Here is a 115343-nt window from a genome sequence, read left to right on the forward strand (position 1 = left end):
CTGGCACCCCGCGCGTTTACAGGAACCGGTGCTCGATAAAGCCCATACCGCCTTCCGTTACCTGTGGCAATGGGATGGCAATACCACAGCCATTATGAGCCGCGCAACGGACGAAACCGGCTATACGCAGCCTACCCTGCAACAGCTCATCGCTGCGAGAGGAGCAGACATGGGCGGCTATCACCTGAACCCTGTTACCGCCTGGGTAATTCAGCGCGACGGCAAAGTGCTGTTCCGCCCCGAAAAATGGAAGTAATACAACAGATCGGCAAAAAATATTTACCTTGAATTATGCAACAAGACTTTGATGCAGTAGTGATCGGCTCCGGACCCAATGGCCTTTCTGCCGCCATTACGCTGCAACAGGCTGGACTATCCGTATTGCTGCTGGAAGGGAAAGACACCATCGGCGGCGGCTTACGTACGGCAGCCCTCACGCTTCCCGGCTTTCTGCATGATGTGTGTTCTGCCATTCACCCCATGGCAGCCATCTCTCCTTTTCTGACATCGCTGCCTTTGGCGCAGCATGGGCTGGAGCTCATCTATCCTGAAGTAGCGGCTGCACATCCGCTGGATGATGGCAGCGCTGCCGTACTGAAAAAGTCACTGGAAGAAACGGCCCTTTCTCTGGGCAGTGATGCAGATACTTATTTGCGATTGATGCGGCCCGTAGTAGCAGGCTTCTCTTCCCTGGTGCCTGATATACTGGGACCGCTGCGCTTCCCCAAACATCCGCTGATCATGGCGCGTTTTGGACTGAACGCGCTTACCTCCGCCACACACCTTGCAAAACGTTTTCACACTCCCCAGGCCAGGGCGCTATGGGCAGGGATGGCGGCGCATGCCATACAGCCGCTCAGCAATCTTACCTCTTCTGCCATCGGGCTGGTATTACTGGCTTCCGCACATGCGCAGGGATGGCCTGTTCCCAAAGGTGGTTCTGTTGCCATTGCCAATGCGCTGGCCTCCTACTTTACCTCCATCGGCGGTAAGATTGAAACAGGCACGTATATACGTACACTCAGCCAGTTACCTGCTGCCCGGGCATTAATATTTGATGTAACGCCGCGTCAGCTCCTGGAGATCGCGGGCGATCGCTTTTCTGCGCTCTATAAATGGCAGTTGCAGCGTTACCGTTATGGTATGGGCGTGTTTAAAATAGACTGGGCGCTGGATGGTCCCATCCCCTTTACTGCACCCGCCTGCAGACAGGCAGGCACGGTGCACCTGGGCAATACCCTGGAAGAGATCGCAGCAGATGAGCTGGCCTCCAGCCGGGGACTGCATCCCAGGAAACCATTCGTATTACTGGCCCAGCAAAGCCTGTTTGATACCACCCGCGCACCAGAAGGCAAGCACACCGCATGGGCTTACTGCCATGTACCACATGGATCCAAAGCAGATATGACCGCCATCATCGAGCAGCAGGTAGAACGGGTAGCGCCCGGCTTTAAAAAGCTGATACTGGCTAAACATACCATGGACACGGCCCAGGTAGAAGCCTACAACCCGAACTATATTGGTGGTGATATTAACGGCGGTATCATTGACATCGGGCAGCTGTACACCCGTCCGGCTTTACGCTGGTCGCCCTATAAAACATCTGCCAAAGGTATGTACATCTGTTCTTCCGCTACCCCGCCGGGTGGTGGCGTACATGGCATGTGCGGCTATCATGCCGCTAAAAAGGCCTTAAAGGATGTATTCGGAGCATAAGCTACCCCTTGCTGCTGTACTTTATTTCGTACGTCTTTCCTTTTTCGATCTGCAGTTCATACACCCCGTTTCCTTTGTCGCTGACGGCTCCTGCCGCACATAGGGGTTTGGTTTTGCTGCTGAAGCGCAAAGTACCCGTTCCCGCAGCGCCGGTGATCCTGATCTGCTTCGTACTACAGTACAGCCGGATATCACCGGAGGGTGTGGGCACACTGCCTTCCATCCACTGCAATCCGCCTAATACCGGTTCAACAAGGTAGGTCTGGTAGGCGGGCGATGTTGGCTTCACGCCCAGGTAATATTTGCCCAGCAGGTAAATGGGACTGGCGCCCCAGGCATGGCAGAGGCTGCGGCCATAGGGACGGCCATACATGGCCAGGTGCTGCGTGCCTTTCTCTCTGGGGTTATATACTTCCCAGAAAGAGGTAGCGCCCAGGCGCAGCATATCTCCCCAATAGCTTTTCATTTCTTTCAGCACATACGCCTGCTCACCCATGGCACATAAAGCTTCCAGCTCATAAAAGCGCATATAGGGCGTAGTGATCTGCTGTACCTGGTCATTCAATAGTACATGCTGCTTTACGCCCTGCTGCTGTTGTTCGTTCAGGTAATCGAAGAAGATAGCGAACATGTTGGCATAACGTGTAACGTTGTCCGTAGGCTGGCCGTTCACACGGCTATGCACCAATGCCTGTTTCTGATCATTCCAGTAAATGCTGAATAGCTTACTGCGAAGATCGGCTGCCAGTTGTTTATACTGTGCGGCGCCCTTATGATCTTTTACCAGGTCTGCACAGAGGGCCATTGTTTCCAGGCTGCGGCAGAACAACAGCTGTTCAAAGCTCAGTTCTCCCTGTTTGCTCAGCCCTTCTGCCCAGTCAATAAATACCCAGTCGCCCGGCAGCCCTTCCATCATACCATTGCTGTTACGGCGCTGCAGGCAGAAATTGATCAGGCTTTGCATGCGCGGATAATACTGGCGGATGAAGGCCTGATCGCCGGTATACAGGTAATAATCATAGATGCCCAGGAACCAGTAGAACGTATAATCCATGATGGTATTGATATGGCTGCCTACCGGGTCTTTGCCTCTCAGCGCCATCAATGTTCTTGATACCGAAGGGGAATCAAAGAACAGGTAGTAGTTCATGAGAAAGCTCTGGTAAGCATCGCCAGACCAGATCCACCGGTCGCGTTTAATACCGTCAATAAAGAACTCGCGCGTGTTGAGGTGCAGGGTGTAGGCGGCCACCTCCCAGATCCTGTTCAGCTCTTCATCTGAACAGCGGAACTGACCACGGTTGGTTACCGGGAGGTATTCATATAACATAGACACGGAATCTATGTTCACCGCGGGATCATACTGTATATGCACATAACGGAATGCCCTGGACTCCGGCATGATAGAGTCAGTGGCTGACAGGTGGCGGACTGCCAGCCGGTCCAGTGTTTCGCAGGCAGCCGTATCGGTTGCTTCTTCAGGCGATTCGCCGTAGTAAATATTTACAGGACCATCACCTTTGAGACCGTGCAGCTTAACAAAGCCAAAGGTTTCTTTCCCGAAATCTACGGTCAGGGTATTTGCCCTGCGTGTGATCTTAGCCGCTGCCAGTGGTGTTGTTGCCAGTTTAAAGGCAGATGGCGGCGATTGCGGATCATCAAAATTCCAGGAGCCTGCAAACAGCCAGGGAGTACCTGTCTGAGCAGCTACGTTGCCGGTTTCATCTATCCATTCTTTATCCTCGTAGGTGACCTTCCAGGAGGAGTCTGACATCAAAGTACGCCCCTGTACAAATACAGCAGGCACCTTATCGGCGCTATATGCTTTGATATCTATACGGTGTTTCCCGGCGGGAATGTTAAGTTTTGCAGGACGGCCGGGCAGCATTTTACTGTCCAGCTTCACATTGTACTCGCCTTCTGCGTAGATACTCACTTCTTCTGCTGCCGATAGTTCAAATGCTTTATGGAAATTCATCAGTACATACTGGTTGTCCAGTCGCCAGAAGGGAGGATAAAAGGCGCCGCGCTCTGTACGCCTGTTCTGCATTTTATTGCCAAGCCATATTTCATAGTCCCCCGGATACCATATCCAGGTAGCTTTTGACTGGCCATACAATGTGTCTGCAAAGAAAATACCGGCTGATAAGCAGAAAGCGATCAAGTAGTTTTTCATAACTGGAATATCTCGTAGAGAGCAATATACAATACAAAAAAGTAGTGCGGTATAGCACAGTATAGGATAGTTCAGCCGGGTTGCGTTATAATCAGGCTATTTACTTTCTTTTATATATTGATAGATCATCTCTGATACTGTGGCCATGGCCTCCACCGCTTTGGGCACATCCTTCACCTCTTTAGACAGCAGCACCAGTACGTACCTTCGTCCGTCCGGCAGGAAAACAATGCCCGCATCATGCCTTACCCCGCTGATCTCGCCCGTTTTATGCGCCACCTTTACATCATCCGGCAGGCGGGCAGGAATAACATCGTTGAACTCCTGTTTCAGCAGTATGTTAACCATCTCTTCAGAAGCCGCGGCATTCACCGCTTTGCCCTGCGCTATCTTTTCAAAGATCAGCATCAGGTCATAGGCCGTTGTTGTATTGTTCAGGCCTTTCTGAAATGCCTTATCATCTTCCACTCCCCGCAGCACCTGTATATCTTTTGCGCCAAGTGCGCGCATGGTTTGGGTAACATTTTGAGCATTCACCAGCTCAATAACTATGTTGGTAGCAAGATTGCTGCTGCGCGTGATCATCAGCTCCACCAGGTCTGACAGCGGCACCTGGTTGCTGACACCCGCGCTTCTGTAAAGCGTTTGATCACTATCTTCCTCCGGATCCAGTGTAAACTCACTGCTGTCAACAATGCTGCGAAAGGTGAACTTGAGCGGAACACTCTCACTTAATGCAAATTTCCCTGCTGCTGCCTGTTTATATACCTCGATCATCACCGGCACTTTCATGGTACTGGCAGCATGAAAGACGGTGTGCTCATTGATCAGTATTTCCTCTCCACTGGCAAGATCCTTCAACGCTACTGCAAAAACACCCGGGTGTTTGGATAGTGTATCCTGGATACGGCGTTTTAACTCATCCGGAAAACGGCGGGTACTATAGAACGCAAATTGTGTAACAGCCATAAATGCCAGCAGGCTTAAACGGTAGATCATAGGTATCTAAAATACGTTAAAATAAGAATAGTTGCATCCACCCGGCACAACCTTTGAGGCAACATACATAAAGAAGTGTATGCAATTAAACCCGGGAGAATTATACCAGGTGAACAGCGCAGCTATTGATGAGCTGGAACGCAGATACGGCCCCTTCAATTTCGTGGTGCGCGTAGAAGAGGTAGACCATGAGCAGGACAGCGTACGGTTTACCGTGTTAAGCTCAGACAACTGGAATGCAACACCTGATGTCCGCAAACTGGTAGAAATACACACCGCTGGCAACACCATTGACGATACCACCGGCACACCCATGTCCGTTGATCCGATCTTTCATAGCGAAAGCAGGTTCCTTTACTGTTTTGACAAGGGCACTGTGGAAGCATATACCCAATAACACGGCTAAAATTATGACCATGGCAACAGCTACCAGGAAAAAGGCCCCTAGCAAAGCTAAAACGGCTAAGAAAACAACGGCAACAGCAAAGGTGCCTGCAAAGAAAAAGAAGAAGGAAGCAATGAAAGACCTCTCTCTTACCTACAACCAGTTCAAGGAATTTGAGGGACAGCGGTATACCGGTATGAAAATAGGCAAAAGCCACAAATGGTATTATGATAAGGGAGAATGGCACGAAACCAAGATAACGCCCGATCTATGGGAGCTGTCTTACGCCGTTACCAAACGCAGGGCGGGCAAGGCCCCTAAAGGGTCAGGCGTTACCGTAGGCACCGCCTACCACTGGTATATACTGGCGCATCAGAACGTACGCAAGCTGAATGAAGATGATTATACCACCTCGATGACCGGCCTCAAGCTAAAGCTGGCGCATAAACGCGCCGATACGGATAAGTGGAGTGTAAGCGCCAAAACCCAGCGTAAACACCTGGTAGCTTTCCTGCAGGAGCTCATTGCACAGCTGGAGAAAGAACCAATCCCCATTGATTTTGAATACAATGGAAAGCAGTATAAAGGTGAGGCCATTCCTATTACGCAAACCTGCCTGGATGGCGTGTGCACAAAACTGGATGTCATACTCAATGATGAGCAGGTAGGCATCATCCGCTACCTTAAAAGCGGGTGGAAAATAGATACGCATCCGGATAAAAAATTTGTAAAGGCCGTTGGCCAGGAAATCCTACATTGGTATAACAAATAACAACGCCATGCCCGAATTGCCAGACCTGCAGGTATTCAGCCGTAACCTGAACAAATTACTCAAAGGCAGAACAGTAAAAGCAGTAACCGTTCCCACCAGCAAAAAGCTGAATGTACCCCTTAAAACACTGCAGCAAAGCCTGGAAGGACAGGAGCTGAAAAAAGTGGAACGGGTGGGCAAAGAACTGCACTTTGCATTCGCGAATGGCGAAGTACTGGGTCTCCACCTCATGCTCAGGGGGCAGCTGCACCTTTTTGAAAAAAGGAATGACCACAAAAACACTATCATTTCCCTGCTGTTTGACAATGATACCGGGCTTGCGATGACAGATGGTTTTAAGGCCGCCACCCCTACGCTTAACCCTGAAGAGCGGGACGCAACAGATGCCTTGTCAAAAGATATGGATGCCGCCTTCCTGGAAGAACAGCTTGCCAGTACTAAATCTGCCGTGAAAAATGTATTACTGGATCAGCAGGTGATCCGGGGCATTGGTAATGCCTATGCGGATGAGATCCTGTGGGAAGCCGGTATTTCACCTTTCTCTGCCGCCAATAAAATACCCAAGGCTAAAGTAAAGGCCCTGGCAAAAACCATTAAGGTAGTACTGCAAAGGGCAGAAAAACAGATCCTGAAGGAACATCCTGACATTATCAGCGGGGAGATCAGGGATTTTATGGTAATACACAACCCGAAGAAAACTCATAGCCCCGGTGGTGCTGAAATAAAGCACAAGGCAGTGGGCGGCAGAAAGACCTACTACACCGATGAGCAGGAATTGTACGAATAACCGCAAACGGACACCCGCGTCCGGAAGCGGACATTAAGCCTCCGCAAGGTATTCTCTAAACTATTGAAAACAAACAATATACTCCTCTGGCATAAAGACTGTGCATTTGTTATCTTTCCAATAGCTTATGCAACATCACCATCTCAGAGTAGCCTGGCGTAACCTGTGGAAAGACAGGTTCTACTCCATCATCAATATCTCGGGCCTGGCCCTGGCCGCGGCCGCTTTTCTGCTGATCATCCACTATGCGGGGTTTGAATATAGTTATGAAAATGGCTACAAAAAGGCAGACAACATCTACCGGGTAACGCTGGATCTCTATAAAGATGGCGCCTATGTGGTAACAGATTGTGAAACACATCCCCCGATGGGACCGGAATTAAAGCAGCAAATGCCGGAGGTGAGGGATTTTGCGCGGATGCAAAACATGGATCTTTGTGAGATCATCAACCCGCCGGCTACCGCTATCCGTACAGATCGCGTATATGCTGCCGATCCTTCCGTGTTCTCCATCTTTAACTACGAATTCATCAAGGGCAATCCCGCCAAAGCGCTAAGAGGCGATATGGAGGCCATACTCACGGAAACCACTGCCCGGAAACTTTTCGGCAACGCAGATCCGCTGGGCCAGGCGCTTGGCTTTCGGGGAAAAACACTCACCGTCACCGGCGTGATCAGAGACCTTCCGCCCAATACACACCTGAAGATCGATATGCTGGTGCCTTTCTCCATCGTTCAGCAGTTCGGGATAAATGTTGACTCCTGGCAGGGCAACAACAACTACACTTACCTGGAAATGGCCCCTCATACCAACCTCGCGGCTTTTAACCGGAAACTGAAAGCTTTCTCCCTGGCTAAAAAGGAATTAAGAGATAAGATCTTTACAGCAGAACCTATCAAACAGATCCATCTGCATTCCAAAAAAACATTTGAACCGGAAGTGAATGGCGATGCAAGGACGGTACAATTCCTGCTTACTGTTGCATTCCTGATTCTGCTGATTGGCACGGTTAATTACGTTAACCTTACTACTGCCAGGGCAGCAGAACGGCTGAAAGAAGCCAGTATCAAGAAAATACTGGGGGCATCCAGGTTCACGCTGATAAGGCAGTTCTTTACGGAATCTGTCATCATTAACCTCCTGGCCTGTACCCTGGCCCTGCTGATCATACAACTGGCGCAGCCCTACTATATGCAGCTCACCGGTATGCCTGCCCGTATCCGTATCTTTAACAGTGCATCTTTCTGGTATTACGTTGCGGGATTATTTGTGTTGAACTGCCTGCTATCCGGTGTATACCCTTCCATTGCACTCTCGGCAGCCAAAGCCGTGCATGCACTGAACCGCAGCTTTACCAATGCGCTGAAAGGCGGCGCACTCAGAAAGATACTGGTAATAGCACAATTCACTGTAGCCTGTATCGTACTGGTTACTTCCATTATCGTACAAAAGCAACTACACTTCATGCGTAACCAGGAACTGGGCATGAACCTGGACGGCGTACTGGCCATCAGGGGTGCAGATCTTGACAAAGACAGCACCAGTACCCTGCTATACAAGCAGGAGCTATTGCAGCTGCCGGGCGTGAAAAAAGTTTCACTGGCGGGCGCAGTGCCCGGTTTACCCGTCAGCGATCTGTCTACCACCAGCTGGGTCACCATTGCAGGGCAGCATCAAACCTCCAGCTTCAATTATTATGTCTATCCCATTGATGCAGACTTTCTGCCTGCTATGAACATGCAACTGGCGGCGGGCAAAAATTTTATTGCCGGTACGCCTAATAACAACAAAGTGATCATCAACGAAGAGGCTGCGCGGAAACTGGGCTTTCAAAATGCGGAAGCTGCCGTGGGCAGAAAGGTCGCGATTTTCGGGCAGGAGATGGAAGTAACAGGCGTGGTAAAGAACTATCATCAGCTGTCACTAAAAGAAGCCTTGCTGCCCATCATTCACTGGTATTACGAAGGCAATACTACCCTGTTTGTAATAAAGGCAGACACCCGCAGTATGAGCCGTACCATCAGCGCCGCCGAAGAGAAGTGGAAGCAATACTTTAAAGCGCATCCCTTTGAATATCGTTTTGCAGATGACCAGTTTAACCAGCAATACCAGTCAGATACCCGCTTCGGGCAGATCGTAAATATTTTCTCGCTGTTCACCGTCTTCATCACCTGCCTGGGACTACTGGGACTTACTGCTTACAGTGTATCCAGGCGTACAAAGGAAATAGGCATCCGCAAAGTGCTGGGCGCCAGCGTTACGGGCATCATTCACCTGCTGACAAAAGATTTCATCCGTTTGGTGATAGCGGCTGTTATTATAGCCACCCCCTTTGCATGGTATGCCATGCAGCAATGGCTGCAAAACTTTACCTACCGTATTGACATACCCTGGTGGGCGTTCGTAATAACCGGTGCGCTGCTGGCAGCAGTGGCGGTTGTAACTGTAGGTTTACAATCACTTAAAACGGCGCTGGCCAACCCGGTAAACAGTCTTGGAAAGGAGTAGTATAGCAGTACTTATAAAAAAAGGCCGTCTCTTAGTGTTGAGACGGCCTTTCCTGTTATTGATCGATGTATTAATATTCAAACTGCCTGGTAGTTGCCCCACCGGATGCGGAGTTAACCACCACCTTTGTCAGCTGTTTCTTGTCATTGTAAGTATAGGAATACGTATTGCTTTCAGGCTGATCTCCGGGATAAGCAAAAGTTTCGCTTGTGACCAGGTTCTTATTGAAGAACATTTCTATACCTGCAATTTCGTCTGCTCCAAGAAAATTCATCCAGTTAAATAAACAGATCGGCTGAAAAACGTTGGGCTCATTATTATAAGCATACGTTATTTCATACAGTAAGGTATTACCGGAGCCATACTGCTTCGCACTGGTGATATTACCATTCGTTACTTCATAAGTAGTATAGTTCACCAGGGTAAAATCAGGATTTCCTAGACCGGATGTATAATAGCTCTTTTTTGAAACAACCCCGTTGGTATATTCAAAGGTATACCTGGTTTTATAGCCGCCGCTGCTGGCCACAAAATTGGCTTCCACCAGCTGATTACCTGCATTGTAACTGAAAGAAGTGCTTCCCCAGCTGTTCGCCCCTTTACCGGCAACTTCGGTGATTAGCCCTGCCGTACTGTAAACAGCTTCGAAGGTATCCAGTTCCTCTACATCAACAATGCTTTTAATACGCCTGTCTGCATCATAGTTAAAAGCGAAAACAGTGTCGTCTGCAGGATTAACTCCCTGGGTCATTTTTGTAATAAGCGTTCCTGGTTGATTTTCGTCCGGGTCAACAGGGGCTTCGTCTTTACTACAGGAAAAAATTGTCAGAGATGCTACCAGTAAGATAGCAATAGATTGTTTGATTCTCATATGGGTTACGCTTGTTTTAATATTATTCGAAATTACAATATTATCTGGCTACCTGCAAAAAAAACTGCCTCCACCGGAGACAGCTTTCAATATTGTTGTATGTTATTTATGTTTAAACTGCCTGCTTACGTTTAATTTAAATACACCTGGTACTGCAGCAGAAAGCTTCCCTTCCTGTCGGTTGCTTCCGCCAGCAGGCTGCCTGGCATTACCTGGTAAATGGGCCTGCTCTGGTATGCAAAGGTGAGTTTAGATGTATGTCCTTTCAGCAGCCAGTTAACACCGGTATCCCAGAAAGCCATATTATCCTGCAGGCGGTCATAGTGCGCATATTGCAAACTGGCGTAAGGCATCAGTGTGGTTTTGCCGATGAGCTCATTTTTGAATTTATAACCCACCTGGCCATACAACAGGTTGCCTGTTCCGAAAGAAGGATAGCCATTACCACTGCCATTCAATATATCGGGGCGGTTAGTGCCGTTGCCGGGGTTCATGGTAGCCTGGTTACGGCTAAAACCATTGCCGTAGTTGAAATTGATATAGGCGGCATAGGCGCTGATGGCAGTACCGGTGGCGGCATTCAGCGGCGCATCGTAGTATACGTCTACCGCAAAATGCTGCATGGCCTGTTCAATTGTATCGCTGTTATGACCGGTACGCCACATGGCATCCGGCTGGTACTGGAAGCCGGCGCCGATGTTGAACACTTTTTTAGTGCCCAGGTATGTGCCCGTCATATAGGGAGTGGTATTTGCCTCCTCATCCAGGAATTGCCACTGGAAATATCCCTGCCACTGCATTTTAGGCGGCTTGGGAGAGAAGGTGGCATTGCTGCCGATAGTGGGCGTGTAGCCGGCAGATTTAGTAATAGACATGGGGCTGCTCATTACCAGGCGGTAATCCAGTTTGCCGAATTTACCTTTCGCATACAGGCTCAGTTTCCGCAGGAACTGATCAGTGGCGTCGTTGGTGGTTTGTTCAAACAGGGGCGCGTCTATACCCAGGATAGAACCTACAGAGGGCGCCGCATAGCGCACCAAACCATTCCACGCAGAGAGACCTGCGCCGAGAGATAAGTGCTTTCTGGCCACTTCGTACTCCCCGGTAATGTCATGTATAAAGAATCCTGCTTTCCGGTCTGCAGAATAATTGAAGTTGTTCATTCCCACCTGGGCATAAATGAACACCCGGTCTGTGATCTGTCCAAATGCCTGCATCCTGGCGCGGCGGATACCGATATCCGTAAAATTATCCTTTTCAAACCCGTTGATAGTGGTACCGGGATTCATATCGGTGTTCCTGATCCACACCTGTGATATCAGGGTAAGCTTGAAGTAGTTGCTGCCATCTTCATTCAGCCATAACTTACCGTCTTTGAAGGTCTGGGCCTGAACGCCCATCGCCGTAAATGATACCAGTAAAGCTGCAGTACATTTCTTTAAAACTTTGATCATCTCCATTACGTGAATATGGTTTTAGTTTACCGCTGATAGTTGTAATAGCCGTAAAAATAGTAAAATCTGCCGCTTTAAAACAGGAAGAGGCTGCCCTGATACCGGACAGCCTCTTTATACTATCAAGAAGTGTATGCATATTTACTGATCCCACCACATCTTGTCTGTCAGCTTCGCGCCCTGCTCCGGACGCGGGTTGGCGATGATCTCGTTCTGCGGGTACAGTAAGCGCCGGGGTATGTCAGACAAGGCATTCGGTACTTTGGTCATGGCAGGATAACCTGTTCTTCTCCAGTCTACCCAGTTTTCTATGTTAAGAAAATTGGCCACTTTCTTTTCCGTCATGATCAGGCGTAATGCATCTCCTGCGCTGAGCGTGCCCCTTTCAGCAAGGTAGGTATCTATTGCAGCCTCACTCACACCCAGCTTTTCCATATGCGCGCGTATAGCCTGCTGGTAAATAGGCTGGGCGGCGGTAGCGCCGGATTTGATCAGGGTGGCTTCTGCTTTCAGGAACAAGGCTTCCAGGTACGTCACCATGTAGTTGTTGGCGCCGGGCCCCTGGTAAAAATCCGTAGGGATGGAGTAAGATTCCAGGCTGCCAATGTCTATTGCACCGATCTGGCGGCCGGTATACAAACCGGTTTGCCTGGCGGGCCTCACCATCCTGGGTAAACGGGGATCGTCATGCGCCTTCAATGAATCTACAATGCCGGATGCCAGTATCAAAGTAGAACTTGGCAGGAATGTAGTGTACCACACATTTTCCTGTCCCGCAATACCTGCGTAGGGAAATTTCAGGTCGTCATCATGGGAGGCCATACCCTTTTCCAGCGCTGCCAGTGCAAGATCTGCCTGTGTGGCGGCGTTGTAGCCGGGCGCTTTGGTAAGGTGCATGTAATAACGGGCTTTCAGTGTGTAGGCCAGTTTTTCCCATTTGCTCATATCTCCCTGGTAGAAATAGTCATCGCCTGCGGGCGCTTTTGCACCCTGCTCTGCAATATGCGCAATAGCGCTGTCCAGCAGCAATTGTATACCCTTGTAGATATCTTCCTGTTTATCGTACACGGGTGTATACTGCTGTTCACCTCCCAACGCCTGTGAAAAGGGAATATCGCCCCACATATCCGTGCCTGTGCCCCAGGTATAGGCGGCCAGTATCTTGGCAATGGCCTGGTAGTTTGGATTGCCGTTGGTTTTGGCTACCGCATCCAGCCTGTTCATATTGGTCAGGCAGGTGGCGTACAACACGTTCCAGTCCACATCAATATCGGTATGCAGCTGGAAATAGGTTCCTGCATTGGGTACCGGCTGGTTCAACGCAATAGTCTGCAGGTACTCCTGTATAATAATGGCGGCATTACCGCCGTATAAGCCATGCGAAAGGGCTACTTCCACCGGGGGCAGCAAGGCTGATTCCTGTACTGATTCCGGCCTGTTGGGATCTTTGTTTACATCGAGGAACTTTTTACAACCACCGGCTGTAAATACACATCCTGCAACTGCTATGATCAATGATATCTTTTTCATCCGTTAATATTTTTGCGCCGGCTTAAAAACTGGCTTTCAGTGAAAAGTTGATGGAACGGGAAGTCGGTGTGGAGAAGGAGTAAATGCCCTGCGATCCGTTATTGGAGCCAAACGGACTGGTTTCCGGGTCTCCACCGGTAAAGTGCGGGCTGTGTATCCACAGGTTACGCCCGGTTACTGCAAAGGAGGCCGACTTCAGGAAGCTTCTCGGGAACAGTGTTCTGCCGAAATCATAGTTGAAGGTAACCGTACGCAGTTTGATGTAGGTACCATCCTGTATCACCGCTTCAGTAACCCCGCTTAACCTGCGCCAGTAATCCATACCGGAAACCGAAATTGTATTCGGCTTGTTATCTACCACGCTGATACCTTCTACTACCCTGTCTGCCCTGTCTTCAGTTATTTTTGGTGTGCCATAGAAATAACCATATCCATCTACGTTATTCTGTATATCGCCGCCTTTCTTCATATCAAACAGGAAGCTCAGGCTGAATTGCTTATACCGCAGGGTATTGGTTAAACCGGCCGTCCAGTCTGGCGTAATGTTACCGATATTGTTGATACTGCCATCAGAAAAAGGCAGGCCCGTTTCATCTATCATCAGTTGTCCCTGTTCATTCCTTTTAAAGGAGCTGCCCATGATCACGCCATAGGGCTGCCCCACCACGATGGTGGTAAACCCGTTGCCCAGCTGCTCCATATCATTGTATATATACAGCACCTTGTTACTGATCTTGGTAAAGTTGAAAGTGAAGTCCCAGCTGAAGTTCTTGCCCACTACCGGTTTTGCGTTCAGCAACAGTTCCACGCCCTTGTTGGACATGCGCGCTGAGTTCACCGTAGTGCCGGTAAACCCGGTAGAATATGCCACTGCTACACCGGGGATAAGGCCATCTTTTGTTTTCTTGTTGAAATAAGAAGCCTCCAGGCCTATGCGGTTATTGAACAGGTTTGTTTCCAGGCCTACTTCAAATTCATTCAGCTTTTCGTTACGCAGGTAGGGATTACCCAATGTTTGTGACAGCAGGTAACCGGATTGCCCCTGGTAAGGAAAAGTGATGGCGCCCAAACCCGGCATGCCGTCTGGTTTCTGAAAAGGTGTGCTGAGTGAATATGGCGACACGTTATCATTACCTACTATTGCATAAGACACTCTTACCTTACCAAAGTTGATGATGTTGGAAAGCGAGGGTGACAACAGTTCAGAGAAGATAAATCCGCCGGCTACTGAACCATAGGGATAGAAGGAATTATCCTGCGCCAATACAGAGCTGCCATCATAACGGCCTGTCAGCGAAAGCACCAGCATCCGCTTATAGTCTATGTTGGATTGTGCGTAGAAGCCAACCTTTCTCGAGCGTACCTCATTATCGATAAAGGAAATATTGGAGGCCTGGTTAATGTTCTCGTAGTTTTCCACGCTCAGCCCTGTGCCCGTGGCGTTTGTTGTTTGCCTGTACAGCGAGAATACGTTGTTACCCAGCAGCACGCTTACATTGAAATCGCCAAACGTTTTATTGGCATTCACAATGAAGTCATGATTAAACTGCCTGAAGGTAATGTTCTGCTCAATGATCTTACCGAGGGGATTGGAGTTGGAGCCGATAGCTTCCAGGTATTTATCCTGCTCAGTGTAAAGATCAGCTCCTGCACGTTCTGTAATGGTCAGCCAGCTGAAAGGGCTGTAGTTTAAGGTGATTACGGGTATGAACCTGTTCACCCTGGCCCTGTTGGTGATATTCTCCACTGCCCAGTAAGGGTTGTTCCTGGAGTACCGGAACACGCGCTGTGTACCATCAGGGTTCAGCGCGGGTTTGGGATCCCATGAAATAGGCGCTGTATACACTGTCCAGATAGGGCTTTCCAGTGTATACCCTTCCGGCGCCCGGTCGTTGGTAGAGCTGGAATAATTCAGCTGGAAAGTGCTGTTCAGGTTACTCAGTATTTTGGTGTTGTATTTTGCAAAGAGGGCATGCCTTTTATAATCTGTTTCAGGCACGGTACCTGTCTGGTTAATATATGAGTAAGACATCAGGTAATCGGAATTACCGTTGCCGCCTGATACGCTCAGCGCACTGGTTGATGTGATACCTGTTCTGAAAAAATCCTTGAGCTGGTTGTACTTCCTGGCGCGTTGCCCGTTCACCATTAAAGTATCCATCAGCGGCCCCCAGGAGCTGCTGGTTTTCTGGTCCGGGTCTTCACCGTTATAAAACACGCCTCTTTCACCCTGGCCGTATTTGTCCTGTACTTCGGGGAACCAGGGCTTTTCAAAAGAAAGATCCTGTGAGAAGTTCACCCTGGGTTTTCTGTCTGCACTGGCCAAACCGCTTTTGGTGGTGATCATCAGTACGCCCCTGGCGCCGGAAGAGCCGTACAATGCAGTAGCGGCAGCGCCTTTAAGTACGCTGATGTTCTCTATGATAGCCGGGTCGATATCCGCCAGCCTGTTGGTACCCGGCCCCATGGTAAGGTTACCTGTTTCGTCATTATTGATCTGCACACCGTCTATTACGATCAGCGGCTGGTTCTCTCCAAAGAAAGAAGTGGCGCCCCTGATCACGATCCTGGACGCGCTGCCCGGCGTACCGGAAGCGCTGGTGATCTGTACACCGGGCACTTTGCCGGATAACGCATTTACGATATTGGGCTCTTTGGCAGCCGCCAGCGTAGCGCCTTTTACTTCCTGGGCGCTGTAGGTTAATACGCGTTTATCGCGCTTTACACCCAGGGCGGTTACCACTACTTCATTCAGCTCTTTCTTGTTTTCGGAAAGAGTGATGGTAACAGACGACTGGTTGCTGACTGTTACTTCTGCCGGGTCAAAACCAATAGCCGTAGCCACCAGCACGGCTGTTCCGTCATAAGCAATTTCGAATGATCCATCGGCGCCGGCGGTGGTGCCTTTACCACTGTTCTTAATCTTGATGGTAGCCCCGATAACCGGGTTACCACTCTTGTCTGTTACTTTCCCCTTTAATGTAACAGACTGGGCATAGGCGTCAATACCCACACAGCATAATATTGCTACGAACCATAGCAAATACGGCTTAAGACTCATGACGATTCAGATTTTAGTTTGGTTATTTGTTTTTCATTGTTCGGGATACAAAGCCCCTGCCGTAGTTCGGACTTACAGCAATAAAGCACACTCAATGGATTCGTATTCCATTCAAAAAAGAATGATGATAAATTTCCCCTTCCCCGGTTAAAAAGACTTATAAGGAACGGGATAAAATTATTCATTGCTATAACAATATACTTCAATGATCTTGGCTGATACTACCCATATCTTAACCTGTTCGATAACTATTGCTTAAAATAAGGTAAAATATTGGTAAAGTATACGCATGCTGGCGTATTGCTATTAATATAACACAGACCTTTGCATAACAGGTAAACAGCTACCATATAACATAAAAACAGTTTTCAAATGGATTTACAGTTAAAAGGGAAAACCGCTTTTGTAAGCGGCTCCACCCAGGGAATAGGATTTGCCATCGCCCTGCAGCTGCTGCAGGAAGGCGCAGGTGTGATCATCAACGGCAGAACGGCAGAAAAGGTGAAGCAGGTAACAGAAAAGCTCTCCCGGCTGGTTCCCGGCAGCAGCATATCAGGCATTGCCGCAGATTTCTCAAAAGCAGACGAAGTACAACGCCTGGTACAACAACTTCCGGCGGTAGATATACTGGTGAATAACGCCGGGATCTTTGAGCCCAGACACTTCCTGGAGATCACCGATGAAGAGTGGATCCGTTTCTTTGAAGTGAACGTACTGAGTGGTGTGCGGCTCTCGCGCCATGTACTGCCGGCCATGCTGGAAAAGAACTGGGGCAGGATCATCTTTATCTCCAGCGAGTCTGCGATCAACATTCCCGAAGAAATGATCCACTACGGCACTACCAAGACCGCCCAGCTGTCTGTAAGCCGCGGCCTTGCAGAACTGACTAGGAACACCGGGGTAACCGTTAATACCATCCTGCCCGGTCCTACCCGTTCTGAAGGCGTCGATGAATTCATTAAGCAGGTGGCTGCCTCCAGGAAGATCACGCCCGAACAGGCGGAAGTAGAGTTCTTCAAAACCATGCGCCCTTCTTCCATTATACAGCGCTTTGCAGATGTAGCCGAAATAGCCAACCTCGTTACCTATATTGCCAGCCCGCTGTCTTCCGCTACCAACGGGGCATCCCTGCGTGCAGACGGCGGCATTTTAAAGACGATCTTTTAAGTGGTGGGAGCTGTCCATCTTAACCGTGGATTAACTACACACACAGGCAGAAAAACCTAATATTGCACCAGCATTAAGCGATTTCACACCTGAAGAGGTGTTTGTTTTTGGGTTTTCATAACGTGATTATTAAGACAGCGACCGCCTGTTCAGGCGGTCGCTTTGCTGATGTCAATTTTCCAATGAGTTGTAACAGGGTTAGGTTAAAGTATAAATACATTAGGAATATGCATCTTTATCATTATCAGCGGAAATCCCAAATATTTCCCTTTTTTATAACACAAAAGTACTACCTTCACCGCTCATGCGATACTTTTACGTTCTAACCTCGTTTTCATGAAAAGAACCGCCCTGATTACCCTTGTGATGGGAGCGCTCGTTGCCTTACTTTCCTATGCCGCAGGTGAAGCTGGTCTTCTTAGTGTTAAAGCATATTTCCAGATTGGCATTACCGGTGTAGGATTGATGATCCTGTCTGCGGGTTATTTCCTGACCTCCTTTATGGTTGAATGGGCCAGGGAAACGGACCTCTTCAGAAGGATTCTATAACGGCAGCTGCACGGTATTGAACCAGTAAGAATAGATCATACCGGCAAATTGAATAAGATCAGTGAAATTAGTGGGCTTGATCATGTAACTGTTTACTCCCAGCTCGTAGCATTTAGCAATATCTTTATTGGAAGTAGATGTAGTAAGGATAACAATAGGCAGTGATTTCAACGCCTGGTCTTCCTTAATGGCCCTGAGTGCTTCTCTCCCGTCTTTTTTGGGCATGTTAAGATCCAGTAAGATAAGGCTGGGAGCAGGGTAGTGTGCCTCCTCCTGGTATTTTCCCTGGCGGTGCAGGTAATGTAATAGTTCCTCTCCGTTCTCTACGAAAGATATTTGCACATCTGCGGCGTTCTCCTCAAAGGCCACCTTTATCAACTCCCGGTCATCCGCATCATCATCCGCTATCAGGATGCACTTCCTGCTCTGTTGGCCGTTCCCATTAATGATCATTTTTCAGTACAAGGTTTAAGGCTAAATTTACAACAATTGTTGGTTGCTCAGTACGGTTTCCGGTCAGGAAGCCCAAAATAGCCGATAAAGGTGCTGCAGGGGGTACCGCCTACTGTTTCCGTAATTTGGCCAGTTCACGGAACAATTCTTTCTCCCTCTCTGTAAGATGCTGAGGGATATGCACTGTTGCTGTCAGGTACAGGTCTCCCGGCTGGCTGGCGTTATTGTAATCCGGCATTCCCATACCTTTCAAACGGAATACCCTTCCGCTGTCTGTTTCTGCAGGAATATTCATATTCAGCGGTCCGCCCAGCCCCTGCACTGTTATTTTGCCGCCCATTACGGCGGTGTAAAGGTCCACATCCACATCGCCGTAAATATCCCGGCCTTTCAGTTCAAAACCGGGGTGAGAAGCCAGTTTAACGGTGATCAGCAGGTCGCCGTTCTCACCGCCCCTGCCGGGCGCACCTTTGCCTTTAAGACGTATCACCTGACCCTCGTACAGGCCGGGGTTCAGTTTAACATTCAACCGTGAGCCGTTCACCACTATCTGCCGGGTACCGCCCTTATAGGCGTCTTCCAGCGGCACTTCCATGGTGGCGGTAAGATCTTGACCGCGGCTGCTGCGGCTTCTGCCCTGGCGTCGTCCTCCCCCTCCTCCGAACTGCCCGAAAAGCTGTTCAAAGAAATCGGAAAAATGTCCGCCTTCACTGCCAAAAATATCTTCCGGGTTACCCTGGTATGAATAGGTTTGTCCGCCGGCGCCCCATTGCCCCCAGTCAAAATCCTGGGCCTGGCCGCCGTAACGTTCATAATTTCGCCAGTTTTCACCCAGCTGATCGTACTTCTTCCGCTTCTCCGGGTCGCCCAGCACTTCATAAGCCTCACTGATCTCCTTGAACTTTTCCTCTGCCGCTTTGTCACCCTGGTTCTTATCCGGGTGATACTTCACCGCCAGCTTCCGGTAAGCTTTCTTTATGTCTGCCTCTGATGCATTCTTCTCTACTCCCAGTACTTTATAATAGTCTTTGAAGTCCATACGCTGGCTGTATCAATAAACATACCACCCCCTGCAATGCTGTCACTTTTACCGGAGAAGAGCCGATGGTCCATAGTCCATGGTCCGTAAACAGTTTATGCCCCGCATAAACAATTAGAGGCAATTAAGTAATTGCCTCTTATGCCTTGTGCTACTTATAATTCATAAAGGCCATGGTCTATGTACTATGGACCATGGCCCCCTCCTACTTCAACAGTTTGTAAGCGATCTCAGGATAACCGCGTTCGCCGCCGTCCTGGCCTATTCCCGCGCTGATGAATTTCAGTTTGTAATAATTACCGGCGGGATCCTTCACTACATAGAAACGATCAGCTTTGATTCCCAGGGTTGCGCCGGAGGTAGTTCTCCATTTGCTGCCGATAGCGTCCCGCTGCGAGCTGTATACCAGCTTTGCGTTGTTTACGTCAGACAATGCAAAGCTGTCATAATCGAAACCGTCTGCAGTAGTGGCCTCTGCTGCCTGCACACCCGCTTCGCGGTTGGTATATACAAAGTCGGAGTACAGGTAGGGGATCATGGCGGCCCCGCCACCGGCAAAGTACAAGCCATATGACCACTGTATGTCCCATTCTGTTTTCTTCGGTGCTACGTTCACGGTCCTGGCAGATTCCAGCGAATAGAACGTAAAGCTATAATCAGCGTTTTTGCTGATATCTGCTGTCTGTATGGTAGTAGCGCCCAGTTTAGCGAACTGTAATCTGTATACATCACCGTTCCTGCTTACCCTGATCTTATACCAGGTGTTGGGATCTGAAGCGCTGGCTGTTTCAGGTTTCAACAGGTACACCTTATTGTCTGCATCGGTGCCAGATACAGCGGCGATCGCGGTCTTGCCAAGATCACCATATACATCATCCACCATATCCATGGTACCCTGGCCCTGGCCCAGCCCCAGGCTGATACCCGTGCTGTCGGCAAGACCAACCTGGCTGATGTCTGTTTTATTCAATGCCACCACAGCGGTGGAAGCGGTGTAGTTCAGGATCACACGGTAATCTGCACCGGAGTAAAATCCCAGTGTCCAGCTGGTGCGGGGCACCGCTGTCTGCTTGTCTGCGCTGAAGTCAACGAATACGGAATTGGGCGCACCGGTACCTCCACCGCCGTCCAGTTTCAGCTGCGATCCTTCTGAGGGAGGGATCACCGGTACGGCGTTGTCATCATCGCTACAGGCGCAGAACGCCGCTACCAGGGATAGAGATAAAAAAAGCCTGCGCATCTGCACCATGGCATTCTTGGATGGTCTTTTTGTATACATGTGCTTATAGATATTTATTTGATCTTAACTTTTAATCCAGCGGAAATTCAATCCTAAAAAGTAGGAACGGCCATACCACATCAGTACTGGTCCGCCGGTGCTGTGGGCCTGTCCTACATCTGCAGAAGTATTACGCAGCCGGTCCACATCAAATAGGTTTTTCACGCCGCCATTTACGCTGATATAGCGGTTGATCTGCTTGCTGGCGGTGAGGTCTGCATAATGATATCCAGCTGTTTTTGCCAGCCGCACTGTTGCGGCGTTATCGATATTCACCAGCTCATAGACAGGCCGCTGTCCGCTGTAGTTATAGAACAGGTTCAGCGTAGCGCCCATACGGCGGAAATGATACATGATATTGGCATTCACTTCCGGCGTCCAGGTAAAGGTGGGCGTAGCAAAGGTTTTGTTGTAGGCCGTATCATCAGAGAAGCGGTTATACCTGCCGATATAAGCAATACCCATACCTGCTTCCAGCGCCTTCCAGCTCAGCTTATGTTCCAGCATACCACCGCTGGTCCGGAACTTGCTCACGTTGATATAAGTACTGATAGCAGGATCAGCGGCGTCATAACCAATATCTATGAGGTTGCTGAAATCGTTATAGAAGCCAGACAATGTCATGGCATATTGCCATGATTCCAAACCGGGTACCTGCCAGCTGAGCGAGGCATTGGTGCTATGAGAATACTCAGCCTTCAGGTTGGGATTACCTTTAATGGCATGGCTGGCATCGAAGAAATAAAAATACAGCTCGCGCAATGCAGGCGCACGGAAACCACGCGCGTATGATAAGCGCAGATCAAAATCTTTACTGAGGCTGAACTTTGTATTAACGGATGGTATAAGGGGCGGCGCATCATACACGGAGTTCCTGCTGAAACGCGCCCCGGGACGAATATTCACCCACGCTGCAGGCCTGATCTCTGCAGAGGCGAAGAAGGCATAGTCAGTGATAGCCGGCGATCCTGCTATGCGTTGCCCGCTGCTCGCATCCCGTTGTACGGTAACGCCCGGCTGCAGGGTCAGCGCATCAGATAATTTGTACTGCGCGGTACCCCTGAAGAAAAGCATTCTGAATACGGATACATCCTGCGCAGCTGCATCAGCAGATAAAGAAGAGGTATTGGTACGAAAATCCATGATTGTGGTTTCCGTTTTCCTTTTATAGTCCTGGTAAGATAAGGCCCCGTTGAAACTCAGGCGATCACTGGCCCTCCATACCGCCTGCGCCTGGTGCGTATAACGGCTGGTATAAAAGTGCTGGTCGGTAGCTCTGTAATTACCGGTGTTGATATCGCCCAGGCTCCTGATGTCTTCATCCAGGTAATCCAGCCGATACCACAGCTCCCATTTCCGGGCGCTGAAACCCAGGCTGCCGGTGGCAAAGAGCTGATCCTTGGGATGCCATTCTTTTTTGCGGCCGGAATAATTTCCCTGCCAGCCGCCAAAATCATTGCGGGTTATACTGCTATTGGCAAACCACCCATGACCGCTCCACTGCAGCCCCAGGCTTTCATTGTGTACGCCTTTACCATCAAAGGCCCTGTACTCGTTGGCCACGGTTTCTTCCTGTACCCTTGCCGTTACAACCAAATTATTGCCACCGCCTTTCCGGGTGATCAGGTTAATCACACCTGCCAATGCATCGGTACCATATACAACCGACATGGGCCCTTCCACGATCTCAATGCGCTCTATGGTATTCACGTCTACCTGGCTCAGGCTCTGTCGCGCGCTGCCACGGTCCACCAACGGCACGCCATCCAGCAGTATCTTCACACTCTGGCCAGACATGCCCATGAGCTCTACGTCCGTTTCACCCAGGGTAGCATCGTTGGATAAACGCAGTCCCAGTTCATTGTTCAATACACTTAGTACATCTGTTGCGCCCCGCAGGCGGATCCGTTCACTGCTGATGGTACGTACACGGTAAACAGACTGTTTAACAGACTGCGCCTGGTATTGCCCTGTGATCACCACATCTTTTAATTGTACAGTTGTATCCTGCCCCATGCTGCGCATTGAGCAAAACAGGCAGCATAATAACAGCGGCGTAAAATTTTTCATCTGAGCATGTTTTTTATATTATATCAAGGCGTACACCTGTTGCATCAGCAATGCTTCGCTTTTTCTGTACAGTTGACATGACAATTGGCCTGCCTGATCCCGTTGTACACATTGCTGATAGCAGCCGGCACAACGGGCCAGACAGTAGGGTTACATAGCATAGCAATCCTTATGTTTTGCTGAAAAATATTTTATTGTTTGATGCCGGCGGAGAGTGGCGTTACAAAAGTACGGGATGGTATATATGCAGAATGATCGGATCAGGAAAACAATTTACCCTAAAGGGAAAATCAAAAGTTGAAATTCCAAATAACAAAATCCAAATTCCAAATTCCAAACTTTGGAATTTGTTAATTGGAATTTGGAATTTCCTTCACAAGGGCTCTCCAGGCTTCCAGCTCCGGCATACCGGGTTTGCGTTTACCAAAGAACTGTACGATCATTTCATTGCTGGCATCAAATACTTCAACGGATGTAACGATACCGTCTTCAGAAGGTTTCTCTACTACCCAGCACTGGCGGATATCATCCGTTTTCAGGTGCAGGTTAAAATCAGGATCCATTACGTTGATCCATCCGGGTATCTCCACGATCTTCTGTACTGGTCCGGTGTGGATCTCAATATTTCCGTGATTACCTACAAACACCATGATCTCCAGCTTGCGTGCTGCTGCCTGCTCTAATAACACTTTCACGGTATCGTGCTGTACACGGCGGCTGAAACGGCCTTCAGCAATTTCCAATGCTTTTATCCTGGACACTTTATGCTTCATCAGCATCGGGAAGAAATCATGTGTATCTTTTAATGCAGACCAGTCCTGCAGGAAAGCAGCTGCATCCACACTGTCTGCATACACGCGCGGAGCAGGAGCAGGTGCTACTACGATACTTTCTGCCTGCTCTTCCGCACGGAACGCTGCCACCAGCTGATCCCACGCGGCCAGGTCGGTGCCTTCCACCGCAAAGATCTTGATCACAGCATTGCCCTGCGCATCAAACACCTGTAAGGATCTTTTAAAGCCCAGTGCTTCATCATCCGGCACGGCAAATCCATGTACCCATTTTGAGAAGAACATACGCAGGTCTATATCCTTCCCTACTACTACGCCTGCATGCGGGTTGTCAGTACGCACATCTTCAAATACGCCTTTGCGCTCTATCACGCAGCTTTCATTACGGGTAAGCACCATTACACGGCCAAGAGCAGGCATCCCCTGCAGCAGTGCAGGAAAATCTCTTTTCAGGTGTATTACCTGCTCACCTGTACAGGCGGCCAGCAGCTGTCCTTCGCTTACCGCCAAACTGCGGGCGCCGTCGCGAATCCTGGTTTTTGGTTGTTGCTGGCGTAAAGCCATCCATTTTTCTTTCAATCCGGCAGTCATTGTTGTACTCATATTGTTAGTATATTTTTGTTGGTAACCAGCATGGGGTATGTACAAAGCGGATGATGCAAAACGGATACATCCACGCCGAAACATGTTTTGATATGTGCGGGTGTTAATACCGTATCCAGCGTCCCCTGTGCATGCACATGGCCGTCTTTCAGCAAGGAAATGCTTTGAGCATAGGCAGCAGCCAGGTGAAAATCGTGCAGCACGGCGAGCACCAGCACCCCCTGCGCAGCAAGGCGGGTGGCCAGTTGCAGGCTTAACTGCTGATGTAGTATATCCATCCCCGTTACCGGCTCGTCCAGCAGCAGCATTTTGCGGCCCCGGTAATCCGTTCCCTGCAGATCAGGCGTTTCCAGCAGCTGGGCCAGTACCCTGGCCATCTGCACACGCTGTTGCTGTCCGCCGGAGAGGGTGGTATAGGCACGATGCCGGAGTTCATACACCTGCAGCAGTTTCAGCGCATAGGCAATGATCTCTTTATCATACTTGTTTTCCTGAGCACGGTACACGTAACGGCCCATACCTGCTACCTCCTCAACAGTGAAGGGCAGCAGGAGCGACAGCTGCTGGGATAATACGGCGCGCTGCCTGGCCTGTTCATTAACGGGTATGCTGCGCAGCTCCTGCCCGTTGAGCAGGATGCTGCCGCTATACTGCATATATTCTCCCGCAATGGCGCGCAGCAGGGTAGATTTTCCTGCGCCGTTGGCTCCCATGATCACATGCAGCTCCCCGGCGCTCACCTGCAGCTGTACACGGTTCAGTATACGCGCCGGACCAAAGGAAAGCGATATATCTTTTACATTCAACATTACAGCAGCATTGATCTTTTTTCTTTCAATATCAGCCAGATGAAAACCGGCGCACCAGCAATAGCGGTAATGATACCTACCGGCAATTCTGCCGGCGCCAGGATGGTGCGGCTGATCAGGTCTGCCAGCGTAAGGAGGATAGCCCCTCCCAATGCCGCACCGGGTATGAGCACCCGGTGATCCGGACCAGTGATCTGCCGTATGATATGCGGCACTACCAGTCCAATGAAACCGATCACCCCTGCCACGGCCACACCGGAGGCCACCGCCATGGTGGCGTAGATGATCAGCTGCGTTTTCAGTTTGTCTACTTTTACGCCGCTGTGCATGGCCTCTCTTTCGCCCAGTGCAAACACATTCAGGGCCTGCGAAAGGCGGGGCAGCATCAGCGCTGGTATCAGCATAAAAGGCAGTACGCCCCACACCGTTTGCCAGCTGGCTGCCCCCAGGCTGCCTAATGTCCAGAAGGTGATGTTGCGCAGCTGTTCATTGTCTGCCAGGTAGGTCATTAAACCGGTGAAGGCGCCGCAAAGCGCGTTGATCGCAATACCGCTCAGCAGCATGACAGACACAATGGTACGCCCACCGCGAACGGACAAACGAAACACCAGCAGTACGGTCAGAATAGCACCCAGGAAGGTCAGCAGGTGACGGGCATAGCTCTGTAACAGTCCGTTCACCTGCATGTCCTGCAAAACAGCATACAGTTTAGTTTCCAGCACGATCAGCAATGCGGCTGTAAGAGAAGCGCCGGAGCTCACGCCGATCAGCGCAGGATCTGCCAGCGGGTTACGGAACAAGCCCTGTAAGGAAGCGCCCGCAATACCCAGTCCCCCGCCTATTAACACCGCCAGTAAAACCCTTGGCAGGCGTATCGTCCACAACACCGCTGTCAGGTGCTCCGGGCAGTCTGCCGGTAAACGGATCCCTGCCTTCTGCAGCAAAATGGCGATCACCTGTAAAGGAGATATATGCAGGGCGCCCGTACCAGTGGCCAGTATGATCACCAGCAGCAACAGGATGCCTAAGGCTGATAGCTGAATGCCAGGCGCGCGCCTGCCTTTTACTATTTCCATCATCGTTCACGTATTATTTGCGCTAAGCATTAAGCGTTTTCGCATTAAGCGTCTTTCAGCTTGTCAGACAGTTCGCGGATGGCTTGTATAAGCCGCGGACCAAAGCCAGACAGCAGTTGTCCGTCCATAGCGATCACCTTTTGCTGTTTGCCTGCGGTGGTTTGCGGAATGCCGGGCACTTTCAGCAGGCCGTTCACTCCGCCTACGCTTTGCAGGCCGGTGTCGAATAACAGTATTACATCAGGGTTGGCTGCTACCAGTGATTCAGTTGTAAGTGGTTTGAAATCTTTAAAGCCGTCTGCTGCATTTTTGCCACCGGCCAGTGTAATGATTTTATCCAGCGGAGTTTCCTTGCCCGCTACCATCAGGGTGCCAGCACCGCGGGCGTAGATGAATAATACTTTCCTGGGTTGCTGCAATACCTGCAAGGCCTGTTGTTCTTTGTCCAGCTGCTGGCACAATGCCTTACCTTTACCGGGCGCCTGCAGTGCGGTGGCCACGTCCATGATCAGCTTTTTGGTGCCTGCTATGGAGTACTCCTGCTGCAACACCACTGTCTTCACGCCGGTTTGTTTGAACTGCTCCAGCACGGCGGGTTGCAGGAAATTGGAAGTGGCAATGATAAGATCCGGTTGCAGGGCCAATACCGGTTCAGCGGAAATATTGCGGTTATGCCCTACTTTAGGCAGCTGCTGTACACTGGCGGGATAAGTGCTGGTCACATCTGTACCTGCCAGCTGTTTTTCAAAACCCAGCGCGCAGATAATCTCGGTAATAGTGCCGTTCAGCGATACAATACGTTTGTAGCCCTGCTGCGCCTTTGCGGCGGTATGCAGTAACAGGGCGGCGAATAATAATATAATGGCAGGCTGTAGCCTTCTGAGTTGCATAAGGTATTTGATTTAATAAATGCTATGTATTAAGAAAAATGGTTGACCCTACCCGGGGTTCGGGCCAACCATCACTACACCAGCGCACTTTACTCCGCCATGCACTGGCTAGTATTTTTATGAGAACAACGATTGCGCCGCCTGTACAATGTGTAAGGCAACAGGTACGTTTACTAAACAGCGGATAGATTGAATTTAGTGACCGGCTACCGGTATGCGGAGAATACCTGGCAGGGCTGGGCGGCTACATTCATGCGGCGGAGTAGATGAGCGGGACAAAGCTACGTCACGAAAATGTAAAACATTAATCAAATCGGGAATTTAAAAAGCGTGGATTTACGCAAAAAGAAAAACTGACTGAACTAAATACGCTGCCCGTTGTTCTATAATAACTAGCCCGATTCTGACTGTAACAAACTCTATTCAACTTAAACTGTATCTTATGGATTGGGACGAAATATTGAATCCGTTGTCGCCGCTGTATAAGGATGCGATGTATGAACAGGAACAACTTGTAAACCTGCAGGATGGCCTGATTGCGGCCACTAAAAGCATGATAGAAAAAGTCTATCCGCAGATCTATCACCTGGAATCAGCTGGTTATAAAGAGCTGGAATCCGTTATTATCACTGAATGTGTAAAATTTTCCTGTAAGATCAACGAGGTCATCAACAGATATCATATTGGTGAATAGGACGCAAGCAAGCTAATACCTGTTACTCCACTTTGCAGCTGATCTGTTTTGCATGTATGCCGGCAACAATGCCATAGCCATTCGTTATGTTAGAGTACACGCTTATGGTCTGCCCAAGCACATTGGAGCCGTCCTGGCCATTTTCTTCCTGGTTGTTAACAGAGCGGAGATATTTGTAACCGCCGGCTGTTAATGCACAGACCTCCGCGATCAGGTATTCAAAGTTCACGTCGAACCTTGTCTGCAGCACCAGCTGCAGCGCTTTGCCGTTAATACGGTCATCGTTGAGCAATACATCTTCGTAGTAACTATCGCTCATGAGATCGCCAAAGTTGTTGGTGAGAGAAGGATCTACGCGGAACTCCAGTTTTTCTACAGGGCGCAATTCACCATTCACCGAATCTGCACGGTAGATGCGTACACGGTAATAATTTTGCTCACTGCCGGGATCGGATAAGGTTAAGCGAACGCTGTTACCGGTTTTCCTGGCAAAGAGATCGCGTATATCCGGCTGCCGGGGTATGGTGTCTGAGCCGTAAACAGGGTCCAGGCCTGTTGCCGCCACATGGACCGCATAACGCTTACCAGGTTTGGCGGGTATATCAGAAACAAAGTAGCCCCGGCCGCCTATTACCTGCCAGCTGAGCGATGCAAAAGGCAGCCCGTTCTCCAGCAGCGTTACATGCGCCTGCGGCAGTTCTTTAAAGGCCAGGTCATTGAGGATAGTGGCCGGCTGGCTTTGCGTTACACGTACGTACACCGGGCTGTCTGCCTGAACCATGGTGTTCACCACGATCTTATCGCCTTCATAAGGCAGCTCCACATTGGCCCGTTTTTCACAGGCAGTGAGCAGTATGATGCCCGCTATTATACCGGCGATGATAATACGCATAAATGCTTGCTTTTAAAATTTGATGGCATAAGTAAGGCTGGGAAGGATAGGTAGCAGCGTCATCCTGGCTACATATCTTTCCTGCCGCACCTCATCTGTCTTTAAATAATAATAGTACGGGTTCTGCTGGTTATACACGTTGTACACGCTCAGGTTCCAGCTCTTGATCCAGTGTTTCTTTTGCTTGCTGTAAGTAATACCTGCATCCAGCCGGTGTGTGGCCACTGTTCTCAGGTTATTGCGATGGTCTATCGCATCTATCCTGGACGGATCCTGCACACCGGGCTCATAAGGGCTTGAACCGCCTATGCCCTCATAACTGGCCGTAGGCAATGTGAGCGGCATACCGGTCACAAACTGCCAGCTGGCAGAAAATTCCCAGTGTTTTCCCAGCTGCTGCACAAATGTAAATTCCAGGCTGTGCCGCGGATCGTATTTATAAGGAAACGTGCTGCCTTTATTCACTTCCGCAAATGTGCGGTTGCTCCAGGCAAGTGTATAGCCTATCCATCCCCGCGTATTGCCCTGCTTTTTCTCCAGCAGCAGCTCTGCACCATAGCTGCGCCCCTTACCTACTATTACCTGTTCATCCCAGTTCTTCCCGGCTGAATTGAATACATCTGCATCCTCCGTATATTCGATCACGTTACTCATCGTTTTGTAGTATCCTTCCAGCGACAACTCATAACCGCCGTTGCCCGTTGTTTTGGCAAAACCCAGTGTTGCCTGCCTGGATAACATGGGCTTCACTTTCCCGGTAGAAGGTACCCAGAGGTCAGTAGGCAGGTTGGTGCCGTTGTTGGTGAGCAGATGCAGTGGCTGACTCATATGGGTATAAGCCAGTTTCAGCGCCCAGTTGGCAGGCAGCAGGTATCGCAGGCCCAGCCTGGGTTGCAGGGAATAGTAGAAACGTTTGTCTACCAGGAAACCAGCCAGGTGCAAACCGGTATTCAGGTGCAGTGATGGGGTCAGCTGCCAGTCGTCTTCCGCATACATATTCATTTCAACCCCCACCGTGTTATAATTGTTATAGGAAGTATCCGGCGAAGACTGGGTATCAGAATGATCCTCAAAAAAGTATGTGCCCGGTTTGAAGATGTGTGTAGTAGATCCCAATCCGAATTTCACCGCATGCTGCGGGTTGGGCCGGTAGTCAAAATCGATCTTGCCCACCGCGTTCTGGATACGGGAATGATACCTGCCATACAGGTCTGATCTTTCATTGATGCCAACGTGATCATACTGGTAGCGGTAGCTGGTTAAAAAGAAATATTGTGAGTAGTTGAATGTTACGTTGGAGAACAACTGCCGGTTAAATACATGGTTCCAGCGCAGGGTACCGGTAAGATTACCCCAGCCCAGCTTAAAGCGGTTGTTCACGATGTATTTCCTTACGGCGGTGTCCTGCGAAGTATTATCATACTCACGTTCTATGCTCACGGCATCCTCGCCGCCGAATGCGCTGAGATAGATGCGGTCTTTTGGAGAGAAGATGTGGTTTACTTTTACATTCACATCGTAAAAGAAGGCAAACACATCGCCTTCTTCTCCTTCGTCTTCCAAAGCGGCAGCAACAAAAGGTTTGGCCAGTATATCCAGGTAAGAGCGCCGGCCGGAAATTATGAAAGAGGTTTTATCTTTCCATAGCGGGCCTTCCACCATAAACTTGGCGGCAATGGTGCTGATGGAAACTTCCCCGTGGTACTCCTTCATATTGCCGTCTTTCATGGCAATGTCTACCACGGAAGAGAGGCGGCCGCCATAGCGTGCGGGGAAAGCGCCTTTATACAGGGAAGCATTCTTTACAATATCCGGGTTGAACACCGAGAAAATGCCAAAGATATGTTCGGAATTAAATACGGGTGTGCCATCCAGCAGGAACAGGTTCTGATCAGGGCTGCCTCCCCGTACGCTCATACCGCCAGTGCCTTCTGCGCCGCCGGTAACGCCGGGCAGACTTTGTATAGTGCGCATAACATCGGCCTCGCCCAGCAGTTTTGGCAGGGCCTTTACATCATTCACGGGAATATTGATTTTACTCATCTGGGTCTGCTCCTGCAAACGGGTATGCATGTTCTCTGTCACCACAATTTCCTGCAGGCTGTTCAGGGGTTGCAGGGCCATGGTCTGCTGACGGTTACCGCTGGGCGGCGGACTATACCGCAGCGGGGCATAACCGATGTACGATATGGCAAGGCTATTGGTATCCTTTTTCAGGGTCAGGCTGTAAAAGCCGAATTGGTTGGTAACGGTACCCACCTGCTGCGCCGGGCAATATACCGTAGCGCCTATCAGCTTTTCGCCGGTACGGCCATCCTCCACATAGCCGCTGATAGTACGCACAGGGGTGGCTTTCACCGTAAGCACTACCTGGTTGCCTATGCGGTTATAAGTAATATCGTAAGGCCCGAACAAAGCTGCCAGTACTTTTTTAAGCGGCTTGTTGCGCATCGAGATGGTAACCCGGCGGGAAAGGTCTACCAGGTCCCGGCTATACGAAAAGTGAATACCATATTCTTTTTCCAACACCTGGCAGGCCACAAGCAAGGGCTGATCCTTTAATACCAGCGTAACCTTGGTATGCCAGTCCCAAGCCAACACCTGCAGCGGGGAACTACACAACAGGATCCCCAGCAACAGTTTTCCGCTAAGAGACATAAACGAAGGGATAAGTTTGATGATCAACGGTTCTGACTACGGCACTTTTAATGGACAGCACGGGAACAAAAATAGGAATTACTCCCGGCAATCTCCTAACACAATCTGCCAACTGATCCTGATGCTACAGATAGATATCCGCACATATAATTTTTTATATTTGCACCACACATGTACCATCTTATCAAGAAATTATTGTTCCGTTTCCCACCGGAGAATATTCACCACAGCGTAATGCGTGGTCTCAAATTAGTGCACGGCCTGCCACTGGGCAGCAAACTGGTAAATGCATGGTGTAACACGAAAGTGAAAGGCCTTGAAAGGGAACTATGGGGGCTGCGCTTCCGTAATCCCGTCGGACTGGCAGCAGGCTTTGACAAAGACGCCAAGTATACCGACGAACTGGCCAGTCTCGGTTTCGGATTTGTGGAGATCGGTACAGTGACTCCCCTGGCCCAACCCGGTAATGAACAACCGCGCCTTTTCCGCCTGCCGGCAGACCAGGCCCTGATCAACCGTATGGGCTTTAATAACGACGGCGCCGTTGCCGCTGCCAAAAGGCTGCAGAAACGCAGGTCGGACATCATTATCGGCGGCAACATCGGTAAAAACAAGCAAACGCCTAATGAAGAAGCGGTGAGCGATTACGAAAAGTGCTTTCATGCACTCTTCGACGTGGTGGATTATTTTGTTGTGAATGTAAGCTCTCCCAATACACCCAACCTGCGCGCCCTGCAGGAAAAAGAGCCGCTCAAACAGCTGCTGCATCACCTGCAGCTGCTGAACGCGCAGAAAAGCAAACCCAAGCCTATACTGCTGAAAATAGCGCCGGACCTGAACGATGATCAGCTGAACGATATCATCGAGATTGTACAGGAAACCGGTCTTGCCGGTATCGTGGCCACCAATACCACCATCAGCCGGGACGGACTGCAAACCCCTGCCGCAGAAGTGGCCAATATAGGCGCCGGCGGATTGAGCGGACTTCCCGTAAGGGAAAGATCCACCGCGGTGATCAGGTACATCCACGAACGCTCCAGCGGAAAGATACCCATTATTGCTGCCGGCGGCATATTTACCGCAGCAGATGCCCGGGAAAAACTGGAGGCTGGTGCGGTACTTGTACAGGTGTACACCGGGTTTATATATGAAGGTCCCACCATTGTAAAGAAAATTTGCGCAGGCTTAGCTAACAAATAAATATCATGGAACACTTGTTCACTACGGAATCGCTCATCAGCTTACTGACCCTGGTGCTGATGGAAATTGTACTGGGTATCGACAACGTTATTTTCGTCTCTATCGTCATGAACCGGCTGCCTGAAAGCAAACGCCTGCAGGCCCGCCGTATCTGGATGTTCACCGGCATAGGGGTTCGTATCATACTGCTGCTGTGCATCGGCTATATTGTACGGGCCAAAGACCCTATCTTTCACATCGCCAGCCACGGCTTCAGCCTGCGTGACCTGATCATGCTGGGCGGCGGCCTTTTCCTCCTGGTGAAGACCACCCGGGAGATCCACCATAAACTGGAAGGCGAAGAGGAAGTGACCCTTGGCAGCGGCGGCCAGAAAGGCGCCTCCCTGCTGAACGTGGTAGGGCAGATCATCATTATTGATATGGTGTTCTCTTTTGACAGTATCATTACCGCCGTGGGCCTTGCGCAGCATATCCCCATCATGATCATTGCCGTGATCATAGCCATGATCATCATGTTCCTGTTTGCCCCCCGTATCAGTGACTTCATTCACAAGCATCCTACCCTGAAAATGCTGGCCCTCTCCTTCCTGGTAATGGTAGGCGGTATCCTCATCATTGAAGGATGGATGGGAGAAAGGGCCGAAGAGCTTAATTTGAAAAATTACGTATACTTTGCCATGGCCTTCTCCTTTGCCGTGGAACTGCTGAATATGGCGATGCGGAAGAAAGCCGCCAAACCGGTGGAACTGAGGCAGCCGAAAGTGAGAGATTAGTTTGAGGTGAGGTTTGAAGTTTGAGGTTCGTTGAAAGTTACAAGTTTAGTAACATGTCACCCAACAGGTGCACTGGTGCTAAACCTTCAACCTGCAACGAACCTCAAACTTCAAACATTTATAGCCTTCATCAACGTACACGCCACCACCCCTGCCGTTTCCGTTCTTAACCTGGTATTTCCCAATGACACCGGCTGGAATCCTTTTTCCAGGGCCAGGCTCACCTCTGCCGGGGTAAAATCTCCTTCGGGGCCTATCAGCATAAGCGTATCTTTTCCCGCTTCCATTGCCTGTTGCAGGTGCAGCTTCTGCTCCGGCAAACAATGCGCGATGAACAGCTGGGGGGTATTATTTTCCTGTACCAGTTTATCAAATGCCACCGGGGCGGAGAGCTCCGGTAAATAATACTGCTGCGATTGCAGCATGGCAGCCACCAGGATGTTCTCCAGCCTTTCCTGTTTGAATTTCTCCTTTTCCGTACGCTGGGTGAGCAGGGGGATGATGCCCGTTACCCCTATTTCGGTGGCTTTTTCGAGGAACCACTCAATGCGGGAGGCATTTTTGGTAAAAGCGATGGCTATTCGGAGGGCTGGTGATGGCGCCGGAACCGTTTCACAGTGTTCTATCTGCACCTCGCATTTTTTACGGTTATCGTCTGTAATCCGGGCAGTAAATTTTTGTCCGCGCCCGTTTGCCAGCAGCACCTGCTGCCCTTTTTCCCGCCGCAGTACCTGTATGCAGTACTTGGAGGTGGGTTCATCCATTACATAAGAAGCCGCGTCAGGGGCCAGGTCTCTGGCAAAAAAAACAGGTAGTTCCATGTTGAAAATCAGTTCTTTCCGGTTGTTGGCTGGGTATGCCCGGGTATTAAACCGGGTGTTAAGCCAGGCGTTAGCCAGGCTCCAGCCGGGCAAAATTCGGGAAAAACCGGGGGAAAATCTTATGCGTTTTCACACGGAAATTTTGGGAGATTCCAATCCTAGTTCATTTATATACCAATCAGATCCGTAGATATCTCCTATATAATGAGGAAGGAATAAACAAGGGATCAGTAAGGGATGAATAAGGGCTCAACAAGGAGACATCTCTTATCAAACACAAGACCAGTATGCGTTTCAGCCCGGTCAGGCAAAGGACCCCAACCGGGTTAACTGTGGTAAAGTATTGATAATAAGAAGGTTGTAGTAAGGAGGAGGAGGAGATATTTTAGTTTCGTCCCTGCGAGGAAGTGACATTTAAGTTTCGTCATTGCAAGGAACTGTATAGCCCCGCGCGGGGCGGCGAAGCAATCTTTTGTCCTATAATTTTTTTAAGGCCACCCGTACCCCACAATCCTCCTACGCCTGCCTTTTCGTTTTCACCTGGAACCGTACAAACAGCAACACCGATGCTGCCAGCAATCCTAACAGCAAGCCCCACCAGATACCCTGGATGCCAAAGCCCAGGTGGATCCCCAGCACATATCCTATGGGCAGGCCAAGGCCCCAGTAGGCCAGGAAGGTAATGATAGTCGGCACTTTTACATCCCCCATCCCGCGCAGGATACCGAGGCCCACCACCTGGGTGCCGTCAAACAGCTGGAAAAAGGCAGCGATGATCAGCAGGGCGCTGGCAATCCGGATCACAGCAGGTTCATTGATATACATACGGGGCAGTAGCTGGTTGCCCAGCATAAATACCAGGGCAGCAGTCCCCATCAGCACCAGTACCATATGATAGCTGGCAATGGCAGAAAGGCGGAGCTCGCGGAACTTTACAGCGCCCAGGTAATTGCCGCTCTTAATACCGGCGGCAGCAGATACGCCGCTGGCCATCATATAGGTCATAGTGGCCAGGCTGATGGCAATCTGGTGTGCGGCCAGTTCCCTGGCGCCTATCCAGCCCACCATAATCACGGCCCCACTGAAAGCGCTTACTTCAAAAATATACTGGAGGGCTACCGGGGCGCCGATACCCAGTATCTTTCTGATGGTTGCCCGGGAGACCTCCTTAAAACGGAAACGCTGCAGGTAAGGTTTGAAGCGGGGAGCTTTTAAAACATACAGCGCCATGGCCACTCCCATAAGCAGGCGGTCTGTCAGTGTAGCGATACCTACCCCTATTACCCCCAGGCGGGGCAGGCCAAACAACCCGTATACCAGGCTGATGCCAATTATTACATTAATAACATTACCGATAATACTAATGTTCATGGCCTGGCGGGTAAAACCCAGGCCTTCGGCAAACTGCTTAAAGGAAAGATATACCATCAGGGGCAGGAAGGATACGCCCAGGAACTGCAGAAAAGGCCTGGCCTGCGCTACCACTGCCGGTGGTTGGTCCAGCAACTGAATGTAATGGCTGCCGGTAATGATAACAGCGCAGAGCAGCAGTCCGGTAACCAGGTTGATGATCAGGCTCTGGCTCAGCAGGCCTCCGCACGCGGCTTTGTCGCCCCGGCCATTGGCCTGCGCAATCAGGGGGGTAAGCCCGTAAGACATCCCGATACCGGTTACCAGGAAGATGGTAAATATGCTGTTGCCCAGCGATACGGCGGCCAGCGGCACTTCACCGGTATGGCCGATGATGATGCTGTCTGACAGTCCCACCAGGGTATGCCCCAGCTGGGAGATCACTACAGGGTAGGCTAAACGGAAATTATCCTGGTAATACGGTTTATACTTTTGCCACATCGGGTGTAAAATTCCAGATACCGAAATCCAAATACCAAATTCCAAATTCCAAAATCCCAATACCAAATACCGGGTAAAGGCGGGCTAAAATAACAAATTCCAACATCCAAGTTCCAAATCGCGAAGCACTTCGCGAAGATCATTTGGAATCTGGATGTTGGAATCTGGTATTTGGATTTTGGTATCTGGTACTTGGTATTTTAGAACGGAGCGTCTTCAAGGCCTTCGTCTTCGAAGTTCATGTCGTTCATTTTTGAGCCTTTCTGGATGTACAGTTTGGCTTCATCGCCACCGGGGCCGCCGTGGTTACGCATACCTGCAAATGGGCTGCTGCTGCCGCCACCCGGGTTTTCTACGCTGCCATCGTCTTCAAAACGCTGGAATTCCAGTACGGCGCGCAGCTTGATGGTATCCAGCTGACCGTTACGGTGTTTGGCTATACGAACGTGGGTTTCACCTTTGTTGGATTCGCCCATTTCATTGGTGGTGATCTCGTAGTATTCAGGGCGGTACAGGAAGCATACCATGTCGGCATCCTGTTCGATAGCACCCGATTCACGAAGGTCACTCAGCTGGGGCATCTTGTTGCCGTCTTTACGTTTCTCCACGTCACGGCTTAACTGGGACAGGGCGATCACAGGTACGTGCAGCTCTTTTGCCAGGCCTTTCAGATCGCGGGAGATCTTACTGATCTCCTGCTCACGGTTGGAGTTGCGTCCTTCGCCGCCGCCGCTCATCAGCTGCAGGTAGTCGATGATGATAATGCCTACGCCGTTGTTATGCACCAGCCTGCGGCATTTGGCACGCAGCTCGAAGATATTGAGGGCGGGCGTATCATCTATAAAGATGGGCGCCTTGGCCAGGCGTTCAATACCATGCGTCATCAGCTTCTTCATCTCATATTCTTCCAGCTTACCACGGGTGATCTTTTCCAGCTTGATCTCCGACTCGGCGGAAAGGATACGCTGTACGATCTGCCCGGAGGACATTTCCAGTGAGAAGATAGCCGCGCCTTTCGGGAAGCGGGGATGCAGTGCGGCATTCCTCGCCAGGTTAAGGGCGAAGGCGGTTTTACCCACAGACGGACGGGCGGCCAGGATGATAAGGTCACTGGGCTGCCAGCCATAAGTTACCTTGTCCAGCGAAGGGAAACCGGAAGGTACACCGGTGATATCATCGCCTTTATTGCGCAGGTCTTCAATACGCTTCATGGTGTTCACCAGTACCCTGTCGATAGAATCGTAGTTCTTCCGCAGGTGGCTGTTGGTGATCTCGAACAGTTTGGACTCTGCTCCGTCCAGCAGGTCAAATACGTCGGCCGTATCTTCATAAGCTTCGCTCAGTATCTCACCGGAGATACGGATCAGTTCACGCTGTATGAACTTCTGAAGGATGATACGCGCGTGCGCTTCAATGTTCGCAGATGATACTACAGTGTTGGTGAGGCGGGTAACGTAAAATGGGCCCCCTATCATTTCCAGTTCGCCGGAAGACCTGAGCTCTTCCACCACCGTGAGGATATCCACCGGCATAGACTTGGCGGCTAAACGCTGCATGGAGGCGAATATCTTCTGGTGTGCTTCCACATAGAAGCATTCTGGCTTCAGGATCTCTATAACTGTATCAAAAGCACCCTTTTCCAGCATAATGGCGCCCAGTACAGCTTCTTCCATATCCTTGGACTGAGGGGGTATTTTTCCATAAACCATGGAGGACACATCAATGGACGGTTTCCTACGTACATTACGGTCTTTCTTTAGATTGAGATCCATTTATATTGCAAAAAGTTAAAAAAAATGAACGAAAACGATTACTGTCATGACTCTTAATGCCCCCGGCGCTACACAATTTTTTCTGTATCAGTGTTAAGTCATCTTTAATAAATTGTAAACTTTTTTGAGCCGTAAAAACTAAGGTAAAGGCATTTTTTCATTTAAGCCGTACGATGACCGGATTATATTTATCAAACCCAACACACAGGTTATTCACACGCAAAATGTCAGTTATCCACTGACTCGTATCCGGTTATCCACTAAATGAAGTAAAAACACCCTGCAAAGGTCCGATTATTCACACACTTTGTGTAAAAAGATTTTCCACAATTTGCTTGTGTGGATTAGTCCATTGTCTATGGTCCATCCTCCATACAATCTCCATCAAATAACGTTGTCAAACCGCAAAAAATTCTCCTGCGGTGTCCTGTTGCATGCTCAAATGACCTTTTCTAAGGCACAATGAACCATGGACGATGGACCACCGTCTATGGACTTTTATACTATCTTTACAGCCACATTATTAATTAAAATGACTATTTCTTACAACTGGCTTTGTGAATATTTGCCGGTGCAGCCGTCGCCGGAGGATCTGTCTGTTATTTTAACCCGTATAGGCCTGGAGGTGGAGAGCCTGGAAAGGTTTGAGTCCATCAAAGGAAGCCTTGAAGGGCTGGTAATAGGCGAAGTACTGACCGTTGCCCAGCACCCTAATGCAGATAAGCTCAAACTTACGACCGTAAATATCGGTAGCGGCACCCCCCTGAACGTGGTATGCGGCGCCCCCAATGTGGCTGCTGGCCAGAAAGTGGTGGTGGCCCCCATCGGTACTACCATTTACCCGCTGGGCGGTGAGCCCATGACCATGAAAAAGGCAAAGATCCGCGGGGAAGAAAGCGAAGGAATGATCTGTGCCGAAGACGAGATCGGCCTGGGCAGCAGCCATGCAGGCATCATGGTGCTGGATGCAGCCCTGGTACCCGGTACGCCCGCCGCAAAAGTTTTTAACGTGGTACAGGACTGGGTATACGAAATAGGCCTCACCCCCAACCGCATGGATGCCATGAGCCATATAGGCGTGGCCCGCGACGTTTGCGCCTATTTCAATAACCTGGAAAACACCCGGCAATACCAGGTAAAGCTGCCGGCTATCCCGGAACTGCCCAAAGCCGCCAAACCCTTACCCATCACCGTTACCATAGAGAATACGGATGCCTGCCCCCGTTATGCCGGTATTTCCATCAGCGGTGTAAAAACAGCGCCCTCTCCTGACTGGCTGCGGAATAAACTGCTGGCCATCGGGGTAAGGCCTATTAATAATATAGTAGACATCACCAATTTCATACTGCATGAAACCGGTCAGCCGCTGCACGCTTTTAATGCCGCCGCCATTACCGGTAACCATGTGATCGTTAAGAACCTGCCTGCGGGCACTCCCTTTGTGACCCTGGATGAGAAAGAGCGCAAGCTGGATGCCGCAGACCTGATGATCTGCAACGGCAACAGCGAAGGTATGTGCATTGCGGGCGTATTCGGCGGACTACATTCCGGCGTGACAGACGCCACCAGCAACATCTTCCTGGAGAGCGCCTGTTTCAGCCCTTCCGGTATCCGCGCCAGTTCCTTCCGTCACGGCCTGCGCACAGACGCGGCCACCCGTTTTGAAAAAGGCGTGGACATTTCCAATACCGTATTTGCCCTGCAACGCGCTGCAGCGCTGATCTGTGAGCTGGCAGGCGGGCAGGTGGCCTCCGATGTGGTGGATATATATCCCCAGCCACAACCTAAAAAAGAAGTAAGCGCTACCTGGAACTATATTAAAAAGCTGAGCGGTAAGGACTACGGCCAGGATAAGATCAAACATATCCTCGCCAGCCTTGGATTTGAGATACTGGAAACAACAGCCGAAGGCCTCCGTGTGAACGTGCCCTATAGCAAACCGGATATCGCCATCCCGGCTGATATCGTGGAAGAGATCATGCGTATAGACGGCTTGGATAATGTAGAGATCCCGTCCCAGGTGCTGATCACCCCGGCCATCACTGCCCGTCCCGACCAGGGGCGCGTGCGGGAGAAGATTGCCGACTACCTGGCGGCCAACGGCTTCAAAGAGATCTTCACCAACTCCATCACCAACAGCAAATATTTTACGCCCGAAGTGCTGGAGCATACGGTGAAAATGATCAATAACCTGAGCGCAGACCTGGATGTAATGCGTCCTTCCATGCTGGAAACCGGCCTCGAAAGCGTGTCTTATAACCTGAACCGGAAAAATGAGGACCTCCTGTTCTTTGAATTCGGTAAAACCTACCGGCAACAGGCCCCCGGCAAATACGAGGAAACCGAGCACCTGAGCCTGTACCTCACCGGCGCCAAACGCCCGGAGAGCTGGCTGTACAAGGCCGCCCCGGTAGATTTCTATTTCCTGAAAGGGTATGTGAGCAATATACTGGCGCAACTGGGCATTACTTCCCTGCAATGGGCAGAGAAAGAGGCCCACGGCCTGCAACACGCCTGGCTCATTAAGGGCAACGGCAAAGAACTGGTAACCCTGGGTGCCGTAGCCCAGCAGAAACTGAAGCAGTTCGATATCAAACAGGCGGTATGGTTTGCTGATATCAACTGGCAATCAGTTTTGGCGGCTTTACCAAAAAAGGATAACTTTTACAGTGAAATTCCAAAGTTCCCGACCGTACGCAGGGACCTTGCCCTGGTACTGGACAAGCAGGTGAAATTTGCAGATGTGGAAGCAGCCGCCCGCGGTGTAAAATCCCCGCTGCTGCAACATATCAACCTTTTCGACGTTTTTGAAAGTGAAAAACTGGGCGCCAATAAACAGTCTTACGCAGTGAGCTTTACCTTCCAGGATACCCGCAAAACACTGACAGATAAAGAAATAGATGCGGTAATGGACAAGCTGGTGAATGCTTTTGAGACCCGTTTACAGGCACAGATCAGGAAATAAGACGGACCGCGTCTGGCATAAATGGCATTAGAGCAACACATACAACGCATTGAAGATAAGCTGCTCCTGCTGCTGAAAAAGCTACAGCAGGAGCAGGCTGATAATGCATTGTTGAAAGAACAGTTGCAGCTACAGCAGCAGGAATCAGCCCGGCAGCTGGAAACTATTGCTATGCTGGAAGAAAAGTTGCATCTTGCAAAAATAGCGGGTGTTGCATCGGGCAAACCGGCCACTCCCGAGGAAGATGAGGATTTCAAAAAGGAAATGCGGAACAGGATCAACGACTATATTAAGGAGATAGACAGGTGCATAGCGCTGCTGAACAGTTAAAGACAATCCATGGAACAGCTGATTCCCGTAAATATATTCGTGGCAGACCGGTCTTACCGGATCAAGATAAAACCGGAGGAAGAAGAGGAAGTACGCCGTATTATGAAGGAAGTGAATGAAAAGATCATTGAATTCAAAACGGCTTATGCGGGTAAGGATCTGCAGGATTACATCGCCATGGCGCTGATCATGTACGCCACCCACCCCGTAACCAGCGGGGGAAAGGCCCAGGCAAGCGTGGCCCCTTTTTTACAGGAAAAGTTACAAAGGCTGGAAGAATTGCTGGATGAGCAGCTGAAGTAGGGCAGGAAAAGCAGGTGGGAAAAGTGCTGGGATGAATGGTGAATTATTTGAAAAAGTAGATTAACAGGAAGTAATATAATTTTATTAATGCTACTTATAACTTACTCATAATAAGTTATTTGATAAATACCCCCTGTTACTATTCCACGTAAAGTAATCTGTCTGCACCTTCATCCGTCCTGTGTTGTCGCATTTTAGCACATTCTTTTTTGTATTTTCGCGCGTCAAGTTCTAACACCACCTCGATAGGGGGTGGCAAAGAATGCAATATATATTCAATTTTAAATTTTTTGTATGGATGTTACTTTTATAACGACAATAGCCGCAGTGGTGGCATTGATCATAGGGATTGTGTTAGGTAAGGTGATATTTGCCAAAAACACGCAGCAAAAAATACAGGAGGCAGAACAACAGGCTCAGAAGATCGTATCAGATGCGCAGATAAGCGCTGAGAACCTGAAAAAGGATAAGTTACTGGAAGCTAAGGAGAAATACCTGCAGATGAAGAGTGAACATGAGAAAGAGGTATTGCAGCGTAACCAGAAACTGGCAGATGCAGAGAACCGGATCAAACAGAAAGAGCTGAGCCTTAACCAGAAGAATGAACAGCTGCAGAAACAGGTACAGGAGAATGAGGCGATCAAGGAAAACCTGAACCGGCAGATGGAACTGGTAGCTATTAAGCGCAATGACCTGGAAAAACACCAGGAAGAACATATCCGCCGCCTGGAAAAGGTGGCCGGCCTTACCGCCGAAGAGGCCAGACACCAGCTGGTGGAAAGCCTGAAAGAAGAGGCCCGCAGCCAGGCCCTGGCTCATATCCAGGAGATCATCGAGGATGCCAAGACAAAGGCCAACAAAGAAGCTAAAAAGATCATCATACAATCTATCCAGCGTACCGCTGCAGAGCAGACCATTGAGAACGCCATTACCGTGTTCAACCTGGAAAGTGATGAGATCAAAGGCCAGATCATTGGTCGTGAAGGCCGTAACATACGCGCCATCGAAGCCGCTACCGGTGTAGACCTGATCGTAGACGATACCCCCGAGGCCATTGTATTATCCTCTTTTGACCCCCTGCGCCGCGAGATCGCCCGTTTGTCGCTTCAGCGCCTGGTGCAGGATGGCCGTATTCACCCTGCCCGTATCGAGGAAGTAGTGGAAAAGACCAAGAAGCAGCTGGAAGAGCAGGTGATGGACATCGGCGAAAGAACAGTAATAGAGCTGGGCATTCACGGCCTGCACAAAGAACTGGTACGCCTGGTAGGTAAAATGCGTTTCCGTTCTTCCTACGGTCAGAACCTGCTGATGCACTCTAAGGAAACAGCTAACCTTTGCGCCGTGATGGCAGCTGAACTGGGGCTGAACCCGAAACTGGCCAAACGCGCCGGTCTGCTGCACGATATAGGCAAAGTACCTGACGAAGAAACTGAACTGAGCCACGCCCTGCTGGGCGCCAAGCTCTGCGAAAAATACGGCGAGCATGCCGCCGTGGTGAACGCCGTTGGCGCCCACCACGATGAGATGGAAATGCAATACGTGATCTCCCCCATCGTTCAGGCCTGTGACGCCATCAGCGGCGCCCGCCCGGGCGCCCGCCGCGAGATCATGCAGAGCTACCTGCAGCGTATCAAAGACCTGGAGAACCTGGCCCTGGCCCACGAAGGCGTGGAAAAAGCCTACGCCATCCAGGCAGGCCGCGAACTGCGCGTGATCGTTGAGAGCGATAAAGTGACCGACAACGATGCAGACCGTCTTTCTTTCGAGATCGCCAACAAGATCCAGACGGAGATGCAGTATCCCGGCCAGATCAAAGTAACTGTGATCCGTGAAAAGCGCGCCGTAAACGTAGCGAGGTAACGTAACAAATACCAAATTCCAAATCCCAATTTGAGAAGTGTGTTCCTGACAGGAGCTGCTGATCAAATTGGGATTTTTGATTTTTACCCTTAGTAACCGGAACCTTGTTCCCGATGCTACACCTGATCTGGTATTTGGTATTTGTTATTTGGAATTTGGAATTTGCCCCTTATCTTAAGGGGCAAATACTTCACATGCAAAGAACTAAGTCTTTATGGCGGCGCCTGGGCGCCTGCCTGCTGGTAAGCGGGTTGATACTGACCACCACAAGTGTAATGGGACAAAAGGCAAAGTCTCTTTTTAACGGTAAGAACCTGGATGGATGGAAAATTTACGGTACCGAAAAGTGGTACGTAGATCAGGGCAACCTGGTGTGCGAAAGCGGGCCCGATAAAGAATATGGCTACCTGGGTACCGATAAGGACTACAAGGATTTTGAACTGACCCTTGAATTCAAACAGGAGGCCGATGGCAACAGCGGTGTATTCTTCCACTCTACCATAGAAGGTACCAAGATCACCGGCTGGCAGGCAGAAGTAGCGCCCGCAGGTATGCATACCGGCGGTATTTACGAATCTTATGGCCGCGGCTGGCTGATCCAGCCCACAGCCGATAAAGAACAATACCTGAAAATGGGCGAATGGAACACCATGAAGGTGCGTGTAAAAGGCAATGTAGTAACCACCTGGCTGAATGGCCATGAGATGATCACCCTGGACGATGAAAAGATAGGCAGCCGCAACGGGCAGATTGCCCTGCAGATCCACTCCGGCGGAGGGATCAAAGTAAGGTGGCGGAACATCAAAGTGCAGGAACTGTAAACAGGCCCCTCAGCCAACCCGCTTATAAGGCCGGTCAGGGAAAATTTTAATTTCTGACCGGCCTCGTCTTTTTATAAATTAGCTGTCCTTCATAACCAGTTGTCTCCCTTATTATTGTCATTCCCGACTTTTATATTGCAATCGTTTGCAACAAAAAGATATTTTACATAACTTGTCAATATGGACCACGTTTCAACCGTACGAACCATGTAGAAACCTTTTTTGTACCCTTAAATAAAAACATAAGAATTACACGCTATGAAGAACTTGCTCACCTTGGGGGGGCTCTGGTTATTGCTGCTATGCCACAGCCTCGTCACCCACGCTCAATCCAACATTATCCAGGGAACTGTAAAAGATGCGAAAAGCGGCACAGCGTTACCGGGGGTAACTGTATCGGTAAAGGGGAAATCAACCGGTACCCAGACAGACATGCAGGGTCAGTTTAAACTGCAGGCAGACCCGCAGGCCACTTTAGTATTCTCTTTCATCGGCTACACCACGCAGGAAGTACCTGTAAGCGGCCGCAGTAATGTTGACATTCAACTCGGAGAAGACCTGAAAAAACTGGAGGAAGTAGTGGTGGTTGGTTACGGCGCCCAGAAGAAGAAAGACGTAACCGGTTCCATTGCCTCCATCAACGCAAAAGCCATCCAGGAAGTATCTGTTACCAACCCGCAACAGGCCCTGCAGGGCCGCGTGGCGGGTATTGATGTACTGATCAACAGTAACAAGCCGGGCGATGAGCCGCGCGTACGTGTACGTGGTAACCGATCCATTACGGCGGGTAATGATCCGCTGTATATTGTAGACGGGATCCCGTATGCCGGTAATATGAACGACATCAACCCCGGCGATATCGCCTCCATGGACGTACTGAAAGATGCATCTGCCACAGCCATCTACGGTTCACGCGGGGCCAACGGTGTGATCCTGATCACCACACATAAGGGCAAGATCGGCCCGGCGAGGGTGAACTACAGCGCCAATTATGGTATCATCAACACCCTGGGCCGTACCGATATGATGGACGCCAATCAGTACATTGCCATGAGAAGAGAGGCTAACCGTACGGTGGGCCGCTATAACGACAACAACCCGGATTCTTCTGATGCCGCCATTTTCAACGCCACTGAGTACGCCAACGTAAAGGCAGGCGTAAACACCGACTGGCAGGACCTGATGCTCTCCAGCGGATGGCAGACACAGCACAGTCTGGGGGTTTCCGGCGGATCTGAAAAAACCAAATACGCTGCCAGCGGTGGCTACTTCAAGCAACAGGGTGTACTGGAACTGCAAAGTTTTGAGCGCTATAACCTGCACCTGAGCCTGGACCAGGAGATCAGCAAACGTATCAGGGTGGGCGCCTCACTGCTGGCTTCCTACAGCAAACGCCGCGGCGAAACCTACAACGGGATGGATGCCGCGCTTAAAATGCTGCCCATCGCCTCTCCTTATGACGCCGGGGGCAATCTCATCACTTACCCGACCAGTGACAACCAGCAACCTAATCCCCTGCTGGATTATGTGCCGGGTAACCGGGAGGAGAACCGCACCCGCTTCCGCCTGTTCTCCAGTCTCTATGGTGAAGTGGACCTGGCAGACGGCCTGAAGTACCGCCTGAATGTGGGACCTGATATCCAGCAAAGCAATTACGGACTTTTCCAGGGCAAGAATAATACAACTCAGCTGATAGCCGGTGGCGACGCCGTGGCGCAACGTAATGGCTATACCGTACTGGCTTACACCGTGGAAAACCTGCTGACGTATAACAAAGTATTTCATCAGAAACATAACGTAGGCATTACGGCCCTGTACAGTGTGCAGCGCCAGCGCGAAGATTCGTCTAACGCCTCCGTGCGGGGCATTCCCGCAGAAGCGCAGCAGTGGTATAACCTGGATGAAGCCGGGAACGTAACCGCTATCGGCAGCCAGCTGGGCACCTGGACCATCCTCTCTTATATGGGCCGTATCAACTATGGGTTTGACGACCGCTACCTGATCACGCTGACGCTGCGTGCGGATGGATCTTCCCGCTTTGCAAAAGGCAAGCAATGGGGTTATTTCCCTTCTGTGGCCGTGGCCTGGAATATGACCAATGAAAATTTCCTGCGTTCCGTCAGCTGGCTGGATAACCTGAAACTGCGCGCCAGCTATGGTAAGATCGGCAACACCGGTATTCCGCCCTACGCTACACAGGGAGGCTTGCTACGCAGTCCCTACTCTTTCAATAACAGGGGTGTACTGGGTTATCAGCCCAACCAGCTACGCAATCCGGACCTGACCTGGGAAACCACCACATCCTCCAACATAGGCTTTGATTTCAGCGTGTTCAAAGGAAGGATAAACGGTAGCCTGGACGTATATAAACAAAAGACCACTGACCTGCTGCTGAACCGACTGCTACCCTACAGCAATGGTTTTCCGAGTGTGCTGACCAATATAGGCGCTACCCAGAACAAAGGCCTGGAAGCAGCCGTGTCTGCGATCATCCTGCAAAGCCCTTCCGGCTTTACCTGGTCTACCGATCTTAACTTCTTCATGAACCGTGAAAAGATCCTGAGCCTGGGTAATGGCAATAAAAGCGATCCGGGTAACGCCTGGTTCATTGGAAAGCCTATCACCGTTTACTATGATTACCAGAAAATAGGCATCTGGCAGACAGAGGCCGAAGCGCAGGTGTACCAGCAACACCAGGGTGAGATCCGCTTAAACGATGTGAATAACGACAAGCGGCTGGACGCCAACGACCGCACTATCCTGGGCTCACAGCAGCCCGACTGGTCTGGCGGTATGACACAGCGCGTATCCTACAAAGGATTTGATCTCTCCATCGTAGCCTTTGCACGGATGGGTAATATGGTGAAGAGTGATTTTTACCAGAACTACAACACGCTCTTTGGAAGGTATAACAACCTGGACGTAGATTACTGGACGCCTTCGAACCCCACCAATGATTTCCCGCGGCCTAACCGTAACCAGGAGCGCCCGAATAACTATACTACACTGAGTTATTTTGACGGCTCCTTCTTCAAGATCCGCAACATTGGCCTGGGTTACAACCTGCCAAAAAGCCTGATGGACCGCTGGAAAATGCAGGCGTTGCGTGTAAGCGTAGACGTGAAGCAGCCACTGATCCTGGCGCCTTACCGCCAGACCTACAAAGGCATTGATCCGGAAGACGTAACCACAATCTCAGTAGACGTACCTGCCACCTGGATGCTGCAGTTTGGTATAAATGCCACTTTCTAAACCGTAAAAAAGAACGTTATGACGAATATGAAAATATGCTGGATGATCCTGCTGCTGGCCATCGCGTCAGCAAGCTGTAATAAAATGCTGGAAGAAGACCTGGTGTCTAATGTAAACGATGAATTCTATAATACGCCCGCAGGTTTCAGCGCCGCAGTAAACGGCGGCTATGTAGCCATGCGCAGTTTTTACAGTACTGAACGCGGAATGACGCTGAGTGTTTTTGGTACAGATACCTATACCAACGGCTCTGATGGCGATTTCAAATTTGCCAACCAGTACACTTCACAACTGGACGGACGGTATTCACACCTGCGGGAACTCTGGAACGCTACCTACCAGGCGATCAATACCGCTAATGCAGCGATAGACAGGGCAGACGCCATCCCGGGCCTGGACTCTGCCGTAAAACGTACCGGCGTAGGGGAAGCCCGTTTCTGCCGGGCGCATTATCACTTCCTGCTGATGCAGCTCTTCGGACCGGTTCCTTTACAGCTGCATGAGAATAAGGAAATTAAAACCGAGGCGCACCGCGATTCAGTGCCGGATATCTACAATGCGGTCATCGCAGACCTCCGGTATGCTTCGCAGAATCTGCCGGTGTCGCCGGAATTTGGCCGCGCCAGCAAACCAGCCGCAGAACACCTGTTGGCAAGGGTATACCTCACCCGCGCTTCTTCACCCGCGCGGCAGGCGGCTGACTATGACAGCGCAGCCAAATACGCCCAGGGTGTGATCAGCAACTACAGCTTTTCGCTGCTGCCGGATGTTGGCCAGGTATGGGCACAGGGCAAGGAAAACAATGCAGAAACCGTATGGGCGGTACAGTATACTACAGACGCCCTGTACAACTCTAACGACAACAATGCCAGCAGGTTTTTCCTGATGCAGTACGACATCCTGGCCGGGATGAAACGCGACCTGGCCAATGGTACCCCCTGGAAACGCTTCCGTCCAACGCCTTTCCTGCTGGACACATTGTATGCTGAGCGTGTACATGATACCCGGTATGAAAAATTCTTTACCACCGTATGGAAAGCCAATGTGGCAACTTCCAAACTCAAGGTGGGCGATACGTCTGTTTATATGCCGGGTCACAATGTAAGCGATGGCGAAATAGCCAGCAAGCCTTACCTGCTGGTTCCACCCCGTAATTATACAGAGGTGCTGTATCCTTCCCTGAACAAATTTGCAGACGCATTGCGGCCGGATAACCAGGCCTCCGGTGTAAGGCCCTTCATTGCCTTCCGCCTGGCGGAAGATTACCTGATAGCTGCAGAAGCGCTGATGATGAAAGGCGACAATACAACCGCCGCTAACCTGGTTAATACCCTGCGTATGCGCGCCGCCAGGGTAGGCCTCACACCCGATGAGACCAATGCGCACAGGGAAGCGATGAAAATAACGCCTGCCCAGCTGAACATCGATTTTATACTGGACGAAAGAGGCCGCGAACTGGTAGGTGAACAACTGCGCTGGTTTGACCTGGTACGTACCGGGAAACTGCTGGAAAGGGTACGGGCGCATAACCATCCGCAGGCCTCCGTCAATATCCTGCCCAAACATATGCGGCGCCCCATTCCGCAGGACCAGATAGACAGGGTGAGCAACCCGCAGGATTTCCCGCAGAATACGGGATATTGACGCTAAAATTGTTTGGGGGTTTGAAAGTTTGAGGGTTCGAGGGTTTGATAGTTTGATGGTGGCCTGATAGTATAAGGTTGCATGCTCAGACTTTCAAACCCTCAAACTTTTTTTTGTCGTATCTTAATTGTGTCTAAAACTTTCATGTGTTATGTCCCAAAAAAAGATTCTCTTTCTCACCGGCGATTATGCTGAAGATTACGAAACAATGGTACCCTTCCAGATGCTGCAGATGGTAGGGCATGAAGTACATGCAGTATGCCCGGACAAAACAGCCGGGGAAAAGGTGATCACCGCTATTCATGATTTTGAGGGAGACCAGACCTACAGCGAGAAACGGGGCCACTATTTTACATTAAACGCCTCTTTTGCGGATGTACAGCCGGCAGACTATGACGCGCTGGTGATTGCAGGAGGCCGGGCGCCCGAATACCTGCGCCTGGATAAAAAGGTAATAGAGCTGGTGAAACACTTCTTTTCCGGTAACAAACCGGTGGCAGCCGTTTGCCATGCCATACAGATCCTGACGGCGGCAGATGTGGTGCGGGGCAAAAAGCTCACCGCCTACCCCGCCGTAGGCCCGGAAGTGACCATGGCCGGAGGAGAATACCAACACGTGAACATTGATGAAGCGGTGACCGACGGGTTGCTGGTAACCGCCCCTGCCTGGCCGGCTCATCCGAAGTGGATAGCTGCCTTTTTGAAAGTACTGGGCACCCGTATAGAGTTGTGATAATCTGTAAATTATTGATTCTAAATCTGGTAGTTAGCCAATAAATAATCCTCATTCCGGTTTCTTAATTATGCCTGCATTACTTACCTTTGCAGCCGAATTGAAATCCATAATATCACTATGTCCGGACAGCTTAAAGAAGTTCGTAACCGTATAAAATCAGTACAATCCAGCCAGCAGATCACCAAGGCAATGAAAATGGTGAGCGCCGCCAAGCTGAGACGCGCACAGGACGCCATCCTGCTGATGCGCCCTTATGCCGTGAAGCTCCAGGAAATGCTGCAGAACATCGTTTCCAACACGGAAGGCGATATTGAAATGGCCCTGGCAGCCGAAAGGCCGGTAGAAAAGGTACTGATCGTGGTGATCACTTCTGACCGCGGACTGTGTGGCGCTTATAACTCCAACCTGATAAAGCTGGCCAAACAGCTGATCCGTGAAAAATATGCGGAGCAGTATGCCAAAGGACGGGTAGAGATCATGCCTATCGGAAAGAAAGGTTATGAGCACTTTGCAAAAAACGGATATAAGATCAATGATCAATACTGGCACCTGTTCGCAGATCTGAACTTTGATCATGTAAAACAGGCTGCCGCCATTGCCCTGAACGGTTTCATAAAAGGTGACTACGATGCAGTAGAGCTGGTATACAGCCAGTTCAAGAACGCCGCTACACAGGTATATACCACCGAACAGTTCCTGCCTATTGCCAAAGTAGCGCAGAAAGAAGGACAACAGAAGATCAAGGCAGATTACATCTTCGAACCGGAGAAAGAAGTCCTGATCGCAGAACTGATGCCCAAGATCCTGAACACCCAGTTCTTCAAAGCCATACTGGATGGCCATGCTTCTGAGCATGGCGCCCGTATGACGGCTATGGATAAGGCAACAGAGAATGCAGCCGAATTGCTGCGTAACCTGAAACTGTCTTACAACCGCGCCCGTCAGGCAGCTATTACTACAGAGCTGACCGAGATCGTGAGCGGTGCTGCAGCACTGGCCGGCTGATAAAACGGATCTTATTCACATCAAATCAACAGCAGAAAAATTCATTTCCTCAATAGCGTCAAAGACTGTAACTTTCAGTCTTTGACGCTTTTTCATTACGGCTGCAATGTGCCAACTACATTGCAAAAAAATCACAACTATGGAAATCTCTCAGATCATACCGCACGTAGAGGCATTGATATTTGCCGCTGACCGTCCGTTACCGGTGCTGGAAATTGTGGATCTGCTGAACAATGCACTGGCCTTCCTGGAAGACCGCGCTACGCTGGACCAGGTGGAGGCCGCCATAGAAGCCGTCAGGGAAAAATACCACTCCGAGTTCTATGCCTTCGAGGTAAGGGAAAGCGGGGGAGGTTACCAGTTCCTGACCAAAAAAGACTACTACCAGACGGTAGCGCAGCTGAACGGTGAGAAATTCCTGAAACGCCTGTCTACTGCCGCACTGGAAACCCTGGCCATCATCGCCTATAAACAACCTATTTCCAAAGGAGAAATAGAGCATATACGCGGCGTAAGCTCTGATTACTCCATCCAGAAACTGCTGGAAAAAGAGCTGATCGTTATCTCCGGCCGCAGTGAAGACCTGCCGGGTAAACCTTTGCTGTATGCCACTTCCAAGGCGTTTATGGACTATTTCGGACTGAACTCTCCCGCCGATCTGCCCAAGCTGAAAGAGGTATTTGACGAAGAAGTAATCCAGCCCACACTTATTACGGACGAAGCTTTCCAGCACGACAATGGCAGCAGCCTGGTAGTGTCTGAGAACGGCGAACTCCTGGAAGATGCCTACATTCCTACCATCACCATACATGAGGACGTAGCGATACCTGACGTGGAAGAGAACGAAACACCGGAAACACCGGAGACAGGCGAACCTGTGGAACCCAATGAGCCCGGCGCTGCACCACCGCTGGAAGATGCAGCACCAGCGCAGGAAGCGGAAACAGAAGACACAGCACCCGAAGAAGCAGGAACAGAAGAAACGGGAACAGAGGAAGCGCCGGATGTTAACGCTGCCGCCACCTGGGGTGGCGATGAGGACGAAGAGGAAGAAGACGAAGACGAACTGGAAGATATTGACGAATATGACGGAGACGGTGATGAAGATGAAGACGAGGAGGATGAAGATGAGGAAGAAGATGATGATGAAGAAGAAGATGATGATGATGATGATGACGAAGACGAGGACGGGGATGAGGACGATGATTTTGAGGAAGACGAAGAGGATGATGAGGATGAAGACGAGGATGACAAAAAATAAAGCTATGCAGCACTGCAGATAAGAATGTCCCGCCAAGGCGGGACATTCCTTTTTACACTCATACAGTTATGCTACGCCCCTATCTGCCGGATCACGGCAGCAAATATGGCACTCAGTTTTTCGTCTGCTTTACCGGCTACTGCGATGATCTCTTCGATAGAAACAGGATGCAGGTTATCCGGATCGCATTCGTCTGTGATTACAGATACGGCGGCACAGGGTAATTGCAGCTGGTTAGCCACGATTACTTCGGGCACGGTGCTCATCCCCACCATATCGGCCCCTATCATGCGCAGGAAGCGATATTCGGCCCTGGTTTCCAGGTTGGGGCCCATAACGGAAACATATACGCCGGTTTTCAGGGCAGTGCCGTTGGCTGCTGCAGCTTTCTGTAAAAGCTGACCTAACTGCCTGTCATAAGGACAGCTCATATCCGGGAACCGGGTACCGAAGGCGGGCGCATTTAAGCCGCGCAGCGGGCTTTCCGGCTGCAGGTTAATATGATCTTCCAGTAGTACCAGGTCGCCTTTCTTAAAGGCAGGGTTCATGCCGCCGGCGGCATTGCTCAGCAGCAGCTGCTGCACTCCCAGTGCTTTCAAAACCCGTAGCGGGAAGGTGATCTGCTGCATGGTATAGCCTTCATAGTAATGAAAACGCCCCTGCATGGCTATCACCGGCGTATCGCCGATATGGCCGAAAATAAGCTGGCCTTTATGCGATTCTACCGTGGCTTCCGGGAAATGCGGTATCTCGTTATAGGGAATGCTTTTCTCTATCCGGATATGATGTACCAGCTGTCCGAGGCCTGTGCCCAGCACAATGCCCACCTTTGCCTGGTGATAGTTGAACTGCCGTAACCAGGACGCAGTTTCGGTGATCTGTTGTAATAGCGTTTCCATGCCGCAAAGAAAATATAAAAGCGCTTTACTTTTGCGTTTTATAGGGAACCGCAGCGCAATCGTTTGCAGTGATAATTAAACAGGTATAGGCTGTAATTCAGATCTTTGCACAAGACCCTTGCAAAATCGATTTTCCGCTCATCACATTTTTAATGCAATCGGTTGTGTAATTAGTGGGCATTTTATAATTTGGAAGCGTTTAAGCCCGGCAGAGAGGGCAGCATAACAGAGTGACACTGCGCAGTTAAGGCGAGGACAGACCAGCCAGAAAAGCAGGCGATAAATTACACGTAATGAGAAAAATATTGATCTTTTGCAGCAGCTTAATGCTGTTACATGGCGTTGCAAGCGCCGGAGCACCCGTTAAAAAAGGGCAATGGACGCCGTTGTTTAATGGCAAAAACCTGAAAGGATGGAAACAATTGGGAGGTACCGCAAAATACAGTGTACAGAATAATGAGATTGTGGGAACAACGGTACTGCAAACACCCAACTCTTTCCTGGCCACTGAAAAAGATTATGGCAACTTCATACTGGAACTGGAGTTTAAGCTGGATAAGGAATTCAATTCAGGCATCCAGTTCCGCAGCCAGAGCCGGGCTGATTACCAGAACGGCCGTGTGTTTGGCTACCAGATGGAAATAGACCCGTCTGACAGGCGCTGGAGCGGGGGCATATACGAAGAAGGCCGCCGCGGCTGGCAATACCCGATGGAGCTGAACCCGGGCGGACAAAACGCCTTTAAAAAGACCGAGTGGAACAAATACCGTATAGAATGCAGGGGTGCTGAGATCCGTACATGGGTAAATGGAGTACCCACCGCTCACCTGGTGGATACGGCCCTCCCTAAAGGCTTTATTGCCCTGCAGGTACACAGCATTGGGAATAAAACAGAGGATGCAGGCAAGAATATCCGCTGGCGCAATATCCGCATCATAGAAGATCCGGCTGCGTCGCAGTATTCGCCTTACGACGATATCTATGTGGTGAACAACGTAGCCAACGAGCTTTCCGCCCAGCAGAAAAAGAACGGCTACGTACTGCTGTGGGATGGCAAGACCAATAGAGGCTGGAGAGGCGCTTACAACAAACCTTTCCCTACCAAGGGCTGGACCCTGGATGATGGCACCCTGAGCATCCACCAGTCTAACGGCGATGAAATGGGTTCCGGCGGGGACATTGTTACCGAGAAGGAATACAGTGCCTTTGAGCTGGAATTCGAGTTCAAACTTACGGAAGGCGCCAACAGCGGCTTAAAGTACTTTGTGAAGGAAGTATATGAGACCGGCGGTAAATCGGCGATCGGCCTGGAATACCAGGTGCTGGATGATGAGAAGCACCCGGATGCCAAGCTGGGCCGCAACGGAAACCGCACCCTGGCCTCATTATACGACCTTATGCCAAGGAAACAGATAAAACAAGCACTGAAACCGATTGGAGAATGGAATAAAGGACGTATTATTGTATTACGAAATAACCATGTGGAACATTGGCTGAACGGATTTAAAGTACTGGAGTATGAACGCGGATCACAGGAGTTCAAAGACCTGGTAGCCATCAGCAAATACAAAAACTGGAAAAATTTCGGCTTATGGCCCGAGGGACACATCCTGTTGCAAGACCACGGTAACAATGTATCTTTCCGCAGCCTGCGCATAAAATCTTTATAATCAATAAAACATATCAGCAGTAACGAGTAATCGCTTACTTTTTACTGTTTTATATAAAGAGTTTTCATTGTTCACTGTTCTATATAAAACATTCCGATTCTTCGGAGTGTTTTTTTATTTTAGTGTAAACCACACCAATGACTACACTAAGACCCTCCGTTCTGTTACTGGCCGGAACACTGCTGCTGGGTGCCTGTGGCCCGCAGCCACAGCATGATACCAATGCCGCCGACCTGCTTCATAATACCATAGACCGCTACTTTGAAGAGAAGATGCAGCTCTTCCCGATAGACGCCACGTTTAACGGGGAACACCAGTTTGACAACCTGCTGCACATCGATATCAGCGACAGTTTCCGCCAGCATGTAGACAGCTTTGCCAGCGGCTACCTGCAGGAGCTGGATAAGGTGGATACAGCCGCTTTAACTCCTAATGACCGCATCAGCTATGATATTGCCCGCTGGGAGCTTAACATCATTAAAGAGGGGCTTACTTTTCATGATAACCTGATGCCCATCAACCAGTTCACCGCCCTTACGCTTACGCTGCCGCAACTGGGCTCAGGCACCAGCGCCCAGCCTTTCAAGACAAAGGAGGACTATGAAAAGTTCATGCAGCGCATGAAAAGTTTTGCGCAATGGGCCGACAGCGCAATTGCCAATATGCGCCGCGGTGAAGCAAGCGGTTATGTACTACCCAAAGCGCTGGTTGTAAAAGTGATACCGCAACTGGCCGCCCTCACCAAAAAAGACAGCAGCAATGTATTTTACGGGCCCCTGAAGCAACTGCCGGAAGGACTTGACAGCAGCGCGCGCAGCGCCCTGGCTACGGAGTACAAGGCGGCTATTGAGAACAACATCATTCCCGCTTTTGAAAAGCTGCACAGTTTCATGCAAACAGACTACCTGCCCAAAGCCCGCAGCAGCAGCGGTATTGCAGGCGTGCCCGATGGCAAAGCCTATTACCAGTACCTGATCCGCTACTGGACCACCACCGATCAGACACCGGATGAGATATTTGCTACCGGCGAAAAAGAAGTGGCCCGTATCCGTGGAGAAATGGAAGAGATCAAGAACACCACCGGTTTCAAAGGCGACCTGGCTGCCTTCTTCACCTTTGTACGAAACGACCCGCAATTCAGGATATTCAAAACACCGGCACAGGTGCTGGATTCTTTCAGGGCCATTGAAAATAAGATCATGCCGGCAGTACGGCAGATGTACCTGCATCTTCCTGAAACCAAATTTGAGATCCGGCAAACGGAAGCTTTCCGCGCCGCCTCTGCCAGTGCCGAGTATTTTCCCGGCAGCATGAAAGACGGCCGGCCGGGCGTATTCTATGTGCCCATCCTCGACGCTAAGAAATTCAGTTATGTAGGAATGGAGTCGCTCTTCCTGCATGAGGCCATACCCGGTCATCATTTCCAGAGTTCCCTGCAGCAGGAGAACGACTCCCTGCCTAAGCTGCGCAAATTCATCTGGTTAGGCGCATATGGTGAAGGGTATGCACTGTATTGCGAAGGCCTGGGCAAAGAGTTAGGACTGTATACCAATCCCTATCAGTACTTTGGCCGTTTAAGCGATGAGATACACCGCGCCATCCGCCTGGTGGTAGATGTAGGCATGCACGCCAAAGGATGGAGCCGTGAACAGGCCCTGAAGTACATGCTGGATAATGAGCCATTATCTGAAGAAGAAGCCATCGCAGAAATTGAACGCTATATGGCCATCCCAGGGCAGGCGCTCTCTTACAAAACAGGTGAGCTTAAAATAAAGGCATTACGTCATAAATATGAGCAGCTGCTGGGAAGCCAGTTCAGCCTGAAAGATTTTCATGACGAGTTGCTGAAAGACGGTTGTGTGCCCCTGAGTGTGCTGGAAGCGAAGATGCAACGCCGCTTTGGAAAATAATCATACGTTTATCGGGGGTAGAAGGGTTTGAAAGACTGGCAGTTTCAAATAATGCCGGGCTTTCAAGCCCTTCGCTTTTTAAATTCTGTTACCGCAGGCACGACACTTTATATATTGAATTTTTGGTAATATACCAGTTTTAACTATTGGCCGTGGGTTTAGCAGGATTAAAAACGTAAAATTTACCCACTGATCAGTCTCAACATTAACATTTTTATCATTTCCCTTTGAGAAAAGATACTTAAATTTATATAGGGTTAGCAACATGGGAACCGCTACGGTCTAAGGCAGGGTTGACCATATCATCATTAGGACAGTAAGAAATTTCAGCCAGTTCATATTCTGTGGAACACTGACTGTTATCAGACAACAGTCAATCTCGCTTTCGACCTCACTTTCCGGCTTATGTATTTATCAGTGGATAGGCCTCTTATTCTTAACAGCTTAAATTGATGGTATTATGTTAGACCTTACTTTTAACTATTGCCTGTCATTTCCTGGCGTTACTGCCGAAGAAAAGTGGGATGAAGAAATGTGTTTTTCTGTAGGGGATAAATTGTTCTGCACGATGCAGATCGATCCTCCTTACAAGCTCTCCTTCAAATGTACCTGTGAAGATTTTCACAGCATGATCGCAAAGCCCGGTATCTCTCCAATGCCATACCTGGCCCGGTATCACTGGGTACAGATAAAGCGTCCCGAAACCCTGGAATGGTCTGAACTGCAGACCCGCATACAACAAGCCTATGAACTGGTTGTTAATATGCTTCCCCCGGAGGAACGGGACGCCATATTAAAAGCGAAGGTTTAGCCGTTTAACCTTCCACGTTATGTTCTCTTAAATTTTGGGCTCCCACCCTTTTTCATAAGTCCTGCTCCAGAGTTCTGCTGCAGCGGTATCATCCAGTATACGCCCGTTCTTCGGATCACAATGCAGCACCCGTCCTACACGCTGCGATATATTCCCTAAATGACATAATGTTACACTGGGATGTCCTACTTTCTCAATTTCTGAGTTCAGGGTGGCTTTACCTCTGATGCTCTCCAGGAAGTTGGTGATATGCACGGCGTCCAGGAACTCGCCCGCAGGGCTCACCACATTGGTAACGTTCTGGCCGGTATTCTGCTGCTGCTTTACTTCTTTCACCAATTTACCTTTCATATCGAAGATCTTGTAGCTGTCGCCGCCGGAGTTGTACAGGGCGCCTTTTTCGCCGAAAAGCGTGAAGCCGCGGCCGCTTCCTTCCAGCTCGTAGGGATGACAGCTGCGGCCTTCCCAGCTGATAGACTTACCGCCCTCAAATTCGAAGGTAATGGTCTGGGTATCGGGCGTTTCCCAGTCATCTTTCGGATAGGCATAACGGCCACCGGAGGAGCTCACTGTTGTGGGGAAATCCACATCCAGGAACCAGCGCATACAGTCCAGCTCATGGGTGGCATTGTTACATGACTCGCCGGTACCCCAGTGCCAGCGCCAATGCCAGTTATAGTGCACAATATTGTCCAGGTAGTCTTTTCTCGGAGCTGGGCCCTGCCACAAATCCCAGTCCAGTGTAGCCGGCACGGCTACCTTCTTACCAATACCAATAGGCTGACGGTTATTTACATACCATCCCCTGGCGTAGTATACTTTGCCAATAATACCCTGTTCTTTCACTTCCTTTACGGCCTGGTTAAGGTTAGGCCATGAACGGCGCTGGTTGCCCATCTGCACCAGGCGGTTGTACTTTTTGGCGGCCTGTATCAGCAGCTCGCCTTCGTGAGGGTTCTGGCTGCAGGGCTTTTCAACATATACATGCTTACCGGCTGCGCAGCCCATAATAGCGGCGGGAGCGTGCCAGTGGTCCGGTGCGGCTACTACCAGGGCGTCAAAGTCTTTCTTCTCCAGCAGTTTACGGATGTCTTTGATCACTTCCGGCTTCCGCTCCTGTGCACCTGCAATGGCTTTAAGTCCCTTCTGTATGGCGCCGTCCTCCACATCGCATATATAACCAATTTCTGCACCGGGCAGTTTGGCCGCCACCTGCGCCAGCCAGTTGCCGCGTGAGTTTACGCCCATTACTGCCAGCACCACTTTGTTGCTGGGCGCCTGCTGACCGAATACAGGAAAATTCAGATAGGTAAGCCCGGCCCCCATGCCTGCCATGGCGCCGGTTTTAAGGAAATCTCGTCTTTTCATCCGTGTTTATTTTTAATAACGTGTAATAACTAATGCGTGTAACAAGGTAAAGATAGATCCACAGCGGATCACATCATACAACAATCGGTTGCATAAAGAACGGGAACGGCGGATTTAAATGCAAGTAAATAGTGATGAGCGTAAAGTACGGTTAGGCCCCGAGGAGCGTATCCCACATTACGCGGTATACATCCGTGGCATGCAGCTGATCTTTATTAACAGCCTTCGGTGTGATGAGCACCGGGTGATAAGCCGGATCTTCGGGGATTCGCCCATGTGAACCTTTGATCAGGGTGGCATCCAGCGGGATTACATTCATCAGGTAGCGAAAGCCCATTTTCTTCTTCAGCAGTTTGCCTGCTATTTTAAGCTTCACCAGTGGATCTGCCGGATTGAGGAACATTTCTACCGGGTCGTAACCGGGTTTACGGTGAATATCTACCAAACGGGCAAAATCGGGCGCTTTCTGATCATCCAGCCAGTAGTAGTAGGTGAACCAGCTGTTGTTGTCTGCAACGAGTACCAGGTCGCCCGTACGTTCGTGATGCAGGTGGTGGGCACGTTTGCCTTCCCTGTCCAGCACCATTTGCACGCCGGGTATATTTTCCAGTATGGCGCGTACCTTTCTGTAGCTGCGGGTATCGTTGATATAAATATGCGCCAGCTGGTGGTCAGAAACGGCAAATGCTTTTGAAGCGCCGGCGTCCAGCAGTTCCAGCCCCCTTTCTTCACGCACCTGTATCAGTCCCTCCTGGCGCAATATCCTGTTGATGTGCACCGGGTTATTAACCGGAGAGATCCCGTATTCGGACAACAGTATTACCTCGGCGCCTTTCTTTTCATAGAAGGTGACCAGTTGTCTGCACACTTCATCTATTTCACGCAGCTCTTTACTGATGCGGGGAATATCGGGTCCGAACTTTTGCAGGCAGTAGTCCAGATGGGGTAGGTAAATAAGGGTGAGCGTAGGGTTGTGCAGGTCATCTGTGATCCGGGAGGCGTCTGCGATCCATTGGGTGGATTTGATATTGGCGCCGGGGCCCCAGAACTGAAAGAGAGGGAACTGCCCCAGCTCTTTCTGCAGATGATCGCGCAGGGAAGCCGGGTGCGAATAGCAGTCCGGCATCTTACGTCCATCTGAAAGATATTGAGGGCGGGGTGTTACGGAGTAGTCTGCGCTGGAGTACATATTATACCACCAGAACATTTTGGCGCAGGTAAAACCGGGATCAAGGCGCCGGGCCCTGTCCCATATCTTTTCTGATTCTACCAGCTTATTGGATTGTTTCCAGAATTTTACTTCACAATCTTCACGGTCATACCAACCATTGCCTACAATACCATGATCCGAAGGCCATTTACCGGTAACATAGGTACTTTGTACTGCGGTTGTTACAGCAGGCATCATCGGGTTTATGGTAGCCAGGTAATGCTGTTTTACATAAGCCTGCAGAAACGGAGTATGTTCTCCTATTACTGATGTAGAAAGTCCGACTACATCGATCACAACTGTTTTTTTCATGGATAGTTGGTTGCCGTTACGAATCGGAACCAAAGCTAGGGTGCTGCCATCACAATTCCAACTGCTGCCGTACCCATGCCAGTTCCCTTGCTATAGATTGATCTATTGGTAATTTAAGGTCTGCAGGCAGCACGTCCCAGGTGTAAGTTTCTACTTCCAGGTGGGCGGTAAATGCCTGTGCTTTGCGTAATGCCAGTACCTGCTTAATATCTTCCTGGGTAGCCGCCAGCAGTCCGTAGCGATCTATGAACAGGGGCACATGAAAATGGGAGCGCCATTCCTGCACCTGTGGATTATCTGCATCTTCCAGAGCCTGCGGCAGATCGGGATAGTGCCTGTAGCCATTAGCTGTGCGCGCTATTACCTGGTGCAGGTAAGTAGGTTCATTGAACGTACGGAACGCATCCACAACAGCTGCTCTTTCAGGAGTGCCGGCAGCGGGCAGCGCTGCTTTGAGGGCGGCGCTGATCTGCAACTTACCTATTTTAAGCCCGTACTGCTGCATGGCAGACAGTACCTCTGCCGGCTGCTCGTAAGCAAGGGCAAAGTGGCATACATCATAACAAAGCTGCACATGATCTTTTATAAGTGCGGCGGCTTCTTCTTCCGTTACGCCAAATTTATCAGCCAGGAAGGGAATTCCGGCGGGCATCAGGCGCTGAAAATACCAGTCGATATACTCCTGGGAATTTTCCAGCAGTCCGTCTGGTTCGGGTTCAATATCAATATGCAGGAGCGGACCGCCGGCACGGCGTATGCGCACCAGCTGTTCTACTACCAGCAGCAGGTTCAGTGTGGCGCTTTCCGTAACGGATGAACGTTCTTCTGCACAGCGGGCATTCCATAATTTGTATGATAAGGGAGCGGTAGAAACGCCGCCTTCCATCCCCTCCGGCAGCAGTGCCGCCAGCAGGCGAAACAGGCGGATGGTATAGGCCACACGATCGGCCGTAGTCCAGTCGGGCGTATGCACCTGGTCTTTCACTACTACGTTGTGAAAGCCACCATAAGGAAAGCCGTTCATGGTAAACACATAACAATCCTGTTCCTTCAGCCAGGCCTTGAACTCCTGCAAAACCTCTTCCTTGCTGAGCTCCAGGCTGGCAGTATTAGACAGGCGCAGGCCAATGCCAAAGGGTTGCTGCGGACTTAATGCCGCCTTTACCGATGGTACGTGCTGCTGCAGCTGTTTGAAATGCGCTGCCCAGTTTTCGCCGGGATGAATGTTGGTACAGTAAGTCAGGTGTCCGTATGATGTGTGCATCCTTTTGGATTTAAGGTTTAAAGTTGGATGTTTGAAATTAGACAGCGGTTGGCGACAAGCGTCCAACCTCAAACGTCACACTTCAGACTTCAAACTTTCCATTTGTTTCAGCATGGCTGCTGCTTTCTGCAACAGCTCCACATTCATCTCATTTACTTCAGCGCCCTGCCCGATGGCTTTCAGCAGGCAGATAGTAAGGCGGCCGCCCAGGTGCTCGCGAAACTCTTCCAGGCCTTTTATTACCGGCGAAACAGTTTGTTCTTCCATATCGAGCAGCGGGTGATAAACCGGCAGTCCCATTTGCTGTAATACCCGCAGGATACGCTCCATGGAGGAGCGGTCCAGCCATCCTAACAAGTAAGAATATACGCTGTCCAATGCAATGCCGATGGAAACGGCTTCGCCGTGGCGCAAAGCAAAGTTGGTGAGCTGCTCCAGTTTATGGCCGCTCCAGTGACCAAAGTCCAGCGGACGTGAAGAGCCGCTTTCAAAGGGATCTCCTGCGCCGCCTATATGTGCCAGGTGTAATTCAGCACAGCGGTATATCAGCTCCTGCATCGCCTGCATATTGCCGGCGGCCAAAGCTGCTGCCTGGATTTCCATCCATTCAAAGAAAGGCGCATCTTTAATCAATGCCACTTTAACGGCTTCCACCATACCGGCGCGCCAGTCGCGCGTGTCCAGGGTGGTCAGGAAATGCGCATCATTGAACACGGCAGCGGGCGGGGCAAAGGAGCCCATAAAATTCTTCTTGCCCTTGTAGTTAATACCATTTTTCACTCCTACCCCTGAATCGTTCTGGGACAGTACGGTAGTAGGTATGCGGATGTGGCGAACGCCCCGGTGCGACACGGCGGCGGCGAAGCCAACCAGGTCCAGCAGGGAGCCCCCGCCAATGCCTATTACATAGGAGTGGCGGTCTATCGCATATTTATCAATGGCGTCTACCAGGCGGAAAAATAAAGCTTCGTCGTTCTTACAGGCCTCTCCCCCTGGTATAACCATGATCTCAGGGGCCAGCTCCATGGAGGGAATGGCCTTCAGATAGGCAGGGATCTGCTGTTGCAGGTAGGGATGGCTTTGCCATACGCCCTCGTCTGCTACTACCAGTAAACGCTTGCGGTAGTGGCTGCTGCTTTGCTGCTGTAAAAAAGCTGATAAACAGTCGTTAGACGGTTCAAAGAGGTGGGTTGTAAAGAAGACCCGGTAAGCAAAACTTACCTGAAATTGCTGTTGGATATAGTTGCTGTTCATCGTCTCAAGTCCATTCTGGTGAAAGTCGGCAATCAAAGTACAAAAATATATTAAAAAAACTTCCTGTGGGACAAAAGCCACGGTCAATGCCAGGGCAGTTTTACCCGGCAGCGTAGTACTCCCCGGCGCAGGGATACGTATTAGTACTTAAAAGTTCAGCACTATCCCTATTGCAGGTCTTCATATAAATACCGAATTTTGCAGAGGACAATACAAAAAAACAACGCCAATTTTATTTAGCGCACCTGTTAACCCTGTAACAAATCTGTAGGTTTTCCATAATACATTTTTTGTTGCAATAGCCTGAATATACTGTCAGCATTTGGCACCAGGAGGGATATTACAAGTATGAAAAGGATAATAACTTTCACACTGTTATACTGTCTTGCAGCATGGCCTGCCCATGCGCAGCAGCCGGGTGTAGACACCCTTTACCGGCTTGTTCAGCGCCAGCCTGCAGACACCACTACAGTAGCTGCCTGCTATGCGTACGGCGACCGGTTTTACCCCGACCAGCCGGACAGCGCCGCCTTTTACTATAAAAAAGGGCTGGCAGTGGCCCGGCAGCTGCATTACCTGCGGGGCATTGCCCAATTCACCTCCTATTACCTCTACATTCTGAACCTGCGGGGAGAATATGCCAAAGGCCTGCACCTGGTTACGCAGGCAGCCGTGATTTACCGGGCGCTGAATGATGAAAAGAACCTGGGGGTGGCCATTAACAATATGGGCAACCAGCATCACCAGCTGGGCAATTTTTCTGCTGCCGCGACTTACTACCTGCAGGCCATTGCCCTGGCTGAAAAAACACAGCACGAAGCAGTACTGCCTAAATTATACAACAACCTGGCCTCTATATTTCTCAGCACAGAGGACTACCGGAAAAGCCTTCAATACGCCACCAAAGCAGCTACACTGGCCCGCCGGCAGAAAGATACGCCGCGCATAGCCTCTACGCTGGTGAACCTGGGATACGCCCAGACCAAGCTGGGATACTATCAGCAGGGAGAAGCCACCTTCATGGAAGTGATACGGCTGGGCAGGTACCTGGGCGACAGCACCTATGTAATGGACGGATACATTAACTCAGGCAGTATTTACTCTGATCTGAACCAGCACCAGAAAGCCTTGCATCAATATGAAAAAACGATGGCTATTACAGATACGTACCCTGACCAGGATTACCGCCTGTATGCGCAGCTGGGTTACGGACAGGAGCTGTTAAAAACCGGGCAGCCGCGCAGAGCTGACAGCATCATTGCCTCTACCATTGCACTGGCGCGAAAGATGCAGGCCAGCGATGAGCTGCGCCAGACCTACCTTACCGCCGCCGAGATCAAGGAAGCCCTGCATCAGCCCGCCCAGGCCCTGCAATACCGCAAGCAATACGAGGCGCTGAATGACTCGCTGCTGGGCGCCAGTACCCGCAAGCACGTGGAGCAGCTGGAGATTGCCTACCAAACTGCACAGAAAGATAAAGAGCTGGCAGAAAAGAAACTGCTGCTGGCAGAGAAAGATGTGCAACTGGAATCTAAGGCGAAGTGGCAGGCCATTTTCCTGTTCACCATTGCCCTCCTGGGCGTACTGGCCACTTTGATATGGTTACGCTACCGTGCACGTCGCAAACTGCATGCCCAGCAACTCCAGACCATTGAAAAGGAAAGGACCGTACAGGTGCTGGAAGCCCTGATGCAGGGAGAAGAAAAAGAAAGGGTACGGTTGTCAAAAGACCTGCATGACGGGGTGGGCGGACTACTATCTGCCGTAAAAATGCATTTCAGCGCTATCCGGCATGAGCAGGAGGTATTAAAGGACAATCCCGCCTATGCACACGCAGTAAGCCTGCTGGACGACGCCATTACCGACATCCGTAAAACGGCGCACAACCTGATGCCGGAAACCCTTTACCGGCTCGGCCTGAAAGAGGCGCTGCAAACCTTCTGTAACAATATCAGTTATTCAGGCACATTACAGGTCAGCTTTTACAGCACTGGAGAGATAGGGCGCTTTAAGCCCAATTTTGAGCTGTCAGTTTACCGTATTGTGCAGGAACTTGTGAACAATATCATCAAACATTCCAGGGCCAATGAAGCCCTGGTACAACTGAGTCAGCATGATTCACTGCTGGCCATTACAGTAGAAGATAACGGTGTGGGCTTTAACCAGCAGTCTGCACAACAGCGGGGCAATGGCCTTACCAGCCTGCAATCGCGGATACGTGCACTGAACGGCAACATTGCCATTGATGCGGCTACGGGGCAGGGAACTACCGCCTATATTGAGTTTGACGTAAGCATCGTTATCAATTAGCTGCAGGCAGCTTTAACTTAAACTATATATGCAGATCAAAGTGGCTATTACAGATGATCACCTGCTGGTGATCAATGGGATAAAGACCATGCTGGCTCCCTATGCACATATCAGCGTTGTTTATGACACTACCGACCCCACGGGACTATTACCTGCGCTGGCGGCAACCCCGGCCGATGTATTACTGCTGGATATACAGATGCCGGGTATTGACGGCATGGAGCTGTGCAAACAGGTGCACAAGCAGCACCCGGACATGAAGGTGATCGCTATCAGCAGCTTTATGGATAGCCGGTATATTAAACAGATGCTCCGCAATGGTGCGGCCGGTTACCTGCTCAAAAACACAGACCCGACTACCCTGGCGAACGCCATAGAAAAGGTGTATGAAGGCGAACAGTTCCTGGATGAATCGCTTAAACAAGACCTGCTGAACGAAGCACTGACTGGTAACAAAAGAAGCGTTTATGAAATACCACTGACCCGCCGCGAGAAAGAAATACTGAAACTCATTGCAGAAGAACATTCCAACCAGGAAATAGCTGACCTTTTATTTATCAGCCTGCGCACGGTTGAAACTCACCGGCTGAACCTGACCCAGAAGCTGGCTGTAAAAAATACCGCCGGGCTGGTAAAGGAAGCGATCAGGCGTGGACTACTGGACTAAACACCAAATTCCAAATACCAAAATTTAAATTCCAAAGCAGGAGCTTGTGTCAACACCGAAGGCTGTTCGCCTTTAAGGCGAGTGCAGACATTTATTTGGAATTTGGATTTTGGTATTTGGTATTTGTCACGTTACGGCGAAGGCACGGGCAAGCAGTAGCGATAAAGGCAGTAATATAAGAATGGTGAAGGCATAGGGCAGGCTGGTGAAAGCAGCGGCCCAGGCGGCGTTCATAGCTACCAGTGCCAGGATACCACCTTTGACAGCCTTGCCTATATTAGGCCCTACCGGGTCTTTCATGGCTTTGATCAGCGGTGCATTGGTCATGTAGATAAACAGCAGTAAGAAAGGCGAAGCCTGCAGCAGGTGCCCATTGGCGACTGCCAGCACGGCAATGGTGCCATATACCAGTGCATAACATACGGCGGCTATACGAAGCGTCCGGATATTTCCGCCATATACTTCTCCCCTGCTGATGGCGGTCACTGCAGCAATATACAATACGGGTATCACTGCTATCCAGGTGTAGCGCTGTAATACGGGCTCCATCAGGCTGATGCCCAGCAGCAGGTTCAGGCCGCGGCAGAGGCCCATATTCACGGGGCCCCAGCTGGCATGTTTCCCCCACTTATCATATACCAGTGCGCTGGCCATGATGGAAAGCGCAATGAAACCGGCCACCCGGCCTACGGTAAATGCAGCCAGTATGCCCACCAGGAAAAGGTAGCTGCCAAGGATCACCGCCTGTGTTCTGCTAATCAGTCCGCTGGGAATAGGCCGTTCGGGCCGCTCAACCTTGTCGAGCGATGCATCGAATACATCATTGAACACCACGCCGCCTCCATACAGGCCAATGGTAGCCAGGCACAGGCAGGCTACGGGTAACAAATCCAGATAGTTCGTATATGCCTTGTGTAAAAAACCGGAAATTGCTATACCCGCCAGTATATCTGCCACTGCGGTCAATAAGTTGGCCGGACGGACCAACCTTAAATAACCTAACGATTTGCTAAGAATATAACTCACCGGATACAGGGGTTTTATCAATAAATCTTGGTACTCCATCCATAAGCAGTCTTGTTAGCGGATAATGATCGCATTCTTGTCAATCCGCGGCTGCTGACCACCTCTTAGCACAGTACTTCCATTAAATTTTTCACTTTGATCTATCTGCTTCACTGTTTCAAAATCGGCCTCGTTAATTTGCCCGCTTTGTGAAAAAGCAGTTATTGCATTCCGGTAAGTTACCAAATGAATGTGATTCGAGTCAATACCACTTTCGTGCATGAGCGCTGCGGTCTTTGGTACAGCGAGCGGATCGCTGATGCCCCAGTCTGCCGCTGAATTAACCATAATACGTTCACTGCCATATTGTTTAACAATGTCTACCATTCGTTCGTTCCCCATTTTGGTAAACGGATAGATGGTGAAAGCAGCCCAGAAACCGCGGTCTAAAACTTCTTTAACGGTTTCTTCGTTATTGTGGTCTACGATGACCATAGCGGGGTCAAGGCCATGCTCTATTGCAATGTCCATACTGCGTTGGGTACCTTTTTTCTTGTCCCGGTGAGGGGTATGTATCTGTACAGGCAGGTTGGCTTCCTTAGCCAGCTCCAGTTGTGCGCGGTAGTACTTTTCTTCTGCAGGTGTCTGATCATCAAAGCCGATCTCGCCTACGCCCACTACGCCTTCCTTATAGATAAAGAGCGGCAGTATTTCCATGACGGCTTCGGCCAGTCTTTCATTATTGGCTTCCTTTGAATTAAGCCCGATGGTACAATAGTGTTTGATACCGAACTGGGAGGCGCGGAACCTTTCCCAGCCTATCAGGCTGCTGAAATAGTCGCGGAAGGTGTCTACGCCGGTGCGTGGCTGTCCCAGCCAGAAGGCAGGTTCAATGATAGCGGTGATCCCCGCATCGGCCATCGCCTGGTAATCGTCTGTGGTACGGGAGGTCATGTGAACATGCGGATCGAAGAAACGCATCCCCCTTATACGGTCAAGATAGCCCTGCTGCATAGGTTGAGGCTGCAGGTCTTTTTCTGTTAGTTGCTGACTACAACACATGGGAATTTGTTGGTTGTTTTTATTAATTGCCCCCTAATCTTTCGGCCACAAGGCTCCAGCTAAGCGCTCCCCTGATGATATCCTGCTCTGCCCGGGGCGCTTGCTTCAGCAAGGCCTTGGCGGGTGGATAAGGGGAGTAATAGCATGCCAGTGCGGCAGCTTCCTTTTCAATGTTCTCCGGCGATTGCCATATACGCTGGATGTCTGGCATAGTGGTTTCATTGATAAAACCGGCTACCAGCCGCCATAACATCGGGTTCACTGTGCGGCCCGCTGCCCAGCGTTCATGGGCATAATCTATCAGTGTTGCCGCCAGGCGGGCATTAGCCCGTTCATCCAAACCAATGATACGATGCACCGGTTTTTCTGTAAAGAGCGCCTTCATCACCAGCTGGTTCCAGGCTGGCTCATCGAGGTAGCGGGCAGGATATGGATTATCTAACATAATGGCTTCCAGCACCGTTCCTATATTGGAGCGGATCCCTTCTGAGGTGCGCAGCTTCCACTCCTGCGGCCAGGGCAGCAGGGGCAGCGCGCCGTAAAGGGCTACCAGCTCATTCATTTCAGCGGCATTGAACAGGCCTTCAACGGTTTGTACATACACTTCCTTTTTGTCTGAAGGCCATTGTAGCAGCCACCACGTCCGGACCAGCCGGTCTAACGTATAGTTCTGTACGAAAAATCCATGAGCGGCATTCTGCAGGTTGCTGATAATACCGGTGGGTAACGTTAGCAGGTCTTTACCGGTAAAGCGCGGAATTGCGCTAAAGGTCAAGTTAAATTGCTGTACAGACTTCGTTTCCTGTAGCACATTACTGCGTTGCATCAACCAGTCACGGGACTGGCTGGTACTGTGCTGCTCAATAATGGCATAGAGTAATGCGCTTACACCGTTCCTGTCATAATCATATGGTTGTTCCATTGCGCCTGGTTCTAATCGGGAAAAATAGGCGATTGAGGGGATAAAGATAGTAGAATTTGATGAACGGAGAAAGCTTACTTTGCACTATAGTCTCCTTTCTGAAGCGGGGCGCCCGTATCCACTTTTATTTGCTGTAGAATATAAGCGCCCAGCGCGGTACCCTGCTGCACACCATTGAGTATGGCCGAACGGTAATGGATGCCGCCGTATAAACGGCTGATGGCCGCTTCTTCTGCTGCCTGATGAAAGGAAGTGAAGCTCCGTTTACCCGCGCCGTATTCCACTTCGGTTGTATCTGTAAAGGCAAAGTTATCCCCGTATAAATGCGTAAGCGAAACGGCGGCAGCACTGGAAATAACGCTATGTCCGCTGGTATACTCAGGAAAAGGCGGTGTCTGGAGCAGCGGCTCCCATCTTGGATCTATGAGGTCATTGATCACCGTCTGGGGACGTATTACCCTGCTGCGGTACTTTTCATCCCAGCAGGCAATAAAGGCATCCAGCAGGGTAACGGCGGTAAAGGCATAGGTCTGGGCTGTTCTTACATAACCTGCTTTTGACTGCCGGCTGGCAATGGCGGCAATTCCCATCCAGTGGCCGCCCGGTGTGATCTTCTTGGTGGCGAACATGGCATGACCGGTATGGTGCATGACGTAGGGGTTGCAATCCCAGAAGCTGGCAATGGCCCTTTGCTCAGCGCTGAGCTGCCGGCCTGTATTGTAAACTTCCATCATTTCTGTATAAAAGCGGCTGCTGGTATTGCTGTCATAATGGTTGGCAGGTAGTGGCTGGAACTGGTTACAGCTATCCATTATCATAGGGCGTATACTGTTCCAGTAGGGCTCAATGGCGTCCATATAATCCGGCGGGGTGGGCTGCCAGCTGCCCTTTACCCTGTCTACCGTATAACGCGGGTACCCCCTGCTTTCCCGGTAGTTATCCCTGGCGGAACGAGCCAGTATCGTGGCGCCGATAGTGTCGCCAAAGGCGATAGAGTTATTGAACACTTCCTCCCCTATACCGGCAGAACGGAAGTGCTTATAGAGCTGCTCCTCAAACAGTTTGAGCGAATCAACTGAAAAGGTCACCTTACGGGCCACTACCTGGAAAGCCCTGGCGCCGGCTAACAGAAAATTGTACTGTTTGTTGGGATCCGGCGCAGGCATGGGTGCAAAGTCATGCAGCTGTGCAGTGAGCGAAGGGTATTGCGGCTCGGCAAAACGCGCCGCCTCATACATAGCCAGGCTTGCGTAAGCATAAATACGGCTGGCCACGGGCGGAGAAAAGATATCGTACACGATCACATCTGTCAGCCGTTTTACGGACGCATGTACCACCTCGGGATCCTGCAGCTTCAGCGGATCCGGCCCGGACGCAGGCCTTTGGCAGGCTGCCAGCCAAGCCATACAACACAATAGTATAACTAGTCTTTTATTCATGGTAAGGTGACGGTTCTTTTCTGACCCCTGAAATCTGTTACATCCACTTTGCTTACGGGTGCCGTGAAGGCCAGGTAGCGGCCGGATTGCGACAGGAAGCTTTGCCCGTAGGCGCATTCCTGTTTCTGCGTATGCCCGTTGGCGTAATACACGGTTATCCAGGCATCATTACGCTGTAAGGGCAGCAGTTTTACTGCCTGCCGCTGGCGGAACAGCTTTAAAGCCCCCTGGTTCTGGGAGGCCGCCAACAGTAAATTGCCCTGCTGGTCTCTCAGCTGTACCAGGGCTTTACCATCGCCGGGTATATAGATACCGCTTTTCATGATATCCACGGGCGTGAAGCTGCCTTTGCCATTACCCAGCAATACCAGGCCGTTAAAGGCGTCATACCTGCCAAGTGATACATCTGTACCGAAGTCGTTCCCGTTCATTATAACATCCAGGTTGCCATCGCCATTTACGTCTGCAGCCACCATACCATATAATGGCGCCAGCTGGGCCTGCACCGGAAGCGGGACACAGACAAAACGACCGTTACCCTTGTTTTCAAAAAAGCAGGAGCGCAGGTTGACGGCTTTTAGCTGCAAAGCATCTTTCAGCTCTTCCGGTTTCAGTATATCCTGTAAGGTGGCTACTGCAAAGTCGTGGTATTTAGGAAAACGGGCCCGCATTATGATCATCTGTTTGATCAGGTCGTCGCGGGTATGCGCGGGGAACTCCTTCCGGTTACCTGCACTGTCTTTCAGGTACAATGCAGGTACCGCATCATAGCTGCCGTTCTTGTCAAAGTCGGCGGCATAGATGGTTACCGGTTCCTGCTCACTGGCACGGTACAGGGTGTTCAGCCCGGTATTGCCGACGATATAGTCCATGTCGCCATCGTTATCAAAATCACCGGCTACCAGGCTACTCCACCAGCCGGTTTCATGTTCTACCCCTGTTTTGGCGGGTTCCAGTTTGCCTTTCCTGTTATTGTGCAGGAAAACGGGGGGCATCCATTCCCCGGCCAGCAGCAGGTCTGGCCAGCCATCGTTATCGTAGTCGGTCCAGAGTGCATCGCACACCAGGCCAATATTTTTGAGGGCGGGCGCGGCTTCAGCAGTAATGTCTGTAAACTTCACTACGCCTTCCTCCGTGTCGTTGCGCAGCACATAGCTGCTAACGGGAGCCGGGTATTTTCCCGGTTCTACCCTGCCGCCAATGAACAGGTCCAGATCGCCATCGCGATCAAAATCTGCTGCTTTTACGCATGATTTACTGGTATAGAGGGCAGGCAGGGCGCCGGGCGATTCAGTAAAACTACCCCGCCCGTTATTGAGGTAAAGACGGTCACGGTAGCTGAGGCTGCCGGCTTTGTTCTCACAACTACCGCTGACAATGTAAAGATCCAGGTCGTTATCATTGTCCACATCCAGCAGCAGACACCCCATGTCTTCTGCACCTTTATTGTCTGCCAGGCCAGGCAGCAGGTCCTTTTCTACAAAGCCTTCTCCCGGTTCCTGCACCAGGAAAAGACCTTTGTGCTGTGTGGCGCCGCCAATGAAGATGTCGTCCAGGCCATTGCCATCTATATCTCCTACCGCCAGGGCAGGACCGTATTGAGATAATTTATGCGGCAGCAGCTTCTGATCATTGAAATCTATATAGTCAAACTCAGTGTGTTTATACGTAAGCTTCGCACTGTCCGCCGCATCGGTAAACAGCGGCGCTGCTGATGCAAGGTGTGAGGCAGGCGCCGTTACAGCGGCTTTGTAATCTGCAGTAAGCAGCTGGTTGGCCCGTACATTACGCCATTCCTGTACTTTGCCATCGGGCCAGGTAACTTTTACCAGGGCAAGGGTATCGGTTTTACCGAGGCCAAAGTGAGCCACGTTCTCAACAGAAGACAGGTAGCCGCGGTAAATGGTATGCTCATACACCTGTTTGTGGTGCTCCTTATCTTCTACCTGCACCCAGGCGCCGATGGCCTGGCGATTGGAAGCGGGCCCTTTCCATTGTATGCGCAGCCAGTTGCTGCCAGGATGTTTACTGCTGTTGTTCTCGTATACAAAAGCCTCATCATTGATATTATTCACTACGTAATCAAGATCACCATCCCCATCCAGATCTGCATAGGCAGCGCCATTGGAGAAAGAGGGAATATTGATGCCCCAGTGCGCGGACACATCTGAGAAAGTAAGGTTACCGTTATTACGGAAGGCGTAGTTGGGGATCTTTACACGGGGAATCTGTTCCAGCATAAATTCAGTGGTAGCATAGGGAGTGGCCTGTGCCCGGAAAGATACAAAGTCATGATCTGTGATGTCGCGCGGAAAGCCGTTGGTGATCACAATATCGCGGAAGCCATCGTTATCAAAATCTGTTACCAGGGGCGTCCAGCTCCAGTCTGTTTCTGCAATGCCTGCCAGGAAGCCGATATCGCTGAACACCACCGCCGGTATGCTGTCTTTACCGGGAACGGGGCCACAGTTCAGCTGCAGCATATTGCGCGGATACTGGTACTGGTAGCCGTATTGGTCATTGTTGATGTATGTATAGTAATTATTGGCGTTCATCATCATCTTCTTGCGCAGGTTATTTTCCGGCAGCATATCCAGGCTGATGATATCGGCGAAACCGTCGTTGTTGATATCACTTATATCTGTGCCCATGGCCGAATAGGCCGTATGTTTGCACCAGGTGGAAGAACGATCTGTGAACGTGCCGTTGCGGTTGTTGACATACAGGATATCGTTGGTAAGATAATCGTTGGCCACGTAAATATCCTTCCAGCCGTCCTGGTTGATATCTGTAATGCTGATGCCCAGGCCATAGCCTTCAATGAGAATTCCAGCCTGGCGGGAAACGTTGGTGAAGACGGGATGTTTGAGTGATTCGCTCCAGTCGTTACGGTACAGGCGATCTGTATTCAGGTTGCTGCCGTCCAGGGTACGTGGTTTGTATTTGCTGGGATAGCGGGCAGAGTCTATCACATTGGTCAATACGTACAGGTCCAGGTCTCCGTCATTATCATAATCAAAGAAGGCGCCCATTACAGAGTGCCCGGCATCATCCACGCCATATTCCGCTGCCATGTCCTTAAACAGGGGTATACCGTCTTTACCGGCTCCCTGGTTAACAAAGAGCATGTTACGGCGGGAGGCGCTATCCTGTTTTTTGGAAGCGCATATGTAAAGGTCCAGCCAGCCATCGTTATTGATGTCTATAACCGCTACGCCGGTGCTCCATTTACCGTTGCCGTTCACGCCGGCGGCCTGGGTCACATCTTTAAAGCGCAGGCCACCTTCATTGAGGTAGAGGGCATTAGGCACCATGTTACCGGTAAAATAAATGTCAGGGAGACTGTCATTATTAAAATCGGCAATGGCTACGCCACCTCCATTGTAGATGTATTCGAAATTAAGGATGTTCAGGCTGTCGTTATCCGTAATGACATTGTTGAAATGAATGCCGGAATGGTCTGAAGGTATTAACCTGAACAAGGTGGTGGTGGATTGGTTGCAGGCTGTGGCCAGGTATAGCATTCCCGTGCACCACCCAAAAAATCTGAAAGAAAACTTCATTGTCCCGTGGATTTGTCCTCTATACTGTTCCAGGAGCGGAAAATATTTCCATTGGGTATTGGGGGGAAATAAAAGAGAGGCACAAGTGCCTCTCCTTCCGCCATTCTAAAACCTGATCAATAATCAGGATTCTGTTCCAGAGCAGAGACCCCATTGGTCGCGCTCAAATCAATTTGCCGTTGCGGTATCGGGTAATAATTATTTTTCGGTTCGGTAAATTTCGCCCCTCTTAAAAGGCCCATTATCGTCGATTCGTATGCAATATAAGCATTTAAAGTGGAACTTGCTTCTCCCCAGCGCACTAAATCAAAAAATCTGTGTCCTTCCATACCCAGCTCCAGTTTTCTTTCCATGTGGACAGCCCTTCTGGCGGTTGCCTGGTCGGGGAAAGCGCTGTTGTAGGTGTCTATAACATAGTTGGCTGCGGGGTTGGCGCCATTCATCACCCAGCTGGCCTGGTTTTTGGCCCTTTCGCGCACCATGTTCACATATTCGCGGGCTTTCTCCAGCGACCCGATTTCCACTTCGCATTCTGCCGCCCAAAGGAGCACATCTGCATAGCGGATCAGGATGAAGTTGATAGCAGTAAGGCCGTTGGTCCAGGAAGAACCGTCGGTCAGTACTTTTTCCTGTGATTTGTAGTACACGTTCTTTTTGGGGGAATACGGTCCGCCGTTAGATTGATCCCTGATCCATGACATGCCGGGATGCGGCCCCCAATCCAGGTAAGGAATACCGCGGCGTCCTACGGTCCAGTCAAGACGGGGATCAAGCGGGCCGGCGTCGGGGGTAAAAGCAGCAGTGGCTGCAATACCGAAGTCGCTTTTTACCTGGTTGGCGCCCTGGTTATAAGAGCCGTCCAGCAGTGGAAGCCCGGTAGCAGTGGTCCGGAAGGAATTCACCAGTTCCTGTGTAGGCTGGAAGAAACCGCAACAGCCTCCGGGCGCGCCTACCGAGTTATGCGGGAAGTTCAATATAGAGCCGGGATTGGAGTTGGCGCCGCCGCCACCGTCGTTCACAGATGCCTGTACGGCAAAAACAGATTCCTTGCCGTTCTTGGTCTCTGCGTTATAGTTATCCTGGTAGCGGGTTTCCAGTCCGTACTTTACACCCCTGGGGTTGGTACCGCTGGCGATGATGGCTTCCAGGATGGGCTTGGCCTCTGCATATTTCTTCTGGAACATGTAGGTTTTAGCCAGGAAGGCTCCAGCCGCCCATTTGTTAGCCCTGCCAACCTGGCCCATGAGCGCCGGTAAAGAATCATAAGCAGCTTTAAAATCAGCTTCTATTTTAGGCCAGGCATCTTCTGTATTGGATACTTTATAGTTATTGGCCACATAATCAATGGACTCGTCTACATAAGGTATCTTATTCCACATCTTTTTGGCTTCCAGGTGATAGAAACCGCGCAGGAAGCGGGCCTGTGCCCGGAGAATGGGACGGTCTTCTTCATTCACATCGGCTTTGGCCAATGCCTTGAGCACATTGTTGGAACGCGCTACGCCGTCGTAGGTAGCTTTCCACTTAACGTTGTAGTAATCATTGGTAGGCAGGGATTCATACCTTTCTATTGGATTCACATCTGCCTGGTCGCCCGCATCTGAACCTTTATGCGCATCGCCGCCGGCTATGCTTCCGAACACCCAGTTGGTAGTGGAGGCCTGCCAGTTAAAATCATTATAGTTACCGTCTAATATGGCGTAGGCGCCAATCAGCAATTCTTCAACGCCTTTCTGGGTAGCGACATCCGCATCACCCAGCTGGCCAATGGGCTCCCGGGTGAGGAAGGACTTCTTACAGGCATATAACACCACCACCGAAACAACCGCCATCGATAACAACCCTATGATCGCTTTATTTGATTTCATCAGTGCAATTTTTAATTATTTTAGAAACTAGCGCTCACCCCGAGGATGAACTGCCTTGTGAGCGGATAGTTACCATAGTCTACACCAAAGTTGGTATCCACACCACTTACACCCGGATCCAGCCCTTTGTATTTAGTGATAGTAAAGAGGTTAGTGGTCTGTACATACACTTTCAGTTTTTCCATACCGATCCGCTTACTTGTGAAAGCGGGCAGTGTATAGCTTAACTGCAGGTTCCTGGCACGGATATATGAACCGCTTTCCATATAGTAGGAATTAGGCTGCGTGTTGGTGCTGAAGTTGGACACATCTTCGAATACCGGGATCTTGGCGCCGGTATTCTGCGGTGTCCAGGAATTTCTTACTTCCGCATTGAGCGCCTGGCCCGGGAAAGAAGGATAGAAGTCTGTGAACCAGCGGGTGTAGTTGATAACCTTGGCGCCCTGTACGGTATACAGGAAGATGTTGAGGTCAAAGTTCTTATAACCAACGGTCAGGTCAAGACCTGAAGTGAGCCGCGGGTTAGGATCCCCAAAGAACACGCGGTCTTCGGGCGTGATCCGCTTATCGCCATTCGCATCTTCATATTTGAAGCGGCCGGGACCAGCGCCATCCTGGGTGGGGCTGTTCTTTACATCATTATCATCCTGGAAAAGCCCTATTACCCTGTAACCATAGAAGGCGGAAATAGGATGCCCTACTTCATTACGGGTAAAGGTGCCTATACGGGAAGATCCAAAGCTGTTACCATCGAAGTAGTCTACCCCTTCTGCCAGTTTGGTGATCTCGTTCTTATAGGTAGTTAAGGTAAGGTTGGCTTCATAACGCCAGTTCTTGCCGAAGTTGCCGCGTTTGATGATCTGGAGGTCTACCCCGGTATTGAGCATACTGGCCACGTTGATGGTGGGATAGATTACCTGGCCTACGGTACCTGGTAATTCGGGACCGTACAGCAGGTCATTGGTACGCTTGTGATACCAGTCGAATATAATGTCCAGAGAGTTGTTGAACAAGGTAGCATCCAGGCCTACGTTGGTGGTAATGTTGGTTTCCCACCGGCCGTCGGGGTTACCGATCCTGGCCTTGTTGATACCCTCAAATGTAGCAGTGCTGGAACCATCTATGGCATAGGCGGAGAACCTTGCGCTGGCAGCATACAGATTGTACTGGTTGTTCAGGTCAATACGCTGGTTACCCATTTTACCCCAGCCACCGCGCAATTTCAGTTCATTGATCCAGGATACATCCCTGAGGAAATTTTCCTGGCTGATGCGCCAACCGCCTGAAATAGCGGGGAAGGTACCGTACCTGTTATTGATACCGAAGTTGGAAGAACCGTCCCTTCTGAGTACCACGCTGAGCAGGTACTTATCCATCAGGGTATAGTCTATTTTACCGAATATGGAAAAGATATCGTTACCGGGGCTGCCATCGCTGTCTACCGTACGGCCGGAGGACTGTGTAGTAGTGAGCGTGCGGTAATTCACCGCATTGGTAAATGGATTAAGGCCGGTGCCGTTTATGCTGCGGCCTGCACCATCCCTGATGGCTTCTATACCTACCAGGCCTTTGAAATCATGGATGCCAAAAGTGCGTTGATAGCGTGCGGTATTGGTCCAGGTCCAGCTGTGCCCGTAGCCACCGGCTTCATACAGCTGATCGTTCCCTATGTTCTCTGAGTTCTCATAAGTTTTGGAGTTGATCCCGTTGGCATAAAAGCTGAACAGGCTGCCTCCGAAACTGCTGCGGAAGGTGAGGTCTTTTAACACATCTACTTCTGCATATACGTTACCGAATATGCCGAAAGCATGTCCTTTATTATCTTTTGCACGGGTTTGGTTGGCTACCGGGTTGCTGGGGTTATTGGTTCCCTTTGCAGCAGTACCGGCCCATCCGCCGTAAATATCGTGTACAGGTATAATGGGGTTCATACGGTAGGCCAGTGAGATGGCGTTACCTTCATTCAGGTTGGTAAGCTGGGGATTGTCGCGGTAGGCGATCTGGATGTTCTCCCCGATGCGTACCCTGTTATGTACTGTGAACTCAGAATTGACGCGGATGGTATAGCGCCTGAGGTAAGTGTTGAGCACCACCCCTTCCTGATTATAGTAGCCGAAACCAACGTAAAAGCGGGAATTATCGCTGCCGCCTGAGAGGCCCACAGAATGTTGCTGTATAGGCGCGGTGCGGGTAATTTCCTTGTACCAGTCGGTACCTGCTTTATTAGCCCTTACTATCTGGTAGATGGGGCCTTTATTAAAATCAACATTGTACCTGCTGGGGTCAATGGCAGGGTTGCCTTCAAACACACCAGACTCGCTGCCTGCCAGGATATAATCGGGCAGTACTGGATTTACCCCATTGCCATATTGTGCATGGATGGGGTTTCCGTTGGGCTGCAGCTTTCCGGCGTTGCGTAATGCGGTCCAGGTCCAGTCTGCGGTTTCCTGTGGGCTCAGCATTTCAAACCCTTTGCCGGGATTTTGCCAGCCGTAGGAACCATCGTAGGTAACCTGCAGTTTACCACGGTTGCCACGCTTGGTGGTGATCACGATCACACCGGCAGAAGCACGGGCGCCGTATATGGAAGCGGAGCCGGCGTCTTTCAGTACGGTGGTGGTTTCAATATCGAAGCTGTTGATGTTCTCAATGCTGAAGGTGGGCACCCCATCTACAATGTAGAGCGGCTCGTTGCCTGCAAACGAGGCGAAGCCCCTGATACGTACCAGGCTGCTGGTACCCGGCTGGCCGGAACTTAATACGGTGAGACCGGCTACGCGGCCCTGCAGCTGTTGTTCTGCGTTACCAGCAGGTACGGCCACCAGCTCTTTCGCTTTTACGGTAGAGACAGCGCCTACAATTTCTTTTCGCTGCTGGGTGGTATAGCCCGTTACCACCAGCTCGTTCAGGGAACTGGCAGATGTTTCGAGCTTAATGTCCATCGTGGAAGATGAACCTACTGTTACTTCCAGGGGTTTAAAGCCAACAAAGGATACTACCAGGGTGGCATTCTCGGGCACTGACAATGAAAAAGCACCGTTTACGTCGGTAACGGTGCCAGTGCTGGTTCCCTTTACCTGTACGGTTGCACCTAGTACAGGTTCACTATTTTCTGAAGAAGTAACTTTACCGGTGATCTTTTTAGTTTGGGCAAAGGTGCTGTTGCAGCAGAAGAGTATGAGCAAACAACAGCACCCCGCCACGAGATTGTGGTAGATTTTTTTCATAACGTGGCTTTATAAAGGCTTTAAGTGTGTGTAATTATATTAGTAAGTTTTTTGAGTATAACAATTCACGGCACACAATATTAACATGACGACGCGATGGGATAATAATTTCTCCAGGCTTTAGATTTCTGGCTCTTCAGATTTTGGTTGTTACAGTTTGTTTGTGTCTGTCTAATCTTCAACCAATTTATAACTTTATTTTAACAATTACAAGTGTTTATTTCACATTTTTTGAAAAATCTTCGTGGATGATGAACATCTTATCTGCTAAAACAGCAGATTCATGCCAATACTTTATAATTTGTGATTAAAATTTATATCATAGATGAAATCATTCATGAAAATATTCAATATCTTTTTTTGCCTGATATTTATCCTGTTTGCGGGTTTACAGTACAATGATCCGGACCCTTATATATGGATGCCCATCTACCTGTATACCGCTGTGCTGTGCTTCCTGGCAGCCCGCAAGGATTTTTACCGCGGCGCTTACCTGGTGGGTATCCTGATTTACCTGGTGTACGCTACCTTTCTCTTCTTTGATAAATATGGCGTAATGGACTGGGCCACCAACCATCATGCAGAGAATATTGCGCAAAGCATGAAAGCCGGCAAACCCTGGATAGAAGAAACCCGTGAATTTTTTGGCCTTTTTATCCTGATTGTGGTACTGCTGGTGAATTACACTTATGCCAGCCAGCGGATGGAGAAGAAAACCCGCAAAAAGATGATGAAAATAAAGACCCGGTAATTGCTTACCGGGCCTGTATAATACTATTTTAACAAAATGTGCCGAAGCAAGGAGAAGCCTAATAATATCTCCCTACCTAATAATATCTCCCTATCAGCTTATGTTCTACAATCGCCCTGCGTAATTCCATCATATCAACGGCTCCCTGTTTACGATAGATCACTTTGCCACCGGGTTCTACCAGTAAGGTATAGGGCAGCGCGCCCTGCCATTGCGGGTCTATGGCGTCTATCAGCTGATATTTATCTCCGCCGCTGTAGATGTAGTTTTTATTGGATGCTTCCATCTTTTTCAGCATAGACAAAGCCTTTGCCATTTTATCCGTGTTATCGGTTGTAATGGTAATAAATTCAAAGTCACGCTCGCGGTACATACGATCTGTGTTTACAAACTCCGGCAGTTCCTGTACACATGGGCCGCACCAGGTGGCCCATACGTTGATCAGGCGCAGCTTATCGCCGTTGTTGCTCACCAGCTCCTTCACACCCTGGGCATTGAGCGAGTCCAGCGTTACGGGGCGTCTGGCCCATTCGTCATGAATCTTTTTATTGAGCTCATCTTTCCAGGCCCATTTGATAGAACAGCCGAATGTTTTCTGCACCGGGTGCTGTACTTCCCCCCCTTTTAAGACGGCGTCTATCGCATTGCGGATATCTTCCGCCTGACCTGTGCCCGGTTTTTCTTTGGCGTCCAGGCGGCCGGTATAGCGCAGTTTGCGGGCGGCGTCGAACACAAAAGCCTGCGGGGTGGCTATCGGGCCGTAGGCGATAGAAACTTTCTGGTCGTCGCCATCATAGAGATAAGGGAAGTTGAATGCATGTTGTTTGGCCCGGAGCTGCATTTCTTCGTAGCTATCGCTCATTTCGGTATAGCCCAGCTCTCCCAGGTTTACCGCCTTGGGACTGTTGGGCGAGATCACCACCACTGCTACCTGCTGCTGCGCATAATCCTTTGCCAGCTGTTTGATACGTTCCTCATATGCTTGTGCCGTAGGGCAGTGATTGCAGCTGAAGATGACGGCCAGCACTTTGGCTTTGCTGAAACTGCCCAGGGTGTAAGTCTTTCCGTCTGTGCCCTTCAGGGAAAAGGAGGGAGCTGCCGCCCCTATGGACAATGTTACCGGCTCAGGGTGGCTGCTTTGGGCCATGGCGGGTAATACGAACAGGAATGCCAGCAGGTGGAGGACGTGTTTTTTCATAACCGGAAAAGATATTGAAAGAAGAAGATAGGAAAAGATTCCGGGATTTGGAAGGGGTTTGGCAACAGAAAGGGGCCGCTCTTTGCTGAGCGGCCCCTATTTAATTAAATAGCATGTATAATCTATGTTATCTCGACAATAATTGCCAGTAACCTACTCCCAGCGGTGTTTGCTCTGCCGGGTCCGCCGCTTTGATATGGAAATACAGGGTATGTTTCTTTCCATCTGAAAGCGGGCTGAAGCTGATCAGTCCTGTGTTGGGTGCACCAACTTTAGCGCCGGGCCCGATGGTTACTTCGCCCAGTTTAGTTCCCTGCAGGTTATCCAGGAAAACCTCTACCACATAACCATGCTGTGGCACCTGTTGCAGGAAGTAAACGGCTTCAATGCCATTTACATCTGTCAGGTCAAGATCATTATAAGCGGCCCAGCCCTGTGTATTGGCGGCTGGTATCAGCAATTTCAAACCATTGGCATTATAGGTGGAAACGCCATCTGCTTTGTCATATTCGCCGGCTGCCAGTCTGGAATTGAACAGCTCAACCGCTGCTGTGCCGGTAATAGGTTTGATGCCGGCGCCGCCTTTATCTGTATAGCTGGCCAGCAGGTAGAGCACGCCTTTATCTTTCAGCGGGTTGCCTACCGTAGGATCAATGTCGCCAGTGAGCGGCAATGATGCCGGCTTTTTAGCGTCTGCAGATTGCGACATGATCCATTCTACGATCTGGTGCGCTTCACCGCTGGTGATGGTGGGGTGTGCAGACATGGCTGTTTCACCCCATACACCGCCGCCGCCTTTAATGATCTTATCGGCCAGGTAATCAGGTGCAGCAGGATCGTTCTTATATTTCTCCGCTACTTCCTTAAAGGAAGGACCGATGGACTTTTCATCAAGCTTGTGACAGGTTTTACAATCGCTGGACTCCATGATGTTCTTGCCTGCAATAGCGCCGGAGATGATCTGGTGGCCCTGCGGCAGGGCTGCTTTATCTTTACCTTCCACGTATTCTGCCTTTACAAAAACATTGGCGGCATCCAGTTTACCGCTTGCACTGCTACCATCTTCCTTATCGTCTATTGTAACGGTATAGTGTACCTGTTTACCGGGGAAGTAGAACATCTTATTGCCGGTGATAGCAATCTTTACATCAGGCGTTTCATTACCGGCGTACAAGGTGGTGGTATAGCTGCGGGTGTGTGCGCCCTTATCATCAGACACTTCTACCGCTACCGGGTATTCACCGGCCTGGGAATAAGTGTATTCTACTTCAGGCTCGGTGGTTTCCTTCTTACTGCCATCACCGAAGAACCACAGGTAAGTAAGTTTATCTCCATCCGGGTCAATAGAATTCTTTGCGTTCAGCTTTACTTTAAAGGGCAGTCCGCCGGTAAGTTTATTTACGTTCAGCACTGCTTTGGGCGCACGGTTACCGCCGTTGTAATCAATACGGGCCAGTGCAGCGTCGGGGTTCTTGCTGAACCAACCGTTGCCATACTCCAGTATATACAACCGGCCGTCGGGGCCCATTTCCATATCGATAGGCGCATTCAGCTTGGTGTGTTCCATGAAGGGCTCCATCTTGGAATAGCTGCCATCAGCGTTCATGGTTACGGCTTTGATCCAGCCGCGTACCCAGTCATATATCAACAGCTTGCCATCGTAGTAGTCAGGAAAGCGAGTTTCTTTCGGATAGAATTCGCTGTAATAAACAGGTCCTGCCATGGCATTGCGGCCGCCGCTGCCCACCTGCGGGAAGTCGGGCGACTTAGCATACGGGTACCAGATAAATGCAGGCTGCGCAGGCGGCAGGTTTTTGAGGCCCGTGTTATTGCGGGAATTGTTCACCGGCTTGGCCGGGTCAAACGCAGGACCGCTTTCACCTGTTTCATAATTATATGCATGATAGGCATAGTTGTTCCCCACAAAGAAGGGGTAACCAAAATTGCCTGCTTTCTTTGCCTGGTTCACTTCATCATAACCACGCGGGCCACGGTTAGGATCATCGTTATTGGCATCAGGTCCTACTTCGCCCCAGTAGAGGTAGTTGGTCTTTTTATCTACCGAAATACGGTAAGGGTTGCGGGTACCCATTACGTAGATCTCAGGGCGGGTACCAGGTGTACCGGGTTTGAAGAGGTTGCCTTCAGGAATACCGTAGGTGCCGTCTGCGTTCACTTTCAAACGCAGGATCTTACCGCGCAGGTCATTGGTATTACCCGAGGTACGGCGATCATCATACTGGAGATGACCGGGGCGATCATCCAGCGGGGCGTAGCCTTTGCTCACGTATTTCTGCCCGGGTTCGTCAAAGGGAGTACTGTTATCGCCGGTAGAGAGGTACAGCAGGCCATCGCCGCCAAAGGTCAGCGAGCCGCCGGTGTGGCAGCAGATCTGACGTTGAGAGTACAGTTGCAATATCACCTTTTCAGATGCGGTGTCTAACTGGTTATTCTCAAACTTAAAGCGGGACAACCTGTTCACAGACGTATCTGCCGGTGAATAGTACATATATATATAGTGATTGTTCTTGAAATCCGGATCGGCGGTAATGCCCAGCAGGCCTTCTTCTGCGTTTACGTGGGGCACATCTGTTTTGTGATATACATTCAGCTTGCCTACCTGTGTAAGTTTGCGGTTAGTCTGATCCCATAACAGTATCTCTCCGCGGCGTTGTACCACCAGGATGCTGAGATCTGGCAGGATGGCCATCTCTGTAGGTTCGAAGAATTCACCGGATACCAGTACGTTCTTGGTAAAGCGGTCTTCTTCGGGCACCCTTTTGGTGGTAGCTTTGGCATAGTCCATGATCTGGTTTTTGCCTATGGCATAACGGATACCGCCGAGGATGTGCTGCAGAAAAGCGGTTTCCTTATAGCTTTCTTCGGTATGGCCCAGCGCTGTATAGAATGCGCGGCCACCATCATATTCGTGATACCAGCTGATGGGGTGATCGGCGCCCATGGTGCCGCCCTGGTAGGTCTTTTCGTCTAACGTTATCAGCACATGGGTGCTCTTGTTCACGTTCCTGAAATTATACCATTCATCTGTGTGCTCCCATTTGTCGGGCAGTTCTTTGGTAGCGGGGAAGGTTTTATCCTTTACCCTGAGGGTGGCTTTGTGCACGCCGGGAGGATGGCTGTCAAAATAGGCGCCTACCATTTTACCATACCATCCCCAGTCATATTCTGTATCAGTAGCGGAATGTATACCTACAAAGCCGCCGCCTGCCTGGATATATCTTTCAAAATCAGCTTCCTGGTAATTGTTCAGTATATCACCGGTCGTGTTCAGGAAGATTACAGCTGCGTATTGCTGCAGGGAGTCTTCGGTAAAGCGGGCTGCATTTTCTGTAGTGTCTACATCAAAGCCGTTTTCCTGTCCTAACAGCTGTATGGCTTTGATACCGGCAGGGATAGCTGCATGGCGATAACCCGTTGTTTTGGAAAATACCAGTACTTTGGGTTTACCAGGACGGGTTTTGCTGCAACCGCTCATGAGGGCGCCCATGCCCAGCATGACGGTAATAAGAAGTATGTATCTCATTTTTCAGTGTGTGCGTTCTATGCTTTCTTTTTTCCGTGTGAACCCATGGCGTAGCGGATGCCGCCCAACACATGCTGCAGATACAGCGGATCTTCATAGGATTCTTTGGTATGGCCCAGTTCTGTGTAAAAGGCGCGGCCGCCATCAAAATTGTGATACCAGCACATGGGATGGTTGTCCCCGTTCTTTCCGCCTTCATATGAGCTTTCGTCTATCTTGATAAGCACATGGGTATCTGGATTTATATTTTTAAAGTTATACCATTCGTCTTTACGTACCCATTGTTCCGGCAGATGTTTGGTGGCTGCGTTGTTGCGGTCTACTACCAGCAGTTTGGCTTCCTGCTGTTTAGGATGGCTCAGGAAGTAAGCGCCTACCAGTTTGTTATACCAGGGCCAGTCGTACTCGGTATCTGTGGCTGCATGAATACCAATAAATCCGCCACCGTTACGGATATACGCTTCCATGGCAGCCTGCTGTGCTTCGTCCAGCACATTGCCGGTGGTACTGAGGAACATGATGGCGGAATATTGTTTAAGATTTTCAGGGGTAAACACGCTGGCATCTTCGGTAGTATCTACTGTAAAACCGTTTTCGTTGCCCAGCTTTATCATGGCCAGTTTGCCAACCGGTATGGCGTCATGCCGGAAGCCCGTTGTTTTAGAGAACACCAGCAGTTTAGGTTTTGCTTTGGGCTTTGCCTGTAGTGACAACAGGGCTCCAACGAGGAGCAGCAGGAGGGAGAGTTTTTTTGTGAACATAAGGTGGATTTGAGCGTCAATCAGGAATCAACAATTAATAATTAAGAATTAAGAATTGCCGCTATTGTGCCCTGTCAGGACACTCCTGCACTAATTATTAATTCTTAATTATTAATACTAATTCTTCATTACTGAGTTTAGAGGGTCCGTATTTTAATATCTCTATACCAAACTTTATTGCCGTGGTCCTGCAGGGCGATGTGGCCTTTGCTGTATTTGGCAAAGCCGGGCCAGGTTTTGAATTTGCTGTTGGCCAGCAGTTCTTTCCATTCGTCTGAGCCGATCACTACAGATACGGTTTCTACGCCGTTGAGCCACAGGGTCAGGTGTTTGTCTTTCTGGCGGATCTTTACCTGGTTCCACTCTCCTACCGGTTTAACGGCGTTCTTTGCAGACTTCTTCAGGTCATACAGATCGCCGGAATTGTGTTTGGTGATCTTGCCGTCAGGATGTTTGGCGTCATCAAGTACCTGCATTTCAGGACCAGTGAGATAGGTTTGTTTGAACTCCGGGTCTTCGTGCACGTTGAAGATAATACCGCTGTTCCCGCCTTCGGATATTTTCCATTGCAGGGACAGTTCGTAGTTCTCATATTCATCGTTGGTAACGAGGTCGCCACCATGAGCGCCGCCTTCTTTCGCAGCGGGATCCAGTTCAAGGGCGCCGTCCACTACTTTCCAGGCGGGGCTTACATCCTTCTGAAGGTAAGTATGCCATCCATTGGTGGTAGTGCCGTCAAACAGTAGTTTCCAGCCGTTCTTTTGCTCTTTGGCCGAGAGCTTGTTAACACTTTGCGCCATTGATTCAGACGTGCAGATCAATGCTCCCAGTAAAAGGGCGGAGCTTATCAGGATCTTCTTCATAACTGAGTACTTTTAGAATTTTAGCAGCCTGTAAAGTATACAAGAATAATTGGTTTTCCTTGTTGTTTTTTATGAGCGGAACCTGGGTTCCGCCACCGTATATTCTCCGGGTGTATGCTGGCAATGATTTTCTACGCGCGCCGGTAACAGCGGCCGCATGGTTTCCTGGGTAAATACCTAACGGTTAATGCAGAACGCTTAACGCAAAATGCAGGATGCGTTCGGCATTTTGCGTTAAGCGTTCTGCGTAATTAAATCAATCTATTTTAAAGACATGATGTATGTCGCCATTTCTTTTGCATCTTCCTTTGCTAAGGTAGGATGGGGCAACATCGCCACTTCTCCCCAGTTACCGGAGCCACCTTTGATGATCTTATCGGCCAGCATTTCGATGGTTTCATCGTTATTCGGATACTTGGCAGCTACCTCCTTATATCCGGGACCAACGAGTTTGGTATCTACTTTATGGCAGGTTTTGCAATCCTGATCATCGATCAGCGCTTTACCTTTGGGCACAGGGGCATTTGCACCGGGTGATACCATCGAAGTGTCTACTGCGGTTTCTTCCTGAGCGGTACCAGAGCCTGACTGTTCGCTGTTGCTCTTATCCTGTCCGCCACCGCATGCTGCAAAGAATAATGCACTGAGCACAAACGGCGCCAAAAATCGCTTTCTCATTGTTAGTTTGTTGATAGTTTAATTATTAAAAATTAGCGCTTAGCCAGCAGCTAATCGCTTCCTTACACATGACTTTTAAAGACCCAATATTTTACGGTTCAGCGCCTCGTTGGCGCCTGTACCGGCGAAATCATCAAACGCCTTTTCGGTGACCCTGATGATGTGATCCCTGATGAACGGGGCGCCTTCGCGGGCGCCGTCTTCCGGATGTTTCATACAGCATTCCCACTCCATTACTGCCCAGCCGTCAAAATCATACTGGGTCAGTTTGCTGAATACGGCTTTGAAATCCACCTGTCCATCGCCCAGGGAGCGGAACCTGCCCGGGCGGTCAATCCAGCCCTGGTAGCCCCCGTAAACACCGGAGCGGCCACTTGGATTGAATTCCGCATCTTTTACATGGAACATCCTGATCCGCTCGTGGTAGATGTCAATATACTCCAGATAATCCAAACATTGTAATACAAAATGGCTGGGATCGTACAGCAGGCATGCGCGGGCGTGGTTGCCGGTGGCTTCCAGGAAGCGTTCGTAGGAAACACCGTCGTGCAGATCCTCACCGGGGTGTATCTCGTAGCAAAGATCTACGCCGTTGGCATCGAACTCGTTGAGGATGGGCAGCCAGCGTTTGGCCAGTTCCTTAAACCCGGTTTCCACCAAGCCGGCGGGACGCTGCGGCCATGGGTACACCGTGTGCCACAGGAGCGCTCCGCTGAAGGTGGCGTGTGCTTTCAGTCCAAGGTTGGCACTCGCTTTTGCCGCATACTTCAGCTGGTTCACCGCCCATTCTGTTCGGGCGGCGGGGTTACCGCGGTGCTGCTCCGGTGCAAAACCATCAAAGAGTTCATTGTAAGCGGGATGTACAGCTACCAGCTGTCCCTGGAGATGCGTGCTCAGCTCTGTGATCTCCAGTCCGGCGGCGTTTACAATCCCTTTTATTTCGTCTGCATAGGTTTTGCTTTCGGCAGCCTTTTGCAGATCGATAAAGCTGCTTACCCAGGTAGGGATCTGCACCCCTTTAAAACCCAGGCCAGCCGCCCATTCACAAATACTTTTCAGGTTATTGAAAGGCGCAGCATCACCGGCAAACTGCGCCAAGAATATTCCAGGGCCTTTGATTGTTTTCATGACTCCGTTTTTAACTAATAATTAAAAATGAATAATTAATAATTGCGACAGGGATGTCCTAATGTACGGTTGTCAGGCTTATTAATTATTAATTGTTATCCGTTTAATTAATAATTAAAAATGAATAATTAATAATTGCGGAGCTGTGGTCTATACAGGACGGCTGTCCGGGTTATTATTAATTATTCATTTTAATTGTTAATTATACTTCAAACACTGTCCACTTTTGTTCACTCTGGGATGACTTTACTACGTTATCGATGAAAGCCATGCCGCGAACACCTTCTTCCACACTGGGAAAGTCAAGTACTTCGGGAGAAGGCTGCTGGCCGTCCAGTTTAGCCATCAGGGTTAAGGCAAAGTTGCGGTACAGGTTGCCGAAAGCTTCGAGATAGCCTTCCGGGTGGCCGCCAGGCGTACGGGTATTGTGAACAGCATAGCTGCTCTGGTAGCCGCCGTAGTTGGCGCCGGCGCGGTAGATCTGTGTGGGTTGATCCAGCCATTTTACCAGCAGGGTGTTGGGCTCATGTTGTGCCCATTCAAGGCCGCCTTTTTCACCGTACACTCTTATTTTGAGTGCATTCTCTTCACCTGCAGCCACCTGTGATGCCTGCAGCACACCTGCGGCGCCATTGTCAAAGCGCAGCAACACACCGCCGTCATCATCCAGGGCGCGACCTGGCACCAGTATATTCAGATCGGCACACATCTTTTCGATCTTGGCGCCGGTGATATATTCCGCCAGGTTGGCGGCGTGGGTACCAATGTCTCCCATACAGCCGCTTTTACCGGAACGTTTGGGGTCTGTTCTCCAGGCAGCCTGGGCGTTGCCTTCTTTTTCAGACATTTTGCTCAGCCAGCCCTGGGGATACTCTACCCATACTTTGCGGATCTTTCCAAACGCGCCGTCTTTCACCATCTGGCGGGCTTGTTTTACCAGCGGATAGCCGGTGTAGGTATGTGTAAGCAGCAGGGTAAGACCGGTTTGCTCAACTTTAGCCTTCAATTGTTTGGCTTCGTCGAGGGTGAAGGTGATAGGTTTTTCTATCACTACGTTAAAACCCTTTTCCAGCGCCAGCATAGCGGGCTCGAAGTGGGCAAAGTTAGGCGTAACGATGGTCACGAAGTCAAGCCGCTCTTCGGCAGGGCGTGCTGCCTCTTTCTCCAGCATGGTTTTAAAGTCCGTATAAATACGGTCTGGCGCCAGGAACAGCAATTTTCCTGATTCCACAGCGATGTCCGGGTTAACGCTTAATGCGCCCGCTTTCAATTCGATCAGGCCGTCCATGTTGGCGGCAATACGGTGGATCGCTCCGATGAAGGCATCCTTTCCGCCTCCGATCATTCCCATTCTTAGCTTACGGTTCATATTATTACTACGCTTTAATTGTTTGCAATTGTTGTTTCTTTTTTGATCTCATGTAAATATGCAGACCCGCAAAGGCTACTATCAGGATAATAGGGATCACCAGTGTCACTTTCAGAATTTCTGGTCCCGCTACGGCCTGTGCATTGGTGAATGCGGCAGCTTCTGCAGTACCTGCTGCGGCAGAGCGGTAGGCATCCAGCGAAGCGGCTGCCGGTAACTGTTTGGCAAGAATGCTGTCATAGAAACCTCCCATAAAATACATATATACGGAAACCGCGAACATACCGGCGCCCCCCATAAGGTTCATGCCCAACGCACCGGATGCGGGGATATTTTCAGATACAAAACCCAGCATAGTGGGCCAGAAATAGGTAACCCCCAGACCGAAGATGAAAGCGCCCAGGAACACCATGTTACCGCTTACGGTAGCCAGCATATAAAGGCCCAGCGCAGATAAGATAGCGGATACCAGCAATACGCCGGTGGGCGACATCCGGTGAACTACCGGCTCTGCCACGCCCCTGCCCAGTGTTTGCACACCGGCGGTCAATGCAAGGATCAGGATGGCATTCTCCGTAACGTTCTTCAGCAATACTTCAATCCACTGCCCGGTAAACAGCTCGGTGATAGCGGTACCGAACATCAGTATGAACATAAAGATGAACAGCGGACTGGCCACTGCCTTGTACATATCTTTGGAAGAGATACCGGAAGCCACCCTTTCTGTTACAGGAAATTCAAGCTTCAGGAACAGGTAACCGTATATCAGTGTAGGTAGGATCATACTGGCCACCTGGATCTGCCATCCCAGGCCAATACGGTTAAAGAGGAACACCAGCAATGTACCTACTACGATACCGCCGGGAAACCAGAGATGAAAGTGGTTCAGTTTGGTGGTCTTGTCATTCGGATAAATAGTAGCCACCAGGGGGTTACAAGCCGCTTCCACGGTACCATTGGCCATACCGATGAATAAAGTGGAAATGAACAGCGACCAGAAACCGGAAGCGAACACAGTAAGTATAATACCTAGTAAATGCAGCGCAAAAGCCGCTACCAGCAATCGCTTCATACCAACCAGGTCAACTATGAAACCTCCGATCACCACTGCCAGCGGAAAACCCCAGAATGCAGTACTGGTAATGATACTTAATTCCTTTACACTCAGATGGAACTCCACCCCCAAGCGGCCCAGTATTCCAGCCCTGATACCAAATGATAATGACGTTACCAGCAATGCAAAGCAGCTGGCAACAAATAATTTACGGGACTGTATCTGATTTTCCATAATCGTGTGAATTTTAGGTATTTGGTTATAATAAATAGTTAAAGTGTCTTAAAAACGTCTAAATTTATAAAAACTTATTGCATATTTTTAATTCCCGCAGGCAAATAAAGAGATATTTAGCCCTGTCTATCAAGACTGTTATACTATTTAATCTGATAGCGCTCCTCAGCCATCAATTAAACTTTCTTACCATATTTAAAGTCGCGGTAACATACTGCATTCTTGCACCGCTTGAACACTGATTTACAGTAATTAACAGTACACTTTCATCTATGTTATGCCAAACGCTTGTGCGCTTTTTTTACCCGGCTGAGAGGGACGGTACTTTTGAATTATTTTTCATTGATTGTCATAGGGGTATGTAATAGTCTTCACCGTTATAATTACAATATATAGGTTTTACATCTTAATATGTCTGTACTAAGTTCCGACCCTTTATCATTTGCAGGCGTCCCTTTACTTTCAGTAAGACTGGCGGATAAGTCACAGCCTGACGCCGGTGTAGATATTATCCTGCCGTGTTTTAATCCCCCCGAAGGATGGGAAAACGGCCTGATCAAACATTACCGTATTTTAAAACAACAACTGGCCCCTGCACCGCTGCAGCTGATTCTGGTGAATGATGGTTCGAGCCGCCAGTTTGGCTCCGCCCAGATAAAGCGGCTGGAAACTGCTATTCCCTCCATCGTAATTGTTAGCTATGCGCTAAACCGCGGAAAGGGATATGCCATCAGGGAAGGCGTGAAAAGATCGCGACACCGTTACCAGATCTGTACTGACCTGGATTTCCCATTTGGCACGGAGGCCGTTATGGCGGCATATGTTAAACTGCAGTGCGGTGCCGATGTGGTAGCCGGAGAAAGAGGAGACGCCTATCTGCAGGCGCTGCCCTCCAGGCGTAAAATGCTCACACTATTAAGCAGGACAATGAACCGTATGGTACTACGCTTACATATCAGCGATGCGCAGGCCGGATTAAAGGGATTCAACGCCCGCGGCAGGGAACTGATGTTGTCTACCCGGGTTCCGGGTTTTCTGTATGACAGTGAATTTATGTACAAAGCCAGCAAGGATCCTGGGCTTCAGATACAGCCTTTGCCTATCAGCTGCCGCCCCGGGATAGGCTTCTCTTCCTTCAGCGTCTGTCTTTTAACACGGGAGTTCAGGAACTACCTGAAGATCCTTCAACGGGAAACAAAAAAGACCCCATGGCCAACCACAACAGACTACTGATCAGTGTTGATGTAGAAGAATTTGATATTCCGGAAGAATTTGGAGGACAGGTTAGCCCGACAGAAAAACTGGCGGTATCATACACCGGCGTGTTGCAGGTACTGGAATTATTTGCCTTATATAAGGTACGCGCCACCTTTTTTATTACCGCATACTGGGCGCAGCACTTCCCGGAGCTGGTGCAGCAGATCGCATCTGAACATGAAGTAGCGTCCCATGCCTTCTATCACCACGCCTTTCAAACCAGCGACCTGGAAGCTTCGCGGCTCATGCTGGAGCAGATCAGCGGACAGCCGGTAACCGGTTTCCGGATGCCGCGCCTGCAACCGGTTAACCTGGATGAACTTCGTATAGCGGGCTACCACTACGATGCATCGCTGAATCCTACCTGGCTGCCGGGGCGCTATAACAACTGGCACCGGCCAAGAACGCCGTTCAAAGAGAACGGTATCTGGATAGTGCCTTCGGCAGTGTCCCCCATCTGCCGCTACCCGGTGTTCTGGCTGAGTGTAAAAAATGCGCCTTTGTGGATGAGCCGGCATTTTAGCAAAACGATCCTGAAGCGGGATGGACTGCTATCCTTCTATTTTCATCCATGGGAACTATCACCGCTGGATCAGTATACGCTGCCTGCCTACATCCGCCACGTGTCTGGCGTAAAAATTCAGCAAAAGTTGGCTGCTTTCCTTCACTTCCTGAAAAAGAACGGAAAATTCTGTACACATCGCCAGTTATTGAGTGAAATAGGGGGAGAATAAAACAATGTGGCTAGCCGTCAACCGGTATTGGTACGGCCGCTGCCTTTTAGCTTGCGGCTTGACGCTTTTTTCCTAATTTTACAGTCCTTGTAAAAACAGGTACTGCTGACAGCTTGTCACCTGCATTTTCAAGCATACTATTTGAGTTACATCCATAATGCCCATACCCATGCCATTCTATGGTATACAGGTATAGGGATAAACCCTTTAATTATTTGCATTCATTAATTTATACTCATGTTAGGTTTTTTGACAAAAATTTTTGGCGGGCATAAGTCGGAAAGAGATATCAAGTCGCTCATGCCCCGCGTGAAGCAGATCAATGAGGAGTTTGAAAAATTGCAATCCCTGCCTGTGGACCAGCTTCGCAATAAAACCCAGGAGTTCCGCCACCGGATAAAGGAACACCTGGCCAACATAGACGCTTCTATCGCTTCCAGGCAGGAAGCCGCTGAAAATGAAGCGGATGTATCTGCCAAAGACAGTATTTACCAGGAAATAGATAAACTTAAAAAAGACCGCGACAAACAGATCGAAGAGATCCTGGATCAGCTGTTGCCCGAAGCTTTCGCAGTTGTAAAGGAAACAGCACGCCGCTTTTCAAAGAACACCACTATCGAAGCTACTGCTACGCAGCTGGACCGAGAACTGGCAGTTAGCAGGAAATATATCAGCATTGAAGGTGACAAAGTGACGTGGCAAAACACCTGGACCGCCGCGGGCAGTGAAGTGACCTGGAACATGGTGCACTACGATGTACAGCTGATAGGCGGTATGGTGCTGCACCAGGGTAAAATATCAGAAATGGCGACAGGTGAAGGTAAAACGCTGGTTTCTACCCTGCCTGCCTACCTGAATGCACTGGCTGCAGAAGGCGTACACATTGTAACCGTGAACGATTACCTGGCACGTCGTGACGCCGAATGGAACGGCCCCATCTTCGAATTCCTGGGTATTACCGTAGACTGTATCGATAAACACCAGCCCAACAGCGCAGAGCGCCGCAATGCTTACCTGGCAGACATTACCTACGGTACCAACAACGAATTTGGTTTTGATTACCTGCGTGATAACATGGTGCACAGCCCTGAAGAAATGGTACAGCGTAAGCACCATTTTGCCATGGTGGATGAGGTGGATAGTGTACTGATCGATGATGCGCGTACCCCGCTCATTATCTCCGGCCCTATTCCCCGCGGCGAAGAGCAGGAGTTCCATGTGCTGAAGCCCCGTATACAACGCCTGGTAGAAGTACAGAAGAAAGTAACGAACCAGTTCCTCAATGAAGCCAAGAAACTGATCGCAGAAGGTAAAGACGACCCCAAAACAGGTGGTCTGGCCCTGATGCGCGCCTGGAGAGGTTTCCCGAAGAGCAGCGCATTGATCAAATACCTGAGCGAGCCAGGTATCAAAGTATTACTGCAGAAAGCAGAGAACTACTATATTGCCGACCAGCAGCGTGAAATGCCGAAAGTGGACGAAGAACTCTACTTCCATATAGATGAAAAGAACAACAGTGTAGACCTTACGGATAAAGGTATCGCCCTGATCACACAGGCAGGTGAAGACGCCTCCTTCTTTGTACTACCCGACGTTGGTTCTGAAATTGCAGAAATAGAAAAGCTGCCGCTCAGCCCTGAAGAGAAACTGCAACGCAAAGATGTACTGCTGCAGGAGTTTGCACAGAAATCAGACCGCATTCACTCCGTACAGCAGTTGCTGAAAGCCTATTCACTCTTTGACAAGGATGTTGAATACGTGGTGATGGATGGTAAAGTGAAGATAGTGGATGAGCAGACAGGCCGTATCCTGGAAGGACGCCGCTATTCAGACGGCCTTCACCAGGCCATAGAAGCGAAGGAGAACGTGAAAGTGGAAGCCGCTACACAAACATTTGCTACCATTACGCTTCAGAACTACTTCCGTATGTATCACAAGCTGGGCGGTATGACCGGTACAGCTGTAACGGAAGCAGGCGAGTTCTGGGAAATATATAAGCTGGATGTGGTAACCATTCCCACTAACCTGCCTATTACCCGTGTAGATGCGGAAGACCTGGTGTACAAAACCAAACGCGATAAATACAAAGCCGTTATAGACGAGATCAAAACCTTAAAGGCAAAAGGCCGCCCGGTACTGGTGGGTACCACCTCCGTAGAGGTATCAGAGCTGCTGAGCAAAATGCTCACCTTTGAGAAGATCCAGCATAACGTTCTGAACGCAAAACAGCACGCCCGCGAAGCCCAGATCGTGGCGGAAGCAGGTTTACCCGGAGCCGTAACCATCGCCACCAACATGGCGGGTCGTGGTACGGATATCAAGCTGGGCCCCGGCGTAAAAGAAGCAGGAGGCCTGGCCATCATCGGTACGGAAAGGCATGAAAGCCGCCGTGTAGACCGCCAGCTGCGTGGTCGTGCAGGCCGTCAGGGCGACCCCGGTACTTCCCAGTTCTTCGTATCACTGGAAGATGACCTAATGCGTATGTTCGGCTCGGACCGTATTGCCGGACTGATGGACCGTATGGGCTACAAAGAAGGTGAAGTGATACAGCACAGCATGATCACCCGCTCTATTGAACGTGCGCAGAAGAAAGTGGAAGAGAACAACTTCGGCATCCGTAAACGCCTGCTGGAGTATGACGATGTGATGAACAAACAGCGTACGGTAATATATGCAAAGCGTAACCATGCCCTGTTTGGCGAACGCCTGGCCATAGATATAGACAACGCGTTCTATGATGTAGCAGAAGGTATAATTGCCACCCACAAGGAAAGCGGCGACTACGAAGCGTTCAAACTGGATGTGATCATGAACTTCTCAGTGGATACTGATATCACTGCAGAAGAACTGAACAGAACGGATATCGCACTGCTGACTACCAAACTGTATCACCAGGCTAAAGACAATTATAACCGTAAGAAACAGGATATAGCTGCGCAAACCCTGCCTGTGATCACACAGATCCATAAAGAACAGGGTCACCATATAGAGAATATCTCCATTCCTTTTACTGACGGTAAAAAGGGCGTGAACGTGCTGGCTAACCTGCAGAAGGTAATTGATACCGAAGGACAGGAAACCCTGAATGCACTGGAGCGCTCCATTACCCTGGCGCTGATAGACGAGGCCTGGAAAGAGCACCTGCGTGCTATGGACGACCTGAAACAGTCTGTACAGAGTGCCGTATATGAGCAAAAAGATCCGCTGCTGATCTACAAGTTTGAAGCCTTTAACCTCTTCAAACAAATGGATGGCGAAACCAGCCGCGACATCGTCTCGTTCCTGTGCAAATGTGGTATCCCGGTGAGGGAAGACCGTCCGCAACAGGAGCAGATCCGCGAAGGCCGTGAGCAGAAAACAGATATGAGCCGTATGCGCGCCTCTCACCAGGAATTTGAGGGTAACGGCCAGGGAGCCCCTGCCACCGTTGAAGAACAGGAATATGCCGCCAATGCGGAGCAGGCCAGGCAAGAGCCATTACGTGTAGGCCCCAAGGTAGGACGTAACGATCCTTGTCCCTGCGGCAGCGGCAAGAAGTACAAACAATGTCATGGGAAAGACCTGTGATGTTGTGACAATAAATTGAAGTATATAACATATTATAATTTTTACAAGCGGGCCTTTACGGCCCGCTTTTTTTGTGGTACTTTCGCCGGGGAAAACCTTCATTACATGAAGTTGAACAAATATATAGACCACACTGTACTTAAGCCGGTTACCACCCTGGAAGACATTAAAACATTGTGCATGGAGGCGGTAGAATATGGCTTTGCAGCGGTGTGCGTGCCTCCGCCCTTTGTTAAAATGGCAAAAACCTTTGTTGGCAGCACTACTGTTAAAACAGCTACCGTAATAGGCTTCCCCTTCGGTTACTCCGCCGTGGAGGCCAAGGTGGCCGAAACAGTGCTGGCTATTATTGACGGTGCGGATGAGCTGGACATGGTGGCCAACCTGATCGCCGTCCGGAATAAGGACTGGGAATACCTGGAAAAAGAGATCACAACAATATTACCCATTATCCGTAATAAGCAGAAGGTGATCAAGGTGATCATTGAAAGTGGCATATTATTGGAAGAAGAAATCATCAGGTGCTGCGAAATATACGGCGGGCTGGGAGTGGACTTCGTAAAAACCTCTACCGGTTACGCCGAAAAAGGGGCCAGTATAGAGGCCGTGCAGCTGATGCGTAAACACCTGCCGCCCAATGTGCAGATAAAAGCTTCCGGCGGTATTCGTACCTTTGCCTTTGCCCGTGATCTGATCGAAGCAGGCGCCACCAAGCTGGGTTGCAGTGCCAGCGTAGCCATCGTAAAGGAAGGCGGGGCAGCAGGTCCAGGTTACTAAATGATTATTGTTAATTATCCATAGTTGATTATGAAAGTTCTTATTACAGCAGTTTTAGTATTGATTTGCGGTACAGCCGCTGCACAGGACAGCACCACCTTTGCGGCTGCCAGCGGCGGAAATGTGAAAGTGATCAAAGACAGCCGTATTGATATCCTGATCAAAAAACAGATCTACATTAATACCCTGGCTATCCGGAACCAGCCTGGTTTCAGGGTGCAGGTGATCACCACCAACAAACGTAATGATGCATATGAAGCTAAAGCGCGGGTGATGCAATCCTACCCGGAATACCGTTCTTATATCGATTTCCAGGCGCCTTATTTTAAAGTGCGGATCGGTGATTTTAAAACACGCGAAGAGGCTACAGAGTTGCGGGACAGGCTTTCCAACATGTTTACCGGCGGCGTATTTGTAGTACCTGCCATCATCAACGTATCTCCGGATAAAGAATTACAGAATGAAGAATCGTATTAAAGCCTTAGCCAGGGAATTTGCACCAGCATTCATTGATATCAGACACCACATTCATTCGCACCCTGAATTATCTTTCGAGGAATATGCCACTTCCGCATTCATCCGCCAGAAGCTGGATGAATTTGGCGTCAGCTACCGGGCCAATGTAGCCGGCACCGGGATCATAGCGCTCATCGAAGGGAACAATCCGTCGAAACGTACCATTGCCATCCGTGCAGACATAGACGCCTTACCTATTCACGAAGCTAACAATGTGCCCTATAAATCAAAGAACGAAGGGGTGATGCACGCCTGCGGGCATGATGTGCACACTACCTGTGTATTGGGCGCCACTAAAATACTGCAGCAGTTAAAGAACGAATTTGAAGGCACAATTAAAGTGCTTTTCCAGCCGGGAGAAGAGAAACATCCCGGGGGAGCCAGCCTGATGATAAAGGACGGCGCCCTCGAAAACCCAAAGCCTGACGCCATCCTGGGCCTCCATGTACAACCCTCCATGGAAACGGGCAAACTGGGTTTCCGTGCCGGGAAATATATGGCCAGCGCCGATGAAATATATATCACCATAAAAGGGAAAGGCGGACATGCCGCACAGCCGCATCTTACCACAGATACCATACTGGTGGCGTCTCACCTGGTGGTAAGCCTGCAGCAGATCATCAGCCGTAACAATGATCCCTTCTCCCCTTCCGTACTTTCCATCTGTGCTTTCAATGGCGGGTACACCACCAATGTGATACCTAACGAAGTAAAGCTGATGGGCACTTTCCGGGCTATGGACGAGACCTGGCGCTTCAAAGCGCATGAGCTGATAAAGAAGCAGGCCACCGAACTGGCGCATGCCATGGGCGCTGATATAGATATCGATATACTGGTAGGTTATCCTACCCTTTATAATAATGAAGTTATAACCGCACAGGCCCGCTCACTGGCAGCAACCTATCTGGGTACGGAACAGGTGGAGGATACAGAGGTACGTATGGGCGCAGAAGATTTTGCGTACTACTCACAGGTAATTCCTGCCTGCTTTTTCCGCTTAGGTACGGGCAATAAAGCCAGGGGTATCACTTCCGGCGTACATACACCCACTTTTGACATCGATGAAAATGCGATTGAGATTGGAATGGGGGCGATGGCCTATTTAGCTATTAGCCTTTAGTTTAGCAGTTAGCTTTTAGCCAGGAGCTAAAGGCTAACTGCTAAAGGCTGTATCTTATAACTCGGGGTATAGCGGGAATTGTCCCATGAACCCGTTCACTTCTTTCCTTATTTTAGTGATCTGCGCCTCGTTATCCGCATCCATCAGCAACCCGTCTATCCATTCAACAATCTGCAGCATGTGTTCTTCTTTCAGGCCACGGGTAGTGATGGCAGGTACGCCCACCCTGATACCGGAAGTAACAAAGGCAGATTTATCATCAAAAGGCACCATATTCTTGTTCACCGTAATATCTGCTTTCACCAGTACCTGTTCTGCTTTCTTACCGGAGATATTTTTGTTGCGGAGGTCTATCAGCAACAGGTGGTTATCAGTACCGCCGGAGATAATCTGGTACCCTTTCTCTGTAAATGCCTTGGCCATAGACTGGGCATTCTTCAGTATCTGCCGGGCATAAACATCATACTCGTCTGTCAGCACTTCGAAGAAGGATACCGCTTTAGCTGCGATCACGTGTTCCAGCGGACCGCCCTGGATGCCGGGGAAAACGGCAGTATCCAGCAGGGAGCTCATCATACGGATCTCGCCTTTGGGCGTTTTGAGGCCAAAGGGATTTTCGAAGTCCTTGCTTAACAGGATGAGGCCTCCACGGGGACCGCGCAGTGTTTTATGTGTAGTAGTAGTTACAAAATGGCAATGTTCAAAAGGAGAATTCAGCAGGCCTTTGGCAATCAGGCCGGCGGGGTGTGCAATATCAGCCATTACAAAAGCGCCTACCTGGTCTGCAATGGTACGGATGCGTTTGTAATCCCAGTCACGGCTGTAAGCACTGGCGCCGCAGATGATCAGCTTCGGCTTCTCTTTCAGCGCTATTTCTTCCATCTTATCATATTCTACCAGGCCGGTCTCTTTATTAACGCCATAAAACAGCGGCTGGTAAAGCTTGCCTGAATAGTTTACAGAAGAGCCGTGTGTAAGGTGGCCGCCCATGCTCAGGTCCAGGCCCAGTATTTTATCGCCCGGCTGCAAAATAGCCATCATTACTGCAGCATTGGCCTGGGCGCCGGAGTGTGGTTGCACATTGGCATATTCAACACCGAAGATCTGTTTGGCCCTGTCAATAGCCAGCTGTTCACTCTGGTCAACTATTTCACAACCACCATAATATCTCCGCCCGGGATATCCCTCCGCATACTTGTTGGTTAGTACGGTACCCATTGCCTGCATTACCTGCAGACTGGTAAAGTTCTCGGAAGCTATCAGTTCAATGCCATGACGCTGACGTTCCAGTTCCTGGCGGATGATATCAAATATCTGGTGATCTTTTTGCATGGAGCTTAAAAATTTGCTGCAAAAATAGGTTAAAGGCCTATGAAATGCAATTTTAGTGTAGGAGAGCGTTTTTAAAAAAAATACTATCTTCACGCCCTCAGGGCCATATTCCGGCCGGATTTACAAGAGCAGGAACATACCGAGCGATTATCTAAACCTAATATTACGAATGAAGGCCATAATACCAGTAGCAGGTGCTGGCACCAAGCTACGTCCACATACATATACACAACCCAAGGCACTGATCCCTTTAGCCGGAAGGACCATTCTAAGCATCATCATAGACCAGCTGGTAGAAGCAGGTATTAAGGAGTTTGTATTTGTTGTGGGTTACCTGGGCGAAAAGATACAGGACTATGTAGAGCAGAAATACCCGGATCTTACCTGTCATTTTGTGCAGCAGAACAGCCGTGAAGGTACCGGGCACGCTATATTACTTACCCGTGATATTGTTAAGAATGATGAGATACTGATCGTATTGGGCGATACCATCGCCGAAGGGGATTTCAGAGAGCTTATTGAATCTCCGGTATCTATGCTGGGACTGAAGAAGGTGGATGATCCCCGTAACTTCGGTGTGGCAGAGCTGGATGAGGAGGGGCACATTACCCGTGTGGTAGAGAAGCCGCAGATCCCCAAATCAAACCTGGCGCTGGTAGGCCTCTACAAGATCAAGGAAACAGCGCAGTTATATGATTGCCTGCAAAGCAATATTGATCAGAAGATAAAATCGCACGATGAGTACCAGCTGACAGACGCGCTGGAGTGCATGATACAGCACAAGGTACAGTTCAAACCATTTAAGGTGAGCAACTGGTTTGACTGCGGACGGAAAGAAACCCTGCTGGAAACAAACGCCATCCTGCTTAAAAAATATAAACTGGCCAGTAACCCGGTACTGCCTTTTGAAGGTACCATCATCATCCCGCCGGTAAGTATTGGCGAAGGCTGTAATATTAAAAACTCCATTATTGGTCCCTACGTAGCGATCGGCGATAATAGCGTTATCAGCTATTCGATCGTAAAAGACTCCATCATCGGCTCTTATACCAATTTGTACGAAGTGGTACTGAAATCTTCACTGATAGGCAGCGATGCCAATATACGTGGATTGAGCCAGAGCCTCAATATAGGCGACAACACAGAGATAGATCTGGGATAAGCTGTTTAGCTTTTAGCAGTTAGCCATTAGCTGTTGTTAGCTGAAATACGTTATTTTTATCTTTAGCTAATTGCCAAAAGCTAACAGCTATTTATGAACCGTATTACTGAACTCTTCCAGATTAAATATCCCGTTGTGCAGGCGGGCATGATATGGGCCAGCGGCTGGCGTTTAGCCAGTGCGGTTAGCAATGCCGGCGGCCTTGGCCTGATTGGCTCGGGCAGTATGTACCCGGATGTGTTACAGGAACATATCCGCAAATGCAAACAGGCTACTGATCAATCCTTCGGGGTCAATATTCCCTTATTATATCCCGATATAGACCAGCTGATACGCATTGTCCTGGATGAAGGAGTGAAGATCGTATTCACCAGCGCCGGCAATCCCAGAACATGGACCCCCCTGCTGAAAGAAGCTGGCGTTACCGTAGTACATGTGGTATCCAGTTCTGCTTTTGCACAGAAAAGTGAAGCAGCCGGCGTAGACGCTGTGGTGGCAGAAGGTTTTGAGGCAGGAGGGCATAACGGGCGTGAGGAAACGACCACCATGGTACTGATACCGGCAGTATGCGAAAAAGTGCGGATCCCCGTCATAGCCGCAGGCGGTATTGGCTCAGGAAGGGCCATGGCGGCGGCTTTTGCATTGGGCGCCTCCGGTGTTCAGGTAGGCAGCCGTTTTGTAGCCACTCCTGAAGCCTCCTCTCACGATCATTTCAAGCAGGCGGTAGTAGCAGCAAAGGAAGGAGATACCATTCTATCCCTTAAAAAAGTAACCCCTGTACGCCTGATCAGGAACCAGTTCTACGAAAGCGTAAAAGCAGCAGAAGACCGAGGGGCCACGCTGGAAGAACTGAAAGCGCTACTGGGAAAAGGACGCGCCAAAAAAGGAATGTTTGAAGGCAGGCTGGAGGAAGGTGAACTGGAAATAGGGCAGGTAAGCGCACTCATACATGATATAAAGCCAGCGGCAACAGTACTGGAAGAGATATGGCAGGAATTCAGGGAAACGTGTAGCCGTTTGGGAAGCCTATAAGCAGGCAGCTGTTAGCTATTAACCGTTAGCCGCGGCCCGGAAAGAACCGGACTTGCTAACTGCTGATAGCTAACAGCCAATAGCTATCCCTTCTTTACCACCCACTTCATGGCCTCTTTCCATGTTGTTTTCTTACCATACATCAGTATCCCGGTGCGGTATATCTTACCGGCCACCCAGGTGGTTATCAGAAAACCGGCTATCAGCAGTAGCATAGAAAGCCCCAGCTCCCAGTATTCCACGGTGCCGGGTATACCGTAAGGCAGGCGGGCCATCATTACCATGGGCGACGTAAAAGGAATAATACTGCCCCAGACTGCCAATGGACTGGTAGGGTTCTGTACGGCGCTGATCATGATCATAATACCAATGATAATAGGCAATGTTACCGGGAAGGTAAGTGATTGTGCATCATGGGGATCTTCATTTACCAGGCTTCCGATAGCTGCAAACAACGCAGAATAGAACAAATACCCGCCCAGGAAATAAAAGACAAAGCAGCTGATGATCAGCCACCAGTTGATGCTGCCTACTACGTAGTTCATTTTCTCGATCGCTTCTGCCATGGCCGCATTACCGCCGTTCTGGGCGATTGCTGCCCCCTGGCTTGCAGCCTGCATGCTGTCTGCCGAGACAAAAAGCGGTATCAGCATCTGTAAACTAATGATCAGCACCCCCCAAATCAGGAATTGCAGCAAACCAACACCGGCTATGCCCACAATCTTGCCCATCATTAACTGGAAGGGCTTTACACTGGATATGATGACTTCCGCAATACGATTCATTTTCTCTTCCATCACGCCCCGCATAACAGACATACCGAACACCATCAGGATAATATAGATAATAAATCCGCTGGCGTATCCTACGGCGTAGGCAACGGCAGAACTGCCCTTACGGTCATCCTCGCCACTGCGGAAATCTACCTTTATATCGCTGCGCACTTCCTCCAGCTTATCCTTATCTATACCCGCCAGCTCCATCCGTTTTTTCTCTATCACATCATTCACCTGCCTGTTCAGGTTACTTTCCAGCATGATGCTTGCCTGACCCTTACTGTAGTATTCAATGCCGGAAGGACGGTTAACATCAATATCAGGAATATATAGCACACCGGAATAGCCATACTCGCTGTACTTTCGCTTGAACGTATCTATGCTTACCTCGGCGAGGGGTTTAAAATAAAGGCCGCGCGAGTCTGAAAGCTGCCCCGTGAAAAGTTTGCTTTCGTCGATCACCGCAATACGCTTGTGATCTTCTCCCTTCACAGCAATAATAATGGGAATAATGGTGACGCCCGCAATGAAAATGGGGATCAGCAGCGTTAACACCAGGAAACTTTTCTTCCGGACCCTGGTCAGGAACTCCCTTTTGATGATCAGCCATATCTTATTCATAGAGCGCAGTTTTCTGAACCTGAGTAATAAATATTTCGTTGATGGTGGGCAGCACTTCCTCAAAGTGGGTTATAGGTATATCATGGCGGATGAAGTGCTGAAGAATATCGTTGGTAGAGCTGTCTTCACTAAGCTTTACGGTATAGCCCCGTTCATCCTGTTGTACAATGGAAAAATGATGGGTAGCCACCTGTGCAAAGTTGGGTATTACGCCCAGCCCTATACGGAAGAGGTCTTGTTTAAAAGCCTGTTTGATCTCCCGCACTTCACCATCCAGCAACTTGGTACCTTTGTTCACCAGCATAATACGGTCGCATATTTCCTCAACCTGCTCCATACGGTGTGTGCTGAATATGATGGTGGTGCCATTGCGGCTCAGGTCAAAGATCTCCTGTTTGATCAGATTGGCGTTCAGGGGGTCCAGGCCGGAGAAGGGTTCGTCCAGTATCAGCAGGGCGGGGTCATGCAGGATGGTGGCAATGAACTGCACTTTTTGCTGCATGCCTTTACTCAGCTCTTCCACCTTCTTATTCCACCAGTTGTTCATATCAAGCTTGGCGAACCAGTGCTTTACTTTCTCGCGGGCCTCCTTTTCACTCAAGCCTTTCAGCTGCGCAAGGTAAAGCGCCTGTTCGCCAACCTTCATCTTCTTGTACAGGCCCTTTTCTTCGGGCATATAGCCGATCTGGTGAATATCATGTTCCGGGTTGAAGGGACGGCCGTTAAAGGTAATGTCTCCTTCATCTGGATAAAAGATGCCGGTAATCATGCGCAGCAGGGTGGTTTTCCCTGCGCCGTTGGGGCCCAGCAAACCAAAGATGCTGCCCTTCGGGATCACAAAGCTGATATCATCTACTGCTTTGTGCGTAGCATAGTACTTTTTCAGGTGATTAACCTCCAGTAGATTCATGGCAATAAATGTAAATAATATATGTTAAATGTGAAATACGCTAATGCAGTACCGGCGTTACGGTGTATCCGTTTGCTCTCAGCAGCCTGATAAGACCTTTATCACCTGCCAGGTGACCGGCTCCTACGGCAAAGAAAGTGCTGTGTGCTTTCATCATGGCAGGCATTCTTTTCACCCAGTTGGCATTTCTTGTTTCGAGAAGCCAGTAAAGGGCTTCTTTGCTCATACCTTTTTCTTCCGTTACACTTTTATATACCTGCTCCAATTCTTCTGTACGGTAATATTGCACCATTTGGACGGTTTCGGTTCTCATTGTTTTCAGATCCAGCGCTGTCAACTGCGTCAGGATGCTGTCGTCCGGAAAGGCCTTATAAAAATAACCCATTTGTTCTTCCAGGGTTTCCAGGCTATTGACGGTAATATTTTTTGCGACTGCCATCTCTTTAAACTCCGCCTCATATACTTTCAGGCTATCGCAGGTATAGGAAAGTCTGCCGAGCAGGCTGGTGAGCGCCACCAGTTTATAGTTGTCAAACAGATGCAGCGATATACCTGTCTGCTGCTGCAACAGCGAATCCATCAGCGCATAACGCTGAGGGGTAAGCCTGGCAGTGAGTGGGGTATCTGCTACCAATGCCTTTTCCATCTGCGCAGCTATTGACGGATCAAACATATCAATTTCAAGCACGAGCTGCGAAGTCTGGTCAAACGCATTCCTGATCTTGTCAGCCATGCGAAAGTCGTTCCCGCAGATCATGTGTATGGTGCCATAGAGATAAGAGGGAGCAGGAAGTCCATTGCCACTTATTTTCCAGAGCAGCGAGCGCTCCAGCGGGGCGGTTTGTGCAGAAATATTGTCCGGGGATAAACCCGCACAGATAATCAGCGCCAGTACTATTTTCTTAACTAAGCGATGCATCATGGGCTTTTTCTTCATTATATCAGTATAAGGATCAACTGCTTTGTTACAGGGCAGGTTTGAAAAACCGTATAGCCGCATCTGCCACCCGCTCACCGTCCATTGCGGCAGAAACGATGCCGCCTGCATAACCTGCGCCTTCACCGCAGGGATATAATCCTTTCACCTGCGGATGCATCAGCGTATCCGGGTCACGGGGAATGCGCACAGGAGAAGACGTGCGGGATTCTGTTGCTACAAGGATAGCTTCATCTGTATAATATCCTTTCATCTTGCGGCCAAAGGCCTTGAAGGCCTCCGCCAACCTGTCAGACACGGCAGCCGGTAATACCTGCCGCAGATCTGTGCTGTGTACACCGGGTACATAGGAGCAGCCGGGTAATGTGGCAGACACTTTTCCCTTCACGAAATCTGTCATCCGCTGCGCCGGCGCAACAAACTTACCGCCCCCTGCCTGGTAGGCCTGCCGTTCTACCATTTGCTGGTAGTACATGGCGGCCAGCGGACCTTTGTCTGCAAATGGCGCAAAGTCTGTTTCATCTACTGTAACCACCATACCCGAATTAGCGTAGGGGTTATTACGTTTGGAAGGCGACCATCCGTTCACTACCAGCTCTCCCGGATTGGTAGCAGCGGGTGCAATAATGCCACCCGGGCACATACAAAATGAGAATACTCCCCTGCCTGCTACCTGTTCTACCAGGCTGTAGCTGGCGGGCGGCAGAAAATCTCCTCTCAGCGCACAGTGGTATTGTGCGCTGTCTATCAGGCTTTGCGGGTGTTCCACCCGTACGCCCAATGCAAACGCCTTCGCTTCTATTGTTATTTGTTGCTGATGCAACATTTCGAAGATGTCCCTGGCTGAGTGGCCGGTGGCCAGTATTACCTGTTGTGCCTTATAATTATTACCGGCAGCTGTCTGCACGCCTGTAACCCTGCCGTCATCAATCAACAGGCTGTTTACCTTTTCATTAAAATGCACTTCCCCTCCCGAGGCAATGATCTGTTCCCTCATAGCGGTGATAATATGCGGCAGTTTATTAGTACCTATGTGCGGGTGGGCTTCATATAATATTCTTTCTGCAGCGCCGAAGTGTACAAAGATGCCAAGTATGCGATTCACATCTCCGCGTTTGGTAGACCGCGTATATAACTTACCATCTGAGTAGGTGCCTGCGCCGCCTTCGCCAAAACAATAGTTGGACTCGGGGTTCACTTCTCCCTGTTTGTTCAGCGCTGCCAGGTCGCGGCGGCGTGTACGAACGTCCCGCCCGCGCTCCAGCACTATGGGTTTTATACCGGATGTTATCAGGCGCAGTGCCGCAAACAGTCCTGCCGGACCCGCGCCGATGATCAGCACCTGTGGAGCGCTCGCAGGCAATATGTCATATTTGGGAATAATACGTTCCCGTTCATGAAAAGGTTCATTCACAAACACCTTGAGTGTCAATATAAAATATACCTGACGGGAACGTGCGTCGATAGAGCGTTTAAGAATATGGAAGCCTGTAATGTCCTTAATACGTACGCCTAATGCCGTAGCCGCCTGCCGGGTAATGGCAGTATCTGAAGCCGCTTCCTGCGGTGGGAGTTTAAGAGAGAGCTGTTGTATCATGCAGGTTAGGTATTTATCCTAAAACACTGCAAAGATAAAGGTCACCACGCATTTCCAGCATGGTGACCTCCATAACTTTATTGGACCTTCCTAATCAGAAGGGCAGATCGTCTGTGGTATCCTGGGAAGCAGGCACTTCCTGGGATGTGTTGTAGTTAGGCATGCGGTCTGCACCGGGAGCAGCACCAGCCACTACAGACTCCATACGCCATGCGTCGAGGTTGGTGATATAATTCACTTTACCCTCTTTTTCCCAGCGGGTTCCTTTTATATTAAAGTATACTTTTACGGTTTCGCCCTCATTAAAACGGTCTACTATGCTGGTGCGGTCTTGTACGCACTGGAACTTTATATAGTTATTTATAATACGGCCGTTGATATCATCAGACTTCTCTATCACGAACTCCCTTGTTTTGAAGGTTTCGCTGCGTTGCACCGTATTATACTTCACGATTAACTTTCCTATGATTTCAAAACTCATAAAAATAATTTTTTAACTATTCAGATGCGCCAAAGATAGGCTTTTGAAAGGATTGTCGTAAAATAAATTTTTCACAGGATGTGCACGTGCCGCGCTTGCATATAATAAATTTGCACGGTATTTGATACATGAAGTGCAATTTTTTTTAATGCAGATACTAACATAGTTTTGCACGCTCGTTTAACGTTGTTAACGACGAATCAACAATCAGGAAAAGACCATATTATTTTATCGTTCTAGTATACATATCTATGGTAAAAGGGTTAATCAAAATTAGAAGCAACTGTATATCAGATCAGTGTATTTTACCTTTATTACGTTAGTGTAAAACCCAACAGTGATAACACTTAGAACGAGGTAAACAGGGGCAAAAAACAGGGAGACAAAAACTGTAATGAGAGGGAGATAAACAAGGGGAGATAAATTTTTTTTTTCAACATTTTCTACAGATATTCGTCGTCCTGTCTGAAAGTTTTTCAACATCCACCGTTGGGAAATTTTGAATTCGAGAACATCCTTAATTAAAAACAAATAATTTTTTATTGCTCAATGAATAAAACTTGCGAACAAGTTTGGGAAAGGTGTCTTAATATAATTAGGGATATTGTGGAATGGCAGCCATTTAAGACCTGGTTTGAACCAATTAAGCCCATCAAACTTGAAAACAATGTTTTAACCATACAGGTGCCGAGCCAGTTTTTTTATGAGTATCTGGAAGAACACTATGTAGGATTGTTAGGAAAAACTATCAAACGGGAATTAGGGAAAGAAGCAAGACTGGAGTACAGGATCGTAGTAGAGAACGGCACACCGCATCAACACCCCAAAACGGTGAATATGCCTACCCAGTTCACAAAGCCCCAGAAAGACAGTGAGGTGGATTTTCCGTTGACTATACAGAACCCGGTAAAGAATCCCTTTGTTATCCCAGGGATCAAACGTGTACAGATTGATTCACAACTCAATCCAAACTATACTTTTGATTCTTTTATAGAAGGAGATTGTAACCGCGTAGCCCGCAGGGCCGGTAAAACTGTTTCGGAAAAACCCGGTGGAACTTCTTTTAACCCCCTGGTAGTTTATGGTGGAGTTGGCCTTGGAAAAACACATCTTGCACAGGCAATCGGCAATGAGGTTAAACGTGTACATCCCAACAAAGCTGTACTGTACGTTAGCGCAGAAAAATTCATCAACCAGTTCATCGATCACTCCAAGAACAGTATCATCAACGACTTTATTCACTTTTACCAGTTAATAGATGTACTGATCGTAGATGATATCCAGTTCTTTGCCCGCGCAGAAAAAACGCAGGACGCATTCTTTGCCATCTTTAACCATCTTCATCAATCCGGCAAACAGCTGATCCTTACTTCAGACAAACCGCCGAAAGACCTGGATGGTTTGCAGGAAAGACTGCTGAGCCGTTTCCGCTGGGGACTGAGCGCAGACATGCAGCTGCCTGATTTTGAGACACGCATGGAGATACTGGAGATGAAGATGCGTAACGATGGATTGGAGATGCCAAAAGAAGTGATCAAGTATGTAGCTTACAACATTCAAAGCAACGTACGTGAACTCGAAGGCGCACTGATCTCCCTGCTCGCACAATCTTCCCTGAACCGGAAAGAAATTGACCTTGAGCTGGCTAAGCGCGTGTTAAAGTCTTTTGTTAAAACATCTTCCAAAGAGATTACAATTGAAAGCATACAGAAAATGGTATGCGAGTATTTTGATGTCCCTTACGATAAGCTGCTGCAGAAAACACGTAAGCGCGAAATTGTACAGGCACGACAGATTACCATGTACTTAGCAAAATCTTTTACAAAAAACTCTTTAAAAACCATCGGCGAACATTTTGGCGGACGCGATCATACTACCGTGATCCACTCCTGCCAAACCGTCAAAGACCTGATGGATACAGATATTACTTTTCGCGACAGCGTGATCGAATTACAACAGAAAGTACAGCTGGCCGCTATGTAAGGCTGGTATCACTTCATCAACAGTTTGCTTCCCTCTGAAGAAAATAACCCTGTGAACCTTATTAATGAAAATGTCCTGGTCTATTACCAGGACATTTTTTTTATTAGTTTAGTGGCCAGGAAGATATTACCACAGGAAACAACAGACTGGCTATCGGTTTAACAATTTGATAAATTCCACTATTAGCAATTCATTCGGGACAACCAATAACTTTGAGGCGGGTAATAGCCAATATGCAATACCACAGTACAATATGGGACAAGGTAAGGCAGGGAAACGAAGCAGCGTTCCGCCAGCTGTTTGAAGAACAGTGGGAAACCCTCTTCACCTATGCCTGTAAAATACTAAAGGACCAGGAACAGGCACAGGATATCACGCAGGCATTGTTTATGCACCTTTGGGAAAAGCACGCCGCACTTCCACCTGTAGCGGCCGTAACTCCTTACCTTCGTCATGCACTACGCAATCGCCTGCTGAACGCCATCCGTGATCAACATGTATATGAACGCCATGTTGATATTTTCCGGCAAGCCGCACTGGAAAGCGATAATTCCCTGATGGATGGCTTACACCTGAAGGAAACCGAACAGCAACTACTCCGGTCTATCAACACACTGCCGGATAAAATGAAGAATGTATTCTACCTGCACCGTATTGAAAACCTGTCTGTAGCCGAAATAGCCGCACGCACCGGGTCTTCTGAACAAACCATCCGAAATCAACTGAATACTGCTTTACAGCGCCTGAGAACCAAATGGAATTCCATTAGCTGGTTACTCTTCTGAGGTTGATGGGTTATATTCCGGTATAGTAGGCCCGGCTTTGGATCGGGACCCAATAAATAACACGTAATATTACCAAATTGTTAAGCAAATTTTAAAATAGTTATTTCCTTCCGCTGCGGTGTCTATTATATAAACGAGAACTGCATAGTGGACAGATCTACCCTGTTACATTTAATTGAAAAATTCCGCCGGGGCCAATGCACCGCGGCAGAAGAACAGCTGCTGCACAGATGGCTGGACCTCCTGGAACAGGATGCCGGCAGCTATTTCCCCCTCTCCGCCGAAGAAAAACGGCGTATCCGCAGTAACATGCTAAAGCATATCTTTCCGCTCAGCGAACCAGCGCCCCGCCGCGTGTTCTTCCGTACCTGGATGAAGGTGGCAGCCGTGCTGCTGCCACTGGTAGCCGCAGGCGCCTATTACCTGTGGCAGCCTGCCGGTAACCGGCACAACGGCTGGCTTACCCAACAGAATCAAACCGCACAGGTGCAGCAGTTCAAACTGCCCGACAGCTCACTCGTTATACTGGGCGCACATACCACCATTCGTTTCCCGGCAAAATATACCGGGCCTGAAAGGATCGTAAAACTACTAGGGGGAAAAGCCTTCTTCAACGTGCGCAGCCTCCCGCAACAGCCTTTCATAGTGGAAAGCAATGGTATCCGCACTACCGTTTTGGGCACTTCCTTCTCAGTAGCATCCTATAAAGAGCTATATGCCTGCCGGGTAACCGTAATGACAGGCAGGGTGAAAGTTCATACCGGTAGTAATAATTATAGTGTGCTCAATCCTGCGGAACGTATCACCATCCCCGGCGGAAAAACACCCGTTCTGCGGGACACCATCTCCCTGGCAGACAATATGGCCTGGACCAGGGGAGAGATCGTGCTGCGCAATGCCAGCCTGCAGGAATTGATACAGATGTTACGTGAACAGTATGCAGTGAACACCAGCACCAGCCTGGATATCAGCGAAGGAAGCTATACCCTTCGCCTCCCGGCCAATATGCCCTTACGCGGGGTGCTGGACGTAATTGAAAAAATCAGTTATAAACCAAAAATCCACTTTACTATGGAGAACAACCAGCTATCCATTCATCAACGCCAATAGTTTGACAGTATAAGCTATTAGCCGCAGTCATCACACATCATTAATCATTATCTGAAGCTCTTAGCGGTAAAAACAATTGCTAAATGCTAAAGACAATGTCATGTCCTTTAACAATTATCAATATGCGAAAAATCATTACACCTTTCCACCGCGTTGCTTTTATCGCATCGCTGGCCCTTATGCTGGCAAGCTCGGTAGCTATGGCCTTATCCAGCACGGCACAATCGCTCAGGAAAGTAGTGCGCCAGCTACAGGTGCCCGCTGGCAGCCTTTCCAATGCGCTGCACAAATTGGAGACTACCGCCAACATCCGCCTGGCTTACGATGAAGCGGCCCTTAAAAAGATCGCTGTTCCCGCCACCACTTATAAATCAAGCCAGGTGGCAGACATTCTAAGGGGATTGCTGAACAACACACCCCTCACCTATGAAGAGCGTTACAACACCATCCTGATCTATGACAGGAATGAAACACAATTGCGCACCTCCGGCGTACAACAGGTTGTTGAAAAAGTAACCGTCACTGGTACGGTAACAGATAAGAACGGCCCTCTTATCGGCGCTACCGTAGTGGTGAAAGGAACAACCAACGGCACCGCCACAGATGCAGGCGGGCATTTCACCCTCACTATTAATACCGAGAACAACCCGGTGCTGCAATTCAGCATGGTGGGCCTGAAGACCGTTGAAATACCCGTGGGCAGCCAACGCAGCTTCAATGTAATGCTCGAAGAGAACGCCCTGAACCTGGATCAGCTGGTAGTAGTAGGTTATGGTACACAGCGAAAGGCTACACTTTCCGGTGCTATTGCAGACGTACAGCTGGACAAGCTTAGCTCACGTTCTTTAAATGATGTGGCGGAAGCCCTGCAGGGCAAAGCCCCTGGTGTGATCGTACAGAACCAGGGCGGCGATCCCACCTCCCTGCCAAAGGTATACATCCGCGGCCTGGGCGGCGTGAACGGCGAAGGCCCCTTATATGTAGTAGACGGTTCTATTTATACCGGCGGCCCTATCAATCCCAATGACATCGCTTCCATGAACGTGCTGAAAGACGCTGCTGCTGCCATCTACGGCGCAAGGGCTTCCGGCGGTGTGGTGATCATTACCACCAAGAAGGGTAAAGAAGGCACTGCCCAGGTAACCGTGGATGCCAAGATCGGTTTCCAGCGTGCTGCAAAGAAGCTGCAGACACTCAACGCCAAGGAATTTGCAGACGTAATGAACACCGCTGCTGATGCCGCAGGTATCTCACGCCTCGATGCTTTTGACGCTGCCAAATATCCGGACGGGCAGATCACCCGCACCAACTGGCTCGACGAAATATTCAGGAGCGGGAAGATCCAGGACTATAACATCAACGTAAACGGTGGCTCTGCCAAATCACATTACTACATGGGCTTCGGATTCCGTAAAGGTGAAGGCATCCTGCTGAACACCTACAGCGAGCGTTACTCCTTCCGCATGAACTCCGATGCGCAGATAAAACCCTGGCTGAAGATAGGCGAAAACCTTTCCTATACTTACACCAACGGTAATGGCACCAATACCACCAGCCCCTATACCGGCGTTATCTTCACCGCACTGGGATACCCGCGCCACATTACGCCCTATCAGCCCGACGGTTCTTTCAGCGGCATGCCCGCACAATATGCCGGCGCCTACGGCGATCTGGGTAACCCCCTGGCTATACTCCTTCGTTCGGATTACAAGAACCCGGTGAACAACATCAACATCAACCCCTACGCAGAAGTACAGCTGACAAAGGACCTGCTGTTCCGTTCCAACTTTGCCGCCACCAAATCCTTCACCAATACAAAGAACTTTGCTTCGAGAGTTCCGGAAATCGGGAAGATCAGCAATACCAACCAGCTGGAGCGCAACATTAATGACTTTACAGAGATCCTCTCCGAGCAGACACTTACCTATGATAAGCAATTCAAAAGCCATCACCTGAACATACTGGCGGGCTATACCTACCAGCAGCATGATGGCAACGGTTTATATGTTTATGCAGGCGGCTTTAACGATGAGCGTGCTGAATACCGTTATTTTAACAATGCTACACTATTCTACAAACCGGAAGACTATAAAGACAAATGGGCGATAGAGTCTTATCTTGGCCGTATTAACTACGACTACAAAAACAAGTACCTGTTAACCGCACTTGCCCGTAGAGATGGCGCTTCCAGGGTTGCGCCGCAGAACCGCTACGAGACCTACTACTCTATATCGGGCGGATGGGTGCTTTCAGAAGAACATTTCCTGAAACAATTCAACTGGCTCAGCTTCCTGAAACTGCGCGCCAGCTATGGCCTGCTGGGTAACCTGGGCAGCCTTCCCAGCAATGCTATCAACATCCCGATGCAGGCCACACAGATCTACATTGGCCAGGATCCTGTGCAGGTAGGCGGTTATGCAGAAAACGCGCTGTCCAACCCTAACCTGAGATGGGCTAATTCAAGGCAGGTGAACATCGGCACAGACATCGGGTTATTCAACAACAGCCTGTCTTTTGTTGCAGACTACTTTATCAAAAACACCGAAAGAATGCTGCTGACTGTTACGCCACCCAGCACCGCGGGCGTTAGCAACGATACCTGGAAGAATGCCGGTAAGGCAAGAGACAGGGGTATTGAACTGGGACTGAACTACAGCGGCAGCAGCGGAAAAGCTTTCCAGTACAGCGTAGGCGCTACATTAACAAAAGTGACCAACAAACTGCTGGAACTGGACGAAGGCAGGAACGTATTACCTAACGGCGTGAATGTGCGCAGCACCCTTACACCTATACGCACAGAGGTAGGCCAGCCGCTTTACTCCTACTATGTAGTAAGGACCAACGGCATCTTTCAGACCCAGGAAGAGATCAATAACTACAAAGGCAAAGACGGTAACCTGATACAACCCAACGCCAAACCCGGCGATCTCCGTTTTGTAGATAAGAACGGCGATGGCATTATCAGCAACGACGACCGCGAGTTTGCAGGCAGCGCTTATCCTGATTTTACCTACGGTATTACCTTTAATGCCAGCTATAAAGGATTTGACTTTAACCTGTTTGCGCAGGGCGTACAAGGCAACAAGCTGTTCAACGCGCTGAAATATACCAATATGAATGCCAGCGTAGGTACCAACTTCAATATGCTGCATGATATACTGGATGCCTGGTCACCTGAAAATACAGGCAGCAATATCCCCCGGATATCCGCCCAGGACGCCAACGGTAACTACGGTACCACTTCTGACTGGTATATTGAGAATGGGTCTTACCTGCGAATCAAAAACGTTACGCTGGGTTATACCCTGCCTGCAACACTTACCAAACGCGCCGGGCTGAACACCCTTCGCATCTACCTTACTGCCAACAACCTTTACACTATCACGGGGTATAAAGGCTTTGATCCGGAAGTGGGTATGGACGAATTTGGTATAGACAAAGGCCGCTATCCGCAGGCCAGAAGCTTTCTATTTGGGTTGAATGTTAATTTCTGATGGCTGATAAACTACCGCAACACATGAAAACGATCATAAGAAATACCATACTTGCAGCAACCAGCGCCGCTATGCTCAGCGCCTGCAATAAAAAGCTGGACATTGTACCGGAAGGATCACCTACTACAGGAAACTTCTGGGTAACAGAAAAAGACGCGATTGCCGGCGCCAACACGATGTACGATCAGTTTGATGATGAAAACTTCTATGGCCGCGGCTACTGGTGGTTCATCAATGCCTCTGACGACCAGATCACAGGCCGTGTAAAAGCCGAAGGCGATAACATCAAGGACTTTAACCGCAACTTTATCGGCGGCTCTTACACCGAGTCACAATGGAAACTGCGTTACATCGTCATCAAACGCGCCAATGACGTGATACTGCATGTTCCCTCCATTGACATGGATGCCTCACTGAAGAGCCGCATCATGGGCGAAGCTTACTTCCTGAGTGGTCTCATGTACTTCCAGTTAGGCTACACCTACGGCGGCGTACCTATTGTAGACCGGGATAACCTGCTGAATGACAAGCCCATTCCCCGTGCAGACAACGTTAACATCGTTTATCAGTATGTGGAAGAAGAGCTGAAACAGGCCGCTGCCCTGCTGCCCTACTTTGATCAGCTGGCGCCCGCAGATTATGGACGTCCGCATAAAACAGCCGCCTGGGCATTTCTCAGTAAAATGTTCCTGTACAAGAAAGACTATGCCAGTGCTGAGAAGTATGCCGACTCTGTTATCCTGAGCGGTAAGCATCAGCTGCTGGATAATTTCAGCGATGTATTCACCATTGCCAACAACTGGTCTAAAGAATACATCTGGAGCGCCTTATCCACTTCAAAAGGCCCTTCCGGATGGGGCAGTATCCTGCCTGGTGTGATGCTTGAAAATAAAGGATGGGGCAAGTACAACGGCTGGGGATATTTTATGCCTACCAAAGAGCTCTACGACGCCTTTGAAGCAGGTGACCTGAGAAGGGAAGCCACCA

General features: G+C 49.8%; 85 protein-coding genes (2 of these 85 only partly in view). 40 read left to right on the top strand and 45 right to left on the bottom strand.

The window, feature by feature from the left end:
• A protein-coding gene (gene soxC, locus Q0577_RS10585) for a sulfite dehydrogenase (protein ID WP_298735807.1) crosses the window boundary here: on the top strand, positions 1-256 show its final stretch. Its footprint begins 968 nt before the window's first position; only the last 256 of its 1224 coding nucleotides appear in the window; its start codon lies beyond the left edge, outside the window; its stop codon occupies positions 254-256.
• Positions 257-291: 35 nt separating this feature from the next.
• Positions 292-1716, top strand: a complete 1425-nt coding sequence (locus tag Q0577_RS10590) for an NAD(P)/FAD-dependent oxidoreductase (protein ID WP_298735809.1) — start codon at positions 292-294, stop codon at positions 1714-1716.
• A 1-nt stretch (position 1717) separates the two neighbouring features.
• Here the strand turns inward: Q0577_RS10590 and Q0577_RS10595 are convergent, their stop codons facing one another.
• Together Q0577_RS10595 and Q0577_RS10600 are read right to left on the bottom strand one after the other, a co-directional pair.
• Positions 1718-3892, bottom strand: a complete 2175-nt coding sequence (locus Q0577_RS10595; protein WP_298735811.1) for an alpha-rhamnosidase — start codon at positions 3890-3892, stop codon at positions 1718-1720.
• A gap of 96 nt (positions 3893-3988) precedes the next feature.
• A complete protein-coding gene (locus tag Q0577_RS10600) occupies positions 3989-4891 on the bottom strand; it encodes a serine hydrolase (protein ID WP_298735814.1) in 903 nt (300 codons plus the stop codon).
• 79 nt (positions 4892-4970) lie between these two features.
• Here Q0577_RS10600 and Q0577_RS10605 point away from each other — a divergent pair, with 79 nt between their 5' ends.
• From Q0577_RS10605 to Q0577_RS10620, 4 genes are all read left to right on the top strand, one after another.
• A complete protein-coding gene (locus Q0577_RS10605; protein ID WP_298735817.1) occupies positions 4971-5288 on the top strand; it encodes a hypothetical protein in 318 nt (105 codons plus the stop codon).
• A 19-nt stretch (positions 5289-5307) separates the two neighbouring features.
• The gene (locus Q0577_RS10610; protein ID WP_298735819.1) at positions 5308-6048 is read left to right on the top strand and encodes a hypothetical protein; all 741 of its coding nucleotides are present in this window, start codon (positions 5308-5310) and stop codon (positions 6046-6048) included.
• Between the two features lie 7 nt (positions 6049-6055).
• Positions 6056-6835 carry a DNA-formamidopyrimidine glycosylase family protein gene (locus tag Q0577_RS10615; protein ID WP_298735822.1) on the top strand — a complete coding sequence of 260 codons (780 nt, stop codon included), beginning with the start codon at positions 6056-6058 and terminating at the stop codon, positions 6833-6835.
• Between the two features lie 127 nt (positions 6836-6962).
• Complete coding sequence (locus tag Q0577_RS10620) at positions 6963-9344, top strand: ABC transporter permease (RefSeq protein ID WP_298735825.1); 2382 nt, start codon at positions 6963-6965, stop codon at positions 9342-9344.
• A 70-nt stretch (positions 9345-9414) separates the two neighbouring features.
• Here the strand turns inward: Q0577_RS10620 and Q0577_RS10625 are convergent, their stop codons facing one another.
• The 4 genes from Q0577_RS10625 to Q0577_RS10640 all read right to left on the bottom strand — a co-directional run bounded on the left by Q0577_RS10625 (position 9415) and on the right by Q0577_RS10640 (position 16260).
• Positions 9415-10215, bottom strand: a complete 801-nt coding sequence (locus Q0577_RS10625; RefSeq protein WP_298735827.1) for a hypothetical protein — start codon at positions 10213-10215, stop codon at positions 9415-9417.
• A 131-nt stretch (positions 10216-10346) separates the two neighbouring features.
• Positions 10347-11675: a hypothetical protein gene (locus tag Q0577_RS10630; RefSeq protein WP_298735829.1), complete on the bottom strand. Its 1329-nt coding sequence runs from the start codon at positions 11673-11675 to the stop codon at positions 10347-10349.
• Positions 11676-11810: 135 nt separating this feature from the next.
• Positions 11811-13199, bottom strand: a complete 1389-nt coding sequence (locus tag Q0577_RS10635; protein WP_298735832.1) for a SusD/RagB family nutrient-binding outer membrane lipoprotein — start codon at positions 13197-13199, stop codon at positions 11811-11813.
• Positions 13200-13221: 22 nt separating this feature from the next.
• The gene (locus Q0577_RS10640; protein ID WP_298735835.1) at positions 13222-16260 is read right to left on the bottom strand and encodes a SusC/RagA family TonB-linked outer membrane protein; all 3039 of its coding nucleotides are present in this window, start codon (positions 16258-16260) and stop codon (positions 13222-13224) included.
• A 372-nt stretch (positions 16261-16632) separates the two neighbouring features.
• Here Q0577_RS10640 and Q0577_RS10645 point away from each other — a divergent pair, with 372 nt between their 5' ends.
• Together Q0577_RS10645 and Q0577_RS10650 are read left to right on the top strand one after the other, a co-directional pair.
• Entirely contained in the window at positions 16633-17427 is a 795-nt protein-coding gene (locus tag Q0577_RS10645) for an SDR family oxidoreductase (RefSeq protein ID WP_298735837.1), read from the top strand.
• Between the two features lie 336 nt (positions 17428-17763).
• Complete coding sequence (locus Q0577_RS10650; RefSeq protein ID WP_298735840.1) at positions 17764-17976, top strand: hypothetical protein; 213 nt, start codon at positions 17764-17766, stop codon at positions 17974-17976.
• On the opposite strand, the gene Q0577_RS10655 is transcribed toward Q0577_RS10650, so the two are convergent.
• From Q0577_RS10655 to Q0577_RS10690, 8 genes are all read right to left on the bottom strand, one after another.
• Complete coding sequence (locus Q0577_RS10655; RefSeq protein ID WP_298735842.1) at positions 17971-18429, bottom strand: response regulator; 459 nt, start codon at positions 18427-18429, stop codon at positions 17971-17973. The two genes, Q0577_RS10650 and Q0577_RS10655, sit on opposite strands and share 6 nt — an antisense overlap.
• Before the next feature lie 109 nt (positions 18430-18538).
• On the bottom strand, positions 18539-19468 hold the full coding sequence (locus Q0577_RS10660; protein ID WP_298735844.1) for a J domain-containing protein: 930 nt from the start codon (positions 19466-19468) through the stop codon (positions 18539-18541).
• A 205-nt stretch (positions 19469-19673) separates the two neighbouring features.
• Positions 19674-20747: an HmuY family protein gene (locus tag Q0577_RS10665; RefSeq protein WP_298735847.1), complete on the bottom strand. Its 1074-nt coding sequence runs from the start codon at positions 20745-20747 to the stop codon at positions 19674-19676.
• Positions 20748-20771: 24 nt separating this feature from the next.
• Positions 20772-22817 (bottom strand): TonB-dependent receptor, encoded by a 2046-nt coding sequence (locus Q0577_RS10670; protein ID WP_298735849.1) that lies wholly within the window; start codon positions 22815-22817, stop codon positions 20772-20774.
• Between the two features lie 350 nt (positions 22818-23167).
• Positions 23168-24211: a ChuX/HutX family heme-like substrate-binding protein gene (locus Q0577_RS10675; protein ID WP_298735851.1), complete on the bottom strand. Its 1044-nt coding sequence runs from the start codon at positions 24209-24211 to the stop codon at positions 23168-23170.
• On the bottom strand, positions 24208-25020 hold the full coding sequence (locus tag Q0577_RS10680; RefSeq protein WP_298735852.1) for a heme ABC transporter ATP-binding protein: 813 nt from the start codon (positions 25018-25020) through the stop codon (positions 24208-24210). Before Q0577_RS10680 ends, Q0577_RS10675 begins: the two co-directional genes overlap by 4 nt.
• A complete protein-coding gene (locus Q0577_RS10685; RefSeq protein ID WP_298735854.1) occupies positions 25020-26099 on the bottom strand; it encodes an iron ABC transporter permease in 1080 nt (359 codons plus the stop codon). The genes Q0577_RS10680 and Q0577_RS10685 overlap by 1 nt, the downstream gene beginning before the upstream one ends.
• A 41-nt stretch (positions 26100-26140) precedes the next feature.
• Positions 26141-26986 carry a hemin ABC transporter substrate-binding protein gene (locus tag Q0577_RS10690; RefSeq protein ID WP_298735855.1) on the bottom strand — a complete coding sequence of 282 codons (846 nt, stop codon included), beginning with the start codon at positions 26984-26986 and terminating at the stop codon, positions 26141-26143.
• A 442-nt stretch (positions 26987-27428) separates the two neighbouring features.
• Here Q0577_RS10690 and Q0577_RS10695 point away from each other — a divergent pair, with 442 nt between their 5' ends.
• A complete protein-coding gene (locus Q0577_RS10695) occupies positions 27429-27680 on the top strand; it encodes a hypothetical protein (protein WP_298735858.1) in 252 nt (83 codons plus the stop codon).
• A 22-nt stretch (positions 27681-27702) separates the two neighbouring features.
• Here the strand turns inward: Q0577_RS10695 and Q0577_RS10700 are convergent, their stop codons facing one another.
• A complete protein-coding gene (locus Q0577_RS10700) occupies positions 27703-28572 on the bottom strand; it encodes a DUF4249 domain-containing protein (protein ID WP_298735861.1) in 870 nt (289 codons plus the stop codon).
• 12 nt (positions 28573-28584) lie between these two features.
• Positions 28585-31230: a TonB-dependent receptor gene (locus Q0577_RS10705; RefSeq protein ID WP_298735863.1), complete on the bottom strand. Its 2646-nt coding sequence runs from the start codon at positions 31228-31230 to the stop codon at positions 28585-28587.
• 171 nt (positions 31231-31401) lie between these two features.
• On the opposite strand from Q0577_RS10705, the gene Q0577_RS10710 reads away from it, so the two are divergent.
• Together Q0577_RS10710 and Q0577_RS10715 are read left to right on the top strand one after the other, a co-directional pair.
• Positions 31402-32430, top strand: a complete 1029-nt coding sequence (locus Q0577_RS10710; RefSeq protein ID WP_298735865.1) for a quinone-dependent dihydroorotate dehydrogenase — start codon at positions 31402-31404, stop codon at positions 32428-32430.
• A gap of 5 nt (positions 32431-32435) precedes the next feature.
• Positions 32436-33203 carry a TerC family protein gene (locus Q0577_RS10715; RefSeq protein ID WP_298735866.1) on the top strand — a complete coding sequence of 256 codons (768 nt, stop codon included), beginning with the start codon at positions 32436-32438 and terminating at the stop codon, positions 33201-33203.
• Between the two features lie 110 nt (positions 33204-33313).
• Here the strand turns inward: Q0577_RS10715 and Q0577_RS10720 are convergent, their stop codons facing one another.
• From Q0577_RS10720 to dnaB, 3 genes are all read right to left on the bottom strand, one after another.
• Complete coding sequence (locus Q0577_RS10720; protein ID WP_298735869.1) at positions 33314-34024, bottom strand: RsmE family RNA methyltransferase; 711 nt, start codon at positions 34022-34024, stop codon at positions 33314-33316.
• 516 nt (positions 34025-34540) lie between these two features.
• Entirely contained in the window at positions 34541-35875 is a 1335-nt protein-coding gene (locus Q0577_RS10725; protein ID WP_298735871.1) for an MATE family efflux transporter, read from the bottom strand.
• Between the two features lie 200 nt (positions 35876-36075).
• Complete coding sequence (dnaB, locus tag Q0577_RS10730) at positions 36076-37647, bottom strand: replicative DNA helicase (RefSeq protein ID WP_298735873.1); 1572 nt, start codon at positions 37645-37647, stop codon at positions 36076-36078.
• A gap of 532 nt (positions 37648-38179) precedes the next feature.
• Here dnaB and pheT point away from each other — a divergent pair.
• The 10 genes from pheT (at position 38180) to scpB (ending at position 51824) form a co-directional block, all read left to right on the top strand.
• Positions 38180-40612 (top strand): phenylalanine--tRNA ligase subunit beta, encoded by a 2433-nt coding sequence (pheT, locus tag Q0577_RS10735; protein WP_298735875.1) that lies wholly within the window; start codon positions 38180-38182, stop codon positions 40610-40612.
• Positions 40613-40633: 21 nt separating this feature from the next.
• Positions 40634-40942, top strand: a complete 309-nt coding sequence (locus tag Q0577_RS10740; protein ID WP_298735877.1) for a hypothetical protein — start codon at positions 40634-40636, stop codon at positions 40940-40942.
• Between the two features lie 9 nt (positions 40943-40951).
• Entirely contained in the window at positions 40952-41245 is a 294-nt protein-coding gene (locus tag Q0577_RS10745) for a cell division protein ZapA (RefSeq protein ID WP_298735879.1), read from the top strand.
• Between the two features lie 294 nt (positions 41246-41539).
• The gene (gene rny / locus Q0577_RS10750; RefSeq protein WP_298735884.1) at positions 41540-43105 is read left to right on the top strand and encodes a ribonuclease Y; all 1566 of its coding nucleotides are present in this window, start codon (positions 41540-41542) and stop codon (positions 43103-43105) included.
• Positions 43106-43299: 194 nt separating this feature from the next.
• On the top strand, positions 43300-43926 hold the full coding sequence (locus Q0577_RS10755; RefSeq protein ID WP_298735887.1) for a DUF1080 domain-containing protein: 627 nt from the start codon (positions 43300-43302) through the stop codon (positions 43924-43926).
• 258 nt (positions 43927-44184) lie between these two features.
• Positions 44185-47178: a TonB-dependent receptor gene (locus Q0577_RS10760; RefSeq protein WP_298735889.1), complete on the top strand. Its 2994-nt coding sequence runs from the start codon at positions 44185-44187 to the stop codon at positions 47176-47178.
• 18 nt (positions 47179-47196) lie between these two features.
• A complete protein-coding gene (locus Q0577_RS10765) occupies positions 47197-48822 on the top strand; it encodes a RagB/SusD family nutrient uptake outer membrane protein (protein WP_298735891.1) in 1626 nt (541 codons plus the stop codon).
• Positions 48823-48973: 151 nt separating this feature from the next.
• On the top strand, positions 48974-49555 hold the full coding sequence (locus tag Q0577_RS10770; RefSeq protein ID WP_298735893.1) for a DJ-1/PfpI family protein: 582 nt from the start codon (positions 48974-48976) through the stop codon (positions 49553-49555).
• A 120-nt stretch (positions 49556-49675) separates the two neighbouring features.
• Positions 49676-50563 carry an ATP synthase F1 subunit gamma gene (gene atpG / locus Q0577_RS10775; protein WP_298735895.1) on the top strand — a complete coding sequence of 296 codons (888 nt, stop codon included), beginning with the start codon at positions 49676-49678 and terminating at the stop codon, positions 50561-50563.
• 139 nt (positions 50564-50702) lie between these two features.
• Positions 50703-51824, top strand: a complete 1122-nt coding sequence (gene scpB, locus Q0577_RS10780; protein ID WP_298735898.1) for an SMC-Scp complex subunit ScpB — start codon at positions 50703-50705, stop codon at positions 51822-51824.
• Between the two features lie 71 nt (positions 51825-51895).
• Here scpB and Q0577_RS10785 read toward each other — a convergent pair whose 3' ends face one another.
• A complete protein-coding gene (locus Q0577_RS10785) occupies positions 51896-52723 on the bottom strand; it encodes a purine-nucleoside phosphorylase (protein WP_298735904.1) in 828 nt (275 codons plus the stop codon).
• A 293-nt stretch (positions 52724-53016) separates the two neighbouring features.
• Here Q0577_RS10785 and Q0577_RS10790 point away from each other — a divergent pair, with 293 nt between their 5' ends.
• The 3 genes from Q0577_RS10790 (at position 53017) to Q0577_RS10800 (ending at position 57114) form a co-directional block, all read left to right on the top strand.
• Entirely contained in the window at positions 53017-54393 is a 1377-nt protein-coding gene (locus tag Q0577_RS10790; protein ID WP_298735908.1) for a DUF1080 domain-containing protein, read from the top strand.
• 137 nt (positions 54394-54530) lie between these two features.
• On the top strand, positions 54531-56303 hold the full coding sequence (locus Q0577_RS10795) for a DUF885 family protein (protein WP_298735910.1): 1773 nt from the start codon (positions 54531-54533) through the stop codon (positions 56301-56303).
• Between the two features lie 460 nt (positions 56304-56763).
• Complete coding sequence (locus tag Q0577_RS10800; RefSeq protein WP_298735913.1) at positions 56764-57114, top strand: MmcQ/YjbR family DNA-binding protein; 351 nt, start codon at positions 56764-56766, stop codon at positions 57112-57114.
• A gap of 27 nt (positions 57115-57141) precedes the next feature.
• On the opposite strand, the gene Q0577_RS10805 is transcribed toward Q0577_RS10800, so the two are convergent.
• From Q0577_RS10805 to Q0577_RS10820, 4 genes are all read right to left on the bottom strand, one after another.
• Positions 57142-58482 carry a Gfo/Idh/MocA family oxidoreductase gene (locus Q0577_RS10805; RefSeq protein WP_298735916.1) on the bottom strand — a complete coding sequence of 447 codons (1341 nt, stop codon included), beginning with the start codon at positions 58480-58482 and terminating at the stop codon, positions 57142-57144.
• A 151-nt stretch (positions 58483-58633) separates the two neighbouring features.
• Positions 58634-60004, bottom strand: a complete 1371-nt coding sequence (locus Q0577_RS10810) for a nucleotide pyrophosphatase/phosphodiesterase family protein (protein WP_298735918.1) — start codon at positions 60002-60004, stop codon at positions 58634-58636.
• Positions 60005-60053: 49 nt separating this feature from the next.
• Positions 60054-61268 (bottom strand): metabolite traffic protein EboE, encoded by a 1215-nt coding sequence (gene eboE, locus Q0577_RS10815; RefSeq protein ID WP_298735920.1) that lies wholly within the window; start codon positions 61266-61268, stop codon positions 60054-60056.
• Between the two features lie 75 nt (positions 61269-61343).
• On the bottom strand, positions 61344-62558 hold the full coding sequence (locus Q0577_RS10820; RefSeq protein ID WP_298735923.1) for a 3-dehydroquinate synthase: 1215 nt from the start codon (positions 62556-62558) through the stop codon (positions 61344-61346).
• A gap of 312 nt (positions 62559-62870) precedes the next feature.
• Here Q0577_RS10820 and Q0577_RS10825 point away from each other — a divergent pair, with 312 nt between their 5' ends.
• Both Q0577_RS10825 and Q0577_RS10830 read left to right on the top strand, forming a co-directional pair.
• A complete protein-coding gene (locus tag Q0577_RS10825) occupies positions 62871-64832 on the top strand; it encodes a sensor histidine kinase (RefSeq protein WP_298735924.1) in 1962 nt (653 codons plus the stop codon).
• 28 nt (positions 64833-64860) lie between these two features.
• A complete protein-coding gene (locus tag Q0577_RS10830) occupies positions 64861-65499 on the top strand; it encodes a response regulator transcription factor (protein ID WP_298735926.1) in 639 nt (212 codons plus the stop codon).
• Positions 65500-65625: 126 nt separating this feature from the next.
• Here the strand turns inward: Q0577_RS10830 and eboC are convergent, their stop codons facing one another.
• From eboC to Q0577_RS10865, 7 genes are all read right to left on the bottom strand, one after another.
• The gene (eboC, locus tag Q0577_RS10835) at positions 65626-66564 is read right to left on the bottom strand and encodes a UbiA-like protein EboC (RefSeq protein ID WP_298735928.1); all 939 of its coding nucleotides are present in this window, start codon (positions 66562-66564) and stop codon (positions 65626-65628) included.
• Positions 66565-66579: 15 nt separating this feature from the next.
• Positions 66580-67566, bottom strand: coding sequence for a TatD family hydrolase (locus Q0577_RS10840; RefSeq protein WP_298735930.1), 987 nt, complete (start codon positions 67564-67566; stop codon positions 66580-66582).
• 22 nt (positions 67567-67588) lie between these two features.
• Positions 67589-68488, bottom strand: a complete 900-nt coding sequence (locus Q0577_RS10845) for an EboA domain-containing protein (RefSeq protein WP_298735933.1) — start codon at positions 68486-68488, stop codon at positions 67589-67591.
• A 74-nt stretch (positions 68489-68562) separates the two neighbouring features.
• The gene (locus Q0577_RS10850; protein ID WP_298735935.1) at positions 68563-69894 is read right to left on the bottom strand and encodes a vanadium-dependent haloperoxidase; all 1332 of its coding nucleotides are present in this window, start codon (positions 69892-69894) and stop codon (positions 68563-68565) included.
• Positions 69895-69923: 29 nt separating this feature from the next.
• Positions 69924-73490, bottom strand: coding sequence for a VCBS repeat-containing protein (locus Q0577_RS10855; RefSeq protein ID WP_298735938.1), 3567 nt, complete (start codon positions 73488-73490; stop codon positions 69924-69926).
• A gap of 116 nt (positions 73491-73606) precedes the next feature.
• Positions 73607-75358, bottom strand: a complete 1752-nt coding sequence (locus Q0577_RS10860) for a RagB/SusD family nutrient uptake outer membrane protein (protein ID WP_298735943.1) — start codon at positions 75356-75358, stop codon at positions 73607-73609.
• Positions 75359-75378: 20 nt separating this feature from the next.
• Positions 75379-78585 carry a TonB-dependent receptor gene (locus Q0577_RS10865; protein WP_298735946.1) on the bottom strand — a complete coding sequence of 1069 codons (3207 nt, stop codon included), beginning with the start codon at positions 78583-78585 and terminating at the stop codon, positions 75379-75381.
• A 325-nt stretch (positions 78586-78910) separates the two neighbouring features.
• On the opposite strand from Q0577_RS10865, the gene Q0577_RS10870 reads away from it, so the two are divergent.
• Positions 78911-79336: a transmembrane 220 family protein gene (locus Q0577_RS10870; protein ID WP_298735949.1), complete on the top strand. Its 426-nt coding sequence runs from the start codon at positions 78911-78913 to the stop codon at positions 79334-79336.
• Positions 79337-79412: 76 nt separating this feature from the next.
• On the opposite strand, the gene Q0577_RS10875 is transcribed toward Q0577_RS10870, so the two are convergent.
• The 8 genes from Q0577_RS10875 to Q0577_RS10910 form a co-directional block, all read right to left on the bottom strand.
• The gene (locus tag Q0577_RS10875; protein WP_298735951.1) at positions 79413-80534 is read right to left on the bottom strand and encodes a redoxin family protein; all 1122 of its coding nucleotides are present in this window, start codon (positions 80532-80534) and stop codon (positions 79413-79415) included.
• Between the two features lie 127 nt (positions 80535-80661).
• Positions 80662-84078 carry a ThuA domain-containing protein gene (locus Q0577_RS10880; RefSeq protein ID WP_298735953.1) on the bottom strand — a complete coding sequence of 1139 codons (3417 nt, stop codon included), beginning with the start codon at positions 84076-84078 and terminating at the stop codon, positions 80662-80664.
• A gap of 17 nt (positions 84079-84095) precedes the next feature.
• Positions 84096-84839, bottom strand: a complete 744-nt coding sequence (locus Q0577_RS10885) for a ThuA domain-containing protein (protein WP_298735955.1) — start codon at positions 84837-84839, stop codon at positions 84096-84098.
• A 137-nt stretch (positions 84840-84976) separates the two neighbouring features.
• Positions 84977-85702 carry a DUF1080 domain-containing protein gene (locus Q0577_RS10890; RefSeq protein ID WP_298735957.1) on the bottom strand — a complete coding sequence of 242 codons (726 nt, stop codon included), beginning with the start codon at positions 85700-85702 and terminating at the stop codon, positions 84977-84979.
• A 261-nt stretch (positions 85703-85963) separates the two neighbouring features.
• Positions 85964-86380, bottom strand: coding sequence for a c-type cytochrome (locus tag Q0577_RS10895; RefSeq protein ID WP_298735960.1), 417 nt, complete (start codon positions 86378-86380; stop codon positions 85964-85966).
• 75 nt (positions 86381-86455) lie between these two features.
• Positions 86456-87508, bottom strand: a complete 1053-nt coding sequence (locus Q0577_RS10900) for a sugar phosphate isomerase/epimerase (protein WP_298735962.1) — start codon at positions 87506-87508, stop codon at positions 86456-86458.
• A gap of 202 nt (positions 87509-87710) precedes the next feature.
• Complete coding sequence (locus Q0577_RS10905) at positions 87711-88877, bottom strand: Gfo/Idh/MocA family oxidoreductase (RefSeq protein WP_298735964.1); 1167 nt, start codon at positions 88875-88877, stop codon at positions 87711-87713.
• A 7-nt stretch (positions 88878-88884) separates the two neighbouring features.
• Positions 88885-90165: an MFS transporter gene (locus Q0577_RS10910; protein ID WP_298735966.1), complete on the bottom strand. Its 1281-nt coding sequence runs from the start codon at positions 90163-90165 to the stop codon at positions 88885-88887.
• 411 nt (positions 90166-90576) lie between these two features.
• Between Q0577_RS10910 and Q0577_RS10915 the strand changes: the two genes are divergently transcribed.
• The 6 genes from Q0577_RS10915 (at position 90577) to Q0577_RS10940 (ending at position 98136) form a co-directional block, all read left to right on the top strand.
• The gene (locus tag Q0577_RS10915) at positions 90577-91398 is read left to right on the top strand and encodes a glycosyltransferase (RefSeq protein ID WP_298735970.1); all 822 of its coding nucleotides are present in this window, start codon (positions 90577-90579) and stop codon (positions 91396-91398) included.
• On the top strand, positions 91374-92156 hold the full coding sequence (locus Q0577_RS10920; RefSeq protein WP_298735972.1) for a polysaccharide deacetylase family protein: 783 nt from the start codon (positions 91374-91376) through the stop codon (positions 92154-92156). The genes Q0577_RS10915 and Q0577_RS10920 overlap by 25 nt, the downstream gene beginning before the upstream one ends.
• Positions 92157-92393: 237 nt before the next feature.
• Complete coding sequence (gene secA, locus Q0577_RS10925; protein WP_366884224.1) at positions 92394-95723, top strand: preprotein translocase subunit SecA; 3330 nt, start codon at positions 92394-92396, stop codon at positions 95721-95723.
• Between the two features lie 105 nt (positions 95724-95828).
• A complete protein-coding gene (gene deoC / locus Q0577_RS10930; RefSeq protein WP_298735976.1) occupies positions 95829-96500 on the top strand; it encodes a deoxyribose-phosphate aldolase in 672 nt (223 codons plus the stop codon).
• 30 nt (positions 96501-96530) lie between these two features.
• Positions 96531-96977 (top strand): SPOR domain-containing protein, encoded by a 447-nt coding sequence (locus tag Q0577_RS10935; RefSeq protein WP_298735978.1) that lies wholly within the window; start codon positions 96531-96533, stop codon positions 96975-96977.
• Entirely contained in the window at positions 96961-98136 is a 1176-nt protein-coding gene (locus Q0577_RS10940) for a M20 family metallopeptidase (RefSeq protein ID WP_298735979.1), read from the top strand. The genes Q0577_RS10935 and Q0577_RS10940 overlap by 17 nt, the downstream gene beginning before the upstream one ends.
• A gap of 54 nt (positions 98137-98190) precedes the next feature.
• Here the strand turns inward: Q0577_RS10940 and glyA are convergent, their stop codons facing one another.
• On the bottom strand, positions 98191-99468 hold the full coding sequence (glyA, locus tag Q0577_RS10945; RefSeq protein WP_298735981.1) for a serine hydroxymethyltransferase: 1278 nt from the start codon (positions 99466-99468) through the stop codon (positions 98191-98193).
• 169 nt (positions 99469-99637) lie between these two features.
• On the opposite strand from glyA, the gene Q0577_RS10950 reads away from it, so the two are divergent.
• Both Q0577_RS10950 and Q0577_RS10955 read left to right on the top strand, forming a co-directional pair.
• The gene (locus Q0577_RS10950; protein ID WP_298735983.1) at positions 99638-100630 is read left to right on the top strand and encodes a sugar phosphate nucleotidyltransferase; all 993 of its coding nucleotides are present in this window, start codon (positions 99638-99640) and stop codon (positions 100628-100630) included.
• A 93-nt stretch (positions 100631-100723) separates the two neighbouring features.
• Positions 100724-101662 carry a nitronate monooxygenase gene (locus tag Q0577_RS10955; RefSeq protein ID WP_298735985.1) on the top strand — a complete coding sequence of 313 codons (939 nt, stop codon included), beginning with the start codon at positions 100724-100726 and terminating at the stop codon, positions 101660-101662.
• An 83-nt stretch (positions 101663-101745) separates the two neighbouring features.
• Here the strand turns inward: Q0577_RS10955 and Q0577_RS10960 are convergent, their stop codons facing one another.
• The 5 genes from Q0577_RS10960 to Q0577_RS10980 all read right to left on the bottom strand — a co-directional run bounded on the left by Q0577_RS10960 (position 101746) and on the right by Q0577_RS10980 (position 106984).
• Positions 101746-103059 carry an ABC transporter permease gene (locus tag Q0577_RS10960; RefSeq protein WP_298735987.1) on the bottom strand — a complete coding sequence of 438 codons (1314 nt, stop codon included), beginning with the start codon at positions 103057-103059 and terminating at the stop codon, positions 101746-101748.
• Entirely contained in the window at positions 103052-103969 is a 918-nt protein-coding gene (locus Q0577_RS10965) for an ABC transporter ATP-binding protein (RefSeq protein ID WP_298735990.1), read from the bottom strand. Before Q0577_RS10965 ends, Q0577_RS10960 begins: the two co-directional genes overlap by 8 nt.
• Positions 103970-104009: 40 nt before the next feature.
• Positions 104010-104891: a TraB/GumN family protein gene (locus tag Q0577_RS10970; RefSeq protein WP_298735994.1), complete on the bottom strand. Its 882-nt coding sequence runs from the start codon at positions 104889-104891 to the stop codon at positions 104010-104012.
• 43 nt (positions 104892-104934) lie between these two features.
• On the bottom strand, positions 104935-106503 hold the full coding sequence (locus tag Q0577_RS10975) for an FAD-dependent oxidoreductase (RefSeq protein ID WP_298735997.1): 1569 nt from the start codon (positions 106501-106503) through the stop codon (positions 104935-104937).
• Between the two features lie 94 nt (positions 106504-106597).
• Positions 106598-106984: a DUF3127 domain-containing protein gene (locus tag Q0577_RS10980; RefSeq protein ID WP_298736000.1), complete on the bottom strand. Its 387-nt coding sequence runs from the start codon at positions 106982-106984 to the stop codon at positions 106598-106600.
• 549 nt (positions 106985-107533) lie between these two features.
• Between Q0577_RS10980 and dnaA the strand changes: the two genes are divergently transcribed.
• The 5 genes from dnaA to Q0577_RS11005 form a co-directional block, all read left to right on the top strand.
• Positions 107534-108967, top strand: a complete 1434-nt coding sequence (dnaA, locus tag Q0577_RS10985) for a chromosomal replication initiator protein DnaA (RefSeq protein ID WP_298736003.1) — start codon at positions 107534-107536, stop codon at positions 108965-108967.
• A gap of 233 nt (positions 108968-109200) precedes the next feature.
• Entirely contained in the window at positions 109201-109752 is a 552-nt protein-coding gene (locus Q0577_RS10990) for an RNA polymerase sigma factor (RefSeq protein ID WP_298736006.1), read from the top strand.
• 147 nt (positions 109753-109899) lie between these two features.
• Complete coding sequence (locus Q0577_RS10995) at positions 109900-110862, top strand: FecR family protein (protein ID WP_298736009.1); 963 nt, start codon at positions 109900-109902, stop codon at positions 110860-110862.
• A 122-nt stretch (positions 110863-110984) separates the two neighbouring features.
• Positions 110985-114356 (top strand): TonB-dependent receptor, encoded by a 3372-nt coding sequence (locus Q0577_RS11000; protein ID WP_298736012.1) that lies wholly within the window; start codon positions 110985-110987, stop codon positions 114354-114356.
• Between the two features lie 23 nt (positions 114357-114379).
• Positions 114380-115343, top strand: the 5' portion of a protein-coding gene (locus Q0577_RS11005; protein ID WP_298736015.1) for a RagB/SusD family nutrient uptake outer membrane protein. Its footprint extends 536 nt past the window's final position; the window shows 964 of its 1500 coding nt (coding positions 1-964); it begins with the start codon at positions 114380-114382; its stop codon lies beyond the right edge, outside the window.

Source organism: uncultured Chitinophaga sp. (assembly GCF_937898475.1).
In the GTDB taxonomy this organism is placed as follows: domain Bacteria; phylum Bacteroidota; class Bacteroidia; order Chitinophagales; family Chitinophagaceae; genus Chitinophaga.

Coding starts and splice junctions, on each gene's coding strand:
- Q0577_RS10955 (WP_298735985.1), top strand. CDS start 100,724: ATGAACCGTATTACTGAACTCTTCCAGATTAAATATCCCGTTGTGCAG.
- Q0577_RS10670 (WP_298735849.1), bottom strand. CDS start 22,817: ATGAAAAATTTTACGCCGCTGTTATTATGCTGCCTGTTTTGCTCAATG.
- Q0577_RS10665 (WP_298735847.1), bottom strand. CDS start 20,747: ATGTATACAAAAAGACCATCCAAGAATGCCATGGTGCAGATGCGCAGG.
- dnaB (WP_298735873.1), bottom strand. CDS start 37,647: ATGGATCTCAATCTAAAGAAAGACCGTAATGTACGTAGGAAACCGTCC.
- Q0577_RS10760 (WP_298735889.1), top strand. CDS start 44,185: ATGAAGAACTTGCTCACCTTGGGGGGGCTCTGGTTATTGCTGCTATGC.
- Q0577_RS10965 (WP_298735990.1), bottom strand. CDS start 103,969: ATGAATCTACTGGAGGTTAATCACCTGAAAAAGTACTATGCTACGCAC.
- Q0577_RS10790 (WP_298735908.1), top strand. CDS start 53,017: ATGAGAAAAATATTGATCTTTTGCAGCAGCTTAATGCTGTTACATGGC.
- Q0577_RS10795 (WP_298735910.1), top strand. CDS start 54,531: ATGACTACACTAAGACCCTCCGTTCTGTTACTGGCCGGAACACTGCTG.
- Q0577_RS11000 (WP_298736012.1), top strand. CDS start 110,985: ATGCGAAAAATCATTACACCTTTCCACCGCGTTGCTTTTATCGCATCG.
- Q0577_RS10595 (WP_298735811.1), bottom strand. CDS start 3,892: ATGAAAAACTACTTGATCGCTTTCTGCTTATCAGCCGGTATTTTCTTT.
- Q0577_RS10590 (WP_298735809.1), top strand. CDS start 292: ATGCAACAAGACTTTGATGCAGTAGTGATCGGCTCCGGACCCAATGGC.
- Q0577_RS10685 (WP_298735854.1), bottom strand. CDS start 26,099: ATGATGGAAATAGTAAAAGGCAGGCGCGCGCCTGGCATTCAGCTATCA.
- Q0577_RS10690 (WP_298735855.1), bottom strand. CDS start 26,986: ATGCAACTCAGAAGGCTACAGCCTGCCATTATATTATTATTCGCCGCC.
- Q0577_RS10680 (WP_298735852.1), bottom strand. CDS start 25,020: ATGTTGAATGTAAAAGATATATCGCTTTCCTTTGGTCCGGCGCGTATA.
- Q0577_RS10990 (WP_298736006.1), top strand. CDS start 109,201: ATGCAATACCACAGTACAATATGGGACAAGGTAAGGCAGGGAAACGAA.
- Q0577_RS10910 (WP_298735966.1), bottom strand. CDS start 90,165: ATGGAAAATCAGATACAGTCCCGTAAATTATTTGTTGCCAGCTGCTTT.
- deoC (WP_298735976.1), top strand. CDS start 95,829: ATGAAGTTGAACAAATATATAGACCACACTGTACTTAAGCCGGTTACC.
- Q0577_RS10935 (WP_298735978.1), top strand. CDS start 96,531: ATGAAAGTTCTTATTACAGCAGTTTTAGTATTGATTTGCGGTACAGCC.
- Q0577_RS10645 (WP_298735837.1), top strand. CDS start 16,633: ATGGATTTACAGTTAAAAGGGAAAACCGCTTTTGTAAGCGGCTCCACC.
- Q0577_RS10660 (WP_298735844.1), bottom strand. CDS start 19,468: ATGGACTTCAAAGACTATTATAAAGTACTGGGAGTAGAGAAGAATGCA.
- Q0577_RS10810 (WP_298735918.1), bottom strand. CDS start 60,004: ATGAAAAAAACAGTTGTGATCGATGTAGTCGGACTTTCTACATCAGTA.
- Q0577_RS10770 (WP_298735893.1), top strand. CDS start 48,974: ATGTCCCAAAAAAAGATTCTCTTTCTCACCGGCGATTATGCTGAAGAT.
- rny (WP_298735884.1), top strand. CDS start 41,540: ATGGATGTTACTTTTATAACGACAATAGCCGCAGTGGTGGCATTGATC.
- Q0577_RS10850 (WP_298735935.1), bottom strand. CDS start 69,894: ATGGCTTGGCTGGCAGCCTGCCAAAGGCCTGCGTCCGGGCCGGATCCG.
- Q0577_RS10885 (WP_298735955.1), bottom strand. CDS start 84,839: ATGTTCACAAAAAAACTCTCCCTCCTGCTGCTCCTCGTTGGAGCCCTG.
- Q0577_RS10975 (WP_298735997.1), bottom strand. CDS start 106,503: ATGATACAACAGCTCTCTCTTAAACTCCCACCGCAGGAAGCGGCTTCA.
- Q0577_RS10740 (WP_298735877.1), top strand. CDS start 40,634: ATGGCATTAGAGCAACACATACAACGCATTGAAGATAAGCTGCTCCTG.
- Q0577_RS10950 (WP_298735983.1), top strand. CDS start 99,638: ATGAAGGCCATAATACCAGTAGCAGGTGCTGGCACCAAGCTACGTCCA.
- pheT (WP_298735875.1), top strand. CDS start 38,180: ATGACTATTTCTTACAACTGGCTTTGTGAATATTTGCCGGTGCAGCCG.
- Q0577_RS10940 (WP_298735979.1), top strand. CDS start 96,961: ATGAAGAATCGTATTAAAGCCTTAGCCAGGGAATTTGCACCAGCATTC.
- Q0577_RS10970 (WP_298735994.1), bottom strand. CDS start 104,891: ATGATGCATCGCTTAGTTAAGAAAATAGTACTGGCGCTGATTATCTGT.
- Q0577_RS10920 (WP_298735972.1), top strand. CDS start 91,374: ATGGCCAACCACAACAGACTACTGATCAGTGTTGATGTAGAAGAATTT.
- Q0577_RS10725 (WP_298735871.1), bottom strand. CDS start 35,875: ATGTGGCAAAAGTATAAACCGTATTACCAGGATAATTTCCGTTTAGCC.
- Q0577_RS10675 (WP_298735851.1), bottom strand. CDS start 24,211: ATGAGTACAACAATGACTGCCGGATTGAAAGAAAAATGGATGGCTTTA.
- Q0577_RS10710 (WP_298735865.1), top strand. CDS start 31,402: ATGTACCATCTTATCAAGAAATTATTGTTCCGTTTCCCACCGGAGAAT.
- Q0577_RS10630 (WP_298735829.1), bottom strand. CDS start 11,675: ATGGAGATGATCAAAGTTTTAAAGAAATGTACTGCAGCTTTACTGGTA.
- dnaA (WP_298736003.1), top strand. CDS start 107,534: ATGAATAAAACTTGCGAACAAGTTTGGGAAAGGTGTCTTAATATAATT.
- Q0577_RS10705 (WP_298735863.1), bottom strand. CDS start 31,230: ATGTCTCTTAGCGGAAAACTGTTGCTGGGGATCCTGTTGTGTAGTTCC.
- Q0577_RS10865 (WP_298735946.1), bottom strand. CDS start 78,585: ATGAAAAAAATCTACCACAATCTCGTGGCGGGGTGCTGTTGTTTGCTC.
- scpB (WP_298735898.1), top strand. CDS start 50,703: ATGGAAATCTCTCAGATCATACCGCACGTAGAGGCATTGATATTTGCC.
- Q0577_RS10635 (WP_298735832.1), bottom strand. CDS start 13,199: ATGAAAAAGATATCATTGATCATAGCAGTTGCAGGATGTGTATTTACA.
- Q0577_RS10785 (WP_298735904.1), bottom strand. CDS start 52,723: ATGGAAACGCTATTACAACAGATCACCGAAACTGCGTCCTGGTTACGG.
- Q0577_RS10800 (WP_298735913.1), top strand. CDS start 56,764: ATGTTAGACCTTACTTTTAACTATTGCCTGTCATTTCCTGGCGTTACT.
- Q0577_RS10860 (WP_298735943.1), bottom strand. CDS start 75,358: ATGAAATCAAATAAAGCGATCATAGGGTTGTTATCGATGGCGGTTGTT.
- Q0577_RS10875 (WP_298735951.1), bottom strand. CDS start 80,534: ATGAAAAAACACGTCCTCCACCTGCTGGCATTCCTGTTCGTATTACCC.
- Q0577_RS10715 (WP_298735866.1), top strand. CDS start 32,436: ATGGAACACTTGTTCACTACGGAATCGCTCATCAGCTTACTGACCCTG.
- Q0577_RS10615 (WP_298735822.1), top strand. CDS start 6,056: ATGCCCGAATTGCCAGACCTGCAGGTATTCAGCCGTAACCTGAACAAA.
- Q0577_RS10830 (WP_298735926.1), top strand. CDS start 64,861: ATGCAGATCAAAGTGGCTATTACAGATGATCACCTGCTGGTGATCAAT.
- Q0577_RS10695 (WP_298735858.1), top strand. CDS start 27,429: ATGGATTGGGACGAAATATTGAATCCGTTGTCGCCGCTGTATAAGGAT.
- eboC (WP_298735928.1), bottom strand. CDS start 66,564: ATGGAGTACCAAGATTTATTGATAAAACCCCTGTATCCGGTGAGTTAT.
- Q0577_RS10605 (WP_298735817.1), top strand. CDS start 4,971: ATGCAATTAAACCCGGGAGAATTATACCAGGTGAACAGCGCAGCTATT.
- Q0577_RS10895 (WP_298735960.1), bottom strand. CDS start 86,380: ATGAGAAAGCGATTTTTGGCGCCGTTTGTGCTCAGTGCATTATTCTTT.
- Q0577_RS10840 (WP_298735930.1), bottom strand. CDS start 67,566: ATGTGTTGTAGTCAGCAACTAACAGAAAAAGACCTGCAGCCTCAACCT.
- Q0577_RS10845 (WP_298735933.1), bottom strand. CDS start 68,488: ATGGAACAACCATATGATTATGACAGGAACGGTGTAAGCGCATTACTC.
- Q0577_RS10915 (WP_298735970.1), top strand. CDS start 90,577: ATGTCTGTACTAAGTTCCGACCCTTTATCATTTGCAGGCGTCCCTTTA.
- Q0577_RS10765 (WP_298735891.1), top strand. CDS start 47,197: ATGACGAATATGAAAATATGCTGGATGATCCTGCTGCTGGCCATCGCG.
- Q0577_RS10890 (WP_298735957.1), bottom strand. CDS start 85,702: ATGAAGAAGATCCTGATAAGCTCCGCCCTTTTACTGGGAGCATTGATC.
- Q0577_RS10650 (WP_298735840.1), top strand. CDS start 17,764: ATGAAAAGAACCGCCCTGATTACCCTTGTGATGGGAGCGCTCGTTGCC.
- atpG (WP_298735895.1), top strand. CDS start 49,676: ATGTCCGGACAGCTTAAAGAAGTTCGTAACCGTATAAAATCAGTACAA.
- Q0577_RS10655 (WP_298735842.1), bottom strand. CDS start 18,429: ATGATCATTAATGGGAACGGCCAACAGAGCAGGAAGTGCATCCTGATA.
- glyA (WP_298735981.1), bottom strand. CDS start 99,468: ATGCAAAAAGATCACCAGATATTTGATATCATCCGCCAGGAACTGGAA.
- Q0577_RS10625 (WP_298735827.1), bottom strand. CDS start 10,215: ATGAGAATCAAACAATCTATTGCTATCTTACTGGTAGCATCTCTGACA.
- Q0577_RS10600 (WP_298735814.1), bottom strand. CDS start 4,891: ATGATCTACCGTTTAAGCCTGCTGGCATTTATGGCTGTTACACAATTT.
- Q0577_RS10610 (WP_298735819.1), top strand. CDS start 5,308: ATGGCAACAGCTACCAGGAAAAAGGCCCCTAGCAAAGCTAAAACGGCT.
- secA (WP_366884224.1), top strand. CDS start 92,394: ATGTTAGGTTTTTTGACAAAAATTTTTGGCGGGCATAAGTCGGAAAGA.
- Q0577_RS10805 (WP_298735916.1), bottom strand. CDS start 58,482: ATGAAAAGACGAGATTTCCTTAAAACCGGCGCCATGGCAGGCATGGGG.
- Q0577_RS10700 (WP_298735861.1), bottom strand. CDS start 28,572: ATGCGTATTATCATCGCCGGTATAATAGCGGGCATCATACTGCTCACT.
- Q0577_RS10960 (WP_298735987.1), bottom strand. CDS start 103,059: ATGAATAAGATATGGCTGATCATCAAAAGGGAGTTCCTGACCAGGGTC.
- Q0577_RS10745 (WP_298735879.1), top strand. CDS start 40,952: ATGGAACAGCTGATTCCCGTAAATATATTCGTGGCAGACCGGTCTTAC.
- Q0577_RS10900 (WP_298735962.1), bottom strand. CDS start 87,508: ATGAAAACAATCAAAGGCCCTGGAATATTCTTGGCGCAGTTTGCCGGT.
- Q0577_RS10825 (WP_298735924.1), top strand. CDS start 62,871: ATGAAAAGGATAATAACTTTCACACTGTTATACTGTCTTGCAGCATGG.
- Q0577_RS10620 (WP_298735825.1), top strand. CDS start 6,963: ATGCAACATCACCATCTCAGAGTAGCCTGGCGTAACCTGTGGAAAGAC.
- Q0577_RS10880 (WP_298735953.1), bottom strand. CDS start 84,078: ATGAGATACATACTTCTTATTACCGTCATGCTGGGCATGGGCGCCCTC.
- Q0577_RS10720 (WP_298735869.1), bottom strand. CDS start 34,024: ATGGAACTACCTGTTTTTTTTGCCAGAGACCTGGCCCCTGACGCGGCT.
- eboE (WP_298735920.1), bottom strand. CDS start 61,268: ATGCACACATCATACGGACACCTGACTTACTGTACCAACATTCATCCC.
- Q0577_RS10980 (WP_298736000.1), bottom strand. CDS start 106,984: ATGAGTTTTGAAATCATAGGAAAGTTAATCGTGAAGTATAATACGGTG.
- Q0577_RS10640 (WP_298735835.1), bottom strand. CDS start 16,260: ATGAGTCTTAAGCCGTATTTGCTATGGTTCGTAGCAATATTATGCTGT.
- Q0577_RS10905 (WP_298735964.1), bottom strand. CDS start 88,877: ATGAACCGTAAGCTAAGAATGGGAATGATCGGAGGCGGAAAGGATGCC.
- Q0577_RS10755 (WP_298735887.1), top strand. CDS start 43,300: ATGCAAAGAACTAAGTCTTTATGGCGGCGCCTGGGCGCCTGCCTGCTG.
- Q0577_RS10855 (WP_298735938.1), bottom strand. CDS start 73,490: ATGAAGTTTTCTTTCAGATTTTTTGGGTGGTGCACGGGAATGCTATAC.
- Q0577_RS10870 (WP_298735949.1), top strand. CDS start 78,911: ATGAAATCATTCATGAAAATATTCAATATCTTTTTTTGCCTGATATTT.